This is a genomic window from Polyangiaceae bacterium (genome assembly GCA_020633205.1).
Lineage (GTDB): Bacteria > Myxococcota_A > Polyangia > Polyangiales > Polyangiaceae > JAHBVY01.
The window spans coordinates 576,716-692,058 of sequence record JACKEB010000011.1 but is presented as its reverse complement, the minus strand read 5'-3'; the positions used below and the strand labels follow the sequence as shown (position 1 = coordinate 692,058).

Here is a 115,343-nt window from a genome sequence, read left to right as displayed (position 1 = left end):
CTCGACTACCTCCCGGCGATGATCCTCGCGGAGCTGTTCGCCGTGGTGGTGGAGACAGGCGTCTACTTCTTCGGCGTCAAAGGCCTCGGGCTCGAGCGCGCGCTCGCCACCTCCTTGCTCTTGAACGGAGCCAGCCTAGGCTTTGGGCTCGTCGTGCGGCATTTTTGGGGGTTAGTCTAGCCGTATCCTGCACCACACCTCGCCCGCCGAGTCGCTAGTCAGGACACGTTGGCCAGTGCCAGGCGCTCCACGCCCAGGCGGATCTCCGGCACGGTCGCTGCGGCCACACTCAAGCGCACATACTCGGAGATTGGCTCCGCGGGGAACCAACTTGCGCCGGGATTCAGACGTACACCAACGCTCGCCGCGCGCCTGCCGAGTTCCACTGCCGACGTTCCCCCAGGCAGCTCGAGCCACAGGTTGAAACCGCCCCGGGGCTGCACCACGGTGCGCCAGCTCGGCAGGCGCGCGGCGAGCTCCGTCTGGAGCACCGTCATGCGGTCCTCGAGCACCCGCCCAAGGCGCGCCAGGTGCCGCTCGAATCCCGAGCTACTCACCAAGCCAAGCGCGGTCTCTTGTAGGAGCCGCGGCACGAAGAAGTCCTCCAGCACACGCGCCGTCGCCACCCGCTCCAGCACCGGCCCCTTTCCGCAGATCGCCGCCACTCTGAGGCTCGGCGCCGTACACTTGGTGAGAGAGCGAATGTAGATCACCTGACCTGGCGCTTCGCTCGCAAGCGTGGGCGGCGCCGGCTCGAAGGAGAGGCCACGCGCGTAGTCGTCTTCGATCACGAACGCGGAGTGCCGCCGGGCGATGTCGAGCACCTCGGCTCTTCGCTCCCGAAGCAGCACGCTCCCGGTCGGGTTCTGATGTAGCGGCTGGCAATAGAAGGCCGACGCGCGGCTCTGCTCGAAGGCGCGCTCGAGAAACTCCGGCACGACGCCGTGCTCATCGCATGGCACAGGCACCAGCTCTACACCCAGCGCCCGCGCGACTTCAATCGCGCCGACATACGTCGGGCTCTCTACCAGCAGGCCCCCTGCAGGCCTAGTTACCGCACGGAACACGCTATGGATCGCTGCCTGCCCACCCTGCACGATGAGCACATCGTCAGCGGCGTAGTCCGCGCCCACGCGGAGAGCGAACCAGCTTCTCAGCTCAGGCAGACCCGAGAGCGGCGCGCGGTCCCAACCACTGCCAGTGTTCAGCGCGCTTCGCGCCGCACGCGAGAGTTCCTTCACCGGGATCAAGCTCGCGTCGGCGTATCCACTCGCCAGCTGGATGCTGCCAGGTGCCACCTCGCTCACCAACGCGTGCAGGGCAGCCGCCGGCGGGGCAGCCCCCAGCACCAGCGACTGCCAAGCGAAATCGAGGCTGGGTCGCTCGCGTTTCTTCGCGGCAATGAAAGTACCTGCGCCGGGCTGCGCCTGGAGCAGTCCCTCGAGTTCGAGTTGCTTCAACGCACGGGAGATGGTCACCGGACTAGCGCCGAGTTCACGCATCAACTCCCGCACGCTGGGTAGCCGTTGGCCCGCTCGTCCTGCTGCACAGCGCGCTCGGAGCAGCTGCTCGACGCGCGCTGGTGCGCTGAGTTGCGCGTCCTCACTGGCGTCGCGAGCGCGATCTGTTATCTTCCCACGTGAACTCACACAGTAACGTTACCGGCTCCCCTCGAGGAGCGCTACTCTGGACTTTTCTCGGCGTAGTGGGGTTCAGCGGGAGCCTTCCGGCCACCCGTGCGGCTGTTCCCTACCTCGGTGCGGTAACGGTCGGCCTCGGTCGGGCCTGCGTGGCCGGCCTGCTCGCGCTCCTCGTGCTGAGCTGGAAGCGCTCACCGCTACCGAGCCTGCGGCAATCCCTTGGGCTGGTGCAGGTCGCGCTCGGAGTCGTGGTCGGGTTTCCGTTGCTCAGCGCGTATGCGCTCGAGCGGGTTCCGGCTTCTCACGCAGCGCTGGTCGTTGGGCTGACGCCGCTACTGACGGCTGGGTGGGCGGTGCTGCGCGCCGGCGAACGCGTCTCTGTCCGCTTCTGGGCTGCGAGCGGAAGCGCGACGTTGGTGGTCTTGGGGTTCTGCCTTCACAGTGGCGAAGGGCGGCTCAGCGCCGCCGATGCTTGGCTCCTGCTTGGCGCTTTGGTCTGCGCCTATGGCTATGCTGAGGGCGCTCGGCTCTCGCGAGAGCTCGGAGGCTTCCGGGTGATCGCGTGGGCGCTCGTCATTGCCTGGCTGCCTCTGTGTGCGGTGGTGGCGCGGGCGGGGCTACCCGATCTCGAATCGGTGCCGCTCTCCGCATGGCTCGGGTTCGGCTACGTGAGCGTGGTGAGCATGTTCCTGGCGTTCGTCGTCTGGTACGCCGGCCTCGCGGGTGCTGGCATCGCGCGCGCAAGTCAGCTGCAACTACTTCAACCACTGTTCAGCATGGCGCTAGCAAGTTGGCTGCTGCATGAGTCATTACCGCAGGGAATTTGGATCGCGATGGCGGCTCTAATCCCGCTGATCGTCGCCGCCAACCGCTCGCGCGGCGCCGTCAGCGCGCGGCCTTAGCGCGCTCTCCGTCGTAGCGCGCGCGGCATGACGGACCACAAAACGCAGAAAGGCGGCCGAAGGCCGCCTTTCCACTTGGTTACTGTTGGCTTCCGATCACCAGTCGCGTCCGCCGCCGTCATCACGGCTGCGTCCACGGCCACCGCCGCGACCACCACCACGACCGCCGCGACCGCCGCCGCCACCACCGTAGCCGCCGCCACCGCCGCCGCCGCCGCCGTAGCCGCCGCCACCGCCGCCGCCGCTACGACCACCACGGCCGCCGCCGCCGCCGTAGCCGCCGCCGCCACCGCCGAAGCCACCACCGCCACCGCGGGGAGCACGCTCACGAGCCTCGTTGACGGCCACGGTGCGTCCGTCGAGCACAGTGTCATTCATCTCTTGGATCGCCGTGTCACCACAGGCGTCATCCACGAACGTCACGAAGCCGAAGCCACGTGAACGTCCCGTCTCGCGGTCGCTAACGACCACTGCCTCTTGAACCTCACCAAAGCGCTCGAACGCGCTACGCAAACTCGCCTCGTCCGTGGACCAGGACAGACCGCCAACAAACAGTTTCTTTGCCATCTCTCTCTCTGTCTTGCTGGGCTCCAAATTCCAGAACCGTTGATAGAGCGCCCAGCAACTCCACTGGCACAAGCGCCAGGGGTTCCCCACTGTCAGGGAACACATTCTGATTCACCGCCAGCGCCGCAGAGTCAAGCCAAGCTGCGAGATCGCGGTACCGTTTGCTGCGGTTCACTCCCCAACCACCCCCGCCTAGTGCATGATCCCGCGGAAATCCCGTAGCTCTCGCCCCGCGAGGCCGCGGGGCGAACCAGCCACCCAAGCTGAACAGATGCCCCCCTTTCACTCCCTCGGCGCCGCGCACTCCATCCGCTGCGCGGCATGCTTCAGGGCCAAGGGAGCATTGACGCAACGCTCTGAGCGCCAAATCCGACGCACCCTGAGCGCCCTGAGTCTCGCGTTTCTGAGTGTTGTCGGCGTCCTTCTGGGCATGACCACGAGCGCTTGGGCCGGCTGCCCAGAGCAGGAGGCATGGGCGAAGCGCTGCGACAGCGAAGACTTCCGCTTCGAAGTTCAGGCGTGCCCGGATGGCGTAATTGTCGGTACCGCGCGGATTCGAGGAAAGACCAAGCTACCCGTCGAGTTGAAGCCCGCGAGCGAACAGTCGTTCCGCCGCGTCGGAGATACCGGCGTCCAACCGATCGGCGAGTTCCCCGACTGGAACGCCCAGCCCACGCCACAGCGCGACACACTAGACGCGATGCTCGCGTGCGTCGAACACGCGGGGCCACCACCGTTCCCAGTGGCCGACACCGAGGAGCCGAAGGGGAAGAGCCCTCGCCTGCTGCTTGCCGGGTTATTGCTGCTGGCGGTAGCCCTGGGACTCAGAGTAAGCCTCACGCCAACTTCCGCAAGGAAACATCTCTTCAAGGAGAGCCTCGCGGTATGCGGGTTTGCCATCGCCGTTTTTGGCATACGCTGGTGGTTGGTTCCGCCCGCGATGTTCCACCAAAACGGCCAGGGGCCCCTGTGGGTGTTATTCGCTTTGGATAGTCCCAGCACCCCTCAAGTCTACGGGCCCGGGTACGCCGAGATGACTGGCTGGCTCGCAGCGCGTGTCGATCCCGAACTCGCGGTCTACTTGATCAGCGCAACGCTATTCGCGCTGATGCTCCCAGCGGCCTTCGCCATCGCTCGCTCGGTTGGCCTTGGTCGCGTCCCCACCTGGGCGCTCATTGGTAGCCTGGCAGTGCATCCTTTGGGGGCGCGCCTGGCAGGCAGCGAGTCCTACTACGCAACGCTCCCCGGACTCGCCATGCTCGCTTGCCTGGCAATGGTGCTGGCGGTCCAACCAGAGCACGAACTCCACGCGCCTCGGCGACGCTGGCTCTTCATCACCGGAACTCTGGCCGCGGCGACGTTGATTGCTCAAGCCGCGCGGGTACATCCCGTCGGATGGTCTGCACTTGCTTGCCTCGCATTCGTGCCCCTCTCAATACCCGGCCCGTTGCGCCGACGACTATTCCGCACAGCAATGCTCTGTGGCGCGATCGCGGTGCTGGTACTGGGCACCTCCGCTCTGGAGATGCTGCGGGTGCTAGCTGGGGAAATCGGGCAAAAGTGGCTACCCCGGAGCGCGTTCAGTTGGACTCGCCTTCTGCTGACACTGAGTGCGTTCCCGGCCTTGGCGGTGCTGGGCAGACGGCGGCGGGCGGTGTTGCCGGCGTTCGCTTTCTGCCTCGTGCTGGGCTTGTTGTCCGCCAGCCACCCAATTCCAGGTGCGGCCCCACGCATCGCTCACGCAATGTACTGGCTCTACCTCCCCGCGCTGCTCGGTACGTTTGCGTGCTGGCTTGCTCAGTTGGGGTCACTGGCACGTAGCGTAGGGTGCGCTTGCGCCGTCGGTGTGACCTTGGGTGCAGGGTGGGAGTACCGAGCCAACTACCTCACCCTAGCCACCGACGCACTTGAAATCCGCGCGGCAAATATCTGGAAGCGCGAGCTACCCGTGGGGTCCTACGTCGCCTACGTTTCCCGCGCTGGACGTCGCGTGATGCTCATGCCCTTCTACGACGACACGAAAATCGAGGGCGTCCGCATCACCGATGAGACGGGAAGCATCGCGCCAGCACCGGAACTCTACTACTACCGCAGCTCGGTGTGCTCCACCGACGAGGGCAGGGCGCTTTGCAGGAAGGTGGAGAGCGACTTCGAGCTCACACCGATCGAGGAGCACACCTTCCCGTCGGTCGCCAGTCTCCAGCACCTGCCCATGGGCTCAGAGCCGGTTCGCGTGGGGCTCTTCAAAGCCAAGCTTCGCACGAGGCCCAAGTAGCCGAGGGTCCGAAGCCCGAGTGCCACTCACCACGCTGGGGCAAACGCCGAAGCCTGATGAAAATTCGGAGCAGCGCCCCGGCTGGGATGGCTCATGGCATACGACCGCCCATCAGGACCGCCCCAAATAGCGCAAGCGCCGAGGCGCCAGGGCCGTGGAGGCAGCAGCGCTTCAGCGATTCGAACCTCAGCGCGCCAGCGCGAACTCCCGCGCTCCACGGTGACGTCACACGGTAAATCCTCACGGCAACGCTCGCGCCAGGTGAGAAGCTCGAGCAGCCACCAGTGCCCAAACGGGCCGACCTCCAGCTCTAGATAGCGCTCCTCTCCCCCCCAAATGAACAGCTCGGCTACGCTGTAGCGCCAGAGCTCGGGGACGCGACCAGGTGGGAAGGCAGGCGGTGGATCGGGCCAAAGTGGGGCATCGATTGTCACCAGCAGGTCCGAAGCGTGATCCAACGTAAAGTCAACGACCGCGTCGACAGCCAGCGCCTCACCACTCCAGAGATGACCAACGCGCACTTCGCGCTTTATTTCCCCACGGGAGCGTGACTTCACGCTTGCTCACGTTCCAAGGCAACTACTGGGATCTGGCGCTCCACCAGCTCTTGATAGTGCGCGTAGCGCGGCTCTTTCGCTGTGACGAGGCGCCAGACGCGGGTGCGTTCCTCACCCGCTAGCGTGCGGGCCCGTGCCTGATACTGCTCGCGCCCAACCTGAACCTGAACCAGTGGGTTGGCCTTCACGTTGTGGTACCAGGCTGGGTGCTTCACTTGAGCGGCGTTGGAAGCGATCACCACCAGGTAGTCGTTCACCTTGAAGTACGGCAGAGGCGCCACGCGCAACGCACCAGATTTTCGGCCAACACTACCGAGCAGCAAGATCCTGAGCCCGATCAAACCATGCCCGACTCGACCGCCAGTCTTGCGGTAGAGCCAGGTATGAACGCGACTGATGTGCCCCAAGAGCTTGCCGCGAGGCTTGAGATAGAAGGCCATTTGTCGGGGAGGATACGCACAGGGACGACGCAGTCACCAGCTCGCTTGGCCCCTCTAGCTGGCGACTTCAGAGACCGTAGGTACCGTTCGGGCAAACCTGTGAGCCCATCGGCGCGCGATTCCGCTAGCATCCTCTCCACCTTTCGGGTCCGAGCACCCAGAGAGCCGCGCATCGCCAACGGGAGCGACGCTGAAGAAACGAACTTCATGGCAGCAGTGCCTCAGATCAAAGGTCTTTCGACGCGCTCGGTGTTCCAGGCGCTGGGCACCTTGCGAGGTCCCGAAGTAGCCGAGCAAGTCATCGAGCGCTTGGTGGCGTCGGCAGAATCACAAGAGCTCGGTGAGCTGCTGCGGCTTGGAGGGATCCTCGCAAGCACGTGGTATCCCCTGGCGTGGCACGGTCAGCTGATGCGCGCCGTTCGCCAAGTCACGGGTGAAGGCCCAGAGCTCATCTGGGCACTGGGTCGAGAGTCGACAGCGGCTGATCTGAGCAGCGTGCACAAGATGTTCATGGGCCTCTTGGCGCCCCACACCGTGCTCAGCGTGAGCCCGAGAATGTTCGGCAACTACTACGACACCGGTAAGGTCCAGGTGAGCGAATCGCGCAAAGGCTACGGCTTGGTCGAGTGGAGCGGCTGCCGCGGTTTCGACGCTAACCTGTGGACGGAAATCCTGGGTGGCTCGGAAGCGTTGCTCGAGGCCGCCGGTGCGAAGTCCATCGCGATCCAACGCCTCCATGGCGGCGGCAACGGGCAGGACTTCATGCGCGCCGACGCCAACTGGCTCTAGGGCGCTGACACGAAAGTCAGCGTTCCTGAGGCGGTTATGGAGTCAGATTCCGCGAGATTTTCGCGCGTTCTTGCATCCCAGTAGAACATGTTCTACCTGAACTGCGTCGAAGAACCGCAGTTTCAGTCAGGGAGCAATCGCCCTGACGCTTGGCGGGGACTTCCGCCGGATGGAGGCGCGAGTGCGAACGGGTGGACTTGCAACGTGGCTGGTGTCGTTGGCTGTGCTTGCTCAGGGCGCGGCGCTGTCCGCTGCTTGCGCCGACGGCGGAGCAATCGAGCAAAGCGTTGGCAGTGGAGGCGACGGGGGTACCGGCGGCGTCGGAGGGACCTCGGGTAGCTCCGGCTCAGGCGGCCAAGGCGGTGAGATCGGCGGCGCCCAGGTCATCCATGTATCTCCGCTCGGAAATGACAATGCTGACGGCAAGACACCCGACTCAGCGGTGCAGACCATCAACGAGGGCATTCAGCGCGCCGTCGGCTGTGGCACGAAGCCCTGCGACATCCACGTGATGAAAGGCACCTACGAAGAGCAGGTGACCCTCGCAGATGGCGTTCACATCAAGGGCGGCTACGGCGCCGGCTTCAAGGGCCAGGACACCGCAGCCAACCCCGTGGTGATCACCTCCACGGAGGCCAAGACGATCATCGCCGAGGGTCTGACCAAGGACACCAGCCTCGAATCCCTGACCGTGCGCGGCGCAGACTTGAGCGAGTTGACGGATGGATCCAGCAGCTACGCGGTGTGGGTCCACGCCTCCGGTGACGCCCTGAACATCGTCGATGCACGGGTGGAGGGCGGAAAGGCAGCCGCAGGAGCCGACGGCGCGCAAGGTGAGGTCGTCGCCTGCAGCGCGCTCGGTGGCACCGGCGGCGTCGTGGCTGACTGTAGCTCTGGTCCCGGAGAGCCCGGAGATGCCGATGGCGACCCGACCAGCGGCGGTGAAGGCGGACCCGATGGGTCGGACAACTGCCCCAGCGCCTGTCCGCTCACAGGCAGCGACGGCGTGAGCGGCGGCACCACGGGCAAGGACGGTGGCGACGGGGCCAACGGATTGCCAGGTGGAATTTCTATGGACGCCCTGGGAGCCTTCACCGATCTCGGCATCTGGCAGGGCACCTTGGGCAGCGCTGGCGAGCGTGGCAAGCACGGCACCGGTGGTGGCGGCGGCGGCGCTGGTGGGACCAAGCGCTTCCGCGCGTGCTTTGGCTGCGGCACGCTGCTCGGCGGACCCGGAGGCAAAGGCGGCGACGGCGGTTGCGGCGGAGACGGCGGCGCGCCCGGAGGCGTCGGTGGTGGCGCGTTCGGCATCGTGCTGATCGACTCCAACTTGAAGCTCGAGGGCAGCTACGTGTCCGGTGGGCTTGCCGGCAATGGTGGCAAAGGCGGAGACGGGGCGATCGGCGCGACTGGCGCCATGGGCGCGGGAGGCGAAGACGGCGGCTCCCAGAAGTGTGGAGCGATCAACTACAGCTCGGCGGGCGGGGCGGCGGGCGGCAACGGCGGCAAGGGTGGCGCTGGCGGCGGGGGTGCTGGCGGCAACGGTGGCGTGTCCATCGCCATCGCGTTGATCGGCAAGGCGGTTGTCACCGAAGGCGACGGTGTCATCATCGATCGCGGCACGTCGGGCAACGGCGGCCCAGGCGGACAAGGTGGCAACGACGCACAACCAGGGATCAAAGGCGAGACTTGGGGCTCCAAGGAGTTCTTGCTCGCGATGCCTTGAGGCCCTGCTCGCCTTCGCGATTCTTGGGGGTGAGGTCAGCTGCGATCGCGCCGCGCCTCCCCAGGCTGCGCCCAGCACCGTCGCAGCCAGCGCCACGCAGGTTCCTCGAGCCGCCGTCAGCGCAGAGCCGGGCTACTTCGTTTCCCTGAGGCAATCATCGATCGACGTACGTTTGTGCTTCAGCGCAGCGCCGGGACGGCACATGCTGCCTCACGACGCGGCCCCGGAGCGACTAGTGGAGAGCATGCAGCTCTCCCACGCCGGAAAGGTCTCGGGCCTCGAACGCGATGGTAGCGGCTTCGCCTTACCTGACGGACTCGGCAAGGGAGACTGCGTCGACTACAGCATCGCGCTAGACAAGCTGCGCGGCATCGGTGCCCCGAACCGTACCCGGCAGTACGGCGAGGACTGGCTGCTCTGCGCCGACTACTGGCTCTGGCACGCGGAGCAAGTCACAGAGCTCCCGCTCAGCTTCTCATTGCCTCCCGGAACCACTGCGAGCTTTCCCTGGCAGCAGCGGGACGGACACTACTTGGTTCCGCTCGATGCTCACCGCTGGAAGTCCGTCGGCGCCGTTGGCAGCCTGCAGACCCAGCGGCTCCGAGCAGGGGAGTTCGACCTCGAGGTAGCGAGCCTGGGTGACGAAGCGCCAGCGCCTTATTTGGCTTGGCTCACCGCGTCGGCAAAAGCGGCCAGCATTCCATTCCGCGGGGATCCACCCTTGGCAGCGCTCGTGGTCTTGGCGCCGGAGCCTAGCCGCGGGGATTCCTTCGGCTTCGCGTTCCACGGCGGCGGTCGCTCGAGCCTGATCTGGGCCGCGCGCAGCGCAACCGAAGGCAGCATCGGTGAGGACTGGGCCGCGACCCACGAGCTGTTCCACCTGTTGATGCCTTACGTTCGCATGGAGGATGCGTGGTTCAGCGAGGGCGTCACCACCTACTACACCGCGATCCTGCGGGGCCGCGCCGGCGCGCTCAACGACAAACAAGTGTGGTGGGAGCTGGTCGATGGCTTCGAGCGCGGGAGCCGCGTGGCCGGCGAGCTGCCGCTCCAGCGGGAGAGCGAGCTGATGCACGAGCATCGCAGCTACTGGCGGGTCTACTGGTCTGGCGCGGCGATCGCCCTCAGCTGGGAGCTGGAGCTCGCCAAGGCGGGCAAGAGCCTGGACGAGGTGATGCAGGCGCTTGGGAGATACGGCCGCGAGAAAGCCGAACTCTACACCGCCGAAGAGTTGATTCGCCGCGTGGAAAAGGAACTCAAGGTCTCCCTGTGGTCACTCGCTGAGCCCGCGCTCGCCTCAGCCAGCTTCTTCGACTACCAGCCGCTGCTGGACCAGCTTGGCGTGCACGGCGACTCAAAGCACCTGAGCCTCCGCAAGTCCAAGCTCGCGGACCTACGCGAGCGCCTCACGCGGGGCCCCGACGCTGACAAGAGCCAACGAGCCGAGCGCTAGTCATTGCGCGAGCCGCGCGGCGCTCGCTTCCGCACGGCGCGCGCCTTCTACCGCCAGGACCACCACCAAGCTCCCGACGACGTGACCTGCGCCGTAGCTCTCCCCGAGCACCAGCGCAGCCCACACGCTCGCCAGGAGCGGCACCGCGGTGAGCACGATGGCCACAAGCGCCGCGCTCACCCGACCGTGCGCCCAGTTGACGAGCAAGTGGCCGTTGCCAGGACCAAACGCGAGGATCGCCAAGAGCAGCCACTGCTTGGACGCTCCCGGCGCAGACACCGGCGCGCTCAAGGCGAACGGCAGCGCAATGCAGAACCCGATGAAGAACACCGAAGCGGTCAGTGTGAGCGTGTGAGCGCCCTCGAGGCGCGCGCGCTTGCCAAACAGCAAGTATGCGCTCACCGCGAATAGATTGAGGAGCGACAGCAAGTCGCCAAAGTAGTCATGCTCTTGAGACTTGAGGCTGCTCAGCACCACGACCGTGACACCGAGCACGGCCAGCACGCTGAAGCCCAGCACCTTGCGCGGCACGACCTCCCCCACTGCGCGTCGAGACACCGCCGCGACGACGACGGGCTGCAGCGCAGACACCAAGGCAACGATGGCGATGTTCGTGCGCTGGGTCGCGCTGATGTAGAGCAGCTGGTGAAAACCGAAGCACAGCCCGGCGAGCAACACGCCAGTCCATTGCTTCGGCCATGGGATGCGGCGACCCAGCGCCACCAGAGCAAGAGCACTGCCCCCGAGCGCCATGCGCCAGGCCGCGATGGTGGGCGCTGGCATGCCGATGGCTTTGGCAAGCACGAAGCCCCAACTGAAACCCGTGGCGGCCAACAACACCGCCAGCACTCCTCGGCTCTGGCGGTCGGCAGCAGTCACCGCGCGTAGATAGCACGTGGTGGTGCTGCTGTGGCGCTAGCTACGAACGAGCGCGAAGCTCAGGCGCCGGGCGTGGGCGACTCGACCGCCGCGCGCCAGATGTCAGGCCAAGGGCCAGTAGCATCCAGATACGCGAGCACGGAGTTGAGCCCCCACTGCAGTCGATTGAGAAACAACCACTCGGGAGGCATCGCGGTCTTCAGCTTGTTCGGGTTGTCGAACAACAAGAGCGCGTAGCTCTGCTGCACGTACTCGTGAGTGTAGGTGAAGTGGGGCGCGCGCTGCATGAACGGGGTGTAGAGGTAGCGCATGACCGCCCACTGGTGATCCCAGTCGAAGCGCTTCGGCTTGGGCACCATCCCAAGGTCGGGAAAGTAACGCTCGAAGTCCGCTCGCCGGTCGTCCAACACGCTCAGCGCCACTCGCTTCCACGCGGCAATCATGTGCGGATCGAAGCGGCGAACGCAGCCGTAGTCCAGGAACGTCACCTGCCCATCTGACCCGAACAGGTAGTTCCCTGGATGAGGGTCGGCGTTATAGGTCGCGTGCCGAAAGATGCAATCGAAGGACACGCGGAAGATCGCCTCTGCGGCGCGATCTTTCAGCTCCTGAGGAGCGCTGTCGCAAAAGGGATAGAAGCGTTGCCCGTCGACCAGGTGGGTGGTCAGCACGCGCGTGGTGGTGCGTTCCGCGACCACTTCCGGCACGTGCACATTGGTGTAACCCGCGAGCAAGCGCGAAAAGAAGCGCTGGTTTTCCGCCTCGTTCTGGTAGTCACACTCCTCCATCAGCCGCTCGGCGAGCTCGCTCAGCAGCGCCCTCCCGTCGATCGGCATGCCCAAGGTGGAGAGCGTCGTCGCGAAGCCGACCGTCTTCAGATCGCTCTTCAGCGCCTCTTCGATCTCCGGGTACTGCACCTTCACGGCGACGGCTTGCCCAGCGTGCGAGGCCCGGTGCACTTGCCCGATGGAGGCTGCGGCAAACGGCTCTCGCTCAAAGTCATCGAACGCTTCGTCCAAAGCGCAACCGAACTCTGTCTCGACCAGCTCCTTGACCCGTTCGAACTTCAGCGCCGTGCTCTCAGCTTGAAGTTCCGCAAGGATACGCTGTGCGTCAGGAGGCAGCGCGCCTGGCATGTAGCTCGCCATCTGCCCAAACTTCATGATCAGGCCCTTCATCGAGCTCATATCCCGCACCAGCTTGCGCGCTACCTCGAGCTGCTTTGGCGTCGCCGCCGCGGGCCCTCCGGCCCCCAGGCTCCGCTTCACGTAGCGGACGCCGAGCTTCGAGGCCATGCGCGCGGTCACCAGGGTGCGGTCTTTGAAACCGCGGGCCAGTGCGTCGATTTTTACCTCTTTCACAGGCTACTCCTTTTTGAAGACAGCTCGGGAGCGCCGAGCAGCAATCGAAAACTCAGGCGCGCATGCCGTCCACTGCGAGGTCGAGACTGAGGCGCAGCTGCAACAGCGCAGTCTCACGATCCGGCATCGCTCGGCCGAGCCAGAGCTGGAGGGCAAAGGCGTACAGCGCAAAGAACTGATAGCCAGCTTGGAAGTCGTCCAGCGGCCGGAGCGACGCGCCTCGCGCCCGTGCATCGCGCACCAGCGCGCCCATGCGCGCGACGATACCGAAGGTCACTTCGTTGAAGTCGTCCCGCACGCGCCCGGTACCGAACTGGTACTCCTTGAGGAACGTGCGCGAGAGTTCGTGATCTTCATCATAGAAGGCGAAGATCTGCCGGAACACGTGGAGCAAGGCGTCCACCAGCTCCAGTTCCTCGGGGATACTGTCTAGGGCACGACTCGCGACCCGCTCTAGCTCCTGGGAAAAGACGTAGAACAACAGGTCCGTCTTCTCGGGAAAGTAGACGAACAGGGTGCCCACGCCGATGCGCGCGCGCTCGGCTATCTCGCGGGTGGTGGTGCCCGCGTAGCCCTGGCTACGAAACAAGCTGCGCGCCGCCTCCTCGATAGCGGCGAGCTTTGCTTGCTTCTTCTGTTCCCGCAGGGAGGGCGCTTTTTCTGCCGTTTTCATCAATCTTGAGCGCGCTCAATTTTGAGCATGCTCAATTTCTAGTCCGGTGCTGCCCGTTCGCAAGGACAAAAGCGCCGCCGGCAGCATTAAGCTAGGCGGCGTCGTGTCACTGACCAGCTTCGAGCTCGACTGCACTCGCTGCGGGGCATGCTGCGCTCCCCGCGGGGACTGGACGACCTACGTGCACGTCCCCCCTGACGAGCGACGTCGCCTCCCACGGCACTTTGCGCTGCTGGTGGTGGACGATGAGTTGTCCACGGTCGTGGATGGCGACTCGCACGACGCGCCTCCCCCCCAAACCCACGGGATGCACGAACTTCCATTTCGCCGCGCTCCGGGCGTGCGCTGTGTGGCCCTGGAAGGCGAGCTGGGAGAGCGCGTGGGGTGTGCGATGCACCGCGATCGACCGAGCGTATGCAGGCAATTTCGTGTGGGATCGCGCGCCTGCCTCGAGGCGCGCGCAGAAGTGCTCGGCCTCTGACGTACAACGCGGCTCCGCGTGCTCGGTGTGCGGAATCACGCTCGGCGCTGTGGCGACAGCGCGTGATCGGGTCGACGAGCGTTCGACATCTCGTGGACACGCAACTTATCTAAGCCGGTTCGCTGTTGGCGAACCGCCATGGGTCGGATAGCCTCGGCCTTCGAGGCTCAATGCAGAATAATCCGTACGGCAATCCCCCTCCCTATGGTCCCCCGCCTGGTGGCGGCTTCGGTGCTCCTGGCGGCCCTCCTGGCGGCAATCCTTACGGCCCTCCCGGTGCGTATGGTCCGCCTCCCGGCGGAGGTGGCGGCGGCCCTGCGCTGGAGAAGGTGAACCTCCCCGCCATCTTCATCATGGTCTCGATGGGCCTGGGCATCGCCTATCAGCTCCTGTCGCTCGTGATGAACCTGCTGGGCGCTGGCATGGGAGCGATGAGCGGTGGCGACCAGGGCATGCAGAGCCTGATGTCCGGCGTCCTCGGCATGGTGTTCGGCGTGATCGGTCTCGCCATCGGTGCGTTCGTCATCTTCGGGATGACCAAGGCGCGCAAGGGTGAGAGCTGGGGCCTTTCGGTCGGCGCGACCGTGGTCGCGATGGTGCCGTGTATCTCACCGTGCTGCTTGCTTGGACTGCCGTTTGGCATCTGGATGCTCGTGATGCTCATGAACGAAGAGGTCAAGCGCTCCTTCAAGAGCTGATTGGCGCTCTCACAGATTCTTGGGCCGCGTTTCCGTGATGCATCACGGGCCGCGGCCCTTGCTGTATCTAGCGCCCGCGGCGCGCCTGCCGCAGAATGCATGACGTGAAGCCCGGGCTTCGATTGCAGCTCTTGTTGCTGCTGGGTGGCCTGCTGCTGCTCGGGCTTCTGCCGCTGTACTTCGCGGTGTCGACGTACACCCGCGTGACATTGCAGGAGGTGCGCTACGCTAGCGCTCGCTCCCTGGGACGAGCGGTCGCTGGACACGTCTCTGAAGCTCGAGAGCGCCGGACGCACGCGGAGCTGATGGAGCTCCTGCACTCCGAGATCGGCGCCAGTGGGCTCGAGGCGATCGGAGTCTATGATCCTCAGGGAAAAGCCGTGGCGCGTGTCGGCGAGCCCGTGGCCGTCGACGAGCTACCCCAGAGCGTCGATCCTGGTAGTGAGCGCGTATTCCCGGCGCGAACGAACTACGGGCCAGGCATCGCAGTCGTCGTGCCAGATTCCCATGGCGCCGTGGCCGCGGTGTTGCGCACGGACGATGACGCCGCGCGGGTCGCGCCGCTCTTGCGCCTGTTCGCGCTCTACACCTCAGTCATCGCCTTCGCCCTGCTCCTGCTCAGCTATTTCGTGCTGACCCGCTGGATCGTCCGGCCACTCGACAGCCTCGGGCGCGCCGCCAGTCGCGTCGCCCAGGGCGCGCGCAAGCTCGAGCTGCCGCGCTCCGGCGCTCGCGAACTGACGGAGCTCGGAGTTTCCTTGAGGCAAATGACGGAGCACCTGATCGCCGAAGAGGAGGCGCTGCGCAAGAAGGTCGACGAGGTCGAACGCGCCACCCGCGAGCTCGAAGCGACTCAGGCGAGCCTGGTGCGTTCGGAGCGCCTAGCGAGCGTCGGGCGGCTCGCTGCTGGGCTAGCTCATGAAATCGGGAACCCGATCGCGGCGCTGATCGGGCTCGAGGACCTGTTGATCGAAGGCGGCCTGGATGAAGCCGAGCAGAAGGACTTCTTGCTGCGGATGCGTAAAGAGACGGAGCGCATCCACAACATCCTGCGCGACCTCTTGCAGTTCGCGCGACCGAGCCAACAAGCGAACCCTGACGGGGGTGACGTAGAGACGGCGATCTACGACACCGTGACCCTGGTCACGCCCCAGAAGGCGCTGCGGGACATCTCCCTCGAAGTCGACGTCTTCCCCGAGTTGCCGTTGGTGCGCCTGAGCCGAGAACAGCTGGTGCAGGTTTTGCTCAACTTGGTGCTGAACGCTGCGGACGCGTGCGGACCTGGAGGTCGCGTGGTAGTGCGCGCCGAACCCAAACCCGAAGGCGTCTGCCTGAGCGTCGAAGACGACGGACCAGGCGTGTCACCGGCGGTGCGGGACCAACTGTTCGAGCCATTTGTCACCACCAAGGAGGTGGGCAAAGGCACCGGTCTTGGCCTCTCGGTGTGCCGCGGATTGGTGGAAGCCGCAGGCGGCACCATCGACCTCGACCCGAGCTACGAGGGCGGTGCGCGCTTCGTCGTGGAGCTGCCCGCTCTCGCCAATGACTGACTCCTCTCGGCACTCGATCGCCCCCACGTCCCGTCCAAGCATCGGTCTTCAACTACCCAGCCAGCTCGACCTCTCGGAGCTGTCGAGCGAGCTCAAGAACTCGCTGCCGACCGGCACCCTGACCGACGCCGACATCGCCTACCTGCAAGACGCGAGCGCATTCTTGATGCGCCTCGGTCGCGTGTTGCACGCCCAGGGCACGAGCGCTTTGCGCCTGGAAGAAGCGCTCGGTGGCTGTGCGGCGCGTCTTGGCTTGCGCGCGCAGCTCTTCTCCACGCCAACGTCGCTGTTCATCGCGCTTGGAGACGACCGCGTAGCCCAGACCCATATGGTGCGCGTGGACCCGGGCGAAGTGAACCTGAGCAAGCTGGTTGAGCTCGACGCGCTGATCGACTCGATCGGCCACGGCACCATTTCCTTGCGGCAAGGATTTGAGCGTCTGGACGAGGTCGCGAACGCACCGCATCCGTACCCCGATTGGCTCGCTCCTGTCGCCTTCGGGGTGAGTTCAGCCAGCGCCGCGGCCTTCTTCCGCGGCAACGTGCTGGATGTCTTGGTGTCTGCGATCCTGGGGCTTGGGCTCGGCGCGCTCACCCTGTGGATGGATCGAGGCACGGCAACCCGACGCATCTACCCGGCACTGGCGAGCTGCTTGGCAGCAGCCGTCGCGCTCGCCCTCGGCAATCACATGGCCGTCAGCCCGAGCGTGATCACCGTGAGTGCGCTGATCGTGCTGGTGCCCGGGCTGACGCTCACGGTCGCCATGAGTGAGCTCGCAACGGCGCATTTGATGAGCGGCACCGCGCGCTTCGCCGCCGCGGCGGTGACGTTCTTGCAGATGGGCCTGGGCGTGGGGCTAGGGCGCGAGCTGGTGCATCGCCTGCTCGGGTCGACACCTCCGACGTTCACAAGTGCACCGTTGCCGGGCTTCGCTGAGCTCACGGCGTTGGTGCTCGCGCCCTTTGCTTTCGCAGTGCTGTTCCGCGCGCGGCGCCGGGACATCCCGCTGATCGCGTTGACCAGTGTGCTCGGCTTCATGGGAGCACGCGCCGGTGCACATCTGTTGGGCCCAGAGCTCGGCGCGTTCGTTGGTGCGTTCGTCGTGGCAGCGATCTCCAACTGGATTGCCCGCCTGAAAAAGCGCCCGGCGAGCATCACGTTGGTTCCGGGCATCATGCTGTTGGTGCCTGGCTCGATTGGTTTCCGCAGCCTGAGCTCCTTCTTGGAGCGAGATGTTTTGACCGGGACGGAAGGTGTCTTCCGGATGTTCTTGGTGGCTGCGACGCTGGTCGGTGGCCTGTTGATGGCCAACGCCGTGTTTCCTCCGCGCCGCGAACTTTGAGCGTTACCCTCCCCCATGAAACTCAACGCACCGCGGAAGGTCTGGCTGGGGCTTGCCCGGAGCGGTATCGACGCCTGACACCGACGCGCTAAGCAGGCGCCTTTACTTCCTCGAGGAAACTCTCCAAGGGTACGATGGGCAGCTCTTGCGCCTTGATCGCTTGGAGCAGCTTCGGTAGCACTTCGATCGCGACCGGAGTGAAGTCGTCACGCTCCGCGGCGTCGTGGAGGAGCAGGATGGCGCCAGGCTTCAGGCCCGCCTGCAAGCGTTCGAGGACTTTGTCGGGGTCGGCGTTCTTCAGGCCGTCTCGGCCCTTCGCGCTCCAAGCGACCAGGGTCACTCCCGCCTTCTTCGCACCCGCAGCGGTGCGCGTCGACACATGACCAATGGGAGGCCGAAACAGCGTTGGGCGCTGCCCGCAGGCTTCTTCAATCGCCTTCTGAGTGCGGGCGATGTCTTCCTCGACGTACTTTGGCGTCTTCCAAGAGAAGAGCCGATCGTGCTGATAGCCGTGGAGGCCAATGCCGTGACCACGCTCTACGATTTGCTTCACCACCTCCGGGTGTAGCCGCACCTTGCGCCCCACGAGGAAGAACGTCGCGCGGACGTTATTTTCCTCGAGGATATCCAAGATCCTCGGGGTGTGCTCAGGGTGCGGGCCGTCGTCGAAGGTGAGCACGACACCTTGATCCGCCTCACCTCGCCACAGGACATCACCGAACATCTCGAGCTGCGGAAACAACACACCTGCGGTCGCCAGGGCCGTGTACGCGATGAAAGCCGCAATGGCGTACTCGAGGGGAATCGGCTCCCCCCAAACAGAGCGCACCATCAGCGCGATACCACCCAAGGTGGCCACGACGAGCAGGATGCGGGAAGGCGGCATGGAGTCAGCCGGGAGCTTAGCGCCAGGCAACGCATCGGCGGCCACACTTCGCGAGCTAGTGACGGGCGCGTCGGCGAGCAGGCGTCTCAGCAGCGAGCTCATCGCTCACGTCCACGTCTTCCAGCCGCTTGTGACTCGCTCCCTCGGCAATGCGCGCCCGCGCCTGTTCGCGGCCTGCTTCCTTGGCGGACTCGCCGGTGTTGTCGATCTCGAACATCAGGGCGAGCAGCGTCCCAACCATCGGCAGCGCAGCGGCCGGGAGATCCCCCAGCTTCCCAGCGCCCGCCTGAAGCATGCTGAGGTCCACGGTGTAGGGCAGCCACTTTCGTACGGCGTACATGCCAACGGTCCCGATCAGCACCGCGGCGACGGCTTTGATGGCGTTCTCGACCCCAGCGTCCCGCACCCAAATCGCCTTGCCGCTGACCAACGCGGTGAGCAAGCCGGTCACTACCGCGGCCACGTAAGCAATGGGCGCGCCCCAGGTCACGATGCCTAGGCCCTTGACCAATACGGCCGCAACGGCAGCGCCAACCAAGACGCCTTTGATCAAACCCAGGATGAAACGACCGACCATGATGCAGGGGGAAGCGTTGGCCTCAATCTGGGTGTCGTCAACCAAGGCCAGTGTGAAGTTGTGTTGAGTCCCGAACGCCACGTCGGACGCCGCCGCCGGAGCAGGGAACCCAGGCTTATCTAAGGGTTCGGGGGAGAGGGGCTCCGTATTTCAGCCCATGAACGATTTCGCGCTCGTCGACGCAGAAGGAGCGCGACGGGGCACGAACGCACCGCAATGCGCGCCCAGGGGTTGGCGCCGCGACCTTTGTCCTCTACGCCCGTCCTCTGCATTTTCGGGTCTGCCTTCTCGGGCCCTGGCGCGAACAACAAAAATGGTGGCTCGCCGCGCTCAGCGAGGCCACCGAGCGGTCCGACTCGTGCTGTTCAACACCCTCGACTACGCCAGATTCCTCGCTTTCGTCTTCGTCGTGTCCTGGGTGCTCGCGCGTCGACGCTGGGCGCTGTTGTTGCCGTGGTTCTTGCTGGCGGGCTACTCGCTCAGCCTACCCGCCACACTGACCAACGGCGGCATCACCGTCGTCGCCGGCTTGCTGTCTCTCCGCCTGTGCCACCAGAAGCACACCGGGGAAACGCCGCCGCTGCCTGCTGCCCTCGCCGCCGTAGCGCTGAACTTCATCGCCCTTGGCTGGCTTAGCTACCGCCACGCTGCTCGCGACCCGCTTGGCCTCGGCCTGACGGCACTGAAGCTTCCGTTACCGCACGGCACCGTACCAAGCATCGTCGGCGCACTTGTCGGGTTCGCGCTGCTCCTGCTCTTGGTGCGCGCGCGTAAGATCCGCCTGATCTTCATCCTGCTCGCGAGCTACGTCTTTTACGCGCACTGGGACTGGCGCTTCTTGCCGCTCATCTTCTTCTCCTCCTCCATCGACTGGCTGCTGGGCCACGCCATCTACAAGGAGCAAGATCCAGGGAAAAAGAAGCGGTGGCTGGTGCTCACAGCGGCCGTCAACTTGGGTGTGCTTGGCGTGTTCAAGTACTTCAACTTCGGGATCGACACAGCGCGTGCGCTGCTCGAATCCCTGGGGATGCACCCGTCTCCCATCGCGCTGCGCATCGCACTGCCCGTCGGCATCAGCTTCTTCACCTTCGAGTCGATGAGCTACGTCATCGACGTGTACCGGGGGGACATCAAGCCACAGAAGAGCTACCTCGAGTACCTCGCGTTCGTGGCCTTTTTCCCCCATCTGGTCGCCGGACCCATCGTGCGCCCACGCGACTTGCTGCCGCAGCTCGCCAATCAGCCGCGCTGGAGCGCCCTCGAAGGCTCAGAGGGCTTGTTCCTGATCGGCGTCGGTCTGGTGAAGAAGGTCTGCATCGGCGACTACCTAGCGCTCAACTTGGTAGACCGCGTGTTCGACGCACCGATGCATTACTCGAGCCTCGAGTGCTACGCAGGCGTTCTGGGATATGCGGTGCAAATCTACTGCGACTTCTCGGGGTACACCGACATGGCGATCGGCTCCGCGCTGCTCTTGGGTGTGCGCTTCCCCCTGAACTTCGACTCGCCCTACAAGGCGCCGGACATCCAAGATTTCTGGCGGCGCTGGCATATCTCCCTGTCCACGTGGTTGCGCGACTACCTGTACATCCCTCTGGGCGGCAATCGTAAGGGCGAGGCCCGGACGTACATCAACCTGATGCTCACGATGCTGCTCGGTGGCCTGTGGCACGGGGCCGCTTGGACATTCGTCGTGTGGGGCGGGTTGCACGGTGGCGCATTGGCAGTCCATCGCGCCTGGCATTCATCACCCGTCCAGAAAGCCTTTGTGAACGCCGCTCGGGAGCGCCACGCCTACTGGGTGTGGGAGGACGGGGAGTCGAAGAAGCGCCTCCCGGGCAAGGGCTGGAGCCCGCCTCGCACTTGGTGGGGCACACTGATCGGTGTGCTGGTGACCTTCCATTTCGTGTGCGCGTGCTGGATTTTTTTCCGCGCGGATAATTTTCAGAAGGCCTGGCTGATGTTCTCCCAGCTGGGACAGCTGACCCATTTCCATCCGAACTTGCCGGCGAAGGTGCTGGCGGTGCTGAGCCTCGGCTTGCTGAGCCATTACGTCCCGGAACGCCTGTTCGTGTGGGCGCGGGAGACGTTCAAGCGGGCGCCGGCGTTCACCCAAGGCGCGATCCTGCTCGCCCTCCTGCTGTGGGTGCGCGAAATGGTCAGCGCCCAGGCAGTGCCGTTCGTCTACTTCCAGTTCTGATCACCCAGATTCTGCGGGGTTTCACCCCAAGCCGCAGCACTGTGGGCGCGCTTTGGGGCAGTTACCGCAATGCTTGCGTTCATGGCAGTTGCGCGACGCAAACGTAACGGTATCGTAACAGGATGTTCTATCTGTCGCGCCCCGGGTCTCGGGCGGCGGCTTCGAAAGCGTCCCCAGGTCGGTCTGGACCACTCGAGCCGGCGCTGGACTCCGAGCTGCGCGACGATCCAGAGCACGGACGGGACTCCCTAGACCCGGCCGCTCCGTGGTCCCTAAGACCGCCTCCGCTGCAGTCCACAGCGCCCGGCCGGGACCAGGGCGTTCGCTGGAGCATCCACGACCGCACCCATTTGCAGTGCTCACTGGTGTACCGCGCGCGGAACCTGCTGGACCGCTTCAAGCTGTTCGAGCGCTTCGAGTGGGAGGTGTACTTCTTCGTGCCGGATAGTTTCCGCTTGGATAGTCAGACGTACCGTCAAGACGACATCTACGCGGACTTGAAGAGCTACGTGCGCCTGGCGCCCCGAGAGGAACCACTTCGCGACCTACTACAGGAGCCCTTGACCCGACTCATCCAGGCGCTCAGGGGCGATCGCACCGAGGCGCTGGACGGCCTGCGCTTGATCTCCTGCCTCCTGCGTGACGCTCTGGCCAACGCCGAGCGCCACATCGTGAGTGAACTATCGGGTTGCGTGGAAGCCGAAGCAAGACGCCAGGCGCGCGGGCGCGACGCCTCAGGTATCGTCAGGAAGCCTGGCAAGGGCAAGGCGCTGAGCTTGACCCGCAGCCTCGACTTGCAAATCCGCGGGGCAATCAAGACCGGCCCGCAGGTGCTAACTGGACTCCGAAGCGCCATCGACACGGAGCTCAGCGCTCGCGCCGACATGGACGAAACGACGCTCACCGCAGCAGACTGGGTGAAGGCCGAAATCTCGCTGATGTTCGAGGCCTTCTTCGGGCGCGTCGCGCGGAAGCTGAAGACCAGCGGCGGCCCGAAGGAGCTGGTCGATGCACTGACCCGTTGCGCCCTGGATGCGGTCGAAGCTCGACAAAACTGCAGCCTCGACTTGGAGCTCTCGGGGCCACTGCGACCGGAACGGGTCGAACACTTCGAGTTCCAGCGCCATGTGCTGAAACGCTTCACCTCCAGCGTGCTGTGGCTTCAGACGCGGGTTCGCGAACCAGGCCGCTGGATCCGTCACGCGCTGTACGCGATTGCTGCAGGAGCCGCGATGTCCTTCGCGGTGGCCGCGGCGCTGTGGAACGGCGTCGCGCCAAACGAACAGATGGTGCCGTGGCTCTTCGCTGCCGTGATTGCGTACGCCGTGAAGGATCGCCTGAAGGCGATCCTGCAGGAGACCTTCAGCAACGTGGTCGCACGGCACTTCCCGGATCGACGTTGGGACATCACCGACCGCGCTGGGAAGCGTATCGCGATCGTAGACGAGCACTCAGGGTTCGTGCCTTTCCAGAGTGTGCAGCCAGACGTGCTCGCCGCGCGTCGCCGCACCCGGGTGCACGCCATCGAAGAGGTCGCACGGCCAGAGACGGTGCTCTGCCACAAGAAGTCGTTCGTGCTCGACAATGAGCACCTCGCCGCGCTGGGCCCGGACTTCGATGGGTTGGCCGAGATCTTCCGCTTGGACCTGCACCGCTGGCTGACCCACACCGATGACCCGAAGCAGACCGTGGTGGTGGCCGATCGCGAAACCGAGAGCATCCGCTCCTACAAGGCGCCCAGGGTCTACAACATCGCGGTGGTGTACCGCCTGCGCTATGCCGATCAATCCACCCCGTGGCACCGCCTGCGAGTCGTCGTGAGTCGCAAGGGCCTGCAGCGGGTCGATTCCATCGACTGAGTGCCTGGCTCGATGTAGGTTCCGCAGCATGAGCGACGCCTCGGACGAGACCATGGAGGCACCCGAGGTCGATGGCGATACGCCGAAGCGGCGCCGCAAGAAGCGCAAGCGCGCTGCAGCCAAACAAGGGCTGAGGCGTGCAGAGCTGGACGCTGGCGGGCGTGAACGGCCCCGCTTTCTTTTGGACTTCCCGGAAGATCCGGAGCTCGAGCGCCTGATCGAGGCGTTTGAACTAGGCAACTATCATCAGGTACGCGAGCTCGCCCCCAACCTGATTGAACACGGCAAGTCGCCCGAGGTGCGCAGCGCAGCGAGGGAGCTCAGGCGTCGGATCGAGCCGGATCCGCTGTTGAAATACCTGCTTCTCGCCACCTTGCTGCTGCTCGGTGCGCTAGTCTGGTACGCGTATGCGCGCCACGGTGCCCACGCCCACTGAGCCCCGGTCAGCAATTCGCGCCCGGGAGGCGCGAACAATCGCAATTGCCAGCGATCGCCAGGAGTCCAGCTCCAGACGCTTATCCGCGCGGCAATTCGCGCCCGGGCTCGTCGAAGCGACTGGAACGTTGCTCCTAGGATTGGTGCTGGCGGGGTGTGGTGGCGCTGAGCCTGCTCCACCAGTGCCACCAAAGGCCGAAGTTGCCGACACGGAGGTTGCTCGCTACCTCCCGTTACCCAACGACTTCGTCTACACTTACGACACGTACAGTGACGGCCAGCGGATTGGCAGCCTCTGGATCCAAGTGAGCCACGTGCGAGATGAGCGCGTGGACCTCAAGATTGGCAGCCGGGTCACTCATCTCGAGCTCGCCCGAGAGGGGGTGAGGGACATTGGCGGGGGCTGGGTGCTGAAGGCGCCTCTAAAGGTGGGCGCCGAGTTTGCGGGAAAGAACGGTCGTGTGCGCATCACCCAGATGGACGTCGCAATCGAGACCGCCGCGGGGAGCTTCAAGGGTTGCTTGGAAACTCAAGAGGAGGCCGGCGGCGCCGAGGCTCAGAGCCGAGTCACGACCTTGTACTGCCCAGACGTTGGCATCACCCGCATCGACATCATGACTCAAGAAGGCAACGAGCTCGTTGAAGAACGAGCGGTGTTGCGCTCCTTCAACAAGCGCGTCGACATCAATAGTTTGGGCGACGAACCGTTGCCCGAAACCAACTAGTCATTGCCGCGCGGCAATTTCTTCCATCAGCCCAAGCAGCCGCAAGAGCTCGCTCGGGTCGATGGGTGACTCCAGGTAACCTTGGGCGCCGGCGCGCAAATACGCGGCGCGCTGGGAGTCTGAAGGGGTGCGGCTGGTGATGATCACTCGCACTGGATGGTCCCAACCACTGCTCAGCCTGCGGCAGGCTTCCAGCGCGTCGAGATGCCCCATCGCGGCATCCAGCAACAGCACGTCGGGGGGACTTGCGCCGCACGCCAGCAAGCCATCGATCGGGTTTGCGAAGCCTTCGACCTCAACCTGAGGCGCACACTGTTTCAACGCGTCAATTGCTCTTCGCAGCGTCGAGGCGTCGCTGTCGACGATCAACAGCTTGTGGACTTCGCTCAGCTGCGCGGGCAGCGGCATGTTGTGGCTGCGCAGGAACTCGATCAGCTGGTCCCGCTGCACACGTCGGTGACCACCAGGCGTGCGATGTGCGGGCAAAAGGCCGCGATCGATCCAGTTTAGGACCGTCGACGGACTCACATGTGCCAGGCGGGCTACTTCGTGGGTGGTGAAATAGTGTCGCAACGTTGTGTGAGCCTACCGCGCATCGTCCACCGCTGGCCACTCCTAGGCGACGAGATTCATAGCTAGAAAAACCACACAACCTCGAGATTCAAGCTTCCGAGGGACACAAACCTCTCGGAAGCGCTCAGCTTCTTCCGCCCTGCGCCAACGGCTGAAGAGCGACCTTAAACGGAGTCCGTTTCGCACCCCGGAACTCTAAATCCGCCGGGAAGCGGAAGTGCCTGCGCGCATGAGCAACGGGGCCGCGGCACACGGGTCAACCTCACCCCACGGGGTGTCCGAAACGGCCACTAGGACACCCTTGCCGCCGCAGCCTTGGGGAGTGCCTCAGCGCGTGAACGGCGCTTTGACGTGTCGGCTAGACCGTTGCGCGTTGCTCGGGGTGCGGCACACGCCGCCTGGGACGCGTGACCTGGCCGAAATGCAGCTTTTTGAAAGCGACGGTGGGCTTCAAGCCCGGTGCCAGCGGCGAGCTCTGAACCTCGCTCGACGCGAACATCTGAACGAATGCCGGGGCATACTCCACGCGGTCCACCAAAGTGCGCTCGAGGACCATTGAGGTGTACTGCGTCGCCCCAAGCTCAGGGGTATTAGCGTTGATCACCACGTCTAGGTCCTGTTGCCGACAAAGCCGCGCAAGCCCAGGTATTTTGCTGTCCAGCGGACTCCAGTTGTCGGCGCAGGTGCCATTTTCACTGCAGCCCCAAACCCCGTTCTGGGTATTGACGAAAAGCGTTTGATTCCCCGAGGTATGACCTGGTGTGCGGAGCAACATCACGCCGTCACCCAAAGCGTAGTCTGCGTCCGTGAGCAACACCCGCTGGGTGTTCACATCACGTTTTCCGTCCGCCACGAACCACGCTTTTTGCATCGGGTGAAGGTCATCCCAGTCGTCCCACTCTCGGGCGGGGGCGAGCAACACGGCGTTCGGGAAGCGGGCGGAGCGGCCCGAGGTCCCGAGTAGTGCGCGCAAGTCCTGCGTGTGAAAGTGATCGAAAGCGACATAGTCGATGTCCGAGCCGTCCAGACCGAGGGCCGACAGCTGAGACTCGAGGCTGTCGAACTTCTGCTGGAGCACGTTGAACGCCACGTACTCGCCCACTTGCTCGATCATGCGCTTGAAGAACGGCGTCTCGCGGGAGGCGATATCGTCCGTCGGGTTGAAGAGGAGGTTCTTCAACTCCCCTCGCTGCAAGAACTGCACGAGCAGGCATTGGTGCTTCATGATTACGTACGGAAACGGAAGCAGCGGTGCGGACCAGAACGCGTACTTGGTGGGGTAGGCCAACGTCGCCACCGGCAGGGTGCGCACCGCGACGACCCGCGGTCCCGTCGCAAAGCGTTCACGCAGCCCGAACGCCGCCTTGCGCACCGCCTTCAGCTTGGGCCCGTGGCCAGACACCTGCCAAGCAGCGTCGAAACACTCGAGTCGTTCGAGTCCGCTGACATCGCTCATGTATCCGGTGCGTTCAATCATGCTTCCTCCATCCTGCTGCCGCTCCACTCACCCGAAACCAAGGTTTCACTGCCGTCCCCTGGTCGGAGAGCGCCGACACGCCCGTATTAGTCCCGCGCCGTAGCGCTGTCAGGTTCCGGTTCGGCAACCGGCGCCCACCCCGTATACTGTGCAACGGTTGCAGCTTGTTGGCTTTGGAGGCACGCGATGAAGAACCTACGAACACTCACTCACTCCGCCCTCGCGAGCTTGAGCTTGCTTGGCATCACTCACCTCGCACACGCCCAAGCCACGGTGGTGAGCGACCTCAGCATCGCGCGAACCGTAACCCTCACCGGCGCGAGCACCCTCCACGGCCTGGATGTTGCCGCTGACGGTCGCGTCTTCGTCATTGGCGGCGGCGGCACAGATATCTACGTGCTGAACACGGATGACTCGTTCAGTCGCATCGCCCAGGGCGTGGGCACCTTCAACGGCGTGCTTTCGGATCTTCGCATCGGGCCTGATGGCTTGCTCTACGCCATTAGCACCGGAGCGAACCCGGCTCCCGTTCAGCGCTTTGCCTTCGACGGCACGGCCCAAGCGAACTTGGCCACGCTGAACGACGGAGCAGACGCAAACGCGGCGGGTCTCGACTTCGACTGCCAGGGCAACCTGTTCGCCTCGGACACCTCGACGAGTCTGTCCCGAGTCACCCCGGCAGGCGTGGTCTCCCTGGTCAACTCCACTCCGTTCGCCTTTCAAGACGTCGATGAAATCGAGGCCGCTGGCAACAACGTGTTCTTCATCTCCGATGGCTCGGCCAGAACAGCGGATCAGGACACGATCTGGCGCATGGCAGCGGATGGTCAGATCACCAAGTACGCGGAGATCAGCGGCACGCAGCTTTACTCGGGCGCCTACGATTTCGCGGCTGGCGTCTACTACGTGGCCTCCTACAACACCGGGCAGATCTACCGCCTCACCGACACCAACGGCAATCAGCGCATCGACGACGCGAGCGAACAGCAGCTGGTAGCGAGCGGTTTCGCAAGCAACGAAGCTTCCGACCTCGGCATCGGCCCGTCCTCGTCCGGCAGCGGCTTTTCGCTGTACGTCAGCGGGACCAACAAGGTCTACGAGATCTCAGGCCTCGGGGTGCCCAGCGGCGACTGTGGGGATCGCATCGACGACGACGGGGACGGCTTCTGCGAGATCGGCCGGGACACGAACAACGACGGCGACTGTCTGGACACCGGGGAGACGGACCCGAGCAACGTCGACTGCGACGACACTGACGCCACGCGTTTCCCTGGGGCAACGGAGCTATGTGACGGCAAGGACAACGACTGCGACAACAGCACCGACGAAGACTTCAGCACCCTCGGGGACGCCTGCAGCGATGGCGTCGGAGCGTGCATGGCCTCCGGCTTCATCGTGTGCGACGGCACGCTCTCCGGCGTTGAGTGCGACGCGGTACCGGGAACCGCAACCACCGAGGTGTGCGGGAACACAGTGGATGAGGACTGTGACGGCGCCCTCGACAACGGCTGCGGGACCGGCGGAGCCGGTGGCACCAGCGCGGGTGGCACAGGCGGCACCAGCGCCGGAGGAACCGGCGGAACCAGCGCTGGAGGAACCGGCGGCAGCGCTGGAACCAGCAGCGGCGGCGCCGCGGGCATGAGCAGCGGTGGAAGCGCCGGAACCAGCGCGGGTGGCAGCGCTGGCACGGCTGGTGCGACGAGCGGTGGCGCCGCGGGCATGAGCAGCGGTGGAAGCGCCGGAACCAGCGCGGGTGGCACAGGCGGGAGCGTTGCTGGCAGCGGCGGAACTGCTGCTGCAGCCGGGACGAGCTCGGGTGGAGCCGCTGGCTCCGGCGGGACCGCTACGGGTGGCACAGCTGGCAGCGCCGGGAGCTCCGTGGCTGGTAGCGCCAACGGCGGCAGCGCAACCGGCGGAAACAGCAGCGGCGGGACTGCGGGTCTGACTTCTGGTGGCAGCGCCGGCGCAGCTGGCACGAACGGCGCGAGTGCCGAGTCGGTGGAGGGTGGCGGCTGCGGTTGTTCGACGCCAGGTCAGAAGGCACCTGGCGGCTTGGCTGGCTTGCTCGTCGCACTCGGAGCGATCGTGCTGCGGCGCCGGCGGCGGGCAAAGTAGGCACCTGGCGCCCCTCTCCCCCCAAAATTCACGTCAGCAGCAATCACCCCCGTCACCTTCTCCAAGGTTTTCGGGGGTGAGGGCCTGCGTTAGGCAGTCACACCTACTTCAGCCGACGTATATCCCAGCGGATACGCCGCGCGACGCTGCCACCACTGACCTTCAGCTGCACGTCAGCAACGCTCAGGTCGCTCTCGGCGGTCATGCCGGAGTTCGCTCGCAGGCGCTCCACGTCGCCCTCGCTGGAGGACACGAAGCAACTCGCACAGTCACTGATCTCGCCTTCGCTGACCTGGCTGAGCCCTCCAGCGCCGGCGTCGCTACCAAGGCGGGTGGCTTCGAGCAGCGTGCCGTCCGCCAACGTGAAGCTCGCGCTTCCTCCGGGAGACAGCACGACGAGCACATCCAGGCGATCCGCGACGTCGGTTGGTGTCACCACCGTTGGGTCTTCAGCGGGCGCAAGGGTGTCGATGGTCGGGTCAAGCAAGGGGACGATGGTGTCCTGCACCTGTAGCAGCGGGAGCTTGTCCAGAGGCGCTGGAATGGTCACCTGCGCACCACCGCTGTACACCGTGAAGTCGTCCACATCGACGAAGCGCCCGGGCGGGAGCCACGTGACACGCTGCGTTTCCCCGCGGCGAACGATGGGCAAGGCGTACAGCGAGCGACCGACATAGAAGGCGTCTTCGATTGCGAAGGCCTCGGGCGCTGTTGGGTTCAGCAGCCACGGGTGCATCGTGATCGGCGTGCCCTGCTCACTGGCGAGACGCGCCAACGCCGTGAAGTACGGCATCAACCGGGTGTGGAGCCGCGCCATCTTCGAGTAGACGTCGATCGTCTCTTGGTCATTCCACAGGTTCCACTTCGTCGGCTTGGTGGAGGCGGTGGGATTGGAACAGGCGTTTTGCTCCATCATGATCGGGGAGACAGCGCCGAACTGCACCCAGCGCAGGTACACTTCTTTGTCGTGCGGAAAATTCGTCAGACACTTGAAGCCCGTCATGTCGCTGCCCCAGTACGGCACGCCCGACATGGACAGGTTCAGGCCGCCGCGCACCGCTGACGGCAAGCCTTGGGTCTCATCAAAGGTCGCTTCCGCGTCACCCCCCCAAACCGCCGGGGTGAAGGCCTGAGTGCCACTGCCACCAGAGCGCACGAAGTACAGGTAGTCCCCCGGGCGCTGCTTCTCCATCAGCTCATACGCTGCTTTGGCGCTGAGCACGGGGAACTCGTTGTGCACCTCGTCGCCCCGGCGCCCGTCGAACATCACGGCATCGCGCGGGATGTATTCGCCGAAGTCGTGCATCCAGCCGTCGTAGCCAAGGTCGAGGGTGCGCTGCAGCAGGCTCTGGAACCATTTCACCGCCTCGGGGTTCGTCAGGTCGATGGTCGCCAGCTGCAGATTCTTTCCCGAGATGAATTCCGTAAGGAAAGGATTCTGGTCCGGCGTCTTGACGAACAATCCGTGCTCCACCCCGTAAGCGTAGTCGGCGGCCGCGTTCTCATCGGACTCGGCGACGTACGGGTTGTTATAGGCCATCACCTTGTATCCCGCGGCGTGACCAGCCTTTGTCCAGGCGGCGAGCTCGTCTTCGCGGCCCAAGTGTGACAACGCAGGCAGGAAGTGCACCGAGTCGTCGACGCCCGTGATGGCGATGTCCGCATCACGCATCGCTTGGATCTCCGGAACGCCGTTCACCATGGACCCAGAGCCCACGCGACGTCGTGGCCCGAACACCCAGTCCGCAGGAATGATCGGCTTGCCCGTGTCCTCCGTGTAGTCCCTCAGGCTGAGCAGCGGATCGTCGTGGACGTAGATAGTCGTGTTGAACGCCTGCTGATTCACCGCGACGCGATAGGCATCTTCACGCTCGCTGGCGAAGTGCACTTCCGAGCGGAAAGTCGTGTCGAGGTGCATCCCGTAGCCATGGGTCGACAGGAAAAACGGCACCGGGAAGTAGGTCATCGAAGGACCGTTGGGGAACGGGTTCTGCTCCTCGACTGCTGCGTTCTCGCCCCGCCCCAGCGCGCCCTCCTCGGGCCAGCTGTAGAGCGACCACCCGCGGTGGTCCGTCGTTCCGAAGCGCTCACCCATGCCGAAGAAGTGCTCGTCCGTCGCGCTCTCGAAAGCGATGGTTGACTTGTTTAGCGGGTTCTCCGCGGCGCTGTCTGCCTGTTCACGCGCCTTGAACTCGAAGCGCACCCGAGCGTCGGTCAGGCCCACGGCAAAATCCGCATGGAAGTTCTCGCCGCTCAGGGCCAGCTCCACCCGGTCGTTTCCGCGTGAAATCACCTCCGCGGTGACCCCGTGTCGCCACGCGCCCTCTTGAGCCAGGTAGCCGTCCCAGCCGGGGAGCGGACGCGCCAAAGCTAGCGGATCGTCCACAGTCGCTGAGGGCGCGCCGTATGCGTCGTTCCCCCCACCCTCCAGGGTGCGCAGCACCAAGCTGCCGTCCGGCCGGAAGATCTCGACCGAGAACGGGTCGAGGTGAATCAGCACTCGAGCGTCGTCGCTCACCAGCTCGGGAGGCCCGACGGGACCCTTGCTGGCAGGTTCATCACTTCCACAACCCAAAGCGAGCAAGCCAAGTAGCGGCGCGGCAACCCAAGTCCTCATGCGCGGGAGTCTGCCACACGCACCGGCCACGCGGACTGACACGAAACCAAAAACGTGTCGCTCACGGTTTGCTGCCCAGCAAGCTGAGCGAACCTCAGATCGCGGCCTTACTCGATGGGGGGCAGCATCAACTCAAGGTCGGCGTTCACCGTCTTGATCCCGCAATCGTCGTGCTCGTGGACCAGCTCCTCTTTGAGCTCTGGGTAGCCAGTCGCGGTGATGGTCACGGTCGCAGGCCCGTTGGTCCACAGCGCGCAGTCCAGGGCAACGGCGCTCTCGCCATTCAGCTCCCGTGAACAGCGCACCGCCTCGAGGGGCACTTCCGGCTGGTCCAGCTGATAAACCTCTTCCCCCGAGCTGAACATCACGTCCACGGTGGTGTCACCAGGCAGTGGCCCGTCGGCAGCGAATATCCGCACGTCAAACGTCGCCTGAGGCCCAGGACACTCGTTGCGAGGTGGATCCGTGTCTGCCGAACATCCAGACAAAGCGGCCCACGCCAGGCACCCAAGCAGGGCAGGGCTACGCAACAAACCAGAGACGAAGCTAATAGGTCGCACTAGAACCTGGGGCACATACGGCACGTTTGCGCGACTCGCAAGTCGTTCGCTGGAGTTTCCATGAGCGAGCCGAGCACACCCTCCGCTGAGCTATCTGATGCTCAGAAGGGGACTTAGTTGCGGATACAGGAGTTGTCCAACGTCGCGTCCGCGCTCTGGATTCGGCCGTTTCGACACTCGATGGAGTGGTACGGGGTTGCTCCATCGCGGCAAGCGTCGAGAGCCCGGATATAGGCTTTGCCAGCAGTCTTCCCCGTTCCCATCGCACGATGCACGGTGCGCTTGGAATGCGCGGTCGTCTTGCCCGCGGCAGTGTCCCGCTTGCAGTCGATGCTTTCGAGGCAGACGACTGCACAGCTCCAGGCCTCATCCGCGTTGTCGGCGAGACTCGCCAAAAGCGCCTGCGGCTGGGCGACGGGCTGCGAGAGCTCGTCCAGCCGACGACTCTGCTCAGCCAGCTCGCTCGACTTCTGGGCAAGCTCACGCTCCGTACGCTGCAGATCCTCCCGAAGGGTGGACTGAGACTGGAGCTGCGCGCGGGCCTCCTCGAGTTCACGGGCCAACCGATCCTGACGCACGCGCAGCTGCGCCTGATCCGCTTGCAGGCGCTGAAGCTGATCCGTGTTCCCGGCGCCGCACCCCACCAGTGCAAGGCCACACACGAGCATCCGGAGTCGTCCCATCGAACTCCGTTCTACGGTCCCGCGCCGCCAGAGATCCCCTGAGCACAAAAGCCGACGGAGCCAATTCCACATGGGAACTGGCTCCGCTTCGGGCTTGATTTCACGCCTGACGGCGCGAATCTTTGCGAGCTAGGCGGTCGGCCTAGAACTCGGGGCCGTGGCTGTGGCCACCAGCAGCTGCCTTCTCCTCCTTCGGCTTCTCGGCGACGAGAGCCTCGGTGGTGAGCAGCAGGCCAGCGACGCTAGCCGCGTTCTGCAGCGCCGAGCGCACGACCTTCGTGGGGTCGATGACGCCCATCGCCAGCATGTCGCCGTACTCGCCGGTCTGAGCGTTGTAGCCGTTGGCTCCCTTCGCTTCCTTGACCTTCTGCACGACGATCGAGCCCTCTTCACCAGCGTTCGCGACGATCTGGCGCAGGGGGTACTCGATGGCGCGACGGATGATGTCCACGCCGGGCTGCTGCTCGTGGGGAACCTCGAGCTTGTCGAGGCCCTTCTGAGAGCGGATCAGCGCGACGCCACCGCCGGGGACGATGCCCTCTTCGACAGCTGCGCGGGTCGCGTGCAGCGCGTCTTCGACGCGAGCCTTCTTCTCCTTCATCTCGGTCTCGGTGGCGGCACCGACCTTGATGACGGCAACGCCGCCGACGAGCTTCGCCAGACGTTCCTGGAGCTTCTCGCGGTCGTAGTCGCTGGTGGTGTTCTCGATCTGGCCGCGGATCTCAGCCTGACGGGCCTTGATCTTGTCCTTCTTGCCAGCGCCGTCGACGATCGTGGTGTTGTCCTTGTCGATCTTGACGGTCTTGGCTTGGCCGAGGTCGCTGATGGTGACGTTCTCGAGCTTGAGGCCAAGCTCCTCAGCGATCACCTGACCGCCGGTCAGGGTCGCGATGTCCTTCAGCATTTCCTTGCGGCGATCGCCAAAGCCGGGCGCCTTGACGGCGGCGGTCGCGAGCGTGCCACGCAGCTTGTTCACGACGAGGGTCGCCAGAGCCTCACCCTCGATGTCCTCGGCGATGATCAGCAGGGGCTTCTGCTGACGAGCAATCGCCTCGAGCACCGGGAGAAGATCCTTCATGTTGGCGATCTTCTTCTCGCTGAGCAGGATGTAGCAGTCGTTGAGGACCGCTTCCATGCGCTCGGGGTCGGTGACGAAGTAGGGGCTGAGGTAGCCACGGTCGAACTGCATGCCCTCGACGACGTCCAGGGTGGTGTCCGCGCTCTTCGCCTCTTCGACGGTGATGACGCCTTCCTTGCCGACCTTCTCCATCGCCTCGCTGAGGAGCTTGCCGATGGTGGTGTCGCCGTTGGCGCTGATGGTGCCGACCTGAGCGATCTCGTTCGCGTCCTTGGTGGACTTGGAGAGCTTCTTCAGGGACTCCGTGATGGTCTCAACCGCGGTGTCGATGCCGCGCTTGATGTCCATGGGGTTGTGCCCCGCGGCAACGAGCTTGGAACCCTCGCGGAAGATCGCTTGGGCCAGCACGGTGGCGGTGGTGGTGCCGTCGCCAGCGACGTCGCTGGTCTTGCTGGCAACTTCGCGCACCATCTGGGCGCCCATGTTCTCGAACTTGTTCTCGAGCTCGATCTCCTTGGCGACGGTCACGCCGTCCTTGGTGATCGTGGGGGAGCCGAAGCTCTTCTCGAGCACGACGTTGCGGCCCTTGGGCCCGAGGGTGACCTTGACCGCGTCAGCCAGCGCGTTCACGCCGTTGAGGATCAGGTTCCGCGCGGTTTCTTGGTAGGCAATCTCTTTGGCAGCCATTGTTCAGTTCCTCCTCTGATTCACTTCTCGATGACGCCGAGGATGTCGTCCTCGCGCAGGATCAGGTGCTCTTCGCCGTCGAGCTTCACCTCGGTGCCGGCGTACTTGCCGAAGAGGACGTGGTCGCCCTTCTTCACGTCGAGCGCGCGCACGGTGCCGTCCTCGAGGACCTTGCCGTTACCAACAGCGATCACCTTGCCCTCGATCGGCTTCTCTTTGGCGCTATCGGGGATGATGATGCCGCCCTTGGTCTTTTCCTCTTCCTGCACGCGCTTCACGATGACGCGGTCTTGCAGCGGTCGGATGTTCATGTCGTTTGCTCTCCTCTGACGTCCAAGGCCCGAGAGGGCCGTTGATGGGTTCAAGGGTAGAAACCGGCTAGGTCCCGCTGGACGGACTCACTGAACAAGCCCGCAGGGAACCGGTAACACCCCGAATTAGTTTAGGAATCAGTTCCGCTGTTAGCAGTCGATTCGGACGAGTGCTAAGCGGCGCGGCGGAAACTAGCCACCTGTCGTGGGGAGTCAACCCTGAGCCGCGCTTTTTAGTCCCCGACCCCTCCGCGTCGCCGACGTTTCAGGGACGTCACCACGGGATTCCGCCGAGCCGAATTAGCAGCCAGGCCCCGACACTGCTAAAAATCTCGGTGTTTTCAGCTCGTTAGTTATGCCGAGTTGAGGCTCTGCCGTACACACTGATTAGCAGTGCACGAGCGGTGCCGGACCCCAGCCCAGTCGACCTCGCCAACGCGAGGGACGGGCAAGTCTCACCTCAGTGCACGGCTCCGGCGGCGAAATCGCCGTGGGGTCGGGCTGCGCCCGGCCCTCGACGGAACCTCAACAGTGCAAAGGAACAAGCGGGATGGCTGAACACACATGCAGTCCCGCCATCGAGCTGGGTACAGACGTTGGCGGGTTCTTCCGAGAAGCGGTGGACGAGACCCTGGAGCGCGGTGGCTACGAAGCTTCAGAGGCGACTGTGAGCTACGTTGGCGCGTTGCTCGCGGACTACGCGAAGCCTGGCCAGCTCAACCAAGAGACGCTCGCCCGCCCGGTGACGTTGCTGCTCAACGAAGCCAAGCAGGCCAAAGGCTACGAGCGCTTCGAGCGCTTACGCACCCTAGGAGACGGCGTGCTGTACATCTCGAGCTTCTTCCGCGAGCACCTGGAGCGACGCGGAGTCGAGGTCCACTACATCTACCAAGTCGGTGCAAGCGCCTACGAGTCCGCCTCCGTCATGATGGGGCGGGACCAATCTGGCTTGGACGTCTTCGGTGAGCTCTCTCACAAGTTCGAGATGTTCACCGCGCTCTTGAGCGACGTGGCGGAGAAGCTACGCGCGAGCCAGACGGCAACGCCCAGCGATGTGCTCAAGCTGTACGAACGCTGGACCAAGACAGGTTCCGCGCGGTTAGCTGAAGAGCTCGCGCGACAAGGACTGACCCCGGTGGTGGGCAATGGCACCATCCACTGAACTCAGCCGCTTACACCGGGAGCACGCGTGAGCGAATCGCCGCTCGAGCGCACGGTCAGTCGCGTCGCTCAGGCGCTGCGCGAGTACTACCGAATGGATCACGCGCTCGATATTCGCGACTTCGTGCGCGAAGGCGAGCCTGGCAGCCGGGAGACATTGGTGCTGCGGCAACGCGCGGAAGACCTCGAACTCTGCCTCGTGTTGCCGCCTCAAGAAGCCACTGAGACTGACGACGCCGACCACTTCATGCAGGTAGTTGAGGGCGTGAGTCACTTTCTCCTGGTGGTCGAGCGCGCTCGCGTCGACCGTCCCACGACTCAGCTCGAGCTAGAGCTCCAGGCAGAGGTCGACAAGTTCGTGATCCTGTCGCAGGCCAGTGACGCCCATGCACGCAAGTTGCACACCCGGTTGTACGAACAGGTGCGCTTCATCCACGCGGAAGGCAGCGAAGCTGGAGCGCGATATCGCTTGGCAAACTCACTGGCCGCTCGCTTCGTACATCGGCATCTGGGACATGCTCCCCACGCAAGAAGGCAGAGCTTCCGCCACTTCTATCGCGTGGGTCAGAGCGAGAAGATCCGCCTCGCCAGCTGAAGCCCGTCATCGCGGTGCGCTTGACCGACCGTCGACTCCGGGGTCAGCTTCGAGGATGCTTACTCGATCCCTTACGTTAGTAGCGCTAGCGCTGCTTTCCGCCGCTTGCGGGGAGTCCACGTCGGACACCGGCGGAACCGGCGGCACCTCCAGCGACGCGGGCTCCGACGTGGTGATCGACGCTGAGCCGCCCGTCGAAGCAGGCGCGTGCAACGCCCTCGCACAGCATTGGCCCAACTTCGGCCAGACCCACGTCGAGATCTGTTCGGACGTCAGCTACCCATCCAGCCCGCCAACCTCGGGCAACCACTATGGCAGCTGGCCCCAGTTCAAGACCTACGCCGACCCGCTACCGTACGGATTCATGGTCCACGGCATGGAGCACGGAGCGGTGGTCTTCTCCTACAACTGCCCGAGCGGCTGCGCCGACGAGGTCGCGCGTGCCCAGAAGTTGATCGACGAGCAGCTGCCCGGTGATGTGTTCTGCGCGGCGCAAGGCGTCGACCGCCAGCGCGTGATCCTGACGCCGGATCCGGGGCTCAAGTCGAAGTGGGCCGCCGCGGCGTGGCAGTGGTCACTCAACGCCGACTGCTTCGACGAAGAAACATTCCTGAACTTCTACGAAGCCCACTACGACCAGGCGCCTGAGCACATCTGCAGCGATGGCATCGACGTCAGCCCAGAGGGAGGCATCCCCGAGGACTGCGGCCCGCCGCGCTGACGCCGCCTGCCTGACAGCGCGACTACTCAGCGGTGATGTGTTCCAGGGCGCGATCGACGAACAGCGCCTGAGCGGGGTTGAGCTTCACCTTGGCCGCCTGGGGGCCAAACCACTCGAAGCAGTCGATCTCCGGGAAGCTTTGTTTCCTCCCGGATCGAGGCGGCCACTCCACCTCGAAGGTGTTGCTCTGCAAGCTCGCAGCGTCGCAGTCTCCCTGCGCCGCAAAGCCCAACACACGCTTGCCGCTCTTCAGCTTCACCTCGCCCAGGCTGACCAGCGAAAGTTCGATGTCGAGCCCGGTCTCCTCCCGGAACTCTCGCAACGCAGCGGCTTCAGCGTCCTCTCCCGACTCGAGCAGGCCCTTGGGGATGCTCCAGGCGCCTTCGTCCTTGTTTTTGAAGTAGGGGCCGCCCGGGTGAGCCAGGAGGAACTCGTAAGCTGCCTCCTGGTTTCCTTGCGGATCGCCTCCCCCAAAAAGAAGGGACGGACGCCAGAGCAAGATGCCCGCGCTGACTTGTTGAGCTTTGGCCACGAGTCTCCTGCGATGCCTTGCTCAGCGCGCCTTCGGCAGCAATAGCCAGTAGTCCAAGTCGAGCACGACGCTCGAGTTGTAGACGCTCTTGCCGTCTTGCTCGACCTTGAGCGGTAGCTCACTGGAAGGCTGGTCGACGTTCTTGCTCGCAACCACGCGCACCCGCAGCGCGCCAACATCAGGCCGCCCGAGGTCGGCTTTGTCGAGCACCTCGCTGTAGGCGAAGATGGTGTCTCCGGCGAACGTCGGGTTCGCGTGGGCGCCAGCGTTGAACGCCAGGATGCCCAGGGCGCGCTCCATGCCGTTGAACGACAGCGCGCGGGCAACGCTGATCACGTGGCCACCGTACATCAGGCGCTTCTTGAAGCGAGTCTTCGCGGCGTTGTGGCCATCGAAATGCACCTTAGCCGTGTTTTGATATAGCCGCGTGGCAATTGCATGTTCGCTCTCTTCGATCGTCATGCCGTCGACGTGGTCGATCTTTTCGCCTTTTTCGTAGTCTTCCCAGTAGCTGCCGCCGGCGGGCCACGGCTCGTACTTCTCCAGGCTCAGGCAGCTCGGCACCACCAAGTCCTTCGGCTCCACCAGGGCGGGCATGCTCGGCTTATCCGCAGCGCCGGTCGGCGTGCCCGGGTCGCGCTTGTTCACCATCACCCAGCGGTAGTATTCGAGCACCGCCTCCCCGCGCTGATTGGTGCCGAGGGTCTTGACCCAGACGATGCCGTTCTTGCCGCTGGTGTTCTCCTTCTTGCCGATCACCGTCGACACCGAGCGGAGCGTATCCCCAGGGTAAACCGGCTGAAGGAAGCGAAGGCCCGCGTAGCCCAGGTTCGCGACTGCATTCAGCGACACGTCGTTGACCGTCTTCCCAAATACCATATGGAAAGTAAGTAGGTCGTTAACCGTCTCGCGCTGGTAGCCGAGGCTCCTCGCAAACTCCGCAGAGCAGTGCAAAGGATAGCGGTCCCCGGTCAGGCCGATGTAGAGCGCTTGATCCCCTTCGGTCACGGTGCGCGGCACGGCATGCACCAGCTCGCTGCCGGTCTGAAAGTCTTCGAAGAAGTTACCGGGGTTCGTCTTCGCCACAGCTCAGCTCTCCTTTGCCGCAAGTCGTCTCGACCGCAGCGGGTGCTTCAAGGGTTGGGGGTGAGGTCCAGCGCAGCGCCCTCCACGGCGCAGCGCGGCGAGTGGTACCACAAGCTGCGCGCGACGCCGGGAGTTGTCGTCAATCTGGCGCGGGATCGCAGTAGCCGTCCTCCATGGCGTCCCCGACCAGGCAGCCGCGGTGGTCACAGATCACGGCGAAGCGCGCCTTGTGATCCACCGCCCCGTCGCCATCAAGGTCGGCCTCGATGATGACCTCTCCCCCATCTGCCAGACTCGAGATTCGCTCCCAGCGGAACGAATGCAGCTGGGGCCCTGACACGCTGAACTCTCGAGCGCCGCACCGGGTCGCTGGCTGCTTCCAGTCTGAAGGTGAAGTGGTCACGCTAACCCCGCGCGGCACGTCTGGCGGCACGGGCGCGGAGCTAGGTGGAAGGGGCGCTCCGCAGCTCTCGATCAATCGCTGCCACTCCTCCGCGGCGAGCATGTCTTGCTCGCACCTCGCTGTCTGCACGCTTCGGTCGATGTGCTCGTAGCCGAGCACGCTCGCGCACACCAGAAGCGTCGCTAGCGCGAAGGCCAACATCAAGAGTCGCGGCCCCCGGCGATCTAGAAACGACTCAGCCGACTCTGCCTCGACGTGCGGATCCCTGGGTGGCGCTGGAGGTTCAGGCTCATCGTCGACGTACACACCGCCTCCACGAACATTTCCGCACAGCAACCCATGTGATCGCTACGAACGAGGCGTTCCAGTTCAACGAGTCGCCGCGTTCGCCGGAGCCTCGCGAAGCTCCTTCGCGTGTTGCGTGTAGGTGTACATCCCGTAGAAGAAGGGAACGACGAACCACAGCAGGAAGAACGCAACGCCAATGCCGATGGCAATCTTTGCGCCACGAGACATGCCTGGCCGGCCTTGGGGTTGCACCTGACTCCCGTCTTGGGGCTCATCCACGTAACTCACAAGCCCGAGTGTGGACCACCCCAACCTCAGCTGCAAGGGCCACCGACAGCTGCCGCGCGGCAGCGGCCGTCTGCTCAAAAGTGACTCTTGACGTGCGGCGTGATCACCTCACAGCTGCCAGAGGTACAGTCGACTTCGGACTCGATGGTCGTATCGACTTTACCGTCGAAGTTCGCGTCACCCTCGCCAATCACTCGCCCCTTTTGATCGCTCTCCTTCAACCAACGGAAGCGATAGAGCTGAGGGCGCGATGGCGTGAACGTGCCTCCTTCGCAGGTGAAGGCCGGCGCAGCCCAGTCACCTGGAGCGCTGTCGAAGGGCTTCGAAGGGACATCCTTCGGCACCGCTTCGGTGGACTCCGGAAGCGGAGCTCCGCACGCCGCCACCCGCTTGGCGAGGCGCGCGGTGTCTTTCTCCGCCTCCTCGAGCAGACGCTGATCCTTGACGTAGAGGTAACCGCCGAGCACCAGCAGAGAGACCAGGCCGAATACAAACAACCCGCCGACACCGAGCACGATCCACAGCGTGGTGCGACTGGAGCTGTTGGCAGAGGGCGCCACGGATAATTACCTTACGGTAATCACCGTATCAGGGCCCAGTGGTCGCCGGCTTCGCGGTACACGTGCTACCCACACACTCCACTACCACCTCGACGCGTTGCTCAGCCGTGCCGTCCGCATCCATGTCCGCGAGGGCGACTGCGCGCCCACGAGTGTCCGACTCCTTCACCCACTGGTACGAGAAGTACTGCGGCGTGCTCATCGCGAAGTAGGCACACGTGAACGCAGGGTCCGTCCAGTCGCTCGACGTGCTCATGTACTTCACACCCGCGGGTGGCGTCGACGGAACGGCGACGCTCGTTTCTGGGAGCTTGCCGCTTTGCTTCTCACCGCAAGCGGCGATCCCGCGAGCCAACACGGAGGCGCCGCTCAGCCCCTCCGCGGCCTTCGCCTTCACGGTGTACGAGCGCACGCCGTAGATACCGAGCGCAGCGAGGACACCCACAATGACGACAACCAGCACCCCAACGACCGCGAGCACGATGAGGATCGTAGCCGTCGACGAGGACTTGGGTGGTGGGCCGCCAGGACCTGGTGGGTAGGCGCCCTGAGGCGGAGGCTGATCAACGTAGCTCACGGGCCGCACAGTAGCATTGTGCTGGCGACAAGGGGCAGAGCAGCTACGGTGGGCCGCCATGACCCCTGACCTGCTCATCGACACCTGCATGAAGCTGGATCCGCTGTCGGAGCTGCCGCGCACCGGTTGGCTGCTCCGAGGGATTCGGCCCTGCGAATCGCTGGCGGACCACAGCTACGGCGTTGCGGTTGTTTCCGCGCTGTTAGTCGATGGACTCAGAGCCGAGGGAGCAACGGTAGACGGGGAGCGCGTGCTGCGCTTGGCGCTTTCCCATGACGCGCCAGAGGCCCGCACCGGCGACATCCCGATGCCCTCGAAGACGCCAGAGCTCGACGCCGAGCTGACCAAGCTCGAGTCGTCGCTCTTTCACAGCCTCTTGCCCCCCGCGTGGCATGCCCTGCACGAAGAGCTGGAGCGCGCCGAAACCCTCGAAGCACGTATCGTCCGCGCAGCGGACAAACTGCAGATGATGATCAAGGTGCTCGTCTACGAGTCCCAACAGCGCGGCCGCCTGGAGGAGTTCTGGCGGAACCCAAAGAACTTCCGAGACTACGACGTCCTGCTAGCGCGGGCTTGCTTCGACCGGGTGTGCGAGCGGGCTGGCAAGCCCAAGCCCCTCACGGCATGAGCATCGGAGGGTCCGCGCTGCAGCTCCCTGCGACGCAAGTCACCGCGGACTCCACGCGGTCGAGTCCTCCGTCGCCATCGAAATCCGCGGCGGCGACGACGCGACCACTCGTCGAGGAGTCTCGGACCCACTGGTACGAAGAATGGAAGCGCTTCGGTAGCAAGACCGGCGACCGGTTGCAGTCGAACGCCGGCTGAAGCCAGTCGTCCCCCGTGCTCTCGTACCCATCGGGGCCAGGCACAGCGCTCGGTACGGGACGACTACTGATGGGCAACGGCTCACCGCAGGACGCGACCTTCATCGCCAGCTGCCACGTCACCGAGTCTGCTTCCTTACGGATATGCTTTTGATCGAGCCGAGCCTTCCCGACGTACACGCTGACGCCAAGCCCGCCAATCACCAGCCCAACACCGAGCACCAGCAAACCGGGACGGCGCATCAGCGCAACTCGAAGATGCCGTAGCCCTGGGGCGGAATGCTGAGGCTCGCACTGTCTGTCTCGAAGCTCAGGCTGGTGTTGCCCAGCACCCCCTCACCCTGGGTTGCGCCAAGCTCAGCAGCGCTCAGGTTGGTCTGGCTCTCCACGAAGCCCAAGTTCAGCACGACCAGGTAGCGCAAATCTGCGTCGTACCGCAGGTAAGCCAGCACCGCGGGGTCGGAGGGAGTGAGCAGCCGGAGCTCGCCGTTGCCCCACACTGCGCGGCCGCGTCTTAGATCCAGAATCGAGCGATAGAAGGCGTACATCGAACTCGAACTGGCCTGCTGAGCCGCGATGTTCGTTTCCGCAAGGTCTGGTCCGAAGGCCAACCACGGCGTCCCCGTAGTGAACCCATAACCTGGCGCTTGGTCATTCCAAGGCAGCGGCGAGCGGGCTTCGTCACGGAAGTCGATGATGCTGTCGTCACTCGGACGAATCGCCACTTCTTCTCCGTAGTAGATGAAAGGCGAGCCTTTCATGGTGAGCTGCACCAGGGCTGCCAGCTTGTAGCGCTCCTCACTGCTGCCGGCATTCACCCAAGCGCGCGAGACATCGTGGCTGCCAATCACCAGCGCGTCTTGCGCCCCCGCCGGATACTCGTCGAGGGTACGTTGGAACACATCGCTGATGGGTTGCGCCAACCCTCCCCCAAAATGAAAATTCCAGAAGTAGCCGTAGCCGAAGTTGAAGGTCATGTGGAACATGTCCTGACCACTCCCGAAGTACTCCGTCGAGTTGGTCAAGTCGGTCGGTTCCGCGAGGAGAACAGCGTCAGGGTACTCGTCGACGACGCCGCGTAGCTGCTTGATGTAGTCCTTGGTCTCATCCAAAAAGCCGCAGTCGGTCGCCGACTCGTAGAGCAGGCTGATGACATCGCAGCGGAAGCCGTCCACGCCCTTTTCAAGCCAGAAACGCGCGATATCCAACGTCTCCTTCACCACCTCGGGGTTTTCGTAGTTCAGGTCCGGCTGCCCCGGATAGAAGCGATGAAAGTAGTATTGCTGCCGCGTCTCATCAAATTGCCACGCAGAATCTCCGAACACGGCTTGATGCGTCCCGCAACCGTTGTTCGGCGTACCCTCGGTGTCAGACCAGACGTACCAGTCCGCCTTGGGGTTGTCCTTGCTCGAGCGCGACTCGGTGAACCAAGCATGCTGGTCCGACGTGTGGTTCAACACCAAGTCGATGATCACCCGAATGCCCTTGTCGTGCGCCGCCTTCAGGAAGGCGTCGAAGTCATCCATCGTGCCGTAGTCCGGGTTGATGCCGCGATAATCCGCGACGTCATACCCCGAGTCCACGAACGGCGACGGCATGATGGGCATCAGCCAAATCCCATCGACGCCCAGTTCCTTGAGGTAATCGAGCTTGGACGTCAGGCCCTTGAAATCACCGATGCCGTCGCCATCGGAGTCTTGGAATGAGCGCACGTAGACTTCATAGAACACCGCGTGGCGATACCAGTTCGGCCCGCTCAATAGCTCCGTCGCCTTCGCGTCCCAATCGGGAGTTTGTTCTTGGGGGGGAGAGCTCTCGTCACTGGAGCACGCCGGCACGCTCAACGCTGCGGCTAGCCCAAGGGATGTTGCAGCGAGCGTTCGAGTCAGCCGAGAGCCGCGGACGGCGGCGCGTTTACCCATGGGAGAATAGTGCGCCGAAAGCGAGCGCCGCGTCACCTGGGTTCCGTCTATCGCAGTTTGGTAGTGTTCCGCGCCATGCTGCTGAACGCCTACGCCACCCATCGCACCCCGCCCCCGCTCAGCTTCCCCCATCAGCTCGTGAGTAGCGCGATGCGTGCCGAGCTTGGGGAGCACCTGCACGGCTTCTGTGGCTACATCTTCAGTCGCGGAAAGGAGCAGATGGATCAGCGCAAGTTCCATCTGATCCAACACGTCCAGCGGGTGCAGCATCAGTTCGCGTTCGAGGTCGAGGAGGCCGCGCTGGACGCGGTCGCGGCGTGGGCCGCCGAAGCCAACGCGATCTTGTTTTCCACCGACGGAGCCATCCTCGCGCCGGACGGCCGCGTGCTGCTCGGCGCAAACGGAAAGTTCGACGAGGAGGCTCGCGAGCCGTACCCCGAAGATGCCGGCAAGCGCTACCAGCGAAGCCATCAACAACTGTCAGAGCTTCAGATCCGAGTCCCGGCGAGCTTGCCCCCGGTGATCGGCGAGTGCGAGGTGTTGCTGAGAGAACCCGCAGCGGTCCACGAACGTTGCATGGGCCTGGCCGCAGTCGCTATCCGCGCGGAGACAGCGCTAAGCTCACCGCCATTGGTTCAAGCCGCGGAGCTGTTCGAGATGGTGCCCGGTAGCGAACAGGCGCTGACCCCAAACGAGCGCGCCTTCGTCGAGACGCAGCAGCCGAGCCAACACGATGCCACGCAGTTCTTGTGGCGCTACGAAGGCCTGTACGTGCTGCTCTGGGCCACGGGAGCCTTCGAGGATCTACATTTTCCTGAAGGAATTTGTGATGTCCCCGGCTGTGTGCGCGCGCTGAAGGGTTCGAAGCCGCCGCAACGTCTGCGCCCCGCGGCGCAGATCCTCGACGCGTTGGACCTGCACTATCGCCTGCACTGGGCCACCACCGACGCGCGGGTCCGAGGCACGGAGCTCGACGCGGATCTGGATCCCGGCGTCGTCTTCGAGCGTCACTACGCCTTGAACTGGCTCACCCGTTTCCAGGACGCTGACTGGGACGACGTCGAGACGCCGACTTGACGGCTCACGCTGGCACAAAACAGCGGGCACATAGTTTGCTTCGTACTGACCATGACCCGCTTCTCCTCAACGTTCACATTCCTCGCCACTGGCTTGCTTACCGTCACACTCGGAGCGGGCTGCGGTGAAACCAGCGACTCTGGCGGCAGCGCAGGAAGTGCGGGTAGCGCGGGTAGCGCCGGAACTTCGGGCGCCGCCGGTACCGGTGGTAGCGCTGGAAGCGGCGGCTCCGGGGGCACTGGGGGTAGCGCTGGAATGAACCAGTGTCCGGATCGCGTGCCCCAGAGCTACGAGGAATGTAGCCAAGACGTCAACCCAGAGGGCTGCACCTACGGTGCGCTCTGCGCCAGCGGGTCACACCCGGCCTTTACATTCACCTGCGGTACGACTGGCCATTGGATCCTCGAGGAAAAGGCGTGCGACCTCCAAGCCGAACGCTGTGAAGGCATCCCGATCAGCTGCAACCAGGGCTACTGGAGCTACTGGACCGGCGTGAACCCCCAGCCCACTTGTCCCGCGCTGCGCCCCGACGGCGACACTCCCTGCACGCCGAATGACGGCGAGTGCGGCTACTACTGCACCGACGGCGTCACCTGGAGCGTGCTCTACTGCGACGGCAGCACCTGGGTCTCCGACGGCGCGTGTCCATAATCGCCTCGCCTCGAATGGCCCTGGCGAATGACCGCCCCCTTCGGGTGAGGGCGGTCATTCGCTTGAGCGGGCCGCTCGTTGCTCGGCTCTATGGCCTTTCTCTGAGGGGTCTGGCGGCAGACCCCTCCTCTGTTTACCTCGCTGCCGCTCGGAAACAGAGTCTCCTCCCCAACCGCAAGCACTGAAAAGTACCGGAACGCTCGCGTCTCTCTGGTTTCTGACCTGTGGCAAGCCGACAATGCGTACGGGGCTCTTTCGTTGCCGGTGCGGACATTCGCGAGGGCCATTCGAGGCGAGGCGAAGGGGCTACAGCCCCATCATCTTCGCGAGGTAGTAGCGCATGGTTTCGGTGCTGCCGCCGCCGATGCGGATCAGGCGGGAGTCGCGCCAGGCGCGAGCGATGGGGTACTCCTCGATGTAGCCCCAGCCGCCGTGGAACTGCAGGCAGCTGTCCATCACCTCGGTCACCAAATCGCCCGCCGCGATCTTGCACATGCTGACGAGCTTCACCGTCTCCATCGAAATCGGCGCCTTGTTGACGTAGCGCTCGGTGTTGAAGGCGTCGACGGTCTTGTAGACGAGCGCCTTGCACATCTCCGTCTTGGTGATCATGTCGACGAACTTGTGCTGCCACAGCTCGCGCTTGATGATCGGCTTGCCGAACGCGTGACGCCCTTCGCCGTACTTGCGGCTGAACTCGATGGCTTGCTCACAGGCGGCAACAGCGTTCACTGCGCCGATCAACCGCTCGCTCTGGAAGTTCTGCATCAGGTACATGAACCCCATGCCTTCTTCACCCAGGCGGTAGCGCTGCGGCACGCGCACCTCGTCGAGGAAGAGCTCCGCGGTGTCAGACGCGTAGTGGCCGAGCTTCTTCAGCTTCTTCGAGACCTGGAAGCCCTTGGTGTTCGTGGGAACGAGGATGAAGCTACAGCCGTGGGCGCCGGCGTCGGGGTCCGTCTTCACCAGCATGGTGATGAAGTCAGCGCGGGTGCCGTTGGTGATGAAGGTCTTTTGACCGCTGATCACGTAGTCGTCGCCGTCCTTGCGCGCTGCCGTACGGATACCGGCGACGTCACTCCCCGCGCCGGGTTCGGACACACCGATGGCGCCGATCTTCTCGCCAGTGAGCGCGGGGCGAAGGAACTCGTCGATCTGTTCCGGGGTACCGATTTCGCTGATCACGGGCGTCGCCATGTCGCCCTGAACCAGCAGCGACAGTGAAACGCCGCTGGTGTTGCACCGGGGCAGCTCCTCCGCTTTGGCGACACTGAACCAGTAGTCTCCACCCGCGCCGCCGTGTTCCTCCGGATAGTGGGCGCCGTGGATCCCAAGCTCGCCCGCTTTGGTGAAGATCTCACGGGGGAAGGAGCCAGCCTCCTCCCACTGGTCAGCGTACGGGGCGACTTCCTTCTCAGCGAACTGACGTACGGTCTTTCGGAAGGCTTCGTGTTCCTCGGTGAAGGGATTCCACATGGCTCGGCACTCCTGTTCACGCGCCGTTGTGTAAGGCGCGAGCTGGCGTCGCCACGACTCCCCTGCCCAGGTGCGGGCTCGACGGCTTAAACCACCGTGGCGACCTGGAATGATTCGTACACGAAACGTTTGCCTACGCAACGTTCAGCGAGCTGGAATCCGATTCCTGCGAGCGAAGTGCTAGTTCAAGCTCGGGACACGGCCCGAAGGGACAACCGGGTAGGGCAGGTGCGCCTCAGAGCGCCCCCTCGACGGCGCCCAGGACGCGCCGTGCCTCAGGCAGAACCTCGCTCACCCCAACGCGGCTGTCCACGAGCGTCACCAGCACAATGTCCTGATTTTGTTTTCCTCGCAGAAATAACTGAATGCGCCGATTCCCAACAAGCAGCACCTCCCGAGACGCGGGCGCGGCTTCCCTGTCGGACGCCGTCAGTGCGCGGTCTACCTGCGCCAAGCTGCGCTCCTGAAAGAGCTCGCCGCTCGCTGGGAGGAGCGCATCGAGGTGCTCCGCAGCTTCCGGGTCCAGTGTGTGTGACGCCAGCACCATGCCAGTCGCCAGGTCCATCACGGCCGCGGCCTGGCACTCAGGGATCTGGTCAATGGCGCGCTCGAGCAGAGGTTGTAGGGACATGGAACTCCGTGTGGGAAAGGGCAAGGTCGCGGTTTCCGTACGCAATCGCAGCCCAAGTTCTGGACTGACCTCAGAGTCTGTCCCAGGCGTATGCGCAGACCCAGATGTTGCCTTCCGACAGGGGTGTCGGAGACCAATCAGAGGAGCGCGTCGGCGGGCGTCAGAACACCAACGGCGAGATCGCGAACGAAGCGGGACGCGAGGGGGCGCGTCGCATCCACAAGACTAGCGAAGCGTCTCCCCCGCGCAATCTTCTGGGCCCATAAATCTACGGCTCCCAAGCTGAGACACTCGAGATACCGAAACGCGCTTCACACGCGCCGGCGCATGCTTTGCCCCACGGATCTAACGCTGTAGGAGGCGCTGCGCGGCTCGCTCTCACCAAAGCAGCTCCCTCAGGCCAGGTGCACCCCTGATACAGCGCTGATGCAGCGCGCAACATCGCGCACGCCGCACCCGGCCACACGTCTGTCTCCGGGCAACGGAGCTGCTGGCTTCCCGCCACGGGCGAGGGGTGGTACCCCTCTGACTCATGCTGTCCTCCACGCAGAAAGCGTCTTGGTTCCGCGATTTTTGGGGGGAGAGGGGCGCCGCAGCTCGAGTGCTGCTCCTCACGGCAGCAGGTCTGACAAGCGCCTGTGGCGGCCCCGGTCAGGCAGAAGACCCCCGAGACATCCTTGGGGAGGACCTCTACTACGACGGGCAAGACGGTACCCAAGGCACCAAACCCGGCGCGCCGGACCCCTTGGACCGCGAAGCCAATGAGGCGGAGTGCCGTAAGGCCTTCACCCACATTCAGCGCATCGGTGCTGAAAACGCCGCTCGCGCTGAGAAGGATCCTGTCAAAGCGAAGCAGATCCGCGACGCAGCCAACTCCGCCAACGCCAAGGCTGCCGTCGAGCGTGACGTAAAGCGTTGCCTCGCGGAAGGGGTCAGCGCCCGCGAAGCGCTTTGCTATTCCAAGCTGCGGGCCAGCTCCAGTGAAGAGGACCTGGAGCGACAGTTCGAGCGCTGCGCCGACTACCAGTAGGCGCTCGGGCCGGAAGGTGCCCTCAGTTGTCCGCGACCTTCAGCGGTCGCTCAGTCGTCGGAACAGCAGCGGAAGCCAGTCGAATAGTCGCCGTAGCTGAAGGCGTGCGCCGTGGTGGTGTACCCGCAGCCAGCGCCGTTCGTCGTCGCGTCAACGTAGAAGCCGCCCTTGAAGGTGCCCGCCGAGTCGGAGATCCACTCGTGGAGGTTCCCGACCAGGTCGAAGATCCCTTCCGGCGTTTGGCACTGGTCGAAGCTCCCTGTCAGCGCGAGGGTCTCTGGCTGCTGGCTGATGCATGGATTGTCGAGCTCGTTCCAGATCCAGCTGTCGGTGGTGCCAAACAGCTCCACGACGGGGTGCACGGCACGGTAGTCGTTGCACGCGCCCGCGACTCGCATGAATCCATACGGATATACTCGTGCTTCGCTACCACGACAGCCAAGCTCCCACTCGTCTCGAGTGCACAGGCGTTTGCCGGCTTCCATGCAGGCCTGCTGCGCTTGGGCGCCGCTGATGTACCCTTGGGGTACCGCGCCCGGCGCGCTGCGCGCCGCCACCGTGACGCCGCTCGGGTTGAAGTAGGGCGACCACGACTGCTCCGAGGCGCCGCTCACTTCGACCAGAAATGCCTCCCAGCGGTCCATGCAGACTTGCTGGTCGATGCGCGCCATGCCGTCAGGGCAGCCATCGAGCCCGGCGGGCTCCATCAGTCCCTGATTCGGGAGCGGCATGCTGGTCTCGTCGCACATCCAGGGCACCTCACCCCCAACTCCGCCGGCGCCTGACGCAGCCCCTACGCCGCCAAAGCCGCCGCCCAGTCCGCCCATGCCCGCTGTTCCGCCAGCGCCGCCCGCTGCTGTGCCCGCGCTGCCACCAGACGTCACGCCGCCAGACGCAGCACCCCCGCCAGCGGCACCGCCCGCGCCAGCGTCACCGCCAAACCCGGCAACACCGCCAATGGCGGTTCCCGAGTCGCTGCAACCGCCCAACACCCCGAGCGCCGCGAGCGCCAGCCAGCCCCTGTTCACACCGCAGATCTAGCAAACCCGAGGAGGACTAGCGAGGCCACTCAGGGCTCCCAGGAGTCCCGCGCGGCCCGCACGAGCTCGCAGAGCTCTCGGAGATTCCCCTGGAAATACCGACGCTTCATCCGCTCTATCTGGCCGGGGCCCAGGGGCTCCGTGATGTTGAGCAAACCTTCGAAGTGCCGCACCAAGAGCTCCAGATCTTCGAGCCGGTCCCTGAGGGGCGGTGCCGTCACTCGCGCTGCTGCAATGCGGAAATAGAGTTCCTCAAGGAAATAGCCTTGGTTGACAGCACGCCGCAGATCCTGACTACAGCCAAAGACCCAGCGCGCGTCGACGGGGAACGCTTGGTTGCTCCCCAGGGGCGCGGTCGCCCCGTCGCGCAACGCTCGGGCGAGCATGCCTTGCGTCTCCGGCGGCATGCGATCCACGTCGCTCACGTAGAGCGTGCCTGCTTTGGCCCGTTGGATCGCGCCTTCCCCACCCGCCGAGGCCCCGCGGTGACTACCTGGCGTGTGGCCGAAGATCCGAGCGGCAACAGCCGTTGCGTCCCCCGCTGCGCTACACTCCACCCACGGTCCCTCGCGTCCGGACCACTCGTGGATCACCCGAGCAAGGAAGCGCTTCCCCGCTCCGGGCTCCCCTTGCAAAAGCACTGGAACCCGACCCGACGCGAAGCGCGCGCCCAAAGCTAACGCCTCGCGATAGCGCCGAGCAAACGCGACCGTCGGAATCGACAAGCTCGGCAGCTCCTCGCGCTCGAGCTCAACGGTGGTGGCGCCGTCGACTCGCAGGCGATGTTCGCCGACCCGCAGCTCACTTCCGTAAGGAACCATGGCGCGTTCGATCCGCAGCTCATCGAACCAGGTCCCCGAGGCTGAGCCCAGATCCTCGACGTGAGCGCCCCCTTCGTGGGCGGTGAGCTCGAGGTGATACGCCGCCATCCCCTCACCTTTCAGCTGGAGCTCGTTGTCGGTGGCTCGGCCGATTTGCAGGCTTCCGCTCGAGCGCGGTTCGGCACTCAGTCCCCTGTTTGGTCCTCCAACGAGTTCCACCGCCAGCCGAAACTGGCTACGAGGGCCAAGCCTGAGCGGACGGCCAGCATCTCGCGACTCGGAGTTCATGCAGCGTTGTTTAACCCATTCGCCACAACGCCGAATCAAATCCGCCACCAACTTGGTTGGAACGGGCCGGATCGCGCGCAGGCCGTGACGCGGACGACCACTCGGTCGGTTTTCCAGATCGAAAATCCGAACCGGTAAGCGAGACGAACCGAGGTGCTCTCAGTGTGACAGCGACGTTTCGCTGACCCGCCCGCCATACGCCCGAGATCGCGAAGCTCCATGGACTCCTTGCCGTTGCTCTGACCTTTCAGACTTGCAACCCCCCGATGGCCGCCGCCTTCACGCGTCTCGACGAGGCGAAGCCATGTGGCCAGAGCTGCTACAGCGCCGCGTATTTTCCGAGAGACTTGCTGGCCAACGGTCGCCGAGTGGTACATTGAAGCGCTCACCATGCGTTCCCCAAGTCGTGATCGCGGGCCCTTTTCTCTGCTTACCCTCGTTCGCTCCGCTGAGTTGCGGCGCGCGTTCTACCTTGGCGCGACGCTGAGCGTGGTCGCGTGCTCGTTCCCCGAGCGCACCTTCATCCCCGCCGACGAGTTTGACAAGATGAAGGCCGCGGGAGGCAGCTCCGGCTCGGGCGGAACCGCTGCTAGCGGCGGAAACGGCGCCACAGGAGCCATCGGCGGCAACGGCGGTATCACCTCCGGCGGCACTTCCGGCGCAGCCGGGGTTGGGGGTGAGGGTGGAGTCGCCGGTACGGCTGGCACCGGCGCCGCGGGTGCTGGCGGCGCCTCCGGCGAAGGCGGCACGGGCGCCACGACCGCAGGCGGCATGGGCGGTTCCGCAGGGAACACCGCGGGCGGAACCGGCGGCAGCGCTGGAACCGGCGCCGCTGCAGGCACCGGCGGCACGGGTGGCTCGGGCACGACGAACGGGCTGCTTATTAGTGAGTACATCGAGAGCGGTAACAACAAGGCGCTCGAGCTCTACAACGCCGGAGCAAACCCAATCGATATCAGCGCCTGCGTGTTGACTCGCTACATCAACGTCGGGTCAGGCTCTACGACGGCCGTCGTGCCAATGGCCGCCCCAGGCAAGATCCTGGCCCCCGGCGAGGTCTGGGTGATTTGCTACGACAACTCTGGGAATACAATTCCTCCTGGATCCTGCGACTACAAGACGGACAAGCTCCAGCACAACGGAGACGACGCCTACAGTCTCTCGTGCGGAAGCGAGGTCGAGGACACATTCGGCGAGCTCCCAGCCCAGACGCTCTCGGGCGGCCACTGGGGAACGGGAACTCTCAACTCCGAAGACGCCATCCTTCGGAGAAAGTGCAGCGTCACCCAAGGAGACACGAACCTCGCAGATGTCTTCGTGATCGCTGACACGTGGGACGGCTTCGTCGTAGGTCCCCCTGCAAATCCGGTAGATGTAAGCGACCTCGGCTTGCACTGCGGCAACGGCGGCAACTGAACACAGCGTTTCCGCACGCATCCGCACCGAGCAAGCAAAGGCTCAAGCAGAATGCCGTGGCTGCCCCCGGCTGGGCTGCTATTTAGTGTTGGTGTTCCCTCGCGCACCTCTGCTCTTCGCCCTCGCGTTGCTCCTCGGAGCCGGCGCCTGTTCCAGCTCCAGTAAGACGGTCGGCACCCAGTGTACGGAAGGTGAGGTGCGCGCTTGCCTCACGCCGGACGACTGCAAAGGCACCCAGAGCTGCGACACCAGCGGCCACTACACCGCTTGTGAATGCGGCGTGGGAGGCAGCAGCGGCGTGGGAGGCAGCAGCGCGGGAGGCACGAGCAGCTCGGGCGGTTCCGCGGGGCAAAGCAGCGGCGGCTCTAGCACCAGCGGCGGCTCAGGGACCACCGGCGGTTCGAGCAGCGGCGGCAACGGAGTTGGCGGCAGCACGTCTGGAGGTAGCAGCGCTGGAGGCAGCAGCGCGGGCGGCAGCAGCTCCGGCGGCTCCGCTGGTGGGCTATTCTTCAGCGAGTACGTCGAAGGCCAGGCCAACAAAGCCCTGGAGCTGTACAACGCGGGTCCAACTGTCGACCTCGACAAGTGCAGCGTCACGGCCTACGCCGACGCGGCGAACGTGTTCGCCACGATCCAGCTGAGCGGTACCCTGGCTCAAGGCGGCACCTACGTGATCTGCTCGGACACCACTGGCGGCGCTCTGAACTGCGATCTCACTTCGACGGAAATCCAGTTCAACGGGGACGACGCGTTGATCCTGCGCTGCGACACGAAGATCGTCGATCACATCGGGCAATACGGCCTGGATCCGCAGAACGGCTATTGGGGTACCGAGCCCTACACCACCGCCGATCACACCTTGCGGCGGAAGTGCAGTATCCAGTCCGGTGACCCGAACACCACCGCAGCGTTCGACCCTGCGATCGAGTGGGACAGCTTCACCGCGGACGACCTCTCTGACCTCGGCAAGCACTGTCAGTAGCGCGCGTCGGCTGCCCGATGCCCTCAGGGACGGCAGCCTCCAGTGAGGACGGCAGCGGGGAACGGCAGTGAGGACGGCAGCGGGGAACGGCAGCAGAGACCGCACGGCAACGCTCACCGCGCCAGTCGCCCGCAGCGCTCCGGCGCGCCGTTCGCTGTCGGCAGTTGACGGCTGAGCGTCGCTCACTCAAGCTCACGAGTCTCATGCTGATCATCCTCGTGGTCGTGATCGTGCTGGTGTACTTCGCGTACAACCAGAAGCCGAGCTACTACGGGGTCAACCCGCATCCTCACTCGGTGAGCTTCGACCTACTGGCAGAGGGCGTGATGTGGAAGGTGGACTTCTCCACCGCGCGCATCTGGCGCCTGGCGAACCAGAGCAACGTCTGGATCGAGTTTCATATGTGGCGCCAAGACTCACAGCGCTGGAGTCTCCGACTGAGCGACCACGCGTGGTACGCTTTGAGGCAAGAGCTCCTCACCCCCAACACGGTCGATGGGGACAGCTCTCTACCGATATCTGAAGTCGGCGAGGCACCTGACTGGAAGCCTTGCCCCGCGGAACTACAACAGCTGCTGGAGCTCAGGTACCAGTACCTGCACTCGGGCTACACCCACTCCACGCACTACGACGCCTACGCGCACTGGCTCCAAGCGCCAAACCAAGGCTACGTCGATCAGCCCCTGGGTACCGGCCTCGCCCACGGGCAGGCGCCGACCTCGGAGAACGTGTACGCGCCCCCTAGGCAGTAGCCAAGAGGAGACGCAGGCGCGTGGGCAGCATGCTTTCGCCGCTAAAGCGCTGGTTCGCGGCCGCGCTGGGTTGGTCTTCTCCGCGCAGTGGGCTAACACACAGCGGATGCGGCTCCGGGTCCTGTTACTGCTAGCTGCAACGGCACTCCCCGGTTGTTCCAAGCTGCTCGGACTGGACGATTTCCACCCGACCTTTGAAGGCGCAGCTGGCAGCGGCGCGGGTGGCGATGCCGGAACTGGCAACGTCGCCGGTTTGTCTGGCGGCGGTAGCGGCGCAACGAGCGCTAGCGGCGCGACCGGAGGCACTGGCGCGATGGGCGGCACGGGCGCGAGAGGCGGCGCAGGTGCAATGGGTGGAACCGGCGCGATGGGTGGCAACGGCGCCGGAGGCACCGGGGCTAGCTCAGGGGACGCTGGAACGTCTGGCGACGGCGGCGCTTCCGGCGACGGAGGCGTCGCAGGGAGCGCGGGTACCGGGGGCACTGAAACCGGCGGCTTGATCTTCAGCGAGTACGTGGAAGGGCACAACTACACGGCGCTCGAGGTCTACAACGCGGGCAGCGCGCCCGTTGACCTCAGCGCCTGCTACGTGTCCGCGTACGGCGACGGAAGCTTCTTCTCCGACTTCCCCCTCGCCACGACGCTCCAGCCCGGCTCAACTTATGTGCTCTGCTCGAGCGCCACGGCTTCGGCAACGACCTGCCAGCAATCACCCAGCAGCATGAGCTTCAACGGCAACGACGCCCAGGTGCTGAAGTGCGGCGCAAACGTCATGGACGTGATCGGTCAGCTGGGAACGGCGCCAGCCAACTACTGGGGCACGCCTCCAAACACCACTCAAGATCACACGCTGCGCCGCAAGTGCTCCATCACCCAGGGCGACACGAACTCGGGTGATGTGTTCGATCCAGCCGTGGAGTGGGACGCGTTCGGCGCGGACGATCTAACCGACCTGGGCAAGCACTGCGAGTAGCCTCAGACCCTGCCGCGCTCGAGCACTGCGGCCATCAGCTCCGCAGGGGTCGCCGAACTCAGGCCTTCGGTGAGCAAGTCGGCGGGCATCAAGCCACGCTCCAGGAGCTCCGAGATGGGCTGCAGGTGGATTGTCTCGTCGCGACCCTGGTCGTCCAGCTTGTGCCGACGCGAGAGCCCGCCGCGCGCGATTTCAACGAGTTGCTCTGCCAGCGCGCGGACGGGGCGCCCGCCCACTTCCGCACGGATACCGTGAGTGACCAGGTCAACCCGCGCGTGCATGAGCGCTTCCAGGTCGAACGAGAAGCTCAAGTCTTCTGCCTCCGCCAGCGCTTGCTCGTCATACAGGAGCCCGGTGAACAACGCAGGCACGCCGGTGACAAAGCGCGTCGGCAGCGAGTCGCAGGTGCGAACCTCGAGGGTGCGCTTGAGGCGCGCGTCAGGAAACAGCGTGTTCAGGTGGAACTGCCAGTCGCCCAGCGTCGCGCGCTCCCCTTGAAAGCCGTCCCGCATGAAGCTGCGGAAGGTCTGACCGGTGTTGGGGACGATCTGACCGTTCCGCTTGAAGAAGAACATGCCAGCATCGAGCGCCCACTCCGCATAGTCGGCGTACGTGGCCCGCGGTTTCTTCGCGAGATCCAGGATCATGCCGGACCGCTCCGGATCCATCTCGAGCCAAACGGCGCCGCGCTCGCTTACTTTACCGGCGAGCTTGCCCTCGAAGAACGGCGAGTTGGCGAAGAGCGCGTTGACGATGGGCCCGATGCGCAAGCTCACCCCGAGTTTCCGCATGGCATCTTGCTCGTCGGAGTAGTCGAAGTTTGCCTGCACGGTGGCGGTGCGCCGCATCATGTCCACACCACGGCGACCCCGCGTGGGCAAGTACTCGCGCATGATCGCGTAGCGCTGCTTCGGCACCCAAGGCAGATCCGCCTGGCGCGCGAAGGGGTGAAAGCCGAGTCCGAGCCACACCAGATTCATATCCGCGGAGATACGCGCAAGCTCTGAGAGGTGCCCTCGCACCTCCGCGCACACGGCGTGAACGTCAGCGAGCGGTGAGCCAGAGAGCTCGAGCTGCGCCCCCGGCTCCAGAGTCACCGAGGCGGAACCCCGAGTCAGACTGATGATCGGACCGTCCGCAGACTCGCGCCCAGCGGTGTAGTCGAACTCCGTAGCCAGCGCGTCCAGCACACGCAGCACCCCGCGTTCGCCGTCGTAGCTGATCGGCTCGCCGGTGCGTGCGTCGACCCCAAACTTCTCCGCCTCTGCTCCGATCAGCCAGCGCTCTACCGGTTGCTGGGATTCGTGGAAAATCTGCAGCAAGTCGTCAAAGGACTGGATCGGTGCCTGAGCCGGATCACCCAATTCGGCTGTCGCCATCTGTTGTGCGCTCGAGTTCTTTCGGAAGGGACGCGCCTGGTTACAGCGCGTGGTCGGGTCGCTCGGCGCTAGATTGGGGCCGGGACTGGGATGGAAGGATGGAGAGCGCCCAGGGCATGCGCAAGTGCCGCCGTGTGCGATTCCGTTGTGCCTGCTCCCCCACCAATCACTCGGGCCCCGGCCGCATCGAGGCGCGAGGCACCGTTCGCCCACTCACCAGGCCGGGTGTCGTCGTCGGGGAAGCCGCGCACGCTGCCCACCCCGCCAGCTACCAGCACGCCGTACACGCACTCCGGCGTCGCCGGAGCAACCTCGCGTGCCGACTCGAGAATTCGCTCCGCCGCGGCCACGCCGCTGATCTCGAAGAGCACCGCGCTAACCCCGGCGCCGCGCAGCTCCGTCACCGACTGCTCGATGGAATCTCCCGTCACCAGCTGGCCGTCGACGCTGGCTTCGAGCACCGCCCAGACGGGCAGCCCACGCGCATTACCGGCGTGGACCGCTGCCATCAGCTCGAAGTGAGAGCCGAGGCCACGCGCCAAGAAGAGCTCACAACCGGCAACCGCCAAGCGCTCCGCGTGCTCGTCTAGCTCGGCCACCAGGCGATCGCTGCGCATCGCAGCCACCATGTCGGAGCCAAGCACGCCGGCTACGCCGACGGGACGCTCCGCGGCCTGCGCCACTTCGAGGGCGAGGTCGACGCTTAGCCCAGTGAGCATCGCCGCGCGGTGCTCCATGCCGACCTCCGCCAACGCTCGAGGCGTGGTGTCGCTGGTCAGCGCGCACAGCACGTCCACCCGGCTATTCACCTCCGCCAAGTAGTGCTCGATGATCGCGTCGGGGTTCTCCCGGAGCAGCTTGCCGAGCGCCCCAGCGCGCGTGAGCGCACGCCCACGGGAGCGGAAGCAAGCGCCGGTGTCCGCGTCCAACACGAGTGGACGACCAGACATCAGACGGTGCTGGAGGTCTGCGAAACTCATCGGGGTGAGGCCTGCGACAGAGGCCGCAGCTGGGAAGAAGAACTTACCAAGCGGTAGGCACAACGACCAGCTAGAGCAGCCTCTGAAGGGCCCAGGGCGACGACTGGTCGACTACCAGCCGCACTTTTGCCCTTGGTTCTTCTCTTTCAGCCACTCCATCAGGGGCGCGTAGTAATCGAGGATGGCTGAGGCATCCATTTTGGTCTCACCACTGATCGCTGCGAGGGCCTCCGGCCAGGGCTTGCTCGCCCCGAGCTTGAGCATCGCCATCATCTTCTCGCCGGCGGCTTTGTTTCCGTAGAACGTGCACTGGTAGAGCGGTCCTTGGAAGCCCGCCTCACGACACAGCGCCCGCAGGAACTGATACTGCAGGATGCGCGCGATGTAGTAGCGGATGTAGGGCGTGTTGCCCGGGATGTGGTACTTCGCGCCGGGGTCGAAGTCCTCTTCGGTGCGCTCCACTGGCGGCACGATCCCCTGGAAGTCCTTGCGCAGCTTCCACCAGTAGGCGTTGTACTGGCTCGGCGGCACCTTCCCGCTGAACACGTCCCAGCGCCACTGGTCGATCATCTTTCCGAACGGCAAGAAGGCGACGCCCTCGAGCGCGCGACTCATCAAGAGATTGATGTCCGCTTCCTTGCTCTCTTGAACCTTGTCGATGAGGCCAACCTGCTTCAAGTACGCGGGCGTCACACCAAGCGCCAGGGTGTCGCCAATTCCCTCATGGAAACCATCGTTGGCTCCCTGCTGAAATAGCGCGGGCTGATCGTGGTAGTACATGAAGTAGTAGTCGTGGCCGAGCTCGTGATGAATCGTCACCAGATCCTCGTAGTCGACCTTGATGCACATCTTGATGCGCAAGTCACCGCTCATGCCCACATCCCAGGCGCTGGCGTGGCAAACCACGTCGCGATCCGCAGGCTTGAGGAACAAGCTGCGTTCCCAGAAGGTCTGCGGTAGCGGCTTCATGCCGAGGCTGGTGAAGAAGCCTTCTGCCAGCTTGACCATCTTGATGTGATCGTACTTTTGCTTCTTCATCGCAGCCGTCAGATCCGGCTGGCCCTTCCCGGGGTAAGGCTCGAGGTCCTTGTAGAGCGCCTCCCACTCCTGCGCCCACATGTTGCCCAGCAGGTGCGCCGGAATGCCCCCCGTGGGCGAGACTTTGTCTTTGCCGTACTTCTCGGAGAGCTTGGCGCGGACGTAGCAATGCAGCTGCTCGTAGAGCGGCTTCACTTGAGCGTAGAGGCGATCCATTTCCGCCACGAAGTCCTTGTCGGACATGTCGTAGTGGCCCTTCCAGATCGCTCCCATATCGGAGTAGCCGATCTCCTTCGCGCCCTCATTCCCAAGCTCGACGAAGCGCTGATACATGGGGCGCATCGGCTTGCTGATGGTGCGCCAGCCCTTCCACGCCTCGAGCAGGAGGTCGTAGTCACGGCTCTCCGCGATGATTTGCGACAGCTCCTCCAGGGAACGGCAGCCGTCATCCTTCTTCTTGTCTTTGCCCTTGGGCAGCGCGTGACCGATCAGCTTCTTGGAGCAGTACTCGCCCTTGCCGTAGATGCTGTCTAGCTTGGTGACGATCCCGGCGAACTCCTTGCGCTTGGCCTCGTCATCCGGTGCTGGCAATTCCGCAGAGAATTTTAGCAAGTAGAGCTGCCGTGCGACGTCTGGTGGCAAGTCGAGCCCCTCGAACTTGCGCGCCTCCTTGATCTTGCGCGACAGGTACTCCATCACCTGCTCTTGGGCGTTGGCCTCCAAGATCTCGGTGTCGTGGGTGATGTAGGTCATTTTCACCCAGGCGACGCGCTCGGCGTTGCCCATGAGCTGCCGCAGGTCCTTGTCGACCTGCTCCACGAACTTGCGGGCTTCTTCCGGCGTAGCCGTGGCTTGACCGTCTTCGATGATGTTTTCGTTGATGGGCGCGGACACCGGAGGCGGCGGCGTATCCGGCTCCATCGTGGGCCCGCCACAAGCGCTGGCGAGGAGCGCAGCAGTGAACAACGAAGTGACCAGACCAATACCCCGACGCAGAGTCATGGCAGGGAGCTAGTGGCAAAGGCGTGGGGAATCAACCCGCAGTACGCTTCACGTTCGCGTCGGAACTTTGCAATTTTGCGCACGATTCGCGAGCAGGAAGCGTCGCTCATACCTGCGAGTGAGTTTGCTATCAGCGAATTCCGGTGACGTGAACGTAACACGTTTAAGATCTCGCCCCGTTGACCCTGGACTTAGGTCACACCCTAAGCTTACCAAGTGCGTACCGGAGAACTGGCTCGCGAAGCGGGCGTAAACATTGAAACTCTGCGCTACTACGAGCGCCGAGGCCTGTTGCCACCTCCTGAGCGGGCGCCCAACGGCTACCGCGTCTACACCGCCGCGGCCCTCGATCGCATCCGCTTCATCAAGCGCGCCCAAGGCCTGGGGTTTAGCCTCGAGGAAATCGAGGAATTGATGAGCCTGCGGCCGGCCAAGGGTCGTCAGCGTCAGCGGGTGCGCCGCATCGCGGAAACCAAGCTGGAGACCATCGAGTCCAAGCTCGCCGAGCTCGAGGGGATCCGCGAAGCGCTTCGCCAACTGGTGAAGGACTGCGAAGGCGGCTGCGAGGACGGCGACTGCCCAATCATCGAAGCACTAAGCCAGCCAGGCAAGCTGCCTTGCCACGCTTCTCCGGTGGAACACTCCGACGCCTCCAGCTGAGAGGACGCCGCGCAATACAATTACCGCACGGTAATTACACGCACCGCTCGTCTTTCTGTTGGGGGGGAGGCGGCACCGCTCCGCAAGGCACCCCAAGCACCGCCGGGGAGCGCCAGGCAAGACCCGGGGAGTGGCCTCCAGAACTGAACGCGACTCCAGTCTTTTCCGCTGCTTGTGCAGTTCGCTTTCTAGGTTCGGCGGACAACTGCAGTCACAGGGCGGAAGAAACCAACCGAGGCGTCTGGCTCGGTAGTTCTGTTTAGGCTTGAAGTAACTTACACTCCTCCAAGCAGTTGGTCGTCGCTGCTGCTTTGACTGAGCCACCGCACTGCAAGCTGCGGTGCTTGCTTGGAGGTCGCCATGCGCTTGAAGGAACTGACTCTCTCCAGCCTTTCCGCTCTGATCGGGATCGCACTCGCCGCCGCCTGTTCTGCTTCGGGTAACGACCCGAGCAAGGTCACTGGAGGCAACGGAGCCAGCGGTGGGAGCGCCGCCAGCGGTGGGAGCGCCGCCAGCGGGGGCTCGGGCAATACGAGCTTTGGTGGCACTGGCGGGGACGGCGGCAGCAGCTTCATCGACGGCGGCGGCAGCGGTGGCACTGGCGGCCTCGACGAAGACGCCGCCTGCAGCACGACCACGGCCCAAGCGTTGAGCGCCGTCGACATCGTCTGGGTGATCGACAACTCGTGCTCCATGGGCGACGAGATCGACAAGATCCGAAGCAATGTGAACGGGAGCTTCGTGCCCACGATTCAAGCGTCCCCCATCGACTGGCGCGTCGTCATGTTCACCAAGCGCGGCACTGGAGATCTCTCCGTGTGCGTCGACCCGCCCCTTGGTGGCGCCAGCTGCGGGGACAACGCGCCCCGCTTCTTCACCACCAACTGCGAAGTCGGCAGCACGAACTCCTTCAATTTGCTCCGCAACAACTACACGGGCATCGCCAACCCGCTCTTCTGTGCTGGCGCCACGCCCTGGTACAACCACCTGCGCTTCAACTCCACGAAGGTCTTCGTCGAGGTCACGGACGACGAGCCCATCATCGCTACCGCGGCTCAAGATTTCGACTACTGGCTGACCGATCAGTCGGATCCTCCCGGAACACCGGCCCCGGGCTACTTCGGCACCCAGGGCGACCGCAAGTACATCTGGCACTCGATCATCGGTTACGATCCGAACGCCAGCGACGAGACTTGCGTCAGCCCGGACTACGACCCCAACACGATGACAGGCAACGCCGCTGCCAGCCCAGGCAAGCAGTACAAGGCGCTGTCCGACGCGACCGGCGGCATCACCGCAAGCATCTGCGACAACGACTGGTCAGCGATCTTCAACGACATCGCCAATGGCATCGTGGACCGCCTGAGCTGCGAGTACACGCCTGTACCGCCCCAGGGCGAAGAACTCGACCCGACGAAGGTCAACGTCACCTACACCCCCAACGGCACCGGCACTCCCGAGCAAGTGCTCCAGGATCCAAACAACCCGTGCGTCGATGGCTGGCAGTGGAACGCCGATCAGACCAAGATCATCCTCTGCGGCGCTCTCTGCGACCGCGTCCGCGACGACGCGAACGCCAAGGTCGACATCCAGCTCGGCTGCAAGACGGAAGTCGCGCCTCCGAAGTGATCCCCACGGATTCAAGGTAGAATCAAGGCAGCGCCTTCAAGAGCTCCGCCTGAGACTCGTCCAGCGCCTTGACCACGGCGACGTTCGCCGCCAGCTCAATCGCGCCCTGGGACAGCTCCACGACATCGCCAGCCACATCCGCTGGCCCGCCGACAGCGCCTTCGACGCCACCCTGAGCGAGGCGTGACCCCGCTTCGATGACGCGGTTTTGGGCACGATTGGCACCAGCCAGAGCCGAAGAATAGGCGTTTGCGATCCTCACGTAACCCGTGAACGGCAGCGGCAAGTAAAGCTTGAGCGCAACGCAAACCCAGCAAGAATGCCTGATGGCCACGCGCGAAGAATCTGACCAAACGCTCGTGAGAGTTCGCGTAACCGGTCGCGACGACCCGGTGTCACGAGCCGAAGCCAAGCGCCTGCTAGCCGGTGTAGATAGGTTCAAAACCGTCCTGATGGACTTCTCGAATATCGAAGCAATTGGTCAGGCATTCGCGGACCAAGTCTTCCGAGTCTTCCAAAACGAACACCCCGACATCGAGATCGTTCCGATCAACACGGCGCCCGATGTGGAGAGAATGATTGCGAGGGCGAAGGCCCACACGCCATAGCGGCTCGTTAGGACGAGCGCTTCCTCACCCCCAAACCCGCCGAAAAGGGCGGGGAGAGACTGAACGACGAGACTAGGCGGTCTGCTTGCGGCGTCGCTTGGGCAGGAACTTGCGGTCGAAGAAGCGCACGCGGCGGACCAGCAAGTCGAGCAAGAAGACGACGAGCGCGGCGTAGATGAAGTTCCGCCACAGCTGCTCGTAGTAGGTGATCTTTTCGTCGCCGGGGTCGTAGAGCTGCGCGGGGGTGGGGTCTACCTTGCCGCCTCCGGCGACAGCCGCGCGCTCGAGACGCTCGATGTCTGGTTCGAAGCTCGCGTATTCGCGCGGATACGGGTTCGAGATATGGCCGTAGCTCACGCCGACGCGGTCTAGCTCGCCGTCGGGGCCCTCTTGAGAGTGCTCCGCTTGGAGACGGAAGGAGCCGTACTCATCCAGCTCGAAGTTTGCCTCGTAGCGACCTGGCGCTGTTTGCTTCATGTCGAGCTCGCGGCGCTTGCCGCCCGGCTCGGGGCCGATCACGAACAGCTTGCTGCTCATGTCGTTCTCGAAGCGCTCGTCGAAGGTGAAGGCGTCGACCACCGCCTTGACTTGGCCGCCGCTGGACTCCGTCTTCATGTCCAGCTCGCGCCGGTGCTTCTTGCGCATGTGCTCGCGGATCAGCTGCCCCCAGAACTGGGAGTAGCCTCTCCAGCGCAGCCAGTCGACGGCCCACAGGTTCTTCACGTCGCTGGTCCACGCCAGGGTCCAGCCGAGGCCAAGCCGCGAACGCGCCAGGATGGGTTCGCCGATGTCGCTCGTGAGGATCTCCTGAGAAGGCGGGCCCTTCATCTGCGTCGCCACGTAGCCATGCAGCAGCGGAGCCGAGCTGACGGACAAGCCCTTGAGGAAGTCTGCGTTCCCGACTTGTTCCACGGGGAACCACTCTTCAACCGCAGCCTGACGCGCGATCATCTCGGTTTCCCGGGTGAAGATCTTGGGCAAGCTGTTTGGGTCGGGGACCGAGTGGTAGCGACCGCCACCGGTGTCCGCGATCATGCGCAGCAAGTCACCATCCGCGCCTTCTCCAAGGCCCACGGTGGTCACGGTGATGCTCTCGGCGATCATCGCCTGCACCAGATCCTTGATGCCGCCCGTCGGCGCGCGACCGTCGGTGAGCAGGATCACGTGCTTCTTGCGGGCCTGAGCCACGGATACGTCCTGATAGGCCTGGTCCAGCGCCGGGAAGATCGCGGTGCCACCGCCCGGTTGAATGCGCAGCACTTCGTTCTGGATGCGGCTCCGGTAGCGGGCCGGCTGCATCTTCACGTAGCGGATCGGCGTGTCATCGAAGGCGATGATCTCGATCAAGTCGTCGCCCTGGAGCGTGCTCACGGTGGCCTTGCAGGCGGCCTTCGCCATCTCGAGCGGCAACCCCGTCATGGACCCGGAGCGGTCGATCACCAGCACCATGGCGACGCCGGGGTTGTCCTTGCGCCGCTCCACGTCCATGCGCACCGGCAAGATGCGCTCGAGGGTGGTGTGCGCCCAGCCGCCAAGGCCAAAGCCGCTCTCGCCGCCTGCCATCAAGAAGCCGCCGCCCAAGTCGCGCACATACCTCTCGATCAAATCCTGAGAAGAGATGCTGACCTTCTCCTTCGGCACATCCGAGAGGATCACGAAGGCGTAGCGCTCGAGCTCCTTGATGGAGCCCGGGAACGCCGTCGGATTGCGCACGTCGACCTCGAACTGCTGCGCCTGCAGGGCGCTCATCAAGTAGTTGGCGCGGGCAGGCTGCCCCTCGATGTAGAGCACCGCGGGTCGCCCGGGCACGTCGATGGTGACGGAGTAGCTGTTGTTCTCCTTGAAGCGGTCGTGGGTGATCTGGTCGAGCTTGAGCGCGTAGGTCACCTCTCCACCGATGCGCACCACGCTCTTGAACTTGATCTCGTTCTCCCCAGGAACCAGGTCGAGCTCCCGTGCGCCATCCAGGCCATTCAAGGTCTCTCCTTGATAGAGCCGGGCGCGCGCCTTCGTAGCGCGGCTCGAGTAGATGTACGCAGTCAGGTTGAAGGGCTGCCCAATCTCGACCTTGTCCGGCGCGCGCAGCTCCTTGAGCGCGACCTCGCCGGGCGCGGGACGCCGATAGGGCACCGTGAAGAGCTTGATGCCAAAGCCACTGGCGCGGTTCGCTTCGGCGAGCAGGTCGCCCTCCGTCTCTACCCCGTCGGTGAAGAGCACGGCGCGCTTCAAGTATCCCGGAGGAAATACGCCGTACGCCAGCTGGAGCGCCGACTGGACGTCGGTGCCGGCACCCGGCTTCTCCAGCTTCACGTCCTCTGACTTGTGGCGCAGGTCGGCGACGGACGGGACCTCTGGCGGCTTGCCCTCTTCTTCCTTCAGCTCGATGAGCTTCGGCCGCTTCGCGAAGGTCACGATGCGGATCACGTCATCTTTGGGCTTTTCTGCGATGGCTTTTTCGATCACCTCGCGGGCGTCATTCAGCGCCGCGTCGGGCACCGAGTCGCTGACGTCCACGACGAACACCGCAGCCAGCTTCTGGGTCTCCGCCGTCTTGGCGAGCCGCGCCAGGGATGCCGCGAGCAAGGCGATGAAGCCAACTCTCAGGAGCACCGCGAGGATGCGTTGCTGCCATGGAAGATCCGCCAGGCTCCAGCCAATGATCGCCAAGATCAATGGCGTCAGCAGCACCAGACCCAGGGTGCGCGGCTCGAGCAGCTCGTAGTTCGTACCGTCCTTCACCCATTTGAAGGTGGGCTCCGGCGCGTGGATGATGAAGCGGTTGTAGGCGTAGGCGAGGCCCAGACCCACCATCAAGACGAACAGCCACCAGACGATGCGCTGCCACCTCATACGGTGAGCCTCCGGTGATACGTGAACCACTCCACGGTGGACGCAATGATCGCCGCGATGAGCAAGTAGAGCCAGATCTCCCGGCGCACGCCTGCGCTGAAGTTCGTCACCGCGGTCGCCTCGGTCTTGCCGATCTCGAGCTTCGGACTGGGTTCGATGCGGCTCTCGTCGAGGTCTACGAGGTTGGCGGCGAACATCGTCTCTTGGGCCTCTGTCTCGCCGTCCTTGGCGGCGGAGTCGCCTTCAGCCTTTACGCGCAAGGTGTAGAAGCCGGCTTGGTCGCCCTGATACACCGCGCGCCCCTGTTTGATCGGGACCTGGCGCTTTGTCCCATCGGGCAGCTCGAGCTCGGCCACCTCGACACCGCTCGGCGCGGGGATGCGCCACACCTCGCCGGTGCGGAACGACGAGATGTACCCCGTGTCCTCTTCGACGAAGTAGTTGATCGTGTTCAGCACGAACAACGGCCACGCCACGCGCATCACGAAGTCGCTGTCTCGGGGGTCGAAGCCGAGCGCCATGAAGCGCCGCCCGCTGCGCCGCCCCTCCACCAGGATCGGCCCCTTGAACGACGCGCCCACGATGCGATCCGCCTTCTCCGGCTTGAAGCTGAAGCCCTCGGCCACCTGAATGTCGCCGAGTTCCATCCAGCGCACGATGGGATGCTTCTTGTCCCAGGTATCGAAGCCAAACATCTTCAGCTTCTTTCCGCGAGGCACTGGTGCCTCCTTGGTATCCGGCGGATTCAGATACAGGGCGGCACCAGAGCCATCTGCCAGGGGCGGCGCCACGCCGTCGAAAATCGTCACGTCGAACGTACCCTGAGGCGGGTACGCCTTCGGCTCGACGTTCGTGACCTCCAGGTACTCATCCAGGAGCAGTGCGGCCTCGAGATACGTGTTGGTCTTGGTGACCATGAGCACCTTGGAGCGCCTGCGCTCGGGCATCAGGGCATAGGCGTGGTCGTCCGCAGGCAAACTGTCGGGCTCGCCGTCTCCAAGCTTGATCACCGCCTCGAGGGTGCGGCTGGCGCCGGCCAGATCCTTGTAGAAGCGCGGCAGCCGCTCGTTTGGCCCCAGGTGCAGCTTCGTGACGTCCACGACTTGGCCGTCTCCAAGCAGCGTCAGCTCCACGTCGGTGGGCTCCTCGTTGGTGTTCGTCACCTCGAGCATCACCTCGTAGCGTGACTTGTCCAACGGATATCTCCGCACGGAAAACTGCGTGATCGCAACGTTGCGATTCTTGCTGCCGACAGGCACGTAGGAGAGCTTCGTCTCTCCCAGATCGATGCCTTTCGTGATGTCCTCGACGTCACCAAACGCGCCGTCGCTGACCAGCACGATTTCCGTCTTGTTCAAGCCACGCAGGGAGTCGAGAGCGAAGTTGAGACCACGGCGCAGGTCGGCGCGAGTATCGGTCGCCTTGAGCTGCTTGAGCGCGGCCTGGAGGTCCGTTGTCTCACCGGTCATGGTGGTGAGGGGACTCACGCCAGAGTCCATGCTCGCGATCAGCATGCGATCCGTGCCGCCGAGGCCACGCACCAGCGTGGCGACTTCCTTGCGGGCAGCGTCCAGGCGCGTGGGCGCTTGCTCGTCGCCCCCATCCGTCGCCTTCATCGACGCGCTGGTGTCGATGAGCACCAACACGTTGCGCCCCTCCACGAGGTTTTGGCTCAACCGGGGATCGCCGAGCGCCATGATCAGCAGCGTGAGCAGGGCAAGCTGAAACAACAGCGAGAGCAGCCGCTTCAGCTGAGAGAACCAGCTCGTGGCCTCCTTGTCGCGCAGGATGCGCTCCCAGATATGGCTGAACGGCACTGCGATGGGGCGCCGCCGCAGCTTGAGGATGTAGAACACGACCGTCAGACCACCCACCACACCGGCGATGGTCATCAACGTCGCGAAAGGCAGCCCGGAGAAGATCACCGAAGAAAGCCTCCGCGGCGGAAGACCTTCAGGATCAGTTCATCGAACTCGACGTTTATATCCGCAGGGAAGTATGTCACCTGGCGGCTCGCACAGAAGCGCTCGATCTCCGTCTGGTACTCTCTCCAGGCGGACTGCATCCGCTCCAAGAGCTTCGGCGTAACGGTGACCTCGCGTTCGTCCCCCGTCTCGCAGTCGTAGAGGCGAATGTCGCCCTTCAAGTCTGGTCGCGCCTCTTGCGGATCGAGAACGTGCAAGACGAACGGCTCGAACTTGTTGTAGCGCAGGACGTTGATGCCGCGCTCGAAGCCAGCGTGGTCGTACAAGTCGCTGATCAGCACCGCGAGGCCGCGGCGCTTGTGCTGCGCAACGAAGGTCTTCATGCCTTCACCGAGGTCCGTCACGCCGCTCGGCTCGAGGTCACGCAAGAAGTTGAAAACTCGGAAGATGCGACCCTTGCCACGCGTCGTCGGCATGCGCGCGACCACTGCGTCGCTGATGGCTACCACGGTGACGCGATCCAAGTTGGCTAGGCCGACGTAGGCCAACGCCGCGGCGAGCTTGCGCGCGTAATCGAACTTGCGCGCCGCGGCGCCTTGAGTCGTGGAGAAGCCCATCGACGTCGAGCAGTCGATGATGAAGTAGATGCTGAGATCTTCTTCCTCTTCGTACAGGCGCACCAACAGCCTGCCGAAGCGCTGGTAGACGTTCCAGTCTACCGCGCGGAAATCATCACCAGCCGTGTAGTCGCGGTGGTCAGCGAACTCGACGCCGCTGCCCTTCTTCTTCGTGCGCCGCTCGGCCTTCAGCCGCCCGGCGAACACCTTGCGGCTGACCATCGCGAGCATCTCCAGCTTGCGCTGGAACTCCTCGTCGAACAGGTCCTCCTTGGCGCGCACGTTGGGCACGAAGCGGCGCGAAACTGGCGCCGTTGCCCGCTTGAAGATATCGAAAATCCCCATTGCCGGATGGCCTGTGGTCGCTCTTAGGCCTTGCCCTCGGGGAGCTTGGTCAGGATCTCTTGCAGCACCGTATCCGGCGCCACGCCCTCGGCCTCACCTTCGAAGCTCAGGAGCACACGGTGGCGCAGCGCGGGCAGCGCGCTCGCCTTCACGTCGTCGATGCTGGCGGCGAAGCGCCCATCGAAGAGCGCACGGATCTTGCTCGCCAGAAGGATCGCTTGGACACCGCGAGGCGAGCCGCCGCTGCGTACGTAGCGCTTCACTTTGTCCGTCGCCTCTTCACGATCGGGATGTGTCGCCTGCAAGACGCGGATTGCGTAGTCCTGAACGTGACGCGCGACTGGTACCTTGCGCACCAGCTCCTGCATCTTCACGATCTCTTCCGCGTCCACCACCGGCTTTACTTCCGCATGGTAACCGGTCGTCGTGCGGTCAATGATGGTGTGGAGCTCCTCGCGGTTCGGGAACGGCACGTGGAGCTTGAAGAAAAAGCGGTCGAGCTGGGCTTCGGGCAGCGGGTAGGTGCCTTCCATCTCCAGCGGGTTCTGGGTCGCGAGCACGAAGTAGGGCTCGGGAATGACGTGAGTGGTGCGACCCACCGTCACGCGATGTTCCTGCATGGCTTCGAGCAGCGCGGACTGCGTCTTCGGCGTCGCGCGGTTCACCTCGTCGGCGAGCACGATGTTGGCGAAGACTGGCCCCTTGCGGAACTCGAACACATGGCCGCCGCCTTCCTTCTCTTCCATCACGGTCGTGCCGATGATGTCCGCAGGCATCAGGTCCGGGGTGAACTGGATGCGCGAGAACTCCAGATTGACCGCTTCCGCGAGGGTACGCACCAGCATCGTCTTGCCCAGCCCGGGCACGCCTTCTAGCAAGGCGTGGGAGCCGGCGAGCATGCAGGTGAGCACGCCGTCGACTACCTCTCGGTTACCGACGATGACTCGACCGATCTCCTCGCGCAGCTTGCCGACTTGCTTCTGAAAGTCCTCAACTTCCTCGCGGGCTGCCTCTGCTTCACTCATGCGTTCGCTCCCAAATTCGCCTACGAAAGGCGCATCATCGTACAACTTGGATCGCCATGCACGTCACGCGGAGGTGACACGCGAGGCGGGCGTGTGGCTCCCAACGGCTTCAATCCCGAGGCCGAATCAGTTGGAAGTAGCGCCGGACATAGAACTTGTATCCGGGCGGAATGTCGTCGCGATTCATGACGTCTTCCGCCACCGTCTGGTAGTCGGTGTAGACCTGCTTGTACCCACGGCCAACGAAGCCGCGCTGGGCTGCTCCAGAGATCACCTGGCTCGACGCGGTGCCTTGCCCAGTGTCGTTGGCCACGGCGGTCACGTCTTTGGTGGAGCCTTTGATCTCGGACTTGTCGCCCTTCACGTTGGGATCGTGACCGGTGCCCCAGCCTTCACCTTGGCCCTTGCCCGAGCCGCCCTCGGCCATGCCTTGACCTTGGCCTTGGCCGGCTCCTTGGCCTTGGCCCTGACCCTGGCCTTGGCCTTGCCCGCCCCCAGGGATCGGAATGCTCTTGCCGCCCTGGCCTTTGCCCAAGCTGATGCCGCCGGGGCCGTCGCCAGGTTGGGAGCCGCCCTTGCCAGGCCGCATCTTGCCGCCTTGCCCGCCGGGCTGGTCGCCGCCTTCACCGGGCTTACCGGGCTTGCCGCCCCGCGCCTTCTGGCCGAAGCGCAACAGCCGCTGCAGCTGCTTTTTGTCGCCTTTGCCTTGTTGGCGGAGTAGCTCGCGCATCTCCTGCAGGCGCTTACGGAGCTCTTCCTTCTCCTTGTCGCTCATCTCCTGCTTGGCCATGCGGTTGATGTCCTGCGCCGCCTCTTCCAGATCCTTGGCGCTGGCCCCCATCTCCTTCAGCAGGTCCTGCGCGGCCTTCGCCAGCTCACGGTCTAGTCGTGACAGCTGACGCTTCGCGCGTTCCGCTTTGTCCTTCTCGCGGTTCAAGCGCTCGAGCTCGCGCTCCTTCTTCTTCAGCAGGCTCTTGTCCTTGCTGGCGAGCTTGCCCTCGTCCTTCTTCTTCTTCAGCAGGCGCTTCTTTTCTTCTTCGGCGTCTTTCCGCGCGGCATCAAGCGCCTTGGAGCGGCTGGCGTTTGCTTCGCTCGCCTTCTGCATGGCCTTGCGTAGCTTCTCCAGCTCGGCCTTGTTGGGCGGGTTCTTCTTGTCCTTCAGCCGCTCCGCCAGCTTGCGCATGGCCTTCTCGGCGTCTGCGAGCTTCTTTTCTTCCAGCTCCTTGGCGACAGGCTTGCTGAGGTCGCTCTTCTTTAGCTCCTGAGCCATCGCCTTGAGTCCCTCATCGAGGGCCTCTTTGTCTGCTTCAGCGCCCTTCATCAGGTCACGCTCCAGCTCCTCCAGCCTACGAAATACCTCCTGGCGGTCGAGACGACGCTCCGCGATGTCCTCCACCAGCTGGTTGAACTTGTTCACCGCGGCCAGGGTCTCAGGGTCCTTGTTCTCCTGCTTCAGCTGCTCGCCGATGTTGCGGAACAGATCCACATCGTCCGGGCTGAGGATCAGCGGGTTGATCTGCGGTGCCTTGTCTTCGATCACGATGTATTTCGGGACATACAGCGCATAGACCAGGAAGAAGCTCAGCAGCAGCCAGACGATGATCACCAGCTCGAGGGCATAGAGGTGAATCGGCGCGGCACCCGCAGGCTGCAAATCCTTGGCGGTGACCACGGCGTCTTCAATCGCCGCTTCCATGAAGGGAGAGCGCTGCTCCTTGGGCACCTTCATGAACTCGAGAGCGCTGGAGATGCGATCGTGAAGCCCGTGGTGCTGATCGAGGCGCATCGCACCGGCGTAGTTTGGACGTGGCTTCAGCCACGCGTGCAGGGTGCCAGCGAGCCAAACGATGACGGTAATCGACCCGATCGCCAGCACCTGGGAGATCCGTGCGCCGCTTGGCTGCCAGACCTTGATCCAGATCAGCGTCCCCAAGCCGTAGAGCAGCACGGGAGGAAACAGGAGCAGCGTGCGGTGCAGCGCGTGATCGAAGCGCATGCGAAAGCCGGTGCGATTCGCGGCTTGGGCCAGGCGCTTCAGTTCTGCTTCTCGAGACAAGGTCGACCTACTGGTTGGAGGCGAGATCTAGCTATTGAGGTTGCGATGCCGTTGAAGCGAGCCAGTAGCTCGCGCGGGTCTACGCAGTGACGGTCCTAACGCTCGAAAGTTCCGGCAGCTTTCGCTTATGACGCTCGGCCCACGTCTTGCGGTCCCCCTGCCCTCACGGGCTGCATCTGGCTCGAACTCTAGCAGCAGACCCGGACCTAAGCATTTTCATTTGATATTTCGCGAGCCTGGCAGCACTCATCGGTTCTTCCGCGGCTCCAAAAGGCCACGCCGAAGCCCAATCCTCAGGCGACCCCAGCCTACGCGCGGGAATTCGCAACCACCAAGCGGTCTCAGCCCGACGTCAGCCCCCACTGCTCATGCGAGCGGTGATGCCCACGACTTGGCGCGATGCGCGGGTTCGGGGGGTGAGGAGCGCCGCAGCCAACCGAGCGCACCCCGTGGCCGACCCAGGCAACTTTTCCCCTGTGGAAAACTCCCTAGGTCGACTGACCAACACACCTCCCCCCCAAATTCGCGCCTCGCCGCGATTGTCCAGCGTGGCTGGTGCCTCAACGTGTCTCAGCGGCGTGAGGATGGGGAACCCACGTCGAAAAAGCCTTTGTATGCACCGCAAACCGATGGGAAACCCGGGCCCGAACTTGGGTCGGGTAACGCGCCGCACGCGTTCGCGATGCGCGCACCCGACGAAATCCGCAGCTCAACGAAGAGATCCGATGCGCCGTATCCTGAATGCCCATTCCCGCCCCCTCGCACCTCGCTGGCTGTTGCTGGGAGGTGTCGCAGCGCTCGCGGCGACCACAAACAACGGCTGTAGTGCCGCCGGCGCCGAGCACCGCACGCATGGCACTCAGAGCGCAAACCTTGAGTGGCTCCCCGCGGCACCGCCTCGAGACCTAACCCACGCGCCCTTCTTGCTCGGTCATAGTGAGCCCGACCCGAATCGGATGGTGCAGGTGTACGTGCTGCTGAGCGAGCCTGCCCCAGCCGCATCGATTCCGCGAGGCATCGACCTCAAGTCGAATAGCTTCAACGCCCAGCGCTCCAAGCAGAGCTTCATGCGCCAGGCCGCGACGGTGAGGGCGCAACAAGACCGCGTGGTGCCCCAGCTACAAAGCTATGGCGCGGAGATCATTGCGCGCATCGGCAAGGTTGGAAACCGCGTTCACGTACGCATCGCCGCAAGTAAAGTGCGCGACCTGCAGCGTGTCGCCGAGGTCGTCGGCATCGCGCCCGTACCTTACTACAGCCGAAACCTCGCTTCTGCAGTGCCAGCAATTGGCGCACCGAAGGTCTGGGAACGCATCTCCCCGCTGGATGGCGATGGAATCACCATCGGCGTGATGGACTCCGGCATCGACTACACCCACGCGGACTTTGGCGGCACGGGAACCAGCGCCGCCTACAACGCCAACGACTCGGCGGTCATCGAAGCCAACAGTTTCCCCACGGCAAGGGTCGTCGGTGGAAAGGACTTCGCCGGTGACGCATATGACGGCAGCACGTCGCCGAAGCCTGATCCGGATCCTCTTGACTGCGCGCGCCAGGTCGGCGGCCGCATCTCAGGTGGACACGGCACCCACGTGGCCGGCATCGCCGCGGGCAATGGTGTGCTCAAAGACGGAAGCCCCTACACCGGTCCGTACAACGCGAGCCTCGATCCCAACGCCTTCGAGGTGTACCCGGGCGTGGCTCCCAAGGCGTCGCTCCACGCCATCCGCATCTTCGGCTGCGACGGCGGCACAACGCTCACGGCAAACGCCTACGACTACGCGATCGACCCGAATGGGGACGACGACCCCAGCGACCGACTGGATGTCTTGAACGCTTCGCTCGGCAGCGACTTCGGCCTCGGCGGTAGCAACGCGGCCTTGATCAAGAACCTGGTGCGCGGCGGGACCGTCTTCGTGGCCGCCGCCGGAAACGCGGGGAGTTCATACTTCATCGCCGGCCAACCCGCAGGCGTCGATCAAGCCCTGAGCGTCGCAGCGACGAGCGAGTCCGCCCTCCCTGAGCTCAAGGTCACGTCTCCTGCGAGCGTCGCTGGAAGCTACGCCGCGGTCTCGGGCGGCATCTCAGCACCTATCCCCACGGATACACCCATCAGCGGCAAGCTGGTACGCACCCAGCCGAGCAACGGCTGCGCCGACTACAGCAATGCTGCGGCGATATCCGGTAACATCGCGCTGATCGACCGCGGGAGCTGCACCTTCGAGGAGAAGCTGAGCCGTGCAGCCGCCGCGGGCGCCGTCGCGGCAGTCGTGGTGCAAAACAGCCCGGCGGAGCCGCCGTTCCCCATGGGTGGCGACAACCCAGTTGGCATCCCCGCGGTAATGATTGGCAACTCCGACGGCGGACTACTGAAGGGCGCGAGCAACGTCGAAGCGGACCTCTTGGCAGTCGAAGGTAAATCGCAGCTCTCGCCTTTCAGCTCCCGAGGACCGGAGTCGACGACCGGCGGGTTCAAGCCAGAGATCGCCGCGCCAGGCGGTGACATCAGGAGCGCTGGCGTAGGCAGCGGCTACAAGGGCGTGGTCAACTCGGGTACATCCATGGCCTCCCCCATGGCCGCCGGCGCGGCTGCGCTCGTGCGGCAAGCGCATCCGACGTGGCTCCCCACGGAAGTAAAATCCGCGATGATCAACACCGCGGCGCCTGCGTTCGTAAGCGGCATGCAGGCACCGGTGAGTCATGTCGGCGGTGGACGCGTGCAGGTCGACGCCGCGATCGATACGCAGGTAGTGGCCGCAGCCGAGCCCTCGGAAGGCTCCGGCATCGCGTTCGGCTTCTTGATCACGGAGAGCCCCACCACGAGCGCTCGCACCGTCCGCATCACGAACACGAGCAGCAGCAGCGTCGAGTTCGACGTCGCGTCCGAGCTGCAGTATCCCGTAGCCGGCGTCAGTGTCACCGCAAGCCAATCCAGCGTGAGCATCCCGGCGGGTGAGAGTTTTGACCTCGAGGTCGCGCTCACCTTCGACCCGACCCAGGTGACCACACTGGCGCCGGACCCGACGACCCCAACCACCGTGCGACTCGGCTCTGACGCCGAGTATGGGCGCCACTTCCTGATGGAAGCCGCTGGGCAAGTGAACCTGACCTCGAAGACGACGGGGCAACCGGACCTCCACGTGCCATTCAACGGCGCGGTGCGTCCTGCCGGCTCACGCAGCCTGGACTTCGGAACCTGCGGCGAGGGCAACACGCTGACGCTCGAGTCTGCGGGAGGGAACACGACGCCCGCACCGGTCACGGGAGTGTTTCAATTGGGCTTGAGCGAAGATCCCGAGACCACCCTCGATGCGAGCGATGACGTGATCGCGATTGGGGCGGCAACGGACCTGAAGTCGCGAGATTTCGCGGACGCCTCCGCGTTCATCGCCTTGGCGATTCGCGGCACGTGGACCACGCCTGCGCCGAACAGCTACGAGACGTTCTCATCCGGATCGCCTGGCAGATACGTGGTGCAAATCGACACCAACTTGGACAACAGCTACGACTACGAACTCGTCGCCCTGTCATTCAACGACGTGTTGATCTGCTATTCGATGTCCCGCACGGGGCAGCAGGGCGGTGGGCGGTTCTTGAACATCGTCCCGGCGGACGTGTTGAACACCAACGCCTACCTCAACAGCGTGCTGGTCTTCCCGGTGTTCCTGGATGACCTCGGCTTGACGGCGGAGAACGCGAAATTCCAGTATCGAGTCAGCTCGGTCACGGGCAGCATCATCAACCAGGGTGACACCACGCCTTGGGCGACCTTTGACGCCAATCACCCAGCGGTAGACGCCAGTCCCTATGGTCTCGACGGCCGGCCGCTGTTCAGTGGAGACGATGTGATCCGCGCCGACGTGGACCGCAACCAACCCGCCCAAGCGCTGATCCTCCACTTCGACAACATCGAGGGGCAGCGTGCCCAGGTGATCGACGTCCCGGCTCCTGGAACCGACGAGAGCAACCTGGTGCTGACCAGCAGCACAGTTGAGAAGGCGACTGCCGGCAGCAACGTACAGAGTCAGCTCACGATCGCCCACGTGGCGGCCGGCGGCTCCACGACACCTCGCCAGGTGAGCCTCAAGTTGGGGGTAAGCGGGCTATCACTGCTCGACGCCGTGCCCTCCGTTGGCAGCTGCAACGCCGCCGCCCGCACCTGCGATCTCGGGGAGCTCGCCCCCGGCGAGAGCGCCACCATCGACCTGACGCTGCGTGCTCTGGAAGGCGAGACGGAAGGCACTGTCACAGCCGAAATCGGCTCGGATGAAGGCTGCGGTGCCTCCGCTGATGATGACTCGATCAGCGACTCCGTCACGATCGAACAGCTCCAGGCCAGCGACCCGAACCAAGTCCCCGCGGTGTCTCCTGGCGGCGGAGGCTGCAGCTGTCGAACCGCACGGAACAGTTCCGCACCAAGCAACGCGGCGAGTTGGCTCGGCCTGGGCATCGGGCTTGCCTGGCTACGGCGTCGGCGTCAGCGCCGCACGGCTTGACCCACCACGACGGAGTCACGTCGACACTCGTGTGACTCCTCGCCGCCGACATCGACGCCATCATCAGCCAACTTTGTGGGGTTGACCGCTCATCCGCCGTGGACTCGAATACGCCACGACAGACGGTTCGCGGAGCAAAGGCGGAACAGATGACGGATTACACAGACAAGTTGGTGCTGGTTGCAGACGACGAGCCCGGCATGGTGGCGATGGTCGGCGGTTACTTGCGGAGCCAAGGCTTCCAAGTCATCGAAGCGTCCGACGGCGCGCAAGCCTGGGAGCTGGCTCACGAGCGGCTGCCCGACTTGGTGATCCTCGACGTGATGATGCCCGGCATGAGCGGCTGGGAAGTTTGCCGCAAGATCAAAGAAGCGGTGAGCCTGCACCACACCGGCGTGATCATGCTCACCGGCATCGGGGAGAATCTCAATGAGATGACGTCGCCGCTCTACGGAGCGGACGCATACCTCGACAAGCCGTTCGAGTTCGACGACCTGCAGAACCGCATCGAAGAGACGCTCAGCGCTCGCTTGGGTTCCCCCGCGGAACCGGAACCGGCGCCCGAAGCAAAGAAGCCCGCGAAGAAGCGCGCCAAGAAGGCGAGCCCGAACCAGGGCAAGCTGTTCGACGAAGCGTCAGCAGCCGACGATGCTCCGAGCGAAGCGGCGTCGGAACCCGCAGCCGAGGGTGTGGTCGCAAAGGCTGCCAAGGCAGCGAAGAAGGTCGCGAAGAAGGCAGCCAAGGCAGCGAAGAAGGTCGCGAAGGCCGCCAAGGAAGTGGCAGCCAAGGCAGCGGAGCAAGTGACCGAAGCCGCGACGCCCGCCGGGAAGCCGGCGAAGGCAGCGAAGAAAGCCGCCAAGAAGGCCAAGGCAGCCAAGCCTGCAAAGAAGGCAGCCAAGAAGGCAGCCAAGCCCGCAAAGAAGGCAGCCAAGAAGGCAGCCAAGAAGGCAGCCAAGCCCGCAAAGAAGGCGGCAAAGAAGGCAGCCAAGCCCGCAAAGAAGGCAGCCAAGAAGGCAGCCAAGGCATCCCCGACCAAGGCTCCGAGTAAGAAAGCTGCTAAACCTGCCAAGGCAAAGGGCGGGAAGGGCAAAGCGAAGAAGTAAGCAGCAGGCGCTGCTGCTCTCGCTTCACACACGGGAAAGGGCAGCGCCTCGATGAACGAGGACACACGTAGTCGGCAGCGTCGCGGCGCAAGCGCAACGGCGCAGGCAAGTCAGTCGGGGTGTACGCGGCGCCCCGTTCTACGTCGGACCTTGCTGGGGGCGAGCGCGCTAGCGCTCGCGCCGTTGCTTGCAAGTGGGTGTGGCTCCGGCCCGACTCCTGGCGGGGACCTCGATGAGCTACGACAGGCGCTCAGCCCGCAGGCGCGAAAAGACCGCGCCGCCCAAATCCGCGCGGCAGCGGAAGCGCGGGGCCTCTACAATGGTCTCTTGTTGGCGGGGATCGCGGACACCGAAACCGGCATGTCCCACTGTCACTCGGAGCTCACCTGGGCGTGCGAGGGTCCAAACAGCCCAGATTGTGGTGGTGGTCCAGTAGTCGCTGGTGCTGGCGATGGCCCGTGCTCGCTCAAGCAGGGTGGCCTCGGCATGTTCCAGTTCGACGCTGGCACTTACGACCAGACCCTCGCGCGCGAGGGGGATCGCATCCTGACCATCGCTGGGAACACCGACGCAGCGGTGGACTTCGTGATCAACATGGTCAAGCGCTCGGTCTACTTCACGGTGGACACCGACGACGACGCCATCAGCGTGATGAATCAGATCCGGCCTTGGAACGAGCTCTGGGACGCCTGGGTCAAGACCGTGACTCGCTACTACAACGGCTGCGTACCAGGCAGCTGCAGCGTATACGATCAGCGTTACGCCAACTACTCCAAGGGCGGGAGAGGTCTCCTCGCGGAAATGGGCGTCGACTTCTGGTATGGTCGTCAGCCGGCGTGCGAATCAATTGGCGCGGACCCCACGGTGCTCGATGAGCAAGGCTGGTGCTTCGGCGCGGGCGGCGACCCAGTGTACTGGCGCAACGAAGTTGCCGGCGCAGACGATCACCTCCTGTGGACGAACACCACCGACAACCTCGAGGTGTCGAACTACGCCAAGTGGTTCTTCTACTTCGATACTCCCGGCCTGTACGAGCTCGAGGTCTACACCGACTCCGGCTTCGCCGACTCTCAAGAGGCGCGCTACACCGTGGAGCACGACGGCAGCTACGAAAGCGTGATCCTCGACCAAACCGCGGCAGACGGCTGGCAATCCCTCGGCGAGTTCAGTTTCGGGGGTGAGGGAACACTGCAAGTCGACGACAACACCGGAGAGCCCTTGGACGGCTCCCAGCGCCTCGTCGCCGATGCCGTCCGCGTGACGCTGAAGCAAGCAGAAGGCGGAAGCGGCGGGGGAGGCACCGGTGGCTGCGGCTCGGTCGACTGCTCCGGAGGCGCCGGCGGGGACATCGGCGCGGGCGGTGCCGCCACGGGCGGCGCGGGCGGAACCGACGGCGCGCGCCCAGTGACGCGCACCGAGGAGGGCGCAGGCTGCAGTTGCCGCACGGTAACAGGCGGCGCTCGAGGCGACCTCAGCGCGTTCGGCTACTTCGCGTTGGGGCTCTGGTTCCTGCGCCGGCGCCGCGCCAAGTAGGCGAGGCCCGCCAGGGCCAACCACGCGGCGCCGGGGCTGTTGCTCTGTCCTGGTGTCGCGCAGCCGCAGCCACCGTCGTCGCCCCCGCCGCTGGCACCGCCTGAGGCGTTGCTATTGCCCGCTGCGCCGCCGCTCGCTTCGCCGCCGCTGCCTCCAGCACCGCCGGCGCCGCTCATCGGTTCGAGAGGAACCAACAGCACCGCCTCCGCAATGCGACCGCTCTCATTCCAGGCCTGCACCTTTAGGCGCAGCGGCTCGTTCGCTTGCACGAACTCGCGAGCGGCCGCGGCGCCGAGCGCGGTATCCCACGTGCCGTCGTAGCCTTCGTCCCAGCGCAACGTGATGCCAGCACCCGTGGCGACGGGAGTTACGGTGATCGTCTCACCTGGAGCAGCGCCCGCGGGCTCCGCGCTCAGCTCGATCTTGGGGGTGGCTCCGTCCAGCGGGATACCGAAGCTCCCAGCAGCGCTCAGGCGCCCAAAGCCGTAGTCCGCGTTTGGCACGCTGCCCGTCAACGAATCTACCTCTGCGCCGCTCCGCAGCGCTTCGATCGCCGCCGCGCCGGGTTGCCCTGCCTGAGCGAGTAGCACCGCGACCCCAGCAGCATGAGGGCCGGCACCACTGGTACCGCCGAAGATCATTTGACCTCCGTGCGGAATCACCGAGTAGCCAGGATACTGAGGGAAGATGTCGCCCTGGGGAGCTGCCACCCAGGGGTTGTCAGGGGCTGCTACATCGAGCACCTGTTCGCCGTCGATACGCGGACCACGCCCAGAGTACTCGCGGATTTCGCCTTGCGCCTCGTCACCGGCGCGCGCCCAGTCGCCTTCACTGGACAGGTGACTGGGAACGGCGCCCACGCCGACGCAGGTGGAAGCAACCGAGGGCACCGCGGCGGTGCTTGCGTCCGTTGCGATAGCCGGGTCCCAGGCGGTGTTGAGGGAGAAGCCAGCCTCGTCAGCCACGAAGCCGTGCACCGTGGCGGTCGCCCCAGGATCGCCCTGGATCTCCAGCACGTAGTCTCCAGCGCCGGGGCCGATCAGGTAGTTGTAGAACACGCGGGTGCCCGCGTCGGACACGTCGTCCCCGTATGAGTAGAGCCTCCCTCCGCCGTCCAGGTTAGCAGTGGCCGACAGCGGGTGGACCGCTCCGCCGGGCTCGCGCAGGCTGAGCACAACGTCGCTACCGCCGCGAACGTGCATCGTCAGATCGACGCTCTGGGTGTCGGTTGGGACGTTGAACTTCATCTCCCCCGTCGCTGTCGCGGCAACCTCGATCACTGCATGCTTGCGCGCGCCGCCGATGTTTCCGGTGGGGCAAATATTGACTACGCCGCTGGCGCTGGAGGTGTCGATGAGCTTGGACCACGGGTCACTGCCGTCCATTTCCATGCTCGTCCAAACAGAAGCCTCATGGAGCAACACGTCGGGCTCTTGAGACAGCGCCCAGACCACGGGGGCCGTGACGGAGTTGGAGATCCCGAAGGCCAGGACCAGCTCGGCGTCAGGCGCCACACCAACCCAGCGCCGACTTGGCAGCGCCACACCCCCTGCTGCAATGGAGAGCACGCCCGTCGCGTGCAGCGCGTCCGCGTAACCATACACTCCGTGAGTCAGATCGATGGGTGCCTGGCTCATGTCTATGCCCCGCTCGTAGACATGGTCGTGCTGGACGCCTTGGTAGTTAACCTTTGCGTAGAGCTTGCGAAACTTGCTCGTTCCCAGCCGCACGAAGCGCTCCGCCAGGCCGATCGAGCCATCGCTGTTCACGTCGTCCGGCACGAAGAGTGGCTCACCAAACGCCGGAACGTCCTCGGCAAAACCTGCGGCGGCACCGTGGTTGCGCTCCTTGTCTCCGTTCTCATCCAGGTACACCCAGTCCACGCTCGGGTCGAAGCCAGCGATGTGTACACCTCCGGCTTCATTGCCCGACGAGATGTTGATTGGAGCCGCTCGCAGCGGCTGCGCGACCTCTGTCGCATCAGCTTCGCCGTTCCGGTTCAGGTCGACGGCATCGACCCCGACGTCAAACGTGCCGTTCTCATTCACGTCGATCCAGTCGTAGTATCCCGCATCCCCACGGAAAAAATCCGGATGGAAGACGTCAGCCAATGTATCGACATCTGCGAGCACCATCCCGCTACCGGTCATCGCGCCCACCGCCGGACGTGCCCCCCTCACCCCCGCCAAGCCCAGCAGCGCCGCGGAGCGATCGAGGCTTGGTAGGCCGGGACGGAGTGCCGGGAGGATACGCCGAACAGAGTCGAGGCGCGCTACGTGGCCAAGCGCCTTGGCATCCGCCGTTACCACGATGAACTGGCGATACGTGAGCGGCTCTCCCTGGGCGCGCACAACGCGCACGCCGGAGGCCTCGAGCTCTGAGACGGCGCGAGACAATTCCGCACGAGAACTCGGCGGGCGTTCGAGTTCAACCAGCAGCTGCGGCGCTTCGCTGGTCGGCCGAATGGCACCCAGACTCACCGGTGACAGCCGGAGCTCGAGAGAGCGCAACACCTGAGGGGGCAGCTTGCTAGAGAGCTTTGGCGCGGCGCTGAGGGCGGGACTGGCGAGCAAGAAGGCGGTGCTGAGCAGGGTCAGGCAACGAATGCGCATCGCTTGCTTATGGCAGTGCTCGCTGCGATTTCACAGCGCTTCGAAAACTACGCGAATAGCGTTAGATCGCTAACGCTCGGAGCCTTCCCAAAAGGCGAACGCCGCTCAGAGAATGGGTTCCGCGAGGTATGAGTGCGGATGGCCGATTCGGAACATCCAACGCTTTTCCGCGCCTAATTGTTGCGTGTCCTCGTGTCCCGACGAGCGAAACGAGCGGTTGGCTGCGACCGGCGCGAATATATGCACACCCGAGGCGCGGCTCCGCTCAGCAACCCTTCCAATTTCGTGCCAACCGGCTCTCCCGCGAAGGTGGCGGAGCGCGCGCGTGCGGCGGGCCATTCCGCTACGTCAAGTTGGGCTCATTCCGGCGTGGAACAACGGCACCGGACCAGGGTCCGTTTGCAGTAGATCGCGCACGTAGCTCTCAGGGGGCATCTCCAGCAAGCGGAAGTGGATCTGCCGCGTGTGCATGTCCTCATCGAGCTCCAGGTAGCCCTCATCCGCCAGGGTGCACAACATGCCAAAGACATGGCTCGGCGTGGACACGGGGTGTGCGCCAGCGCTGGGGATGTACGGGTTCAAGTCGCAAGCACGGAAAGGCTCTTCGCGACTCCCTCGCGATTTATCCGCCAGGAAATCATCAAGAAAGGCACGGTAGATGCCTTCGAAGTAGCGCTCAGCAAACTGTACCCACGCCAGGGGCTCAGTCACGGCGAAGCGCCCATGAGGTGGCAGTACGGCCCTGACGCGGTGCCGCGAGAAAAACACTCGCAGGTGGCGGATGGTGCGCAGGTAGCGTTCGTACGCCATGCTGTAGCTTTGCCCCCCGACGGTGAAGATGGGGATCACGAAGTCCCAGCTCTCCGGCGCCTCGGGTCGCCCAGTGCAGATGATGGTGTCTCCAGGGACGGCGACGCCCAGCGCGGAGTCGAAGTACAGCACGCAGTCCTGGGAGTGCCCTGGAGTCGGTACCGCGAGGATACCATCAGGCACCTCGCCATGGTCGACGAAGCGCAGCGCCCGCTTCGGCGTGCGCGTGAAGTAACCACGAAAGCGCTTGCGCAGCGCGTTCTCGATCATCTCCTGATCGCTCAGCGTGTTGTACTCGCGGAGCCCCCAGTGGCAGCGCGAGAGGAAGATTTCGTACGTCTCGTGGAGGAAGCTCGGGGTGGGGTGAGTCAGGCTGCGAAAAGCCGCAGAATGCAGGTAGATCGGTGCGCGATCCTCAGCCTCGCGACCAAAGCCTGCGATCACGCCTGCGCTCCCGGCGTGATCCCCGTGGCAATGCGTTACGAGCAGCGCGTCTAGCTTCTTGACCCCGCGCTCAGCCAGCAGGCCCTGGGTGGCTTCGATGATCTCGGGTCGCGAGGCGCTCGCCTCGAACTGAAACGTCAGCCCGCCCACCCGGCGCAGCACCAGGTTGATCATCTTCGGACTCGGATAGCCGCTCGGCACCGAGAGGATCGAGAGCTCCTTGTCGACTCCAAGCTCCTTCAGCGCCTGATTGAATGGCTTGAGCATGCCGCACGATTACCCCGCACCACGGCGAGGGCAAGCTCAGGCGCCGGAGTCTGCCGCAGCGTCGTTCCAGAACCGACGCACCTCATCCAAGTCCCCGGTGCGACGGGCAGGAGGAAGCGCCGAGAGCAGCTTGCTGCCATAGCCTTTCTTCGTCGCTCGCTCATCGAGTAGTGCAACGATGCCGCGGTCGGTTCGCGTGCGGATCAAGCGCCCGAAGCCTTGCTTGAGAGTGATCGCTGCACCGGGAACGTGGAGTTCCATGAAGCTGTTGCGTCCCTCTGCTTCGAGGGCGTTGCTGCGAGCACGCACGATGGGATCGCTCGGAACGGCGAACGGGATCTTTTCCAAGACCACCAAGCGCAGCGCTTCACCCGGCACATCCACGCCCTCCCAGAAGCTCATGGTGGCGACCAGGACTTGGTTCTTCGCCGCCTTGAAACGACTGAGCAGGCTGGCCTTCGGCGCCTCGCCCTGGAGCATCACGCGGCCAGCGCCAATGCGGCTCAGCAGCCCGCGGTGGATCGTGCGCATCGAGCGCAGCGAGGTCGTGAGTACGAAGGCTCCACCGCCGGTCAGTTCGCACAGCGCGTGCACCCGCTCCACCACTTGGTGCAGAAACCTTGGATCGCGAGGATCGGGCAAATCGTTGGGGGTGTAGAGCAACGCCATGCGCTCGAAGTCGAAGGGTGACCGCACGATCAGCTCATCGACTTGAATCGAGTCGTCACCAAGGCCCACTCGCGAGCGCAAGTACGCGAGCTCAGGCAGGCCAGGGCTACGCTGGTCGCCTTCACCTTTTCCACTCTTCGAGCTGCCAACGCTGGCCAACGTGGCGCTGGTCATTATTACCGCGGGGATAGACTCGAAGATGCGCTGCTTGAGCACCGGCGCGACATCGACCGGCGCCGCGGATAGCCGCGGAGTCTTCGCGCTGACATCCACCCAGGTCACCCTGCCGGGGCCGCCTTCGATCACCGAAGCCAGATCTTCACGTAGCCCACGGCCCTTGCGAGACAACACCTCACAGGCGTCCGCCAGGCGTCCCCAGTTGCTCGCGCCGCCAGCTTCGGCCTGCTCACCGGTCTCCTCTGCAAAGCCGCTGAAGGCTTCTAGGGAGGCGTCCAGGCTATGCCAACGCTGCTCGAGCTCGCCGCGCCACACGTCTGGGTCCACTGTGGTGCGGCCTTCTTCTCCACGGAAACGCTGCACGAGCTCGGAGAAGAAGTTCTCTGAGCTCGCGCTCAGGCGATCCGTGAGGCGCCTGGCGTGCTCACCGGTGCCGCCGCGCGCGAGCAACGGCAGCTCACTACCTGTGGCAACCAGCATGCGCTCGGCGTCTCGCAGCAGTGAGTCGACCCGCCCTCTCGAGACGCTCACCCCAAAGAAGTTCGTCGCAATGTCCTCGATTTGGTGCGCCTCGTCGAAGATCACCGCGTCGTAGTCCGGCAACACGCGCCCCGGGTGAGGCCCCCGCAGCGCAAGGTCCGCGAAGAACAGGTGATGGTTGACGATCACCACGCGCGCCGATTCCGCCTCACGCTTCATGCGAGTCACGAAGCATTCGTCGTAATGCTCGCACCCGACGCCGATCCGCGTGTCGCTCGACGAGGTGACTTCGCGCCAGATCGGATCGCTCTCTTGCAGCGCAACCAGCTCGGAGATGTCGCCCGTCTCGGTGTCGGGAACCCAACGCTGCAGGCTGTTGAGCGCCAAAGCGTAGCCGGGACGCAAGCCTTCCGCAGAGTCCTTGAACTCGCGCAGGCGCCGCATGCACACGTAGTTCGCGAGTCCTTTCATCACGGAAACGCGCGGCTGGACGCCGAGCGCCCGCGCCACGAGGGGCACGTCCTTGTAGGCGATTTGATCCTGGAGCGCGCGCGTCGCCGTGGAGATGATCACCTTGCGACCGCTGGCCAGCGCGGGCACCAAGTAGGCCAAGGTCTTCCCGGTGCCCGTCCCCGCTTCACACAGCAGCACGCGGTCTTCCGCGAGCGCGCGCTCGACGGCTGTGGCCATCTCCAGCTGTCCGCTCCGCGACTCGTACGATCCGAGTGCCGTCGCGAACGGACCGCCAGGGCCGAGCAACTCCGCCGCAGCGGGCCAGCCGGTGTTGGGGTGGCTACTCACCGACGCAGACTTACCCGCTCCGGGTGACGCAGGGCAGTTCAATCAGAGGGCAGCTCAAACGCACCCCGCCGCCAGGCGTCACTCCATCGCAGGCGGCGGTTGACTCGGCGGAACCGAGCCCTCCACGTCGAGGAACTGCACACCGACGATTTGTCCATCGGCCAGTTCCTTGATCCACACCACGCGCGCCGGATGCAAAGGTTCCGCTTCGTCACCCACCTGAACTTCGAGCTCGTCCCCTTCAGCCAACGGGTCCTCGACGATGATGCGCACGCCGCCGCGACTCACGTTGAGAGTCCAACCCGTGATCTCTTCATTGCCGCGTCGCAGCAACACGCGCTCCGAGGCCTCTCGCCGAGCACCGCCGGACGAACGTCGAGCCTTGTGAGTTCCTGAATCAGCGTCGGTGGGGTCGCTCACGTTGCCTCGAACCATAGCAGAATGACCGGCCGCTCCGTCAGCACTCGTCTTGAGCGCGTCTCCGATCCAGCTGGCAATGCGGTGGAGCTCAGCACGCGGAGGAGCATCTACAGGTTCGAGCTCGCTGATCAGCACCTCGCGAACCGCTCGCAGGCGGGTGTGCGAGTCGCGAACTCGAGCGTCGCGAGCGCGTTGTGAGTCCGACGTGGGTGACTTGAATTGCGCCATAGGAAACCTCTCGGCAACCTCCACTTCTGCAAGTGGTGTGCCCCTCTGCCACAAATCGAGACAGGCTGGTCAGGTTTTTCACTGATGCTGTCGTGGGTTTGGGGGAGAGGGCAGTCACTCCATGCCTCGAACTCCTCATGTCAGCGGAAGCAAACCACTGAAAACGTTCGAATACCGTCCGGTGGGTGAGGCTCCTCCCGGCGCCGCAGCCTGTTTTCGCAACGGCGACGTAGCAAGTGAACTCAGGTGGTGAAACAGCGCACCTCACCCCCGAACCTGTGGGCGAGGGACCACAGCGACCCGGATCCCGCCGTCACACTTGGCAACGGCTTGCGGTATCCGCCGTTAACGACGTAGCGGCCGAAGCACTGCTTGCAATCGCTCACTCGCGCGCGCCGTCCAGGGCGTGACCCCCTCTGCTCTGCGTGGTATGCGCGGCGCCCCGGGAAGACTCGTACCGCGCTGGCTCGAGACACCCCGCGGACCTTTCGCATCCGCGCGAGCGCGCGACTCTAAGAACGACCCATGCTCAGAATGCTTCGCTCAGGCGGCGTCTCCCAGTGGTTGATGGGAGGAATCGTCGTCGCAATCATCGTTGTCTTCATGGTGCCCGCGATGAGCGGCAGTCAGGGCGGTAGCCTGTCCGTTGAGTACGCCGTGAAGGTGCGGGGCAAGAGCGTGCCCGTCAAAGACTACCAAGCTGCGTACGGCTTGATCATGGCCTCGCAGAACCTGACCCCCAAGAAGGCGAAGGGCCTCGGCATTCCGCAAGCTGCGCTGGATGGCCTGGTGGAGCGCGAACTGTTGCTCAACGAGGCCGATCGCTTGGGGATCCGTGTCAGCGAAGACGCGCTGAACGATGAGCTCAAAAACGGACGCATTCACGTCTCCGTCCCCGTCGAGCAACACGGCTACCTCGCACGCTACATCGGCATCGGCGAGGACATGGTGCGTTACCTCCCGGTAAAGAACCGCAAGACCGGTGAGTTCGACATGAAGGAGTACGAGCGCATGATCCGCAACGTAGCGGGTCGCAGCGCTGGGCAGTTCCGCGAGATGCAGCTCGACGAGCTGCGCGCGAATCGGGTGCGCGACCTGGTCAAATCTCGCGTGCGCGTGAGCCCGGAAGAACTCTGGTTCGAGTACCAGCGCGAGAAAGCCCGCGCCACCGCGCGCACCGTAAGCGTGCAAAAAGCCTGGGTGGCGCGCTTCGCCGTCGACACCTCGGACAAGGCCGTTGAAGGCTGGATGAAGGACAACCAAGCCTCCGTCGACGAGAAGTGGGAGCAGGCAAAGGGCGAGTGGGTCGCCAAGTGCCCCGTGGTGCGTGAAATCGTGAGCGCCTTCCCCGAAGGCGCTAGCGACGACGAGAAAGCCACTGCGAAGACGCAACTCGAAGGCTGGCTGGAGAACCTGAAGCAGCCTGGCGCGAACTTCAGCGACCTCGCTCGGGAGTACAGCATGGGTGCGTCTGCGCCCGTGGGTGGCTTGCTCGGCTGCTTGTCAGAGAAGTACGGCCCTGGTTCGAAGGTGCTGCTGGCCGCCGTCGAGGGCATGAAGGCTGGCGATGTCTCGCCGGTGCTGGAGACCCCCAAAGGCTACGTCGTCATCAAGCTCGACCGTCGCCTCGCGGAAGCAGATGTCGTCAAGGTGGGCAAGCGAGAGCTGGCTCGCGCCTTGATGGCGGTGGACGTCACCGAGAAGCGCACCAAGGAAATCGCCGACAAGCTGCTGGAGGCCGCCAAGGGCGGAGAGGCCCTCGGAGAAGCCGCAGATCGCATCGCGGCCGAGTATGCGCTGGACAACAAGAAGCTGAAGGAAGGCGAGGAGTCGAAGGCCCTGACCGATCCGAACCGCCCGAAGCTCAACATCACCGCCGCGTTCGCCCAGGGCAGCCGCCCCCTGCGGGATGCCACGGAAGACATCGCAGACCTCGCCTTCAAGCTCGACAAGCCGGACACCGTGCACCCGAACTTGATCAAACTTCAGGGCGGCTTCGCGGTGCTGCAACTCAAAGAGAAGACGCTGCCAACCAAGGAAGACTTGGAGAAGGAGCGCTTCGAGTACAGCGAGCGCATGCGACAAGCCAAGGAGCAGGAGGCGCTGCGGATCTACATCCAGCGCCTCAAGAAGAACGCCGAGGGGCTGATCGACGAGAACAAGGCGCTGATCGCTTCGGACAAGCAGGACGAAAAGGACGAGGGCTGAGCCCCGGACGGCTCCTGCAATGGACGCCGCACTCAAGCGCCTCACTGTTCAGACGCGTGAGCTCGCGAATGGCCTGCGACTGTTCGCGGTGCGGGTGCCTCATGTGCAGCGCGCGGTGGTGACGGCGCAGCTGAACGTCGGCCCCCACTTCGAGACGCGAAGCACCCACGGGCTCTCGCACTTCCTCGAACACATGCTGTATCGAGGCACCGAGGCTCATCCAACCGCCCACGCCCTCGTCAGCGCAATCGAGCGTCAGGGCGGCTATCTCGACGCAATGACCTACGCGGACCATGGCGTGTTGAGCCTCTCCGCACCCAACCAGAGCTTGGCGGCGTTGATACCGATCTTCGCCGAAGTCTTTCAGCGCCCACGCCTTGGGGAAGACGACCCGCACAGCATCGAGATCGAACGCGGCATCGTGCGCGAAGAACTGCTGGAGGAGCTCGACGCAAGGGATCGCCAGGTCGAACCCGACAACCTGGTGAAACGTCTGGTGTTCGGTGATCACCCCTTGGGGCTCTCCATCACCGGCAACCTCCCAAGGCTCGAGCGCTTCGACGCGCGGGCGCTTCGCAAGCATCACCAGCGTCACTACGCCGCGCGAAATAGCGTGGTCGGGGTGGTGAGCGCCCTCGCCCCAAAGCGCATGCTGGACACGCTCGAGAGTGCGTTTCATGAGCTCAATTCCGGCACTGCCCTCTCGCCCCCAGCCGCGCCGAACACGCCGGTCAAGGCGTGGTTGCACGTGCCCCATGAGATCAGTCAAACCAGCGTTCGATTATGTTTCCGCGGGGTATCATCCAAGAACAAGCTGGAACCAGCGACGCAGCTCTTGCTACGAACGCTGGATGACGGCATGTCGACCAGGCTCTACGCACGTCTATGTGACGAGCTCGGCCTCTGCTACGAAGTGTCCGCACAGTACGAGGGCTACGCCAGCGCAGGCGTTCTCGACCTAGCCGCGGACGCGCAACACGAGAAGCTGCGGGTGGTGGTCGCCGAGCTGCTCTCGCTCGTGGAGGAACTGCGGACCCGCGGTCCCTCGAAGGAAGAACTCGAGCTGGCCAAGCGGCGCCACGCCTGGCAACTCGCGGCAAGCAGCGAATCCGCGGAAGACCTGGCTGAAGTGCTGGGCTTCGATCTGCTTTCCCAGGGCGAGCTCGCGCCCCAACCACTGGCAGCGCGACAAGCCGCACTGCAGCAAGTCAGTCTCAAGCAAGTGCGGGCCGCAGCGCGTGCCAACCTGGATCCCGCGCAGGGCGGGCTGGTCACCGTGGGTCAGTTAGGCCGCGGCGATCGCGCTGAAATCCAACGACTTCTGGCTGATACCCAGTAGCGGCGTGGCGCCTTCGACCACTCCGGCCGGGTAGAGCACGGTCCGTGTGGCGTAAGATGCGGACATGACTGCTCGAGTATGGATGGTGTTGGGCTTCCTCTCCGTTGGCACGCTAGCCGGCTGTGTAATCAAGAATTCCACCCCGAATCAGCAGGGCGCGCCGCCCCCGCCTCCGCCGCCGGCGCAGCAAGCGCCGCCCCCTGCGCAACCCCAAGCGCAGGCGCCCGCGCAGCCCGCGCCAGGACAACCGCCACCGGCGCAACCTGGCCAGCCAGCCCAACCGGCACCTGGACAGCCCATGGCGCCAGCTGGGCTTCCCTCAGGGCTGCCCTCGGCCATTCCCTCTACGCTGCCCTCGGGCATCCCCTCAGGCTGGATCCCGCAGCAGCCTGCCCAGTGAGCTAGGCCGCGGTCTCTTCCCCGCGGCAATGCGCTAGGGGCCAGACAAACTCGGCGCCGCCGTTCCCCGCGGCGGCGCTAGCGGCTCGGGACGAACGCGGTCCGCGATCCCCCGCATCCTCAAGTGGGGCAGCGCGTCGTCGGCCCACAACCCCAAGCGTTCGGCGACCACGCGATCCGCGCCGGTACCCCTGGCGCGCGTGCTGAACAGCACAGCAATGCAGCGCATCGGCGCGGCTCCAAAGGCTAAAACTCGGCCCTCGACCTCCAGCAGCTCATCAGGTGCGCTGAGGGGCACGGCGAAGAGTTCGACGTGGGTAATGAACCCCTCGGGCACGGACAGATCGTGCTCAGCTACTCGTTGATCTTCCGTGAGTTCGCGAATCGCGGGCACCCAAAGCGAAGCCTGCTCGCGGCAATCCACCGGACGGGCCCGTCGCCCGGCGCGCCAACTGCGAATCCGCACGGAAGAGCTGCTGCGAGAGTGGGTCAACTCGAGCCAGTTGCGTTCGGCATCGTCCACCTGCCAAGCGCGAGCCTGGGGCAGGCGAACCACCAAGGGATACTCGGGCGATTCCACCTCGCCCCAGTCTTCCCCAAGTAAGTCGACGCTTGCCCTGGGCGCTTCGGGAGGCGGAGCTGACGACGGTGGCGGGGGAACCGTGGCCACGGGCGCCTGACCACCGCAGCCAACCACCAAGGACAGAACGGCCACGCAGCGAACGAGGCCGGGGAAAAAAACCCGGGCAGAACCGGCTGCCAGTCGTGAACGGAAGGAACGGAGTCTGGACGTGTTGCGTTGGGCGGAGGTCATGAAAGCGAACTTGCTGAAAAGCAGCTGCAAGAAAGCACTCAGCGGAGGAGAAGCGAACAAACAAAAGCTCGGACTCAGTCGCTGGATCAAGTCACGGCGACAGCGGGTCGGTGCGACTGCGAAATCCCCTTCTCGCCTGTTCTGGATGCGCCCGCGATCCTAATTGTTCGACGTTTGCCCGCTTCGCCTCGACCACCACCAAAATCGTGTGCTAAGCCCTTGTGGTCAGGCTTCTGGTGGGTGGAGTTCCCAATCCAGCTGTACCTTCTGACGCGGCGGACCTTCAAGACGACGCGCCAGCTTGGTCGCTCTCAGCTGCTCCCGCACACAGAACTCGGTCTTAAAGACCGGCCCTTGGTCGCTATTCAGACCAGCCGTCGCACCAGACTAGCTGCTCAGCCATCTCGGCGGAGCAACTCGGTGGCTTTCGAGAGAACGACGTTTTCGTAAACGCTGGCAGCAACGCCCACATCAAGACGTTGCAACCCGAGAGAGCCGGGGCGCCGAGCAAGGCGACGCACACGAAGACGAGGATTGCGTCCAAGCTAGGAATCAAAGCCGAAGAGCGCCTGAGGGGCGGGGACTCGATACCCGATAGAGATGAGAGCGCTCATGAGGCGCCAACGGACCGATCGCCAGACGCCGCGAGGAATCGAGCCTGACCACGGCGAAACCGAAACAACGATCAAATAGGATTGCTGATTGTTCGCACCACACGGCGCGACTTTGTTGAGTGTTCGTACCTCCGAGCGAGCTTGATCGACCTGCGCGTAGCGCCAGGTACCGCGGAGACCTCGCGGAAAAGCAACAGAAGCTCAGCGCTACGCTGGGAGGCGCGATGCCCGCGCCAACGGAGGCTCGAATCAGCGAATCATTCGCAAGAAGACGGAATAAAGATGATGGAAGGCCAACGTCACAACGCATCCGGCGGCCGCCGGCGGCGTCGAAATAAGGGACGAAACACGCAACGCGCCGCGGCAGAGCCGCTCTTGATCGTTGCTCGGCGTCCCAACTCCCCACTGCTCGCGAAACCCAAGTCTCGCGCCATCGCAGCCTCCGCTGCGCCGAAGCCGCAGAAGAATGGGAGCGCAGAGGACGCCGCGGATCAGCCGAAGCGTCGGCGCGAAGCGGTGGTGAAGGATCGCAGCGCTGCGCGTATCGTTCAGCGCACGGTGGGTGAGTTCGATGCCCGTGAGGCAGAGCGTGAGCGGTTGCTGGAGCGGATCCTGCTCTCCGAGGGACGCAGCGCGATTTCGCGAGCAGTCGACGTGTATGTGGACGCGGGCTTCGAGCTCCCCATTGAGCAGGAAGTTCAGCTTCAGCTCCTGGAGCACGTGCGTGAGGATCGCGCTCGCGAGGCCATCGAGAACATGACGTCGCTGCTGGAGCACGCGATGCCAATCAAGAAGCCGGTGTTGGTGCAGCGGCTGCGGCGCCTGGAAGAGTACGCGGACGAAGACACGACCCGGGACGCTGCGGCAGAGCTCCTGCGCTCGATTCGTTAGCTCGCCGCAGCAGAGCGGCTCCACAAACTTGCTTCACCCTCGCTCCAAGGGAGCAGCCGTACTAATCATTAGCGGGTGAAGCTTGGGGACTTCGAACGCGCCTATCGTGACTTGCTGCAGGCAGGCCGCGCCCGCCGTGACAACTTCGCCTGTGTGGAGTGCAGCGGTTGCGTTGGCTGTCACTCCTGTACGTTCTGCCGCGACTCGGAGAGCTTGACGCGCTCGTCCTATTGCGTGCGCAGCAAGCGCCTCACGGATTGTTCCCACTGCCATGACGCGCAGAACCTGATCGGCTGTCACCACTGCCAGCTCTCGGAGGACTGCAGCTCGAGCTCCTACTTGGTTCGATGCGTCGGGCTTTCGGGTTGCAGCTATTGCTTTGGCTGCGTGGGCCTCAGCGGCAAGGACTTCCACATCCTGAATGAGCCGTACGAACGCTCGGAGTACTTCAAGCTGACCCAGGCGTTGCTCCGTGAGCTCAAGCGCGGCTAGCGTCGGTTACCGCGCGGCAATATTATTGCCAGGATTCCCAGACCCTAACACCACGGGTCTGCTCGCCGATCAGCCTTAGGTAGATCAGGGCAGAGCACACGCCGAACAAAGCTTGGGCGGCGAAGGCGCCAATCAGGCAAGCCAGGAGACCAACCAGGCTGGCGAGGATGCCGAAAACCCCAACCACCACGATGTTCAGGCGGTGACCCTTCGTGAGCTTCCACGAAGTGCTGAGAGCGCGCAGCGGGCCGAGCTGCTGATCAACCACAAGAAAGTCCGCGATGAAGAACACGCACGCAAAGAAGACGCCGGGGACGATCAGCAACACCAGCCCCAACCCGATCGCGAGCTGCGAGATGAGCAGGCACGCCAGCATGGGCAGCACGCGGTCGAAGCCGCTGAACAGCATCCCAAACTCCGGGGACGTCTCCCCGCGGGCAGCCTGAAGGAACATCCGAGCGAGCCCAACCGCCATGAGGCAGTCGACGAGCCAGCCTAGGAAGCTGGCGCCATAAGCGATCGCCAGCGACACCTCCGAGTGCAGCTCGAGGCCGCCGTACATCTGAATGAATTGAGCCAGCCACTCGGGGACATTGCCGAGGAACTCAGCGAGCAGCACCGCGAGGAAGAGCACGATCCAGTACTCTTTGAAGCGATCCCAGGCGATGCCGAAGATCTCGGTCGGGTTCCAGGGCAGCGCTGTAGAGTTGCCCTGGGCTGGTGCGCCAGGCGGGAGTTCATCGAACTCCGAAGCCGCGTAGGGGTTGTCGACATCCATCGGACGGCGCCAACGCTAGCACGAAAGAAGCTTCGAAACGCTGCCCAAGACGTCACCCAGGTTGCCGCGCGGTCTCACGCTGCCCGGACTCGCCATGGGCGAATCAGTCCTTGGCTACTCCGCGCCCCATACGGCGGGGGCCGCGGTCTGCTCTCCGGTGAGGCGGAGGAAGATGATGGCGGTCGCCACACCGACCACCGCCTGGCCGGCGAAGGCGCCAACAAGACAGGCAAAGCAGCCAGCCAGCACCACGAGACCGCCCAGCAGGGAGAACACGAACAGATTCGCTTTGTGACCGTTGGTGACTTCCCAAGACTTCTTCAGGCCCTCGACCGGCCCCATGCGGTGGTCGATCACGAAATAGGCGCCCATGTAGAGGCCATAGCTCAAGATGATGCCTGGGATGATGAGCAAGATCAGGCCCAGCAAGATCAAGATGCCAGCGAGGAAACCCATCCCCAATACCGCAGGGAAACGATCCATACCGGAGAAGAGCACGCTAAAATCGGGAGTCTGACCCCGCGCTGCCTGCAGGTACAAGCGCACCTGACCCACCGAAAAGTAGAGGCTAATCAGGCTACCGATCAAAGAGCCCACGGCTTGAACCAAGGACTGCTCGGGGCTCCCTTGCTCCAGCTCCGCGCCGACTTGGATCCCCTGAGCAATCCAGCCTGGCACCTGGCTAACGATGTAGACGAGGAAGGCACTACCGAACAACACCGCCCAGTGGCGCTTGAAGATCTCCCAAGCAATGCCGATCACCTCGGAGGCATCCCAGCCTGAAGGAGGTCCATGCATGCCTCCCTGGGTAGGCGGCAAATCTCCGGGGAACTGGGGTGCGGCGTAGGGATTGTCTGACATGGGAGGGCCCAAAGGTATCACGCCGTCCTCCCACAGGTGTCAGCGACAGAAGCTTCGCGTGGGTTACACTAAGCGCTAGATCCGAGCCACCAGCCGACGAGCCCGCTGATGAGTGACCCGATCCTAGAAGCGCTGTGGAAAAAGGTCCTGGATAACTGGGATGACGACGCCGTGCATGGCGCGTTCATGAGTCACTGTCAGGACACGCGGCAGCTCCCAGAGGCGGCCGCCCGTTACAAAGGCATGACCGGGGATCACGAGCGGGGTTCGAGCGCGGAAAAACGCCTGGGCGGAGTCGCCATCCTAGCTATGGCGTCGCTGCAGCACGAGCCGCGCTCGGATCCAAGCAAGGCACCGAGGCTGATCGCCGCCCTCATCAGTGTGCTCTTCGTGGTGGCAACAGCCTATCTGCTCCACCGACTAACCAACTCGTGACGCCGGCTTCAGCTTTGAGCTATGGCGAATCCAAGGGCAGCAGCAGACGTTGCTCGCGTGTTCAGATCGCGACCGGCAGCAACAACCGCGTGCGTAGGGCGCTATCGTCGGCGTCCAGATCGATTCCCGGAGGAATCAACTGCTGGTCCTCGGTTTCTGGCGGGAGCTCCATGGCGAGCAAGCCGCTCCAGTCATAGGCCGATAGCCGACCCCCCAGCGCGCGCGTGTACCGCGGCGCGATCTCTGACAGCCCGGAGCATCAGCTCGAGGAGCCACATCTCCTCTACGGATGAGCAACGCTGCGTCAGCTCGGGCACCTCCCCCACGCTTCGCAAAGCTTCTCGATGCCATGTCATGGGTCACCTCGGAGTTTGCTGGTCGAGCTGAAAAGCTGAGCGGAGCTTGTATTCGGCGTTTTTTTGCCATGGCAATGCTCGTCACGAATCGTCCGCAGAAAAGCGAATCATGGCCACGCCCGCTTCATCCAAACGCTACTGGACTGACGACCGGCCGAGCCCTATCGAGAAACATCATGAGGCAAATCGTCTTCGAAAACTCCCTCGTCACGATTGAAGAGGACCCGCTGACGCAAATCGTCTGGGTCCGACGTTCTCCAGAACGCACTGAGGTATCCGAGCTGTTTGCCACCTACACCCAGTCGATGACCCAGCTCACGGAAACTCACCGCGAGTGGTCGCTGATCCTCGACATGCGCAACGCGCCCGGGAACAACTCCGACGCCTTCGAAAGCTCGACCAACGAACTGCGCACGAAGCTCCGTTCCATCTTCCCACGGGTCGTCGTTCTCGTCGCCACCACCGTTGGCGAGCTCCAGGTCAAGCGGATGGCTCGCGAGAGCGGCCTGGAGACGCTGGTTACTCACAGCGAAGACCAAGCCGTGCGTTGGTGTAGGCAATGAGTGACGCGCGATAGCCTGGCTCCACCCGACACGGGCGACTGAAACGCCCTCTAATTTCCGCGCGGTTTTAGTCACGAAACCTCGCACGGTCCTGCCTACCACTCGCCACACGATCGTGTCGTTCCGCTACTGGACACTAGCGAACGCAGCACGATCCAAAGAGCTTGCGCCTTCCACGCGAAGCTGCGTGAGCTGTTTCCTCGCATCGTGGTGCTGGGGTCGACGCGTAGGCGAACTCCAAGTCAAACGCCCGAGAGAGCCGCGTCGAGTTCATGGTCACCAGCGAGAGCCAAGCCGTACCGGCGCGGAAGCCGGGCGGAAGTTCGGGGGTGAGGTCAAGCGTCCCCCACCGCGCCTCCCCCCCGACCCTCCTCGTGGCCGCCAGAGTTTCCGCCTCGAAAGCCTAGCTTCGTCACGTGTCGTGAGTTTCCGGGATGGCCCCGTTGACGAACCCAGACCGAGAATCGAGTCATTCGAGTGTAGGGATCCGCTCGCCATCGGGGCGAATCGTCCCGGCGCTCCACCGGATTCCTTTGCTGCTGCAACGGCTCCGCTCGTTTCCAGTAGGACTTGAACGGTGCGCCGGTTGGCCCAATTTGTGAGGGCTTTTCAAAGTTTGGGTTGGAAGACATGCTCCCCGCGAAGCGCTAAGCAAAGGCGCTCGCGAGTTTTGGCCAGAGCATCGACTCCACTGTAAGGCCGTCCCGGCTCCCCGCGGTTTGTACCGAGCACGCAGCTAATTCAGGCGCGCGCCTCGATAGCCGCGTGGCAACTCGCAACTCCCCGAGATATCCAACAACCCGCCGAATTCGGAGCAATCCGCCAAGGAGGTCGCATGAAGAAATTCCATCTGCTGAGCACCCTGCTGCCCGCCGCCCTACTACTCGCCTGTGGTTCCGATCCGAAGGAGCCGCCGGCTGCACCCACGGGTGGAACGGAACCCGTGTCCACCGCAACCCAGACGGCGGGCGACGACGCGCTCCCGGCGGACGACCCGGACGACGACCCCAAGAAGAGCCAGATCAACATCTCCGACGAGATCAAGAAGGCTTGCGGCATCAGCGACTCCGATGCGCACTTCGCCTACAACTCGGCGAACATCCGGCCGCAAGACGAGGCCGTCTTGAAGAAGCTGGCAGACTGCTTCGCCACCGGGCCGCTGAAGGACAAGGTCATGCAGCTCGTCGGCCACGCGGATCCCCGCGGAGATGAGGAGTACAACATGGTGCTCGGCGGCCGTCGCGCTGAGAACGTGAAGTCCGCGCTGAGCACCCGTGGACTCGGCAAAGACCGCGTCAAGACCAGCTCTCGTGGAGAGCTGGACGCGACTGGCACCGACGAGTCGAGCTACTTCGAAGATCGCCGCGTCGACGTGATGGTCGCGGAGTAATCCTGAGGACCACATGACACGGAGTGGCTGGTCGATGTCGTCGATCAGCCACTCGGCATGTCAGGACCCGAATCCCTACGGAACCTAGCGCCGCTCGTCGAAGCCAGCGCGTTCCCCTAGACCCAGCGCAATCCAGTCGTAAGGCCACCATCAACATGCTGTTCCTCGCCGAAGCCGATCTGAACCCGATCTCCCTTGCCATGCACTCGAAGGGCGTAGTGCTGGTGGTGCTCCTTGGCCTGCTGCTCGCAGCGGCGGCGGTGTGGTTCATCGTCGTCGTGAAGTTCTTGCAGTTGATGCGCCTGCGCTCCTCGAACCTGGCGTTCGAGCGGGCGACGGAGAACATCCACAACGCCTCCGACCTGATCAGCGCGAGTATCGAACACCGCCACTCGCCAGGCGGCCGGGTGGTGATGGAGCTCGGTAAGCGCCACCATCAGCCGGGCCTCAACAGCGACTTACTTCAAGCGGTCGCCAAGCGCGCGATCGTCAACGAACAAGCCAAGGCCTCGAGCCTCATGCCGACGCTCTCGAGCATCGCTTCTGCGGCGCCCTTCGTCGGTCTGTTCGGCACCGTGTGGGGCATCATGGAGGCGTTCATCCTGATCGGTAAGGAGAAGAGCGCTTCCTTGCCCGTCGTTGCCCCGGCCATCGGTGAGGCGCTGATCGCAACCGCGGTAGGTCTCTTCGCCGCCATCCCCGCGACCATCGCGTACAACTACATCGACCGCCGCGTGGGCGATCTGCTCGAAGAGCTCGAAGCCTCCTGCGACGCCTGGGTCGAGATCATTGCCGGCAATCCCGCAGGCCCCACCTCCGCGGTGCCCCTCGTGCGGCGCAATGACGGCGCGCAACCCGAGCACTCTCAGGGTGCACCCACCATGCAAGGGATTGGTCGCTGAGCGGCGCACGCCATGGGAGCGAAAGTTGGAGGAGGCGGCCGCAGAGGCCGACGTCGTGGCGGGTTCACCGACATCAACATCACGCCGTTCGTCGACGTCATGTTGGTGCTGCTCGTGGTCTTCATGGTCACGGCGCCGCTGCTCACCACGGGCTTGCGCATCGACTTGCCCAACGTGCAGGCAGCGAACACCCCAGTGAAAGACTCGCGGCTCCTGGTCACCGTGACCAAGGAGGAACGCATCATGTTCGCTGACAAGGACGTCACCGACAGCATCGACACCGTGCTGCTCGACAGCGTGCGCGTCCAAAAGGAGCGCGAGCTCTACATCCGCGCCGACAAGGAGGCGCGCTACGGCGTCGTCGCGAAGGTAGTCGCGGCGGCCCGCGCAAGCGGCGTTACGTCTTTGAATTTGTTGGTCCAGCCGGAGTTGGAGGAGGTCGATGAATCCTCCCCCGCCCCTCAGCCGTCCAAGTAGTCGCGAGTTCTAGACATGGCGTGGTCTGACTTCACAACCGGTGAGCTAGCCCTCGGAATGGTCATTTCCGTGGTGATTTGCGTTGGCTCGCCCGTGGGCGCCCGCTACCTCAACCTGCAACTCGAGGCAGGCCAAGCAAAGCCGGAGCCAAAGTCGAACGAGCTACCCATCGCGGTCAAACCGGTGATGGATGAGCTGCCGCTGCTCAAGCTAGGCGGCAAGAAGATGAAGCCGAAGCTGCCGGATATGTGGCAGATCAAGCCCGAGGCCATCAAGCGCATGGAGGCCGCATCAGCGCCCTCACCAGACGCCAAAGACGACCCGACCAAGATCCCCGAGAGCAAAGTCGCTGAGGGTGACGCGGCGGCGCCGCCCCCCGACGCGGAAATCGCCAAGGAAGTCGACGACGACATCAAGGATCTGGACGCGGGCGAAGTTGAACCCACGGCGGAAGGCGAAGGCTCTCCCGACGGCGTCAAGGAAGGCACCGAGACGGATCCATTGAAGGCCCGCGCGGTGAGCCTCTACCGCATGAAGATCGCCGCCTGGTTCAGCAGCCGCTTCCATCAGCCCGCGAGCCTGCCCTGTAGCGTCGTCGGTGGCCTGCGCGCCTCCGTGAGCGCGACGGTGAGCGGCGATCGCTCGGTCAGTGGTTTTACGATTACCCGCCCCAGCGGCAATGCAGTCTTCGATGCCAAGGTACGCGAGGCGATGCAGTCGACTGTAGGGCAGCAACTCCCGCCTCCCCCCAAGAACTATCCAGACATTCTGGACTCCACCGTTTTCCCCGTGTTCGCGGGTGACAAGAGCCGATCATGCACTCAGACCGATCCCCCCTCGAAGGCCGAGCCGGATCCAGCGCCAGCTGCACCCGAGCCGAAGCCGGCACCCGCGCCGGAAGCCCCCGCCCCAGCACCCGAGGCACCGTCAGAATGAATCGCGTGCTCTCCCTGAGCTTTGCCGCTCTCAGCTGCGGCGCAGTGAGCTTGCTTGCAACGGGCGCCAGCGCTCAGGCCGCGGACCCGCCCCTCGACGAGACCAAGCTTGGTCCCTTCGTGGTCAAGAGCAGCGACGTGGGCGTACACGTCACGAGCCTCGCGATCTTGCCGTCGCTGTCGCCTGACCTGGAGGACGTCATCGTCCGCGGCGTCGTGCGCCGCGACATGGAGCTCTCCGGGATGTTCCGCGTGATCGGCGACGACAAGGCGCCGCCCGGTCTTTACTCCTTCGATGACCCCGTCGACGTGGACGAGTGGAAGAAGGTCGGCGCTGAGGTGATCGTCAAGGTTGCCGCGCGGAAAACTAAAGCCGGCAAGATCGAGGTCATGGGTCTCGCCTACTTCCTCAACGTGGGGAAGGAGCCCGTCTACGAAAAGAAGCTCGTGGTCGATCCGAAGGACGTCCGCGAGACCGCGCACCGCATCACCGATGCGCTCCTCGGCGCGATCACCGGCACCGACGGCGGCTTCGCGAGCCACATGATCTTCAGCGGGAAATGGGGCAAAAACCGCCGCATCTTCAGCATGGACGCAGACGGGCACGATCTGAAGCCGCGCACCACCGCGGACGACACGGCGCTCGCCCCGGTGTGGAGCCCCAACGCGCTGAGCTTCTACTACGTGCTCAGCAAGAACTACGCGCCGTTCAAGCTGTATCGTGAAGACAAGCCGGTGAAGCTCAACTTCGACGGCTCGATCTACAGCGTCGCTTTCGACAAGGACGGCAAGAAGCTGGCCGTCGCTGTCTCGGAGGGCCTGAAGAGCGTCATCTACGTTGGCAACCCGGACGGCACTGAGATGAAGCCCGTTTCCAAGACGGAGCTCGCCACACGGCCCATCTTCTCCCCGACTGGCAAGCTCGCGTGGGTGGGTGGCGGCGTGGGCAAGCGCTCCACTCGGCGCATCTACGTCGACGGCAAGGCAATTTCGCCCGCGGGCTTCGTTGCCTCCGCACCAACCTTCTGCGACACCGAAGATGGCGTGCGTATCGTGTACTCCGTCGAGGTCGGCGGCGACCGGCGCGACCTGGTGATGAGCGATGAAAAGGGCCATGGCATCGTCCGCCTGACCCAGAACATGGGCTCCAACACCTACCCAGCGTGCAGCCCTGACGGACGCCTGCTCGCTTTCTTTTCCACGCGCAAAAAGGAGAAGGGCATCTACATGATGAACCTCCAGCGCTGGAAGACGACCAAGGTCTCCACCCAGTACGGTGAGAGCCTGCAGTGGGGCCCACTACCTCCGCCAAAGGTGTCCTTCTCGGGCAACATCAAGAAGCTGAGAGACGCCCAGAAGGACCAACCCAAGTCCGACGAACCCAAGAAGGACGAACCCAAGAAGGACGAACCCAAGTCCGACGAGCCTGCACGAAAGACCGTCCCCAAGAAGGACATCTAGGCCAAAGCGTGTTTGGGGGTGAGGACCGCTCACCTCCAACCGAGCACAGCTGGCAGTCGCCGCTGCAGATCTCGCCTGTATGTCGATCGCAGGCGTAGCCCGGAAGTCGCCAGCAGCCAAAAACAGGGGGATCCGCGCACGGCGTCTGCGCCGCGGGTGCTGGCACGTGGCTTGCTCAAAGCCTCTCCGCGTGGGCACCATCGCCCCGCGGAAAGGAACCATTGCACAAGCCATTCATCAAGCTGGGCCTGCTCGCCGTCAGCCTGGTCGCCCTGAGCGCCGCCGCCAACGCCGCACCAGCCAACTCACAGCCGGACAGCGCACAACCAGCCAACCCACGCGCCAGCACCAACGCCGAGAAGCGTCCGCAGCGCCCGCCGCACCCGCCACCGAAGGAAGCCCAAGACGCCTGCAGCGGTAAGCAGGAGGGCGCAGACTGTAGCTTCAAGTCACCCCACGGTACCCTCGAAGGAGTTTGCCGCACGGTAAAAGACGACTACTTCGCCTGCGTCCCCGGCGACGCGCCGCCACCGCCTCCAGAAGACTGAACCGCCCAGTGCTTCCCAGAACCGCGTGGCTGCTCTCGTGGTCCCCACCGCCCCAGCTCAGCGGTGGGATTGACCGCCAAGGACGCCAAGAGCGCCAAGGATTTGGGCTCGACCAAGAAACCTCGCGGGATCAGGCGAGGACTGCGGTCAGTGCCATGGGGATCTGCGCGTTGCCTTCGATGCGCATCTTGCCCGTCATCACGAGCTGCATCGGCTGGAGCTTGCCCTCTTGCCACTCGATGAAGTCGCTCATTTGGCAGCTGAGCTTGCAGTCGGGGTTATCGACCTTGGCCGCTTGGCTGCCAGGCGTGAGGGTGAGGCGCCGCGTGGTGTCTCCGTCGGTGATCACCAGGCTCACGCTGCCCTGAACGCCACGCACCTGATTGGCGCGGGTCTCATCGATGGTGATCGCCTTGAGCGCCACGACCTGGTTCTCCGGCTTCTGATCCTTCGCTTCCTGCTGACGCGCGCCCTCGACCAAGATCGCGGCGAAGTCATCGGTGTTGAGCGTGACTTGAACGATCACGTCATCGCCCATTCCGTCTTCGATGACCAAGGCGCCGTCTTTCAGGCGCAAGCTCCACTCGCCGGAGTCAGTCACGCGAAACGTGATGCAACCGGATGAGCTCTTGTCAGCGAGCGCATCCTGGATCGCCGAGAAGCGTGCGGGGACATACTGGTTGAAGAATTCGGCGGGGGTCTCGGGAACGTCGGCCATGGGTACTCCTCGTCAGTTTCGCGTCGTGTGCGGCGAATGATCAGTCAGCGCTTTTTTCCGATTGCTGCCGAGAGGTCAAGCGGATCACCCCGACGGCAGGACCAAGCCGCCTTGATTGAGAGCAGGCGCTATTGAACCGGCCGGGGGGCGCCGTGCCACGCGGCTATTTGATCACGGTCTTGCAGCCCACGAGGATGTCGACCTGACTACTGGTCGACCCTTCTAGATCACTGCAAGCCTTCCCCAAGAGCTCTACGTCCCCTTCGGCGTTGTAGTCCCAACAGCCGTCGGTTTCGCAGGTGTCACTGCTGTCCGCGCGGCGAGGGACCGAAGCTGCGTTCCCGTTCACCGTGACGTTCACGTTCACTTCGCCTGGGTCGATCGTCTCGCCCGCCGGTGGCTCCGGCAGGGAGAAGGTGCAACCGAGAGCGCGGCCGCGAATGTCCGAGATCGCCTTGGCCAGCTCGTTGATCGAGAAATTGCCTTGGGTCATGTCGAAGTGACAAGGCACCGTCGGGTCTGCTCCGCCCTGCGTAAAGGTGCGCCCGTCGCAGTCACTGGGCACGTAATCGGGAGCGCCCGAGTACGCGTAGGAGCTGAGCGCGAGGCGCATCGAGTACGGCGCCGCGTCGATTCCCCCAGAGGAGCCGCCGTTGGTGTTGGAACCGGGAACCCCAACAATGAACGTGTCGACCGGTGCGGTCGCGTCAGTACGGCCGGCGGTGATCAACGTGTTCACCGAATCTGGATACTCCCAGTCGAGGCAACCATTCGCGTCGGTGTACCCACCTCGAGCGCTCACCGACGCACATCCAAAGCCGCCATCGGTGATGTAGATCAAGATACGTTTGCCATTGATCGCCAGCTGGCGGAGCGAGTTGATGCCAACGCGCAGCGCTTCGTATCCAGGGCTCGCGTCCGCCGCGCCATTGTCCGGGTTGTTGTTGACCAACCACTGGTAGATCGCCGCGCGGGAACCCGTACCGGAGTTCGACTTGTTCTTGGCAGTGGGTCCGATCGGGACCTGGGGCAGCGCGCTGACGCCGCAGGCTACTGGTAGGTTGAAGAGGCAAGCTGGTCCCGCGACGGTGCTCGAGGGGTACGCCAAGAGCCCCAGCGATAGGTCGTCGAAGGCATCGTTGTCGATCGCTTGCACGATGGCTTGCTGCGCCGTTGGCCATTTGCTGTTTGTGGTCATGCTACGGCTGCGGTCGAGCACCACCAACATTGCCGCAGGGATTTGCTCTGCGGCGGCGGTGAAGCGGCCACATGAGGCATCAGGGTCCAGCCCTCCAGTGCCACCGCCAGCGTCGGTCGCGCCCAGGCCACCGTCTCCGCCGCTGCCTCCGAACGCGCTGCTGCCGCCGTTACCGGCACCACCGCTTCCGGCGCCTCCGCCTGACCCGCCGCTGGTGTCACTGGCAGAGCAAGACGCTGCGGCGCCAAGTAGCGCCAGCGCGAGCACACTCATGCCCGAGCGCACGACTCGACGCGCCCAGCGCAACTGATGATTCCTGCGGTAAAGCCCTTGGTTCATCCTCGCCCTCCACGTTCCCCACACGAACAAGCAACGCCTTGATGGTAGCATTGGCGTTGCACTTCGCGGTCCAGCAAGGTGCTGATCGGCAGCCTTGTTTCGAAGCGCGTGCCCAACCGACGTGCCCAGTTGTGACCTCGCAAACCCATACAGAAACTCCCACCGAGTCAGCCATCGGGGAATCCACAGAAGAGAGCTCCGAAAGCGGAGGCCAGACTGCGTCGCCGACGTCTGTGGTGCCACCACCCCCTTCGATCTGGCGGCGGCTGCGCTGGTTTGGTGAGCGCTACATGCTGGCGCACCTGAGCGCGTATCCCGTAGGTGTCATCAGCGCGATGGCCGCGATTCCGCTGGCGCTGATGTTTCGCGGCGAGCAAGTGCGGCGCGCCACGGCCACTGGAGCCCACTCGGAGTTGCTGCGCCAGGTGGCCGCCGACCTACAGCTGGACGCCCTGGCTGCCGCTCAGCTCGAGATCGTGATGGAGTTCGTGATGGCTTGCGCTCTCATCACGCTGCTCATCCCGCACCTAACAGCGCTACCGTGGGCCTGGGCGGCGTCGACGCGCAGAGGTGCGGCTCCCAAGGACCCCAAGCTCGCTCAGCGACTCAAATGGTTCATCGGCAGCATGGTTTCACTGGCTGCATTGTGGTTGGTTGCCGGTGCGATTGGCTGGATCTGGCTGATGACGCTATGAACATGGGGTGCGCTCAGCGCACCCAAGGCCCAGTCGATGATCGATTCGCGCTTCTTTCCGCTGCCATTCGTCGCGCTCAGTCTGCTTGCTGTGAGCGCTTGCGGTGGAGGTTCCAGCCCCAAGTCAGAAGACCCGGACGCTGGAGTGCCCGCGGTCATCGAAGATGGCGGTGGCGGAATCGAAGATCCGCCGGACGGGGAAACGCTGTGCGGTCAAGGTGACTGCAACTACCAGACGAACAGCGGCTGCAGCGCCGGTGAGGCTTGCCGGCCCGCGCTGGAAAACAACCAAGCGATCGCGCGCTGTCAGCCCGCTGGCACGCGGGCCGCCGGCGGGTCGTGCAGCGACTCGAGCGAATGTGCGTCAGGCACGCTGTGCGCCGCAGGGCAGTGTCGCACGCAGTGCTGCGGGGGCGATTGGAGCGCGTGCCCAAGCGGCGAGAGCTGCATCCGACAGTATCAGTTAGGTCTGCCTGGGGGAGGCTCGGTCGCGGCAGACGTTGATCTGTGCTTCCCGGTAGGAACCTGCAGCGTGCTCGACCCCAGTGGGTGCAGCAGCGAAGAGAACCGCACCTGCCAGTTGGTCGACCCAACTGGCGCCCAAGCGTGCGCCCCAGCCGGTACCGCGACCACCGGCGCCAAGTGCAGCAAACAACAGCCCTGCGTGGCCATGCACGCTTGTGTTGGCGGCCGCTGCACGCCGCTGTGCGAGGCCAAGCAGCCGGAGTCTCCGACGGACCCACGGCCCTGCGCCGACCCCGAGCAGTCCTGCGTACACTTCGACCGCGACCCTCCGGGTGTTGGTGAGTGCACGTTGCTCAACTGACCCCCCCAAGGGCCCACGTCGGTTCCCCACGGAACCAACGCGATGCGCGCCGCTCAAGCTAGCGCCAGTCACAGGCAGCTCGCTGCACGGCAACGGCGCTGACGGCTGCTAGTGCGACTGCTTCATCAGTTCGGTGATCGCGTGCGTGTCTCTCGCGCCCAGGAAGCCGAATTGCACGCCGAACCCCGAGCCCGTCGCCCAACGCACCACGGCTGGGAGGCGACTCTCGGTTCCAACCCCCGGTAATGTGAGGCTGATTTCCACGGCCTCGCCAAACTTCGGCATGGCGGCGCATTCGATGAACATGCCACCAGGGCCAATGTCTTTGGCGGTTCCCTCCACGGGAGTGTCACTGCTTGCGAGAGTGCAGCTGACGTAGAGGTTGCAGGGAGATCGGGGGTGCTTGCGCTTGTCGTCCACGGTTCTCTCCATTGTCGCCCCCTCGGCTCCGCTAGCAACCCAAAAGACGGAGAACGTGGTGAGCGCGCTGGCCAGAGCTCCAGCGATCGCGGATGCTGACTCAACGTGAGCGTGGAGAGTCCGAAGCCGAAGACCAAGCAGGGCCTCTCGAGGCACTTCGAAGGCTGGCAAATCGGCGCCATCCTGATTGGGATCGGAGTGCTCTCAGGACTACTCGCAATCCCCCGTGCAGTCGCACCAGAGCAGCTTCCCCTGCCCCACATCAGCGAAAGCGACCTGCGCGACGATCTGCGTGAACACCACGCGTTGGCCGCTGCGGCAAGACAGCAAGGGCTGAGCTTCGAGGCCCGAACGGTGGGCGAGTACCTACGAAAGCTTGGGAACGCGGAACACAAGTCCCGTGGGCTACCCGCCGCCGGCCTCGCCGATCGCCTCAACGACCTACGCAGCTCCGTCGCCGGCTTCCGTCGCGCTCGCGGTCAGACTGCCGACCGAGAGTTATCGAGACTGCGCGCGGTTCAAGGCGAACTCTTCGTATTGGCCTTGCGCGGACGAGGCCCCGCGCCGGACCTGACGGAGCTGGGGGGCGCGTTCGACAACGCACCAGGCCACGCTTCCTGGTTCGATGCTGAGCGCTTCGTCGGTGATGACGTGGAGGCATTGCTGCTCTTCAAGGTGCGTTGGAACCACGTCACCCAGCTCGACGACGCACCGGACTTCGCGCTGCGCCCCAATGAATGGCTCGCGCTCGTGCGCTTCTTGTTGCAGCACCCCGAGGGCAACGACGTGGGTGCCCAGGCGCACAGCCAACTCGCAACGCTGGATGCCCTCGGCAAGCGCCAGCCCGAGTACCCCCTCGCCTTCGCCCAGGGCACCGTGTTCTACCGCCAGGGGGCGTACGATGTTGCGGCTTTGGCCTTCGAACAACACCTGGAGGCGCATCCGTCAGGGCCTTGGAGCCTCCGCGCGAGAAACCACCTGCTAGCGGCTCGGGAGCGCGGTTCGAGCGGGCAAGCGGCGCTCGCGACAGACGCCTTGACTCAGCGCTGAATCAGCCAGGTCGCCGCCTAGTCGACGACAAGTCAGCGCAAGCTGCTATGGGGACACTCCCCAAGTGATCGCCTCTGACCGTCCCTGCTCGAGCGTCAGCCAGCTCGCCCATCGCGCCCTGGAGGTCGACGTTTCTCACGCGGTGCGCGCCGTGGGCTTGGCCCCAGCGCTCGTAAGCCACCGGCTCGCGGAACATGGGCGCAAGGTGCTCCACGTCACGGCGGACCTCGAATCGGCCACGCGCGCCCAAGCGGATCTTCGCTTCTTGCGCCGCAGTCCGACCCTGGGCCCCGAAGCGCTTCGTCAGGTTGGGGAGGCGCTGCTCTTTGCACCTCCCGAGGGCGACGCCTACGCGGAGGTGCACCAAGACCGCCGCGCCGCGATGAGCCGCACAGCGACTCTTGCGCGCCTGTGCGGCGACACCTGGTCCACTCTGTGCGTCCCGGCCAGCGCCTTGGTGCGCAAGACCGTACCCGCGAGCTTGATCCGCGAGGCAACGTTGGTCCTCGAGCTCGGCTCCGCTGTCGACACCCAAGACCTCGCCAAACGCCTGACCGCGGCAGGTTGGCTCCGAGCGCCCGTAGTGGAGGACCCTGGGAGCTTCGCGCTGCGGGGAGGCCTGCTCGACGTCTGGGCTGCAGGCACCCCAGAGCCAGTGCGCGTCGAGCTGGATTTCGATCGCATCGAGCGCATGCGCGGTTTCGATCCCGATGATCAGCGCACGGGAGAACGGAGCTACGAGCGGCTCGTCTTGCCCCCAGCGCGCGAGACGGTTCTGAGCCCTGAGCGCAGCGCGAAGGCCAGCGATGCGCTGCGAGATCTATGCGACGCGGTAAACCTGCCCTCGACCAAAGCGCGGGTGCTGGTCAACGATCTCGTGGCAGGCACCACGTTCTTTGGCGCCGAGGCGTACCTTCCCGCGTTCACGAACCTCGTGCCGCTGATCGACTATCTCCCGGCCGACGCGCTGGTTGTCTTCGAACAGCCCGAGCGCGTGCTCAGCGCGATTGACCGGGAGCTCGAGAGGGCCTTGGACAGCGAGCTCGCGATGAGTTCCAAGCCTCATTTCCCTGTGGATTCCCTATTCAGTGACAGGACGGAGCTTCGCGAAGCCCTCGGCGCTCGCCACCTGGTTGCGCTGCATAGCTCGGGTATCAGTGGAGAAGAAGAGCGACCGCTGGCTCACCTGGCGGCAGCGCCCATCGATGCGCCAAGCCTGGAGTTCGAAGATCAGAGCGAGCTCAGCAACGCCATCAAGCAAGCGCGTCACAGCGGCGGCGGTCAGAACGCACTGGACCCGCTCATAGAACGCATCGAAACCTGGCGAGAGAGCGGTCTCAGCGTGAGCATCGCAGCTCGCGTGGCGACCCAAGCACACCGCCTGGAGCAGCTGCTCAAGCACCGTGGCGTGGAGCTCAACGTGGAGGTCGGAGACCTCGCGCGGGGCGCCGTTGCTCCTCTCGAAGGCTTCGCAATCATCACCGAAGAGGAAGTCTTCGGGCAGCGCGCGCACCGGCAAAAAGCCAAGAAGAAGACCACGCGAGGTATCCTCGAGGATCTACGAGCGCTGAACCCGGGGGACTTCGTCGTGCACGTCGAGCACGGCATCGGGCGCTACCTCGGCCTCGAACACAAGCAGGTTGGGAGCACCCTCGTCGATCTGCTGACCGTGGAGTACTTCGGTGGGGACAAGCTTTTCCTGCCGGTCTACCGCCTCAACCAGATCCAGAAGTACTCCGGCGGCGACGGCACTCCGCGCTTGGACCGCCTCGGCGGGTCGAGCTTCGCCAAGACCAAAGCCAAGGTCCAAAAGCGGGTGCGCCAGATGGCGGATGAGCTGCTCAAGCTCTACGCCGAGCGCAACGCCGCACAGAAGCAGCCCATCGACGCTTTGGACGACGAGTACCGCGCGTTCGAGGCCACGTTCCCCTACGAAGAAACGCGCGACCAAGCCGCCGCCATTCAGGAGGTCAACCAGGACCTCGAATCAGAGCGCGTCATGGACCGTCTGGTCTGCGGCGACGTGGGCTTCGGCAAGACCGAGGTCGCCATCCGTGCCGCATTCCGCGCGGCAATGAACGGACGCCAGGTCGCGCTACTTTGCCCGACCACGGTGCTCGCCCAGCAGCACGCAAACACCTTCCGCGCTCGCCTCGAAGACTACGCGTTGAGCGTCAAGTCGCTCTCGCGCTTCGTCTCGAAGAAGCAACAAACGGAGACGCTCAAGGGCCTGAAAGAAGGCGCGGTCGACATCGTCGTCGGCACCCACCGCCTGCTCAGCAAAGACGTCCACTTCAAGAACCTCGGCCTGTTGATCGTCGATGAAGAGCAGCGCTTCGGCGTGACTCACAAAGAGCGCATCAAGCAGATGAAGGCGAGCGTCGACGTGCTCACCCTGAGCGCAACGCCCATCCCTCGTACGTTGCAGCTCGCGATCGGCGGCTTGCGCGACATGTCCATCATCTCCACGGCCCCGGTGGACCGCCGCGCGGTGCGTACCATCACCTCCCGCTGGGACGAGAAGCTGGTGCGCGAGGCGATCACCAGCGAGCTCTCCCGCGGCGGCCAGGTGTTTTACGTCTACAATCGCGTGGAAGGCATCTACGAGCGGGCCGCCAAGCTGACGGAGCTCTTGCCAGAGGCCCGCATCGCCGTGGGCCACGGGCAGCTCAGCGAGACTGCGCTCGAGAAGACGATGCTCGGTTTCGTCGAGGGGCAGTACGACATCCTGGTGGCGACAGCTATCGTGGAGAGCGGCCTGGATATCCCTCGCGCGAACACCATCATCATCGATCGCGCGGATCTGTTCGGGCTCTCGCAGCTGTATCAGCTGCGAGGTCGCGTTGGGCGCTCGAGCGAGCGGGCCTACTGCTACTTGCTCGTGCCACCCGCCGCGCAAATGACCGAGGAGTCGCGCAACCGCATCGAGGCGCTAGAGCGCTATCACGAGCTCGGATCAGGTTTCCACGTGGCAAGCCTCGACATGGAGCAACGGGGCGCCGGCGACCTCTTGGGCGGCGAACAGAGCGGCTTCGTCGCCAGTGTGGGCTTCGACTTGTTCTGCCAGATGCTGGAGGAGGCCACGCGAGAGCTGCGGGGCGAAGAGGTACGCCACGAGATCGACCCAGATCTCAGCTTCGACGTGGATGCGCTGCTCCCCGAAGACTACGTGGCCGAAGTCGGCGTGCGACTCTCCCTGTACAAACGCCTCGCAAGCGCCCAAGACGCTGGCGAGGTTCAGCAAATCGGCGCGGAAATGGAGGACCGCTTTGGCCCGGCGCCGCGCGAGGCGATCTCGATGGTCGAGCTGATGCGCCTCAAGAGCGAGCTCCGTGCATTCCGAGTGCTGGGCTGCGAAGCCAGCGCCAAGTCAGTGACCTTACACTTGGCCCAAGACACCCCGCTTGACCCAGTCGCCGTCGGGCGCCTCGTCGGAGACAAGGCCAGCGGCTATCGCCTCACGCCGGACATGCGCCTCACTCGGCGTCTGAAGTCTGGTGAGGTGGCGCAAAACGGCCTGGAGCTGTGCGACCGCATGCTCGAGGAGCTCACGCCTCATCTGCGCAGCGACCCTTGAGCCAGCGCGGGCTCTCTGGGCTTTTCGCGGTGTTTCTAGCGCTTTCCATTGTTTCCCATCCCGCGCGCCTTGTGCCATCGTCCCGTCGGTGAAGCGCAGCACCTGGGCGGCCATCGCAGCGGTCAGCAGCGCCTCCTTGGTGGATGCCTTGGGGGTCGCCCTGAGGAGCGAAGCACAAGGTGCGGGCAAGGCCCTCGGCTTCCTCACGGCCCTGGGCTACGAGCTGTGCCTCAGTCTGCTGCTCGGCCTGTGTCTTGGCGCATTGCTAGCTTGGTTGGGGGAGAGGAAAACCGCAGGGAAACGTAGCGCCAGCGGAGCTAGCGTAGCGACGAGCTCCGAGACTCACGCCGCCGCCTCGGATCGCTTCTCGGAGCTGGCGCCAACCGAGCGCGCACCCGCCACCGACCAGGCGTCACATCCTGCCGGGGGAGTTCAAGCCCGGGCCTTCCTCGTGAATCCGCGAGTCAGTGCTTTCGATGTGGCGACCGCCGCGCTGCCGCTGCTCGCCTGCGGCGCGTTCGGGCTGTATCGCCTGAACCTGGCCTTCTGGGCGACGTTTCACAACCGGGAGCTCGCGTCGCTGCTCCTCGTGTGTACCTGCCTCGGCTATCTCGGGTTGGCGCTTGGCCTGGGGAACCGCCTGGCCTTCGCCGTCGCGCTGCTGCGCGAACGCAGCAGAGGCGCAGCGCTCGGGCTCTTCGGCGCCGCGGTCAGCCTGAGCCTCGGCGTGGCTACCTGGCTCATCGTGGACAACCGGAGCGGCTTCGCGCAGCTGAACCGCTGGCTCGGCTTCTCTTTGCTGGGTGCTCTGGTCGGCTACGCAGTGCTTCGCTTGGCCCTACGGCGCCGCCTGGTGCTCGGACCGCGCTGGCTCGGGGTAGCCGCCTGGGGCAGCGCCGCGGTGCTCTTCTTGGTCGGTGCGTTTGTTCCTTGGGGAATCAGCGCGCGCGTCGCACAGAGCGGCGGCGCCTCCGCCATCTTGCTCAAGGGCCTGCGCAGCCTGAGTGATTTCGATCGCGACGGCTACTCAGCGCTGTGGAGTGGCGGAGACTGCAAAGGGTTCGACGCGGCGGTACATCCTGGCGCCATCGAGGTCCCGGGTGACGGCCTCGACAACAACTGCTTCGGCGGCGACGCGAGCGGGGCTCAGGCGATCAAACCGCCGGTCTGGGTCGAAGCTCCGAAGTCCGTACCTGGCAAGCTGAACGTCCTGCTCATCACCGTCGAGACGCTCCGCGCCGACGCCGTCGGCTTCAACCAGATGCAAGGCATTGCCGCGCGGCATAAAACGACGCCGCGGCTGGATGCCTACGCCGAGCGCAGCATCGTCTTCGACAACTACTTCGCAACCACACCTTGGACGCGGCTCTCCCTGCCAGCCATCTTGTCTTCCAGGTCGCCAACCCGCATGCACTGGCGCGCCCAGGGAGCCAGCCAACACATGCGAGCGCTCGAGCCAGACACGCCGTGGATCCCGCAGATGTTCCAGCGCGCTGGCTATCGCACCGTGGCCATCCTGAACTCGTTCCGTGCCTTCACCAAGGCGGAGTCCGCGGGCTTCGATCGTGGCTTCGATGTGTACGACACGTCGACCAAGCTCTCCTACAGCGGCGGGACCATGCGTGGTCATATCGGGCGTGCCGAGGCGGCGCTGGCCATGACGCAGCTCGAGCAGCTGAAGAGCCGTCCGTTCTTCTTGTGGATCCACTTGATGGAGCCCCACTACCTCTACCAGCGCTCGAGCCGCGCCCCGAACTTCGGCGACGACCCGCAAGATCTATACGCCAGTGAGATCTGGGAGGTGGACGCGGTGGTCGGCGAGATCCTCGACAAGCTGAGCGCTCTGGGTCTCGACGACAAGACGCTGGTCACCGTCGTCGGCGACCACGGCGAAGAGTTCAAGGAACACGGAGAGAGCTGGCACGGTAGCAACCTGATGCAAACGCAGATCCACACCGCGGCGCTGATGCACGTTCCGGGTCTGCCAGCGGCACGTATCCACACGGCAGTGAGCCACGAGGACCTGGGGCCGACCTGGTTGAACCTCGCCGGCGAACGCGCCGGGTTCGACCAACTCCAAGGCCGGAATCTGCTGCCGCTCGTGAGCGGCGGACGGCTGCCAAGGGACTACTTCTTCCTCGAGCGCTACGAGGTGAACAATGGCCGCGGATACATGGCCGCCATCGTCCACTACCCGTTCAAGCTCATCTACACCGAGGAGGGGAAACGCTTCGAGCTCTACGATCTCGCGACGGACCCCAACGAGCGCAGCCAAGCACCGCGCGAAGGCGCAGCGTATCAGACCCTCGAGTCACTGCTGGCCGCACACGTGGACGGCGCCCGGCGCTGATCCGCACCGAGCCCCAGCTCCCGAGCAGCTGGCCGCTCGAGCAACGCTCAGCGGCAAGTACCGTATCCCTGCGGTAAACCTGGTTGAGCCTGACAGTTGCCGCCCTTCGTGCAGCTGCCGTCGACCCCTAGCTTGCAGACTTCAGCGCGGTCCGAGGTGATCCCACGCTCACAGGTTTCGGCGCAGGCAACGTTGGGCTCCGCGGCCACACCCTTGTCGTAGCAACAGATCTTCCCCGGACAGTCTTCGGTGCCGTCGCAGCGCAGCTCGATCGTCGAACAGAGGAGGCCACTACACACGCACTGGTTGCTCGCCGTCACGCAGTGAGGCGCCGCCATTTGTGGCTGGCAGCAGAACTGGCTCTGGTTCAGCCCGCAGACTTCGGCTCCGCAGTTGATGTTGCCAGCTCCATTCCCTGCGGAACCGCCATTGCCTGCGCTACCGCTGCTGCCCGCTTGACCGGCCGAGCCGCCATCGGCGCCGGCCCCCGCTGCGCCGCCATTTTCACTTCCGGCGCTGCCGCCGAAGCTCGTGCCGCCGTCGTCGCTACCGCCGACGTTGCCGCCACCGACACCGCCGCTCCCCGCAGCGCCTACGCCCGCGCTCCCGCCCTGGGAAGACCCGCCGGAGCCACCTTGGGTCGCCCCGCTGGAGCCGCCGTTGCCCGCTCCCGAGTCGCCGCCGCTGGCACCACTCCCGCCGTTACCCGAGTCGCCATTCAAGCCACTCGAGTCGCCGGAGCCGCAGGCAGAGAGAGCCAACGACACCACCAACGCTGCACCACACCGCACACCGGAAACCGCAAAAAAGCTCTGCCTAAGCATGAAATCGACCTCTTGACCGAAAAGGTGCGGGATCCATGGAGCAATGACAAGCAAACGACAGCTACGTCGACGCTTGGATCCATCTCGAGTGCAACGCTGCAGCGACTCGTGCCCTCACCCCTACCCCCAAACTGCAGGGCGGTGCCCAGAGACCTCATGAGGGAGCAGGCAGGAAACGGTCGAGACGCCGAGCCCGGTGCACGCGCTGGTTCCGTCGTGGCAACGCTCGTACATGCGCCTACCTGGGCGCCGTGTCGAGCGAGGTGCCGTGTAGGTTGGCGGGTGTAAGGTTCTGCTCGTGTTCTTCCCGCTCTCCCATCAAGAGCAACAAGCACGGCGCTGGCCGTGGGTCACGACGGCCATCATCGCGCTGAACCTAGCGCTGCACTTGATGCTGTGGTCGAGCAACGCGGCGGACGAGGAGCGACTGATCGACGCCTACCAAGACGCGTTGACGTTCGCCCATCGGCATCCGAACGCGAAACGCTGCGAAGAGCTGAAGGGTCTTGGCGATGCAGCACCAGCGCCGGATCCCCTGAAGAGCCTGGACGTCGGTATCCCTGGGGTAACAAACAGCACCTCAGCGTTGCGCGAAGAGCTCGCGCGCACCGAGCAAGAGGCAATGGATGCACTGTGCGTGCGGCTACGCGACGCGCGTTCAGAGAGCGTCGTCTACCGCTTCGGCTATGTCCCGGCGCAGAACAACTGGCTTGGCCTCGTCACCTACCAGTTCCTTCACGGTGGCGTGCTCCACGTGGTCTTCAACATGTGGTTCTTGTGGCTGTCCGGAACCATCATCGAAGACGCGTGGGGACGGCTGATGTACCCGGCGTTCTACCTCGCAGCTGGCGTGTTCGCGGCGCTCGTGCACAAGGCTCTCTCCCCCCTGAGCCCAATCCCGCTGATTGGCGCGTCCGGTGCCGTGGCAGGCGCAATGGGCGCCTTTGCGTTTCGCAACGCCAAGACCAATATCAACGTGCTCGCTTGGATCTGGCTCCGACCCTTTGTGTTTTCAGCGCCAGCCTGGGTACTCCTGCCGCTGTGGGCTGCAGGTGAGTTGTTCTGGGCGCTGCTCAGCGACCCAACCGCCGGAGGGACGGCGTACTGGGCACACGTCGGCGGCTTTGTGTTCGGTCTAGCGTTTGCCGTGGGGATGCGCTTCTCCGGTCTCGAAAAGCGCATCGACGACGCCATCGAGAATCAAGACGCATCGCTGGTGGATCCACGGCTCGCCTCGGCGATGCGCTTGATTGACGAGGGGCAGGCGCCTCGCGCCATCCCACGGCTCGAGGCCCTAGCTCGGGAAGAGCCCTTCAGCATCGAGGTGCAGCTCGCGCTGCTGGATGCCGCCGAGCGCGCAACCGATCGAGGCCTCGCACGGCGCACTCGGGTGCGGCTGATCGAGCTCTACCAGCGTATGGGTCAGCATGACGCCGCAGGTGACCTGTTCGAGGAACTGGAGCGCGCGGGGGAAGCCGGCGCAGCTTCAGCACGTGCCAGACTGCGCCTCGGGGAGCACCTCGGCAACAGCGGCCGGGTCGCGCGAGCGGAAGGCATCTACCAAGACCTGTACGCCGACGGTTTCGCAACCCAGGAGGCAGCGGAGGCGCTGGTAACCCACGCCGAGCTGATGTTGCGAGCCAAGCAGCCTGAGAACGCCAGGAGCCTGTTTGAGGCGGCACGCCACCACGCAACGCTTCAGCCGGACAGCTTCAGCAAAGTTTCCACAAGGATACAAGTAGGGCTCAACAAGCTGAGCCAGCTGCCAGCCTCGACCAACGACGGCTTTGGCGGCCTCGAGATTGCCCTCGACACGGCACCCGAAGTGTTCGAAGTCCAGGGCAACAGTCACCTCCCGAGCGCACCGCCGAGCCCGACAGCGGGCTCCTCGGTCGTCGGCGGTCAGCCTGTAACACTGGAGATCGACAACGTCCCAGCTTCGCTGAGAGATCTCCCTCCCCCGAGTCGAAAACGCTAACCCTTGACGCCGCCTGCAGTCAGGCCGCTCACCAAGTGGCGTTGGGCGACATAGAACAGCGCCATCACGGGCAAGCTCACCACCAGGGAGCCCGCGGCAAACGATGCCCAGTCAGCGTCATGCTCCCCGACGTAGCGCTTGAGCACCACAGGCAGCGTGAAGGCTGCCTCCTTGTCGAGGATGGTGACCGCGAGCACGAACTCGTTGTACGCGCTCATGAACGCAAACAGCGCTGTGACCGCGATCGCGGGCCGCGCCGCGGGCAGCACGACGCGCCAGAACGCACCAAAGCGCGTCGCGCCGTCGACCATCGCCGCCTCCTCCAAATCCTTGGGGATGGCGTCGAAGGCTCCCTTGAGCTGAAAGATCGCGAAGGGCACCGATGTGGTCGCGTAGGACAGCACCAGGCCCGTCTTGGTGTTGAGCAGGCCGAGGTGCTGAAGCAGCAGGTAGAGCGGCACCGCGCTCGCGACCATGGGGAACATCTGCGTCGCCAACAACAGCCGCGTACCGGCTTGCTTGCCAGCGAACTGAAAGCGACTCATGGCGTAGGCGGCGGGGAGCGCGATACCCACGCCAACTAGCGCCGTGGCCAGCGACACCACCAAGCTGTTGGCCACCTGCTGACCGAAGTGCGGCGCGCTGACCACGTGGGTCAGATGCTCCAACGTAAAGGGTATGGGCAACGGCACTACCTGGCGCACCGGAGCCGTTCCCGCGCGGAAAGCAAGCGAGACGACCCACAGCAGTGGGTAGAGCGCAAACGCGACGCCGATCAGGATCGCGAGATGAGAGAGCACGGACTCGAGCGCGCTGGGCTTCTCCCGCGAGTCCACGACTGCGCTCATACCGCCTCCAGAGTCCGGCTGCGGTTCATCAACCTCGAGCCAAAGAACAGCAACAGGAAGATCAGCACCGAGTACGCGGCGGCGTATCCATACTGCGCCTGACGGGTGAACGCCCAGCGATACGCTTCGCTGACCAAGATCTCGGTGGTGCCGTCAGGCTCGCCGCCGCTGACCAGGAACACCACGTTGAACATATTGAAGGTCCAAATCGAACCGAGCAGCACCGCCGGGCCCAGCACTGGCTTGACCATCGGAATGGTAACGAGCCGCAGGCGCTGCCAGCGCGTGGCGCCGTCTACCTCAGCGGCCTCCAGTACATCCTTCGGCACCGCCGTGAGCGCGCCGAGGGTCACCACCATCATGAAGGGGAAGCCCAACCACACGTTGGTCGATACGTTGGCTGCAAAGGCCGTGGAGAACTGCGCCCACCAGCTGAAGGGCTCCACCCCAAGGGACTCCAAGATGGCGCTGACCGCCCCAAACTGCCTATCGAACATGCCTCTCCAGGCCAGAGCAGTCACATACGAGGGCACCGCCCAGGGCAGAATCAAGATCACCCGATACAGCGGCTTGAGCCTCAGCGTGGGTCGCGAGAGTAATAACCCCAGGGAAAATCCAATCAACAGATGCAGCCCGACGTTGAGCAGCGTCCAGAGGATCGTGACGAGCAAGACGAGGTAGAACGAGCCGCTGC

99 protein-coding genes and 1 pseudogene (2 of these 100 running past the window's edge) are annotated in these 115,343 nt (G+C 64.3%); 50 read left to right on the top strand and 50 right to left on the bottom strand.

Annotated features, from left to right (window positions below; genetic code table 11):
* On the top strand, window positions 1–180 hold the 3' portion of the coding sequence (locus H6718_09565) for a hypothetical protein (GenBank protein ID MCB9585635.1). Its footprint begins 210 nt before the window's first position; 180 of the gene's 390 nt are visible here — the last part of the coding sequence; its start codon lies off the left edge, out of view; its stop codon occupies window positions 178–180.
* 38 nt (window positions 181–218) lie between these two features.
* On the opposite strand, the gene H6718_09560 is transcribed toward H6718_09565, so the two are convergent.
* Window positions 219–1,649 (bottom strand): PLP-dependent aminotransferase family protein, encoded by a 1,431-nt coding sequence (locus H6718_09560; GenBank protein ID MCB9585634.1) that lies wholly within the window; start codon window positions 1,647–1,649, stop codon window positions 219–221.
* Between H6718_09560 and H6718_09555 the strand changes: the two genes are divergently transcribed.
* Window positions 1,640–2,542 carry a DMT family transporter gene (locus H6718_09555; protein ID MCB9585633.1) on the top strand — a complete coding sequence of 301 codons (903 nt, stop codon included), beginning with the start codon at window positions 1,640–1,642 and terminating at the stop codon, window positions 2,540–2,542. The genes H6718_09560 and H6718_09555 overlap by 10 nt on opposite strands.
* Before the next feature lie 96 nt (window positions 2,543–2,638).
* On the opposite strand, the gene H6718_09550 is transcribed toward H6718_09555, so the two are convergent.
* On the bottom strand, window positions 2,639–3,109 hold the full coding sequence (locus H6718_09550; GenBank protein MCB9585632.1) for an RNA-binding protein: 471 nt from the start codon (window positions 3,107–3,109) through the stop codon (window positions 2,639–2,641).
* A gap of 430 nt (window positions 3,110–3,539) precedes the next feature.
* On the opposite strand from H6718_09550, the gene H6718_09545 reads away from it, so the two are divergent.
* Window positions 3,540–5,384, top strand: a complete 1,845-nt coding sequence (locus H6718_09545; protein ID MCB9585631.1) for a hypothetical protein — start codon at window positions 3,540–3,542, stop codon at window positions 5,382–5,384.
* 26 nt (window positions 5,385–5,410) lie between these two features.
* On the opposite strand, the gene H6718_09540 is transcribed toward H6718_09545, so the two are convergent.
* Complete coding sequence (locus H6718_09540) at window positions 5,411–5,941, bottom strand: hypothetical protein (GenBank protein ID MCB9585630.1); 531 nt, start codon at window positions 5,939–5,941, stop codon at window positions 5,411–5,413.
* Window positions 5,938–6,381, bottom strand: a complete 444-nt coding sequence (locus tag H6718_09535) for a nitroreductase family deazaflavin-dependent oxidoreductase (GenBank protein ID MCB9585629.1) — start codon at window positions 6,379–6,381, stop codon at window positions 5,938–5,940. Before H6718_09535 ends, H6718_09540 begins: the two co-directional genes overlap by 4 nt.
* Before the next feature lie 207 nt (window positions 6,382–6,588).
* On the opposite strand from H6718_09535, the gene H6718_09530 reads away from it, so the two are divergent.
* Both H6718_09530 and H6718_09525 read left to right on the top strand, forming a co-directional pair.
* Window positions 6,589–7,170 (top strand): hypothetical protein, encoded by a 582-nt coding sequence (locus H6718_09530; protein ID MCB9585628.1) that lies wholly within the window; start codon window positions 6,589–6,591, stop codon window positions 7,168–7,170.
* 1,601 nt (window positions 7,171–8,771) lie between these two features.
* Window positions 8,772–10,349 (top strand): hypothetical protein, encoded by a 1,578-nt coding sequence (locus H6718_09525; protein MCB9585627.1) that lies wholly within the window; start codon window positions 8,772–8,774, stop codon window positions 10,347–10,349.
* Here the strand turns inward: H6718_09525 and H6718_09520 are convergent, their stop codons facing one another.
* From H6718_09520 to H6718_09510, 3 genes are read right to left on the bottom strand one after another with little or no spacing between them, the layout of a single operon-like run.
* Window positions 10,350–11,228, bottom strand: coding sequence for a DMT family transporter (locus H6718_09520; GenBank protein MCB9585626.1), 879 nt, complete (start codon window positions 11,226–11,228; stop codon window positions 10,350–10,352).
* 59 nt (window positions 11,229–11,287) lie between these two features.
* Window positions 11,288–12,589, bottom strand: a complete 1,302-nt coding sequence (locus H6718_09515; GenBank protein MCB9585625.1) for an AarF/ABC1/UbiB kinase family protein — start codon at window positions 12,587–12,589, stop codon at window positions 11,288–11,290.
* Window positions 12,590–12,641: 52 nt separating this feature from the next.
* On the bottom strand, window positions 12,642–13,262 hold the full coding sequence (locus H6718_09510; protein ID MCB9585624.1) for a TetR/AcrR family transcriptional regulator: 621 nt from the start codon (window positions 13,260–13,262) through the stop codon (window positions 12,642–12,644).
* Between the two features lie 103 nt (window positions 13,263–13,365).
* On the opposite strand from H6718_09510, the gene H6718_09505 reads away from it, so the two are divergent.
* From H6718_09505 to H6718_09490, 4 genes are all read left to right on the top strand, one after another.
* Complete coding sequence (locus H6718_09505) at window positions 13,366–13,743, top strand: YkgJ family cysteine cluster protein (protein MCB9585623.1); 378 nt, start codon at window positions 13,366–13,368, stop codon at window positions 13,741–13,743.
* A 170-nt stretch (window positions 13,744–13,913) separates the two neighbouring features.
* Window positions 13,914–14,441, top strand: coding sequence for a hypothetical protein (locus H6718_09500; protein MCB9585622.1), 528 nt, complete (start codon window positions 13,914–13,916; stop codon window positions 14,439–14,441).
* A 104-nt stretch (window positions 14,442–14,545) separates the two neighbouring features.
* Window positions 14,546–15,991: a HAMP domain-containing histidine kinase gene (locus tag H6718_09495; protein ID MCB9585621.1), complete on the top strand. Its 1,446-nt coding sequence runs from the start codon at window positions 14,546–14,548 to the stop codon at window positions 15,989–15,991.
* A complete protein-coding gene (locus H6718_09490) occupies window positions 15,984–17,333 on the top strand; it encodes a threonine/serine exporter family protein (GenBank protein ID MCB9585620.1) in 1,350 nt (449 codons plus the stop codon). The genes H6718_09495 and H6718_09490 overlap by 8 nt, the downstream gene beginning before the upstream one ends.
* An 88-nt stretch (window positions 17,334–17,421) precedes the next feature.
* Here H6718_09490 and H6718_09485 read toward each other — a convergent pair whose 3' ends face one another.
* Together H6718_09485 and H6718_09480 are read right to left on the bottom strand one after the other, a co-directional pair.
* On the bottom strand, window positions 17,422–18,321 hold the full coding sequence (locus H6718_09485) for a polysaccharide deacetylase family protein (protein ID MCB9585619.1): 900 nt from the start codon (window positions 18,319–18,321) through the stop codon (window positions 17,422–17,424).
* Window positions 18,275–18,877 (bottom strand): hypothetical protein, encoded by a 603-nt coding sequence (locus H6718_09480; protein MCB9585618.1) that lies wholly within the window; start codon window positions 18,875–18,877, stop codon window positions 18,275–18,277. Before H6718_09480 ends, H6718_09485 begins: the two co-directional genes overlap by 47 nt.
* Before the next feature lie 232 nt (window positions 18,878–19,109).
* On the opposite strand from H6718_09480, the gene H6718_09475 reads away from it, so the two are divergent.
* The 4 genes from H6718_09475 to H6718_09460 all read left to right on the top strand — a co-directional run bounded on the left by H6718_09475 (window position 19,110) and on the right by H6718_09460 (window position 24,015).
* A complete protein-coding gene (locus H6718_09475) occupies window positions 19,110–20,996 on the top strand; it encodes an MBOAT family protein (protein ID MCB9585617.1) in 1,887 nt (628 codons plus the stop codon).
* 122 nt (window positions 20,997–21,118) lie between these two features.
* Window positions 21,119–22,855, top strand: coding sequence for a hypothetical protein (locus H6718_09470; GenBank protein MCB9585616.1), 1,737 nt, complete (start codon window positions 21,119–21,121; stop codon window positions 22,853–22,855).
* A 28-nt stretch (window positions 22,856–22,883) separates the two neighbouring features.
* Entirely contained in the window at window positions 22,884–23,291 is a 408-nt protein-coding gene (locus H6718_09465; protein MCB9585615.1) for a hypothetical protein, read from the top strand.
* A 127-nt stretch (window positions 23,292–23,418) separates the two neighbouring features.
* On the top strand, window positions 23,419–24,015 hold the full coding sequence (locus H6718_09460) for a hypothetical protein (protein MCB9585614.1): 597 nt from the start codon (window positions 23,419–23,421) through the stop codon (window positions 24,013–24,015).
* Here H6718_09460 and H6718_09455 read toward each other — a convergent pair whose 3' ends face one another.
* The gene (locus H6718_09455) at window positions 24,016–24,588 is read right to left on the bottom strand and encodes a helix-turn-helix domain-containing protein (protein MCB9585613.1); all 573 of its coding nucleotides are present in this window, start codon (window positions 24,586–24,588) and stop codon (window positions 24,016–24,018) included. It lies immediately after the preceding gene.
* A 358-nt stretch (window positions 24,589–24,946) separates the two neighbouring features.
* Complete coding sequence (locus H6718_09450; GenBank protein ID MCB9585612.1) at window positions 24,947–26,065, bottom strand: hypothetical protein; 1,119 nt, start codon at window positions 26,063–26,065, stop codon at window positions 24,947–24,949.
* Between the two features lie 186 nt (window positions 26,066–26,251).
* Between H6718_09450 and H6718_09445 the strand changes: the two genes are divergently transcribed.
* The gene (locus H6718_09445) at window positions 26,252–28,180 is read left to right on the top strand and encodes an MYXO-CTERM sorting domain-containing protein (protein ID MCB9585611.1); all 1,929 of its coding nucleotides are present in this window, start codon (window positions 26,252–26,254) and stop codon (window positions 28,178–28,180) included.
* 103 nt (window positions 28,181–28,283) lie between these two features.
* Here H6718_09445 and H6718_09440 read toward each other — a convergent pair whose 3' ends face one another.
* The 5 genes from H6718_09440 to groES all read right to left on the bottom strand — a co-directional run bounded on the left by H6718_09440 (window position 28,284) and on the right by groES (window position 34,116).
* Window positions 28,284–30,797, bottom strand: coding sequence for a hypothetical protein (locus H6718_09440; protein ID MCB9585610.1), 2,514 nt, complete (start codon window positions 30,795–30,797; stop codon window positions 28,284–28,286).
* A gap of 107 nt (window positions 30,798–30,904) precedes the next feature.
* Window positions 30,905–31,330 (bottom strand): hypothetical protein, encoded by a 426-nt coding sequence (locus tag H6718_09435; protein MCB9585609.1) that lies wholly within the window; start codon window positions 31,328–31,330, stop codon window positions 30,905–30,907.
* A gap of 140 nt (window positions 31,331–31,470) precedes the next feature.
* Window positions 31,471–32,040 (bottom strand): hypothetical protein, encoded by a 570-nt coding sequence (locus H6718_09430; GenBank protein MCB9585608.1) that lies wholly within the window; start codon window positions 32,038–32,040, stop codon window positions 31,471–31,473.
* Between the two features lie 142 nt (window positions 32,041–32,182).
* On the bottom strand, window positions 32,183–33,805 hold the full coding sequence (groL, locus tag H6718_09425) for a chaperonin GroEL (protein MCB9585607.1): 1,623 nt from the start codon (window positions 33,803–33,805) through the stop codon (window positions 32,183–32,185).
* Between the two features lie 20 nt (window positions 33,806–33,825).
* Complete coding sequence (groES, locus tag H6718_09420) at window positions 33,826–34,116, bottom strand: co-chaperone GroES (GenBank protein ID MCB9585606.1); 291 nt, start codon at window positions 34,114–34,116, stop codon at window positions 33,826–33,828.
* A 550-nt stretch (window positions 34,117–34,666) separates the two neighbouring features.
* Between groES and H6718_09415 the strand changes: the two genes are divergently transcribed.
* From H6718_09415 to H6718_09405, 3 genes are read left to right on the top strand one after another with little or no spacing between them, the layout of a single operon-like run.
* The gene (locus H6718_09415) at window positions 34,667–35,278 is read left to right on the top strand and encodes a hypothetical protein (GenBank protein MCB9585605.1); all 612 of its coding nucleotides are present in this window, start codon (window positions 34,667–34,669) and stop codon (window positions 35,276–35,278) included.
* Between the two features lie 27 nt (window positions 35,279–35,305).
* Complete coding sequence (locus H6718_09410; GenBank protein MCB9585604.1) at window positions 35,306–35,872, top strand: hypothetical protein; 567 nt, start codon at window positions 35,306–35,308, stop codon at window positions 35,870–35,872.
* Between the two features lie 55 nt (window positions 35,873–35,927).
* The gene (locus H6718_09405) at window positions 35,928–36,593 is read left to right on the top strand and encodes a DUF3105 domain-containing protein (protein MCB9585603.1); all 666 of its coding nucleotides are present in this window, start codon (window positions 35,928–35,930) and stop codon (window positions 36,591–36,593) included.
* Window positions 36,594–36,615: 22 nt separating this feature from the next.
* Here the strand turns inward: H6718_09405 and H6718_09400 are convergent, their stop codons facing one another.
* From H6718_09400 to H6718_09375, 6 genes are all read right to left on the bottom strand, one after another.
* Window positions 36,616–37,125, bottom strand: coding sequence for an NUDIX domain-containing protein (locus tag H6718_09400; GenBank protein MCB9585602.1), 510 nt, complete (start codon window positions 37,123–37,125; stop codon window positions 36,616–36,618).
* Between the two features lie 21 nt (window positions 37,126–37,146).
* Window positions 37,147–38,211: a MaoC family dehydratase gene (locus H6718_09395; protein MCB9585601.1), complete on the bottom strand. Its 1,065-nt coding sequence runs from the start codon at window positions 38,209–38,211 to the stop codon at window positions 37,147–37,149.
* 139 nt (window positions 38,212–38,350) lie between these two features.
* Window positions 38,351–38,920: a hypothetical protein gene (locus tag H6718_09390; protein ID MCB9585600.1), complete on the bottom strand. Its 570-nt coding sequence runs from the start codon at window positions 38,918–38,920 to the stop codon at window positions 38,351–38,353.
* A gap of 63 nt (window positions 38,921–38,983) precedes the next feature.
* On the bottom strand, window positions 38,984–39,190 hold the full coding sequence (locus H6718_09385) for a hypothetical protein (GenBank protein MCB9585599.1): 207 nt from the start codon (window positions 39,188–39,190) through the stop codon (window positions 38,984–38,986).
* A gap of 74 nt (window positions 39,191–39,264) precedes the next feature.
* Window positions 39,265–39,750 (bottom strand): hypothetical protein, encoded by a 486-nt coding sequence (locus H6718_09380; GenBank protein ID MCB9585598.1) that lies wholly within the window; start codon window positions 39,748–39,750, stop codon window positions 39,265–39,267.
* Window positions 39,751–39,778: 28 nt separating this feature from the next.
* Window positions 39,779–40,327 carry a hypothetical protein gene (locus H6718_09375; protein MCB9585597.1) on the bottom strand — a complete coding sequence of 183 codons (549 nt, stop codon included), beginning with the start codon at window positions 40,325–40,327 and terminating at the stop codon, window positions 39,779–39,781.
* 58 nt (window positions 40,328–40,385) lie between these two features.
* Between H6718_09375 and H6718_09370 the strand changes: the two genes are divergently transcribed.
* Complete coding sequence (locus H6718_09370) at window positions 40,386–40,955, top strand: HD family hydrolase (GenBank protein MCB9585596.1); 570 nt, start codon at window positions 40,386–40,388, stop codon at window positions 40,953–40,955.
* Here the strand turns inward: H6718_09370 and H6718_09365 are convergent.
* Window positions 40,945–41,394 carry a hypothetical protein gene (locus tag H6718_09365; protein ID MCB9585595.1) on the bottom strand — a complete coding sequence of 150 codons (450 nt, stop codon included), beginning with the start codon at window positions 41,392–41,394 and terminating at the stop codon, window positions 40,945–40,947. The genes H6718_09370 and H6718_09365 overlap by 11 nt on opposite strands.
* Window positions 41,394–43,073 (bottom strand): alpha-glucosidase C-terminal domain-containing protein, encoded by a 1,680-nt coding sequence (locus H6718_09360; protein MCB9585594.1) that lies wholly within the window; start codon window positions 43,071–43,073, stop codon window positions 41,394–41,396. The genes H6718_09365 and H6718_09360 overlap by 1 nt, the downstream gene beginning before the upstream one ends.
* 9 nt (window positions 43,074–43,082) lie before the next feature.
* Here H6718_09360 and H6718_09355 point away from each other — a divergent pair, with 9 nt between their 5' ends.
* Together H6718_09355 and H6718_09350 are read left to right on the top strand one after the other, a co-directional pair.
* Entirely contained in the window at window positions 43,083–44,150 is a 1,068-nt protein-coding gene (locus H6718_09355) for a DUF4272 domain-containing protein (GenBank protein ID MCB9585593.1), read from the top strand.
* Between the two features lie 51 nt (window positions 44,151–44,201).
* Complete coding sequence (locus tag H6718_09350) at window positions 44,202–44,801, top strand: hypothetical protein (protein MCB9585592.1); 600 nt, start codon at window positions 44,202–44,204, stop codon at window positions 44,799–44,801.
* Window positions 44,802–45,107: 306 nt separating this feature from the next.
* Here the strand turns inward: H6718_09350 and H6718_09345 are convergent, their stop codons facing one another.
* Complete coding sequence (locus H6718_09345) at window positions 45,108–46,277, bottom strand: acyl-CoA dehydrogenase family protein (protein MCB9585591.1); 1,170 nt, start codon at window positions 46,275–46,277, stop codon at window positions 45,108–45,110.
* A gap of 235 nt (window positions 46,278–46,512) precedes the next feature.
* Window positions 46,513–46,908: a hypothetical protein gene (locus H6718_09340; GenBank protein MCB9585590.1), complete on the bottom strand. Its 396-nt coding sequence runs from the start codon at window positions 46,906–46,908 to the stop codon at window positions 46,513–46,515.
* Between the two features lie 532 nt (window positions 46,909–47,440).
* Between H6718_09340 and H6718_09335 the strand changes: the two genes are divergently transcribed.
* Window positions 47,441–47,938, top strand: a complete 498-nt coding sequence (locus H6718_09335) for a hypothetical protein (protein MCB9585589.1) — start codon at window positions 47,441–47,443, stop codon at window positions 47,936–47,938.
* Window positions 47,939–47,988: 50 nt separating this feature from the next.
* Here the strand turns inward: H6718_09335 and H6718_09330 are convergent, their stop codons facing one another.
* Window positions 47,989–48,966 (bottom strand): SUMF1/EgtB/PvdO family nonheme iron enzyme, encoded by a 978-nt coding sequence (locus tag H6718_09330; protein ID MCB9585588.1) that lies wholly within the window; start codon window positions 48,964–48,966, stop codon window positions 47,989–47,991.
* Window positions 48,967–49,007: 41 nt separating this feature from the next.
* Window positions 49,008–50,087: a sigma 54-interacting transcriptional regulator gene (locus H6718_09325; protein ID MCB9585587.1), complete on the bottom strand. Its 1,080-nt coding sequence runs from the start codon at window positions 50,085–50,087 to the stop codon at window positions 49,008–49,010.
* Between the two features lie 390 nt (window positions 50,088–50,477).
* Between H6718_09325 and H6718_09320 the strand changes: the two genes are divergently transcribed.
* The 4 genes from H6718_09320 (at window position 50,478) to H6718_09305 (ending at window position 54,210) form a co-directional block, all read left to right on the top strand.
* A complete protein-coding gene (locus H6718_09320) occupies window positions 50,478–51,503 on the top strand; it encodes a lamin tail domain-containing protein (GenBank protein ID MCB9585586.1) in 1,026 nt (341 codons plus the stop codon).
* A 91-nt stretch (window positions 51,504–51,594) separates the two neighbouring features.
* The gene (locus H6718_09315) at window positions 51,595–52,485 is read left to right on the top strand and encodes a lamin tail domain-containing protein (protein ID MCB9585585.1); all 891 of its coding nucleotides are present in this window, start codon (window positions 51,595–51,597) and stop codon (window positions 52,483–52,485) included.
* A gap of 203 nt (window positions 52,486–52,688) precedes the next feature.
* Window positions 52,689–53,237 (top strand): hypothetical protein, encoded by a 549-nt coding sequence (locus H6718_09310; GenBank protein MCB9585584.1) that lies wholly within the window; start codon window positions 52,689–52,691, stop codon window positions 53,235–53,237.
* 106 nt (window positions 53,238–53,343) lie between these two features.
* On the top strand, window positions 53,344–54,210 hold the full coding sequence (locus tag H6718_09305) for a lamin tail domain-containing protein (protein ID MCB9585583.1): 867 nt from the start codon (window positions 53,344–53,346) through the stop codon (window positions 54,208–54,210).
* Window positions 54,211–54,212: 2 nt separating this feature from the next.
* Here H6718_09305 and H6718_09300 read toward each other — a convergent pair whose 3' ends face one another.
* The 3 genes from H6718_09300 to H6718_09290 all read right to left on the bottom strand — a co-directional run bounded on the left by H6718_09300 (window position 54,213) and on the right by H6718_09290 (window position 58,609).
* Window positions 54,213–55,589, bottom strand: coding sequence for a glutamate--cysteine ligase (locus tag H6718_09300; GenBank protein MCB9585582.1), 1,377 nt, complete (start codon window positions 55,587–55,589; stop codon window positions 54,213–54,215).
* A gap of 68 nt (window positions 55,590–55,657) precedes the next feature.
* Window positions 55,658–56,569, bottom strand: coding sequence for a homocysteine S-methyltransferase family protein (locus tag H6718_09295; GenBank protein ID MCB9585581.1), 912 nt, complete (start codon window positions 56,567–56,569; stop codon window positions 55,658–55,660).
* Window positions 56,570–56,680: 111 nt separating this feature from the next.
* Window positions 56,681–58,609, bottom strand: coding sequence for a M2 family metallopeptidase (locus H6718_09290; GenBank protein MCB9585580.1), 1,929 nt, complete (start codon window positions 58,607–58,609; stop codon window positions 56,681–56,683).
* Window positions 58,610–58,825: 216 nt separating this feature from the next.
* Between H6718_09290 and H6718_09285 the strand changes: the two genes are divergently transcribed.
* Together H6718_09285 and H6718_09280 are read left to right on the top strand one after the other, a co-directional pair.
* Window positions 58,826–59,269, top strand: a complete 444-nt coding sequence (locus H6718_09285; GenBank protein MCB9585579.1) for a MerR family transcriptional regulator — start codon at window positions 58,826–58,828, stop codon at window positions 59,267–59,269.
* Window positions 59,270–59,629: 360 nt separating this feature from the next.
* A complete protein-coding gene (locus H6718_09280) occupies window positions 59,630–60,898 on the top strand; it encodes a hypothetical protein (GenBank protein MCB9585578.1) in 1,269 nt (422 codons plus the stop codon).
* Between the two features lie 22 nt (window positions 60,899–60,920).
* Here the strand turns inward: H6718_09280 and H6718_09275 are convergent, their stop codons facing one another.
* Window positions 60,921–61,232, bottom strand: coding sequence for a hypothetical protein (locus H6718_09275; protein MCB9585577.1), 312 nt, complete (start codon window positions 61,230–61,232; stop codon window positions 60,921–60,923).
* Here H6718_09275 and H6718_09270 point away from each other — a divergent pair.
* Window positions 61,225–61,506 (top strand): STAS-like domain-containing protein, encoded by a 282-nt coding sequence (locus H6718_09270; protein ID MCB9585576.1) that lies wholly within the window; start codon window positions 61,225–61,227, stop codon window positions 61,504–61,506. The two genes, H6718_09275 and H6718_09270, sit on opposite strands and share 8 nt — an antisense overlap.
* 72 nt (window positions 61,507–61,578) lie before the next feature.
* On the opposite strand, the gene H6718_09265 is transcribed toward H6718_09270, so the two are convergent.
* The 5 genes from H6718_09265 to H6718_09245 all read right to left on the bottom strand — a co-directional run bounded on the left by H6718_09265 (window position 61,579) and on the right by H6718_09245 (window position 70,324).
* A complete protein-coding gene (locus H6718_09265) occupies window positions 61,579–64,356 on the bottom strand; it encodes a VWA domain-containing protein (protein ID MCB9585575.1) in 2,778 nt (925 codons plus the stop codon).
* The gene (locus H6718_09260; protein ID MCB9585574.1) at window positions 64,353–66,248 is read right to left on the bottom strand and encodes a VWA domain-containing protein; all 1,896 of its coding nucleotides are present in this window, start codon (window positions 66,246–66,248) and stop codon (window positions 64,353–64,355) included. The genes H6718_09265 and H6718_09260 overlap by 4 nt, the downstream gene beginning before the upstream one ends.
* Before the next feature lie 29 nt (window positions 66,249–66,277).
* Window positions 66,278–67,243, bottom strand: a complete 966-nt coding sequence (locus H6718_09255) for a DUF58 domain-containing protein (GenBank protein MCB9585573.1) — start codon at window positions 67,241–67,243, stop codon at window positions 66,278–66,280.
* Window positions 67,244–67,266: 23 nt separating this feature from the next.
* Window positions 67,267–68,268 carry a MoxR family ATPase gene (locus H6718_09250; GenBank protein ID MCB9585572.1) on the bottom strand — a complete coding sequence of 334 codons (1,002 nt, stop codon included), beginning with the start codon at window positions 68,266–68,268 and terminating at the stop codon, window positions 67,267–67,269.
* A gap of 109 nt (window positions 68,269–68,377) precedes the next feature.
* Window positions 68,378–70,324, bottom strand: a complete 1,947-nt coding sequence (locus tag H6718_09245) for a hypothetical protein (GenBank protein MCB9585571.1) — start codon at window positions 70,322–70,324, stop codon at window positions 68,378–68,380.
* 725 nt (window positions 70,325–71,049) lie between these two features.
* Between H6718_09245 and H6718_09240 the strand changes: the two genes are divergently transcribed.
* From H6718_09240 to H6718_09230, 3 genes and pseudogenes are all read left to right on the top strand, one after another.
* On the top strand, window positions 71,050–74,820 hold the full coding sequence (locus tag H6718_09240) for a S8 family serine peptidase (protein ID MCB9585570.1): 3,771 nt from the start codon (window positions 71,050–71,052) through the stop codon (window positions 74,818–74,820).
* A gap of 149 nt (window positions 74,821–74,969) precedes the next feature.
* Window positions 74,970–75,923 carry a response regulator gene (locus H6718_09235; GenBank protein MCB9585569.1) on the top strand — a complete coding sequence of 318 codons (954 nt, stop codon included), beginning with the start codon at window positions 74,970–74,972 and terminating at the stop codon, window positions 75,921–75,923.
* A gap of 1,278 nt (window positions 75,924–77,201) precedes the next feature.
* Window positions 77,202–77,321: pseudogene (locus H6718_09230) on the top strand (PE-PGRS family protein).
* 86 nt (window positions 77,322–77,407) lie between these two features.
* Here H6718_09230 and H6718_09225 read toward each other — a convergent pair.
* The 4 genes from H6718_09225 to H6718_09210 all read right to left on the bottom strand — a co-directional run bounded on the left by H6718_09225 (window position 77,408) and on the right by H6718_09210 (window position 84,136).
* On the bottom strand, window positions 77,408–80,068 hold the full coding sequence (locus H6718_09225; GenBank protein ID MCB9585568.1) for a S8 family serine peptidase: 2,661 nt from the start codon (window positions 80,066–80,068) through the stop codon (window positions 77,408–77,410).
* A gap of 348 nt (window positions 80,069–80,416) precedes the next feature.
* Entirely contained in the window at window positions 80,417–81,589 is a 1,173-nt protein-coding gene (locus H6718_09220; GenBank protein MCB9585567.1) for an MBL fold metallo-hydrolase, read from the bottom strand.
* 36 nt (window positions 81,590–81,625) lie between these two features.
* Window positions 81,626–83,605 (bottom strand): ATP-dependent DNA helicase, encoded by a 1,980-nt coding sequence (locus tag H6718_09215; GenBank protein ID MCB9585566.1) that lies wholly within the window; start codon window positions 83,603–83,605, stop codon window positions 81,626–81,628.
* Between the two features lie 189 nt (window positions 83,606–83,794).
* Window positions 83,795–84,136: a PilZ domain-containing protein gene (locus H6718_09210; protein MCB9585565.1), complete on the bottom strand. Its 342-nt coding sequence runs from the start codon at window positions 84,134–84,136 to the stop codon at window positions 83,795–83,797.
* Between the two features lie 21 nt (window positions 84,137–84,157).
* On the opposite strand from H6718_09210, the gene H6718_09205 reads away from it, so the two are divergent.
* The 3 genes from H6718_09205 to H6718_09195 all read left to right on the top strand — a co-directional run bounded on the left by H6718_09205 (window position 84,158) and on the right by H6718_09195 (window position 87,911).
* Window positions 84,158–84,334, top strand: coding sequence for a hypothetical protein (locus H6718_09205; GenBank protein MCB9585564.1), 177 nt, complete (start codon window positions 84,158–84,160; stop codon window positions 84,332–84,334).
* A 555-nt stretch (window positions 84,335–84,889) separates the two neighbouring features.
* Window positions 84,890–86,572 (top strand): SurA N-terminal domain-containing protein, encoded by a 1,683-nt coding sequence (locus H6718_09200; GenBank protein MCB9585563.1) that lies wholly within the window; start codon window positions 84,890–84,892, stop codon window positions 86,570–86,572.
* Between the two features lie 19 nt (window positions 86,573–86,591).
* Window positions 86,592–87,911, top strand: coding sequence for an insulinase family protein (locus H6718_09195; protein ID MCB9585562.1), 1,320 nt, complete (start codon window positions 86,592–86,594; stop codon window positions 87,909–87,911).
* Between the two features lie 433 nt (window positions 87,912–88,344).
* Here the strand turns inward: H6718_09195 and H6718_09190 are convergent, their stop codons facing one another.
* Complete coding sequence (locus H6718_09190; GenBank protein ID MCB9585561.1) at window positions 88,345–89,025, bottom strand: hypothetical protein; 681 nt, start codon at window positions 89,023–89,025, stop codon at window positions 88,345–88,347.
* A gap of 998 nt (window positions 89,026–90,023) precedes the next feature.
* On the opposite strand from H6718_09190, the gene H6718_09185 reads away from it, so the two are divergent.
* Both H6718_09185 and H6718_09180 read left to right on the top strand, forming a co-directional pair.
* Window positions 90,024–90,629: a hypothetical protein gene (locus H6718_09185; protein ID MCB9585560.1), complete on the top strand. Its 606-nt coding sequence runs from the start codon at window positions 90,024–90,026 to the stop codon at window positions 90,627–90,629.
* A gap of 75 nt (window positions 90,630–90,704) precedes the next feature.
* A complete protein-coding gene (locus tag H6718_09180; GenBank protein ID MCB9585559.1) occupies window positions 90,705–91,121 on the top strand; it encodes a hypothetical protein in 417 nt (138 codons plus the stop codon).
* A gap of 22 nt (window positions 91,122–91,143) precedes the next feature.
* Here H6718_09180 and H6718_09175 read toward each other — a convergent pair whose 3' ends face one another.
* Window positions 91,144–91,899: a hypothetical protein gene (locus H6718_09175; protein ID MCB9585558.1), complete on the bottom strand. Its 756-nt coding sequence runs from the start codon at window positions 91,897–91,899 to the stop codon at window positions 91,144–91,146.
* Window positions 91,900–92,013: 114 nt separating this feature from the next.
* Window positions 92,014–92,760, bottom strand: coding sequence for a hypothetical protein (locus H6718_09170; GenBank protein MCB9585557.1), 747 nt, complete (start codon window positions 92,758–92,760; stop codon window positions 92,014–92,016).
* Between the two features lie 108 nt (window positions 92,761–92,868).
* On the opposite strand from H6718_09170, the gene H6718_09165 reads away from it, so the two are divergent.
* From H6718_09165 to H6718_09130, 8 genes are all read left to right on the top strand, one after another.
* A complete protein-coding gene (locus tag H6718_09165) occupies window positions 92,869–93,195 on the top strand; it encodes a hypothetical protein (GenBank protein ID MCB9585556.1) in 327 nt (108 codons plus the stop codon).
* 532 nt (window positions 93,196–93,727) lie between these two features.
* Window positions 93,728–94,114: a hypothetical protein gene (locus tag H6718_09160; protein ID MCB9585555.1), complete on the top strand. Its 387-nt coding sequence runs from the start codon at window positions 93,728–93,730 to the stop codon at window positions 94,112–94,114.
* 835 nt (window positions 94,115–94,949) lie between these two features.
* Window positions 94,950–95,504, top strand: a complete 555-nt coding sequence (locus H6718_09155; GenBank protein MCB9585554.1) for an OmpA family protein — start codon at window positions 94,950–94,952, stop codon at window positions 95,502–95,504.
* A gap of 155 nt (window positions 95,505–95,659) precedes the next feature.
* Complete coding sequence (locus H6718_09150) at window positions 95,660–96,406, top strand: MotA/TolQ/ExbB proton channel family protein (GenBank protein ID MCB9585553.1); 747 nt, start codon at window positions 95,660–95,662, stop codon at window positions 96,404–96,406.
* Between the two features lie 12 nt (window positions 96,407–96,418).
* Window positions 96,419–96,883 (top strand): biopolymer transporter ExbD, encoded by a 465-nt coding sequence (locus tag H6718_09145; GenBank protein MCB9585552.1) that lies wholly within the window; start codon window positions 96,419–96,421, stop codon window positions 96,881–96,883.
* A 15-nt stretch (window positions 96,884–96,898) separates the two neighbouring features.
* Window positions 96,899–97,819, top strand: a complete 921-nt coding sequence (locus H6718_09140; GenBank protein ID MCB9585551.1) for a TonB C-terminal domain-containing protein — start codon at window positions 96,899–96,901, stop codon at window positions 97,817–97,819.
* Window positions 97,816–99,279: a PD40 domain-containing protein gene (locus H6718_09135; protein MCB9585550.1), complete on the top strand. Its 1,464-nt coding sequence runs from the start codon at window positions 97,816–97,818 to the stop codon at window positions 99,277–99,279. The genes H6718_09140 and H6718_09135 overlap by 4 nt, the downstream gene beginning before the upstream one ends.
* Before the next feature lie 221 nt (window positions 99,280–99,500).
* Window positions 99,501–99,827: a hypothetical protein gene (locus H6718_09130; GenBank protein MCB9585549.1), complete on the top strand. Its 327-nt coding sequence runs from the start codon at window positions 99,501–99,503 to the stop codon at window positions 99,825–99,827.
* A 130-nt stretch (window positions 99,828–99,957) separates the two neighbouring features.
* On the opposite strand, the gene H6718_09125 is transcribed toward H6718_09130, so the two are convergent.
* Both H6718_09125 and H6718_09120 read right to left on the bottom strand, forming a co-directional pair.
* The gene (locus H6718_09125) at window positions 99,958–100,545 is read right to left on the bottom strand and encodes an SCP2 sterol-binding domain-containing protein (protein ID MCB9585548.1); all 588 of its coding nucleotides are present in this window, start codon (window positions 100,543–100,545) and stop codon (window positions 99,958–99,960) included.
* Window positions 100,546–100,708: 163 nt separating this feature from the next.
* A complete protein-coding gene (locus H6718_09120) occupies window positions 100,709–102,082 on the bottom strand; it encodes a VWA domain-containing protein (GenBank protein MCB9585547.1) in 1,374 nt (457 codons plus the stop codon).
* A gap of 290 nt (window positions 102,083–102,372) precedes the next feature.
* On the opposite strand from H6718_09120, the gene H6718_09115 reads away from it, so the two are divergent.
* Window positions 102,373–102,777 (top strand): hypothetical protein, encoded by a 405-nt coding sequence (locus H6718_09115; protein MCB9585546.1) that lies wholly within the window; start codon window positions 102,373–102,375, stop codon window positions 102,775–102,777.
* Between the two features lie 36 nt (window positions 102,778–102,813).
* Entirely contained in the window at window positions 102,814–103,602 is a 789-nt protein-coding gene (locus H6718_09110; protein MCB9585545.1) for a hypothetical protein, read from the top strand.
* 108 nt (window positions 103,603–103,710) lie between these two features.
* Here the strand turns inward: H6718_09110 and H6718_09105 are convergent, their stop codons facing one another.
* Window positions 103,711–104,022 (bottom strand): PilZ domain-containing protein, encoded by a 312-nt coding sequence (locus H6718_09105; protein ID MCB9585544.1) that lies wholly within the window; start codon window positions 104,020–104,022, stop codon window positions 103,711–103,713.
* Window positions 104,023–104,127: 105 nt separating this feature from the next.
* On the opposite strand from H6718_09105, the gene H6718_09100 reads away from it, so the two are divergent.
* From H6718_09100 to H6718_09090, 3 genes are all read left to right on the top strand, one after another.
* Window positions 104,128–105,072: a hypothetical protein gene (locus tag H6718_09100; GenBank protein MCB9585543.1), complete on the top strand. Its 945-nt coding sequence runs from the start codon at window positions 104,128–104,130 to the stop codon at window positions 105,070–105,072.
* A 64-nt stretch (window positions 105,073–105,136) separates the two neighbouring features.
* Window positions 105,137–108,649 carry a transcription-repair coupling factor gene (gene mfd, locus H6718_09095; protein ID MCB9585542.1) on the top strand — a complete coding sequence of 1,171 codons (3,513 nt, stop codon included), beginning with the start codon at window positions 105,137–105,139 and terminating at the stop codon, window positions 108,647–108,649.
* 88 nt (window positions 108,650–108,737) lie between these two features.
* Window positions 108,738–110,999 (top strand): sulfatase-like hydrolase/transferase, encoded by a 2,262-nt coding sequence (locus H6718_09090; protein MCB9585541.1) that lies wholly within the window; start codon window positions 108,738–108,740, stop codon window positions 110,997–110,999.
* A gap of 47 nt (window positions 111,000–111,046) precedes the next feature.
* On the opposite strand, the gene H6718_09085 is transcribed toward H6718_09090, so the two are convergent.
* Window positions 111,047–111,823, bottom strand: coding sequence for a hypothetical protein (locus H6718_09085; protein MCB9585540.1), 777 nt, complete (start codon window positions 111,821–111,823; stop codon window positions 111,047–111,049).
* Window positions 111,824–112,121: 298 nt separating this feature from the next.
* Between H6718_09085 and H6718_09080 the strand changes: the two genes are divergently transcribed.
* Window positions 112,122–113,801, top strand: a complete 1,680-nt coding sequence (locus tag H6718_09080) for a rhomboid family intramembrane serine protease (GenBank protein ID MCB9585539.1) — start codon at window positions 112,122–112,124, stop codon at window positions 113,799–113,801.
* On the opposite strand, the gene H6718_09075 is transcribed toward H6718_09080, so the two are convergent.
* Window positions 113,798–114,649 carry an ABC transporter permease subunit gene (locus H6718_09075; protein ID MCB9585538.1) on the bottom strand — a complete coding sequence of 284 codons (852 nt, stop codon included), beginning with the start codon at window positions 114,647–114,649 and terminating at the stop codon, window positions 113,798–113,800. The genes H6718_09080 and H6718_09075 overlap by 4 nt on opposite strands.
* Window positions 114,646–115,343 carry the 3' portion of an extracellular solute-binding protein gene (locus H6718_09070; GenBank protein MCB9585537.1) on the bottom strand. 1,453 nt of this gene lie beyond the right edge of the window, so the window shows 698 of its 2,151 coding nt (coding positions 1,454–2,151); its start codon lies off the right edge, out of view; it ends in the stop codon at window positions 114,646–114,648. Before H6718_09070 ends, H6718_09075 begins: the two co-directional genes overlap by 4 nt.

Excerpts from the sequence above, each read along its gene's own strand:
- H6718_09120 (MCB9585547.1), bottom strand. The coding sequence starts at position 102,082 with ATGAACCAAGGGCTTTACCGCAGGAATCATCAGTTGCGCTGGGCGCGT.
- H6718_09530 (MCB9585628.1), top strand. The coding sequence starts at position 6,589 with ATGGCAGCAGTGCCTCAGATCAAAGGTCTTTCGACGCGCTCGGTGTTC.
- H6718_09260 (MCB9585574.1), bottom strand. The coding sequence starts at position 66,248 with ATGACCATCGCCGGTGTGGTGGGTGGTCTGACGGTCGTGTTCTACATC.
- H6718_09220 (MCB9585567.1), bottom strand. The coding sequence starts at position 81,589 with ATGCTCAAGCCATTCAATCAGGCGCTGAAGGAGCTTGGAGTCGACAAG.
- H6718_09205 (MCB9585564.1), top strand. The coding sequence starts at position 84,158 with ATGACCGGCCGCTCCGTCAGCACTCGTCTTGAGCGCGTCTCCGATCCA.
- H6718_09155 (MCB9585554.1), top strand. The coding sequence starts at position 94,950 with ATGAAGAAATTCCATCTGCTGAGCACCCTGCTGCCCGCCGCCCTACTA.
- groES (MCB9585606.1), bottom strand. The coding sequence starts at position 34,116 with ATGAACATCCGACCGCTGCAAGACCGCGTCATCGTGAAGCGCGTGCAG.
- H6718_09535 (MCB9585629.1), bottom strand. The coding sequence starts at position 6,381 with ATGGCCTTCTATCTCAAGCCTCGCGGCAAGCTCTTGGGGCACATCAGT.
- H6718_09140 (MCB9585551.1), top strand. The coding sequence starts at position 96,899 with ATGGCGTGGTCTGACTTCACAACCGGTGAGCTAGCCCTCGGAATGGTC.
- H6718_09545 (MCB9585631.1), top strand. The coding sequence starts at position 3,540 with ATGACCACGAGCGCTTGGGCCGGCTGCCCAGAGCAGGAGGCATGGGCG.
- H6718_09250 (MCB9585572.1), bottom strand. The coding sequence starts at position 68,268 with ATGAGTGAAGCAGAGGCAGCCCGCGAGGAAGTTGAGGACTTTCAGAAG.
- H6718_09185 (MCB9585560.1), top strand. The coding sequence starts at position 90,024 with ATGGAAGGCCAACGTCACAACGCATCCGGCGGCCGCCGGCGGCGTCGA.
- H6718_09500 (MCB9585622.1), top strand. The coding sequence starts at position 13,914 with ATGCAGAATAATCCGTACGGCAATCCCCCTCCCTATGGTCCCCCGCCT.
- H6718_09175 (MCB9585558.1), bottom strand. The coding sequence starts at position 91,899 with ATGGATGTCGACAACCCCTACGCGGCTTCGGAGTTCGATGAACTCCCG.
- H6718_09445 (MCB9585611.1), top strand. The coding sequence starts at position 26,252 with ATGAAGAACCTACGAACACTCACTCACTCCGCCCTCGCGAGCTTGAGC.
- H6718_09450 (MCB9585612.1), bottom strand. The coding sequence starts at position 26,065 with ATGATTGAACGCACCGGATACATGAGCGATGTCAGCGGACTCGAACGA.
- H6718_09365 (MCB9585595.1), bottom strand. The coding sequence starts at position 41,394 with ATGCGCCGTCCCGGTTTGCTGGTGCTCGGTGTTGGGCTGGTGATTGGC.
- H6718_09345 (MCB9585591.1), bottom strand. The coding sequence starts at position 46,277 with ATGTGGAATCCCTTCACCGAGGAACACGAAGCCTTCCGAAAGACCGTA.
- H6718_09475 (MCB9585617.1), top strand. The coding sequence starts at position 19,110 with ATGGTGGCTCGCCGCGCTCAGCGAGGCCACCGAGCGGTCCGACTCGTG.
- H6718_09415 (MCB9585605.1), top strand. The coding sequence starts at position 34,667 with ATGGCTGAACACACATGCAGTCCCGCCATCGAGCTGGGTACAGACGTT.
- H6718_09280 (MCB9585578.1), top strand. The coding sequence starts at position 59,630 with ATGCGCTTGAAGGAACTGACTCTCTCCAGCCTTTCCGCTCTGATCGGG.
- H6718_09320 (MCB9585586.1), top strand. The coding sequence starts at position 50,478 with ATGCGTTCCCCAAGTCGTGATCGCGGGCCCTTTTCTCTGCTTACCCTC.
- H6718_09490 (MCB9585620.1), top strand. The coding sequence starts at position 15,984 with ATGACTGACTCCTCTCGGCACTCGATCGCCCCCACGTCCCGTCCAAGC.
- H6718_09405 (MCB9585603.1), top strand. The coding sequence starts at position 35,928 with ATGCTTACTCGATCCCTTACGTTAGTAGCGCTAGCGCTGCTTTCCGCC.
- H6718_09160 (MCB9585555.1), top strand. The coding sequence starts at position 93,728 with ATGAGGCAAATCGTCTTCGAAAACTCCCTCGTCACGATTGAAGAGGAC.
- H6718_09200 (MCB9585563.1), top strand. The coding sequence starts at position 84,890 with ATGCTCAGAATGCTTCGCTCAGGCGGCGTCTCCCAGTGGTTGATGGGA.
- H6718_09115 (MCB9585546.1), top strand. The coding sequence starts at position 102,373 with ATGCTGGCGCACCTGAGCGCGTATCCCGTAGGTGTCATCAGCGCGATG.
- H6718_09195 (MCB9585562.1), top strand. The coding sequence starts at position 86,592 with ATGGACGCCGCACTCAAGCGCCTCACTGTTCAGACGCGTGAGCTCGCG.
- H6718_09350 (MCB9585592.1), top strand. The coding sequence starts at position 44,202 with ATGACCCGCTTCTCCTCAACGTTCACATTCCTCGCCACTGGCTTGCTT.
- H6718_09300 (MCB9585582.1), bottom strand. The coding sequence starts at position 55,589 with ATGGCGACAGCCGAATTGGGTGATCCGGCTCAGGCACCGATCCAGTCC.
- H6718_09305 (MCB9585583.1), top strand. The coding sequence starts at position 53,344 with ATGCGGCTCCGGGTCCTGTTACTGCTAGCTGCAACGGCACTCCCCGGT.
- H6718_09470 (MCB9585616.1), top strand. The coding sequence starts at position 21,119 with ATGTTCTATCTGTCGCGCCCCGGGTCTCGGGCGGCGGCTTCGAAAGCG.
- H6718_09150 (MCB9585553.1), top strand. The coding sequence starts at position 95,660 with ATGCTGTTCCTCGCCGAAGCCGATCTGAACCCGATCTCCCTTGCCATG.
- H6718_09270 (MCB9585576.1), top strand. The coding sequence starts at position 61,225 with ATGGCCACGCGCGAAGAATCTGACCAAACGCTCGTGAGAGTTCGCGTA.
- H6718_09215 (MCB9585566.1), bottom strand. The coding sequence starts at position 83,605 with ATGGCCACAGCCGTCGAGCGCGCGCTCGCGGAAGACCGCGTGCTGCTG.
- H6718_09240 (MCB9585570.1), top strand. The coding sequence starts at position 71,050 with ATGCGCCGTATCCTGAATGCCCATTCCCGCCCCCTCGCACCTCGCTGG.
- H6718_09225 (MCB9585568.1), bottom strand. The coding sequence starts at position 80,068 with ATGCGCATTCGTTGCCTGACCCTGCTCAGCACCGCCTTCTTGCTCGCC.
- H6718_09370 (MCB9585596.1), top strand. The coding sequence starts at position 40,386 with ATGACCCCTGACCTGCTCATCGACACCTGCATGAAGCTGGATCCGCTG.
- H6718_09340 (MCB9585590.1), bottom strand. The coding sequence starts at position 46,908 with ATGTCCCTACAACCTCTGCTCGAGCGCGCCATTGACCAGATCCCTGAG.
- H6718_09135 (MCB9585550.1), top strand. The coding sequence starts at position 97,816 with ATGAATCGCGTGCTCTCCCTGAGCTTTGCCGCTCTCAGCTGCGGCGCA.
- H6718_09255 (MCB9585573.1), bottom strand. The coding sequence starts at position 67,243 with ATGGGGATTTTCGATATCTTCAAGCGGGCAACGGCGCCAGTTTCGCGC.
- H6718_09085 (MCB9585540.1), bottom strand. The coding sequence starts at position 111,823 with ATGCTTAGGCAGAGCTTTTTTGCGGTTTCCGGTGTGCGGTGTGGTGCA.
- H6718_09485 (MCB9585619.1), bottom strand. The coding sequence starts at position 18,321 with ATGAGCTCGCTGCTGAGACGCCTGCTCGCCGACGCGCCCGTCACTAGC.
- H6718_09465 (MCB9585615.1), top strand. The coding sequence starts at position 22,884 with ATGAGCGACGCCTCGGACGAGACCATGGAGGCACCCGAGGTCGATGGC.
- H6718_09145 (MCB9585552.1), top strand. The coding sequence starts at position 96,419 with ATGGGAGCGAAAGTTGGAGGAGGCGGCCGCAGAGGCCGACGTCGTGGC.
- H6718_09360 (MCB9585594.1), bottom strand. The coding sequence starts at position 43,073 with ATGGGTAAACGCGCCGCCGTCCGCGGCTCTCGGCTGACTCGAACGCTC.
- H6718_09235 (MCB9585569.1), top strand. The coding sequence starts at position 74,970 with ATGACGGATTACACAGACAAGTTGGTGCTGGTTGCAGACGACGAGCCC.
- H6718_09325 (MCB9585587.1), bottom strand. The coding sequence starts at position 50,087 with ATGAACTCCGAGTCGCGAGATGCTGGCCGTCCGCTCAGGCTTGGCCCT.
- H6718_09310 (MCB9585584.1), top strand. The coding sequence starts at position 52,689 with ATGCTGATCATCCTCGTGGTCGTGATCGTGCTGGTGTACTTCGCGTAC.
- H6718_09295 (MCB9585581.1), bottom strand. The coding sequence starts at position 56,569 with ATGAGTTTCGCAGACCTCCAGCACCGTCTGATGTCTGGTCGTCCACTC.
- H6718_09075 (MCB9585538.1), bottom strand. The coding sequence starts at position 114,649 with ATGAGCGCAGTCGTGGACTCGCGGGAGAAGCCCAGCGCGCTCGAGTCC.
- H6718_09265 (MCB9585575.1), bottom strand. The coding sequence starts at position 64,356 with ATGAGGTGGCAGCGCATCGTCTGGTGGCTGTTCGTCTTGATGGTGGGT.
- H6718_09430 (MCB9585608.1), bottom strand. The coding sequence starts at position 32,040 with ATGGGACGACTCCGGATGCTCGTGTGTGGCCTTGCACTGGTGGGGTGC.
- H6718_09290 (MCB9585580.1), bottom strand. The coding sequence starts at position 58,609 with ATGACTCTGCGTCGGGGTATTGGTCTGGTCACTTCGTTGTTCACTGCT.
- H6718_09335 (MCB9585589.1), top strand. The coding sequence starts at position 47,441 with ATGCTGTCCTCCACGCAGAAAGCGTCTTGGTTCCGCGATTTTTGGGGG.
- H6718_09110 (MCB9585545.1), top strand. The coding sequence starts at position 102,814 with ATGATCGATTCGCGCTTCTTTCCGCTGCCATTCGTCGCGCTCAGTCTG.
- H6718_09165 (MCB9585556.1), top strand. The coding sequence starts at position 92,869 with ATGAGTGACCCGATCCTAGAAGCGCTGTGGAAAAAGGTCCTGGATAAC.
- H6718_09440 (MCB9585610.1), bottom strand. The coding sequence starts at position 30,797 with ATGAGGACTTGGGTTGCCGCGCCGCTACTTGGCTTGCTCGCTTTGGGT.
- H6718_09170 (MCB9585557.1), bottom strand. The coding sequence starts at position 92,760 with ATGTCAGACAATCCCTACGCCGCACCCCAGTTCCCCGGAGATTTGCCG.
- H6718_09125 (MCB9585548.1), bottom strand. The coding sequence starts at position 100,545 with ATGGCCGACGTTCCCGAGACCCCCGCCGAATTCTTCAACCAGTATGTC.
- groL (MCB9585607.1), bottom strand. The coding sequence starts at position 33,805 with ATGGCTGCCAAAGAGATTGCCTACCAAGAAACCGCGCGGAACCTGATC.
- H6718_09550 (MCB9585632.1), bottom strand. The coding sequence starts at position 3,109 with ATGGCAAAGAAACTGTTTGTTGGCGGTCTGTCCTGGTCCACGGACGAG.
- H6718_09510 (MCB9585624.1), bottom strand. The coding sequence starts at position 13,262 with ATGAAAACGGCAGAAAAAGCGCCCTCCCTGCGGGAACAGAAGAAGCAA.